Source organism: Pseudomonas sp. FP1154, from assembly GCF_030687245.1.
GTDB lineage: Bacteria > Pseudomonadota > Gammaproteobacteria > Pseudomonadales > Pseudomonadaceae > Aquipseudomonas > Aquipseudomonas rhizophila.
The window spans coordinates 1262365-1374340 of the sequence record NZ_CP117465.1 but is presented as its reverse complement, the minus strand read 5'-3'; the positions used below and the strand labels follow the sequence as shown (position 1 = coordinate 1374340).

Sequence of the window (111976 nt, the reverse complement as noted above, 5' to 3'; positions counted from 1 at the left end):
GAAACGCCCAGAAACTGCCCACCAAGCCATTGACCGCCGTCAGCCCGCTCCAGGTCGCCAGGCCCCAGCCCATCAACTTGCTGCGCGAACCGGTATCGGCCATGCGCCCCAGCGGCAGCCCGGCGATGGCGTAAACGATGGTGAAGGCGGTGCCGATGATGCCGATCTGGAAGTCGCTGAGGCTCCACTCCATACGGATCGGCTCGATGATGATCGCCGGGATGGTGCGGTCAAAGAAGTTGAACAGGTTGGCCAGGAACAGCAGGAACAGAATGCGCCAGGCATTCGCCGCTTGGGTCGAGTTCTGCATGGGTCCGTCTCTTTATTGTTATGGGGCACGGCGAGGCATCCGAACCCGGAGTCTGCAATCTAGACAGCGGCGCGCAGGCTGTCTCCAATCATTCGCATGACTGATACCCGGCCATGGCGGGCGGCGTGTTTAGTGACTATGGTCAATTCCCTGAAGCAATTGACATCATTTTGCCTTATTTCGACTAAAGATCGCCTTCTGATGGCCGATTCAACCTATCAGGAAAGATTTTCCCGAGCGCTGCTCAGGCTGCCCCCCCTGAACGCTTGGGCCGACCTTCGCGCCGTCAAGGACGCGAGCTCCCATCCGCGATGGTTTGATGACAGTGGTCATCGAACCGACCAGTTCAGGCATATGGCGCACAATGACCTCTAAAAAAACAGCCACTGCAGTATCCGATCTTACGTTGAGCCCGGCCGCTAACGGTCCTGAAACCCCGAAGCCGCCGAGGCGCTCACGTTCCCTGTCGACTCAGCAGTATCTGTATTTCACTGAAACCAACACCGACCGCATCCTCGACAACCTCGACGGCCTGCGTGACAGCGTGTTCCCGCGCCCGCCGCACCTGGTGGACGACGAAAGCGAACGCGATCAGCAGGAGTTCCCGTCCGTATGCCTGATCGGCCTGGGTCGCTGTGGCTCCAACATCGCCCTGGACGTAGCCGAGCTGGTGTACAACGCCCGCAAGTTCTACCTCAACGAGTTCAATGCCGAAGACAAGGGCTACAGCGACAAGGGTTACAGCCCGGCGCAGTGGATCCGCAACAATTTGCGCCTGGGCACCAGCAAGGTGAGCAAGCCGGTGTTTTTGGTCGAGCCGTTGGTGATGCTCGGCGACCTGGACAAGGACATCGCCGGACGCATCCGTTTTTCGCGCAAAGGCGAAAAAAGCGGCTTTTTGCGCGACTACAGCAAAATGAAAATCATGGACCTGTCGGAAGTCCATGCCGGCGGCGCCGGTAACGCGCCGATCCTGGGCCAGTACCTGGCCAAGATCATCCTGAACAAGGACACCCAGCGTTTCTCCAGCCCCGACTGGAAAATGATCCACTCGTACCTGATCGACAGCTGCGGCATCAAGGCCAACCAGTCGCGCCTGTACTTCTCGATCTTCAGTGCCGGTGGCGGTACCGGTTCGGGCATGGCCTCGGAGTTCGGCCTGGCTCAGCAGTACTCGTACATGAACAAGACGTTCGACACCAAGCCGATGGACGAACACGACAGCAAGAGCGGTCATTCCTTCGTCTTCGAGCCGATCTTCACCAGCGGCATTTGCGTACTGCCGAATATTTCCGATCACCGCAGCGAAATGTCCGAGGCGCTGCACATCAACGCCGGACGTCTGCTGTGCAAGTACCTGTCGGAAGAATGGGATTTCTCGTACAACTTCGCCAACGAAGACAGCAGCGAAGCCAGCGTGATGGGCCGCATCCGCCCCTGGAACGCGATGATGCTGATCTCCAACGACATCATGCGCTACGCCGAAGAGAGCGATGACGGCAACATCCAGAACATCGATGTCAATGCCATGGAGAAGCACGCCAACCAGTACATCTCCCAGCAGATCTTCAACATCCTGACCGCCCAGGCGGTGACCACCGACTACGACCAGAACTACTTCCGTCGTGCCGGCATCGACATTGGCGAAACCATTCGCCTGGACGCCAACGACCTGTTCATGAGCCTGGCCGGCCCGGTGGCGATTGCCTACGCCGAGTCCGTCGTTCCGGAAACCCCAGCGCCCAGCGGCGACAAGTTCAAGGTGTTCGAGAAGGAGCCGCCGCGCCTGAACATCGACGACCTGTTCTTCCGCTCCATCGACCTGCCGCACTTCAACAAAGTCACCCAGGCCATCGAAGGCATCAGCCTGTTGCCGATCGAATCCAAGCGCTACCGCGCCTCGCTGGAGCAGTACAAGAATTCCGGCTACGACGCCGCGGCCCTGCATGACCTGCACTTCTTCAAGAACTGCTCGTCGGTGGTGTCGATCGTCTCGTTGCCCAAGGACTACAAGCTGTCCTACATGGACCTGAACCGGCTCAAGACCCACCTCAACAGCCTGTTCCCCAACACCACCCTCAAGCGTTACGCGCTGGTGATCGGTGCCTCGGCCAACCTGTCGCTGACCACCCTGATCGCCAAGAGCCCCTGCCTGTCGGATGACTTCCTGACCCTGATCGTGGCGTTCATCAAGCGCTGTTTTGCCCGCACCCCGTATCGCTTCGATGACACCCTGGACAACTCGATCCTGGACTTCATCATCAACGAAGACTTCGACGAAGAGCGCATCGACGATCTGCTCAACGAGTTCGAAAATCCGGCGAAGATCCTCGACACCAACTGGTACGCGATCAAGCCGATGTACGAGAAGAAATACCGCGAGCTGATCAGCGACAAAGACAAGTTTGTCTCGATCAACGACATCCGCCTGTCCCGCGACTGCGTGAAAAAGGCGATCAAGTATTTGCGTGAGATCTACCGTCACCGCATCGGCAAGACCAAGGTTATTTCCCTGAATAACCATACGGGCAAGACTTATTGAGGCAGGCGCAGGACCGCGTCGCGCCAATCGCGAGCAGGCTCGCTCCCACATTAATCGCGTTCTTTCTGAGAACCGCGGCTCACTGTGGGAGCGAGCCTGCTCGCGATTGGCGGCCTTGACCAAAACACAAAATCAACATTCAGAAACAATTAAGCAGCCCAACGGCTGCCCAATAAACTGTTCCCGTTACGTATACGTCACCCTCCGCTGTGGCGTTTCACCACGGCAGGATGCCATCACGCTACTCACCTACACACTTTTACTCCGCAGAAAATACGAACCAACTTGGTGCAGGCATCAAACCGATGCCCTTTCCTGGACCATAATCCACGGTGAAACCACCACCGCCCATAGCTGCGGATCGCGTTCGAAAAAGTCCAGCGCCCGCGTTTCAGACAGCTTGGCCAACTGGTCGGCAGCCAGCCAGGCGGCGACTTTGGTACCTTCGTCCTGGGCAACGGCCTCGGCCGCGGCGATCAGATCCAGGGCCGGGTCGACCCACAATAGGGCACCCTTGGCAAAGAACGGCTCCAGCTCCTTCCAGGTGATGGATGCGGTTTCACCAAGCAGTTTGGCATAGAGGGTGCTAGGTTCTTGATTCATGGGAGCTGTCCGGAAAAGAAATCGGCGCGAATGATAACGTCGGTGGTCTGGCAGAAAAACCCGGTAGCAATTGGAGTACCGATTGGAAAGCGCAGGAAAGCCAGGGATTGCCGATTTGTCCGGACGAACCCCGCCGCCATTCTGTCTTTTTCTTTCAATTAAGCGACACCCTCAGGTTTTGCCCCCAAGCGCCAGCTTCCCTTGCCAACAATCGGCGCTCTACACTGTACCGGTACAGTTGCCGGGGGCATTTTCCGCGAGGATATCCAAGATATCTGACCCGGTTCTGCTGCTTCGGCGCCAGGACTATAAAAACTACAACAGCATGAGTGGAGCACTATGACTAAGGCTACTAAGCAGATTTCCAAACTGTTTGCCGCTATGGTTCTGGCCGGGGTTGCCAGCCATTCGTTCGCCGCCGACACCATCAAGATCGGCATCGCCGGCCCAAAGACCGGCCCCGTAGCCCAGTACGGCGACATGCAATTCAGTGGCTCCAAAATGGCCATCGAGCAGATCAACGCCAAGGGCGGCGTCAACGGCAAGCAACTGGTTGCCGTTGAATACGATGACGCCTGTGATCCAAAACAAGCGGTCGCGGTGGCGAACAAAGTCGTCAACGACGGCGTCAAGTTCGTGGTCGGCCACCTGTGCTCCAGCTCCACCCAACCGGCTTCGGACATCTATGAAGACGAAGGCGTGATCATGATCACGCCAGCCGCCACCAGCCCGGACATCACCGCTCGCGGCTACAAGATGATCTTCCGCACCATCGGCCTGGACAGCGCCCAGGGCCCTGCCGCGGGCAACTACATTGCCGACCACGTCAAGCCGAAAGTCGTTGCCGTCCTGCACGACAAGCAGCAATACGGCGAAGGTATCGCCAGTGCCGTGAAAACGACCCTTGAGAAGAAAGGCGTGAAAGTCGCCGTGTTCGAAGGCGTGAACGCCGGCGACAAAGACTTCTCCTCGATGATCGCCAAGCTCAAGCAAGCCAACGTCGACTTCGTCTACTACGGCGGCTACCACCCGGAGCTGGGCCTGATCCTGCGTCAATCCCAGGAAAAAGGCCTGAACGCCAAGTTCATGGGTCCGGAAGGCGTGGGTAACGACTCGATCTCGCAGATCGCCAAGGAAGCTTCCGAAGGTTTGCTGGTGACCCTGCCGAAATCCTTCGACCAGGATCCGGCCAACATCGCCCTGGCTGACGCGTTCAAAGCCAAGAAGGAAGACCCGAGCGGTCCGTTCGTGTTCCCGTCCTACTCGGCCGTTCAAGTGATTGCCCAGGCCATCACCGAAACCAAGAGCGAAGACCCGGAAAAAGTGGCTGAAGCCATCCACGCCGGTACTTTCAAGACTCCGACCGGTGACCTGAGCTTCGACGACAAGGGCGACCTGAAGGACTTCAAGTTTGTGGTTTACCAGTGGCATTTCGGCAAACCTAAAACCGAAGCTTCGCCTCAGTAAGGCCTGGCCTGACTGACTGCCAATAAAGCCCACGGCGTGCCGTGGGCTTTGTTTTAAATGTATTGGGCCGCGCTGGCGTGATCCGCCAGTCTCCCCACCTGAAAATCTCAAAACCGTCATCAGCGGTTCGCTGGCAAACCTCGTGCTCGAAGTGGATGCAGATCCACGGGGCCGGGCGGGAAAATGACTCCACCAGTGAAATGCGTATCAGGTTTTTAGGAGCGCTGTAATGCCTGACATCTATCACTTCTTCCAACAGCTGGTTAACGGCCTGACCGTTGGCAGCACGTATGCCCTGATCGCCATCGGCTATACGATGGTTTACGGCATCATTGGAATGATCAACTTCGCCCACGGCGAGGTGTACATGATCGGCTCCTACGTGGCGTTCATCGCCATCGCCGGGCTGGCCATGATGGGACTCGACAGTGTCCCGCTGTTAATGACCGCGGCGTTCATCGCGAGCATCGTGGTGACCAGTTCCTATGGCTACAGCATCGAACGGATCGCCTACCGCCCCTTGCGCGGCAGCAACCGTCTGATCCCGCTGATTTCGGCCATCGGCATGTCGATCTTCCTGCAGAACACCGTTCTGCTGTCGCAAGACTCCAAGGACAAATCCATTCCCAACCTGATTCCGGGTAACTTTACCTTCGGGCCAGGGGGGGCACAGGAAGTGCTGATTTCCTACATGCAAATCGTGGTGTTCGTGGTGACCCTGGTCGCCATGCTCGGCCTGACGCTGTTCATCTCCCGTTCCCGCCTGGGCCGCGCCTGCCGTGCCTGCGCCGAGGACATCAAGATGGCCAACCTGCTGGGCATCAACACCAACAACATCATTGCCCTGACCTTCGTCATCGGCGCGGCCCTGGCGGCCATCGCCGCCGTGCTGTTGAGCATGCAATACGGTGTGATCAACCCCAACGCCGGTTTCCTCGTGGGCCTGAAGGCCTTCACCGCCGCGGTACTGGGCGGCATCGGCAGCATCCCCGGAGCCATGCTCGGCGGGCTGGTGCTGGGCGTGGCGGAAGCCTTTGGTGCCGACATCTTCGGCGATCAATACAAGGACGTCGTGGCGTTCGGCTTGTTGGTTCTGGTGCTGCTGTTCCGGCCGACCGGCATCCTGGGCCGTCCGGAGGTTGAGAAGGTATGACTAAACATCTTAAATCGGCGCTCTTCAGCGCGCTGTTGGTCTGGGCGGTCGCGTACCCGGTACTCGGCCTGAAACTGACCATCGTGGGCATCGATCTTGAAGTGCACGGCACCAGCCCCGCCATCCTGGCGACCATCGCCGCGTGTTCGGTGCTGATGTTCCTGCGGGTGCTGTTCAGCACGCAGATCAGCGCCGCCTGGAAGGCCTCGCCCGGCCTGCCGATAGTCCCGGCCAAGGCCAGCAACTTCCTGACCCTGCCGACTACCCAGCGCTGGATCATCCTGGCCCTGATCGTCATCGCGTTGGTCTGGCCGTTTTTCGGCTCTCGCGGTGCGGTGGACATCGCCACCCTGATCCTGATCTACGTGATGCTGGGCCTGGGCCTGAACATCGTGGTAGGGCTGGCCGGTCTGCTGGACCTGGGTTACGTCGGCTTCTATGCCGTCGGCGCCTACAGCTACGCGCTGCTGTCCCACTACTTCGGCTTGAGCTTCTGGATCTGCCTGCCAATTGCCGGGATGATGGCCGCCACCTTCGGTTTCCTGCTGGGTTTCCCGGTGCTGCGCTTGCGCGGTGACTACCTGGCAATCGTGACCCTGGGTTTCGGCGAGATCATCCGTCTGTTCCTGCGCAACCTGACCGACATCACCGGCGGCCCGAACGGCATCAGCAACATCGAGAAGCCGACGTTCTTCGGCCTGACCTTCGAACGCAAAGCCGCCGAAGGTCTGCAGACCTTCCACGAGTACTTCGGACTGCCCTACAACTCGATCAACAAGGTGATTTTCCTCTACCTGGTTGCGCTGCTGCTGGCCCTGGCTGCGCTGTTCGTCATCAACCGCCTGCTGCGCATGCCTATCGGCCGTGCGTGGGAAGCGCTGCGTGAAGACGAGATCGCCTGCCGTGCCCTGGGTCTGAACCCGACCGTGATCAAGCTTTCGGCTTTCACCCTCGGTGCCGCCTTCGCCGGTTTCGCCGGTAGCTTCTTTGCTGCCCGTCAGGGCCTGGTGACGCCGGAATCCTTCACCTTCATCGAGTCGGCGATCATCCTCGCCATCGTGGTGCTGGGTGGGATGGGCTCGCAGCTGGGTGTGATCCTGGCGGCAATCGTGATGATCCTGTTGCCTGAAATGATGCGTGAATTCAGCGAATACCGCATGTTGATGTTCGGCGCCTTGATGGTGCTGATGATGATCTGGCGTCCTCAAGGTCTGCTGCCTATGCAACGCCCGCACATGGAGCTGCGCAAATGAGCCGCGAGATCCTGAAAGTCGAAAACTTGAGCATGCGCTTCGGCGGCTTGCTGGCGGTCAATGGCGTGGCCCTGACCGTGAAAGAGAAACAGGTCGTTGCATTGATCGGGCCGAACGGCGCGGGCAAGACCACCGTGTTCAACTGCCTGACCGGCTTCTATCAGCCTACCGACGGCACCATCCTGCTGGACGGCGAGCCGATCCAGGGCCTGCCTGGTCACCACATCGCCCGCAAGGGTGTGGTGCGCACCTTCCAGAACGTGCGGCTGTTCAAGGACATGACGGCGGTCGAGAACCTGTTGATCGCCCAGCATCGTCACCTGAACACCAACTTCTTTGCCGGTCTGTTCAAGACCCCGGCGTTTCGCAAGAGCGAACGCGAGGCCATGGAGTTCGCCGAGTACTGGCTGGAGAAGGTCAATCTCAAGGAGTTCGCCAACCGTACCGCCGGCACCCTGGCCTACGGCCAGCAACGGCGCCTGGAAATCGCCCGCTGCATGATGACCCGCCCGCGGATCCTCATGCTCGACGAACCGGCCGCCGGCCTGAACCCGAAGGAAACCGAAGACCTCAAAGCGCTGATCGGCGTGCTGCGCGAGGAGCACGATGTCACCGTGTTGCTGATCGAGCACGACATGAAGCTGGTCATGAGCATTTCCGACCATATCGTCGTGATCAACCAGGGCACGCCGCTGGCCGACGGTTCGCCGGAACAGATCCGCGACAATCCTGAAGTGATCAAAGCCTACCTGGGGGAAGCGTAAATGCTGCAGTTCGAAAACGTTTCCACCTTCTATGGCAAGATCCAGGCCCTGCACAGCGTCAACGTCGAAGTCCGCCAGGGCGAAATCGTGACGCTGATCGGTGCCAACGGTGCCGGCAAATCCACCCTGCTGATGACGCTCTGCGGTTCGCCCCAGGCCCACAGTGGCAGCATCCGCTACATGGGTGAGGAGCTGGTGGGCCAGGACTCTTCGCAGATCATGCGCAAGAGCATCGCCGTGGTGCCGGAAGGCCGTCGGGTATTTGCCCGACTGACCGTGGAAGAAAACCTCGCCATGGGCGGTTTTTTCACCGAAAAGGGTGATTTTCAGGAGCAGATGGACAAGGTGCTGCACCTTTTCCCCCGCCTGAAAGAACGCTTTAGCCAGCGCGGCGGCACCATGTCCGGCGGCGAACAGCAAATGCTCGCCATCGGCCGTGCGCTGATGAGCAAGCCCAAGTTGTTGCTGCTCGACGAACCGTCCCTGGGCCTGGCGCCGATCATCATCCAGCAGATCTTCGACATCATCGAACAACTGCGCAAGGATGGCGTGACGGTATTCCTGGTGGAGCAGAACGCCAACCAGGCGCTGAAAATCGCTGACCGGGCGTACGTGCTGGAGAACGGCCGCGTGGTGATGCAAGGCACGGGTGAGGCGCTGTTGACCGACCCGAAAGTACGCGAGGCGTATCTGGGCGGTTGAGTCTGTTGCTGCATGAGAAAACGGCCTTCGGGCCGTTTTTTTTTTGCCCAGTTCTCAAGTGAATGCTGTTGTGGCGAGGGGATTTATCCCCGCTGGGCTGCGAAGCAGCCCCTAAGGCAGGCAACTCAATCTTCCTGACTCACTGTGGAGCTGGTTTTAGGACTGCTTCGCAGCCCAACGGGGCGGTGCGACGTTTCGCTAAATCCCCTCGCAACAATGGATTTCGAAACAAACAAAAAAAATCGAGAACCTGCTGTAACGCATTCCCCCACCCCCTCTCTAGTTCAGCAGACCGGCGCTAACGCCGGTTCATTTCCTGAAACTGGAGAATCATCATGACTGCTTCGACCCGCACCCTGTCCGCCGCCGCCCTGGCCCTGGCACTTGGCTCTGCCTTGAGCATGACAGGCGTCTCGACTGTCCATGCCGCCGACGACACCATGGAAAAATGCTTCGGTGTCGCTCTCAAAGGCAAGAACGACTGCGCCGCCGGCGCTGGCACCACCTGTGCCGGCACCGCGAAAATGGACTATCAGGCCAACGCCTGGAAATCGGTCCCCAAGGGCACCTGCACCACCCTCAAAAGCGAAACCTCGCCCACCGGCTTCGGCCAGCTTGAAGCCTATAAAGCCAAGTCCTGATCGCACCGCCTGAGGCCTGCCGCCATGTCGAACACCGCTTCCCTCGCCTTCGATACCCGGCTACCGCCGCGGGCGGGGCTGGGGCTCAAGACCGAGCATTTTCGTGAAGTGCTCCAGACCCGACCGGATCTGGGTTTCTTCGAAGTGCACGCGGAAAACTACATGGTGGCCGGCGGGCCGTTTCATTACTTTCTGGGGCGGATACGCGAACAGTATCCGCTGTCATTGCACGGCGTCGGTTTGTCGATCGGTGGAGAGGGGCCGCTGGATGTTGCGCATTTGCAGCGCCTGGCCACACTGATCGAACGCTATCAGCCCCAGTCTTTTTCCGAACACCTGGCCTGGTCCAGCCATGGCCCGGTGTTTCTCAACGATCTGCTGCCCCTGGCCTACGATGAAACGACGCTCAGGCGCGTCTGCGAACACGTCGATCAGGTCCAGTCCAGCCTCAAATGCACACTGCTGCTGGAAAACCCGGCCACTTATCTGGCGTTCGAGGACTCGACCCTCGACGAGCCTGACTTCATCAGTGAAGTCATCCGTCGCACCGGCTGCGGACTGCTGCTGGATGTGAACAACGTCTACGTTTCGTGCATCAACCATTGCCGTGATCCCCAGGCTTACCTCGACGCACTGCCCCTGCAGGCCACCGGCGAAATTCATCTGGCCGGGTTTGCCGAAGACTCCGACAGCCTGGGCGAGCGTTTGCTGATCGATGACCACGGTGCGCCAATCGACAACGAGGTCTGGCGCTTGTATCGCACGGTACTGGCGCGGACCGGGCCAGTCGCCACGCTGATCGAGCGCGACAACCGCATCCCGGCGTTGGCAGTGCTGTTGGCCGAAGCCGGTCAGGCCGACCAACTATTAAACGCCGCCAGGGTCCAGCCATGAGCCGCTACAGCGAATTCGCCGCCGCCCTGCTCGACCCGCGCAAAGCTTCTCCGCAGGGTTTGACCTGCGCCACGGGCGCCGATCCAGAGAGCCGGTTCGCGGTGTATCGCAACAACGTGCTCAGCTCATTGATCAACGCCCTGGCCGACAACTATCCGGTGATGGCGCAACTGGTGGGCGAGGAGTTCTTCGGCGCGATGGCCGGAATGTACGTCCAGTGCGCCGCACCGCGAAGCCCAGTCATGAGTGACTACGGTGCCGACTTTGCCGGGTTCATCGAACATTTCGAACCCGCCGCCAGCGTGCCGTATCTGGCGGATGTCGCCCGACTGGAGCGCCTGCAGGTGCAAGCCTGGCACGCCGCCGACGCCCGGCCCATGGATGCACAACAGGTCATGCAAGTGCTGTCATCGCCGGCATCCCATGATCATCTGAGGGTCGGTCTTCACCCGTCACTGCACCTGTTGCAATCGCCCTTCGCCGTGGTGGCGATCTGGGCCGCCCATCAGCAAGAGCCCGTCATGCCGGTCGACCCCTTCACGCCGCAATGCGCCCTGGTCCTGCGCAACAACCTGGACGTGGAGGTGTTTGCGATCAGTCCCGGCGCCCATGATTTCCTCAAGGACCTGCTGCAAGGTTGTTTCCTGGGCGCGGCCATTGATGCTGCAACCAGGCGCGACAGCGATCTGGAACTGGAGCACACCCTGGCGCAGCTCATCAGCCATCAAGCCGTCACCCATCTGTTAGCCGAGCAGGTATTGCCATGAACGCCCTGATCACTCGCTCCATTGAATGGCTGGATAAAATCCCTCACAGCCTGATCGCCTTCGTTGGGCGCTTTTGCATCGCGGCGGTGTTCTGGAAATCCGGCCAGACCAAAATCGAAGGCCTGGCCATCGACCTGATCGACGGCACCTTCCAGCTCGGCCTGCCGCGATTGGCCGATTCAACCATTCCCCTGTTCAAAAGCGAATACGCCTTGCCGCTGTTGTCGCCAGAACTGGCAGCGCATCTGGCGGCAGCGGCCGAGCATGTGTTCCCGATCCTGATCCTGTTTGGCCTGGCGACACGCTTCTCGGCCCTGGCCCTGCTGGGCATGACCTTGACCATTCAACTGTTCGTCTACCCCGACGCCTATCCGACCCATGGCACCTGGGCGGCGGTACTGCTTTATCTGATGGCGCGCGGGCCGGGCAAGCTGTCGCTCGACCACCTGATCGCCAGGCACTACGCTCGCTGATCAAGATCGGGACTCCTGTGGGAGCGAGCCTGCTCGCGATAGCAGTGTCAGCTTCAGCACAATTGTTGCCTGACCCACCGCTATCGCGAGCAGGCTCGCTCCCACAAGGTTCGTGTGATGCCTTGCTATCGCTGAAGCCGATCCAGCGCCTCGCCACTGCGCTTGAACCAGTCGATCAGATAATCGGCCAGCACCTGGGTGCGCTTGGGCAAACCGCCCTGGTACGGGTGCACGAGGTACATCGGCATGCGACGGGTCTGAAAATCCCTGAGTAACCAGCGCAAACGTCCGTCAGCCAATTCCTCATGCAACAGATAGGACGGCAACCGGGCGATCCCGGCGTTGGCCAGGGCGGCTTTTTTCAGCAGGCTGTAGTGATTGCTGGCGAACGGTCCCGATACCCGCACCCGCAACAATTCGTGTTGCTGGTGATAGAGCCATTCTTCGCGGCCGCTGTAATGACTGTTGAGCAAGCAACGATGTTCGACCAGGCCCTGGGGCGTCAGGGGTTCGCCGTAGTGTTCGAGGTAGGCCGGGCTGGCGCAGGTCAGTTCATGCCAGGCCAGCAACGGACGCGCCACCAGGCGCTCATCGAGGGCAGCGTCGGAGCGGATCGCCAGGTCGAAACCATCACGGGACAGATCCCGGTAGCCATTGTTGAGTTCCAGTTCAATCTGTACGTCGGGGTAGCGCTGGGCGAACTCCGTCAGCAAACCCTCAAAGAAGGTTTCGCCCAACGACACCGGAACCGTCATACGCACCGGCCCGGAAATTTCATCCTTCAGGCGAGCCAGGGCCTGACGCGCCCTTTGCACCTGCACCAATAACGCCTGGGCCTGGGGCAATAACGCCGCCCCCGCTGCCGTGAGACTCAAGCGCCGCGTGGTGCGCTGTAGCAACACCACCGAAAACCGACTCTCCAGCAGGCTGATGCGCTTGGACAACTGGCCCTTGCTGCAGCCCAATTGCTGGGCCGCCAGGGTGAAACTACCGGCCTCGATCAACACGGCGAACGCCGCCAGGTCGTCCATTTCGCTCATCGGATTGTTTCCAATTGAAAACCAAAGGTTGCCTATTACCACGATTATCAAGAGAAAGAACCTCTCTAGACTGCAATCTCATCCAGCCCATTGAGGAACAGCTAATGAAAATCCTGTTGATCGGCGCCAGCGGCACCATCGGTTCGGCCATTGATAAAGAACTGTCGCCGCGTCACGAGATTGTCCGCATCGGCCGTCACAGCGGCGACCTGCACGTGGATATCAGTGACAGCTCTTCGATCCGTGCCCTGTTCGAGAAAACCGGTCGCTTCGATGCACTGGTCTGCGCCGCGGGCAACGTCACCTTTGCGCCCTTGGACGAGATGACGCAGGACAGCTTCGCCCTGGGTTTGAAAGACAAACTGATGGGCCAGGTCAACCTGCTGCTGATCGGCCGCGAATTCGCCAATGACGGTGCGTCCTTCACCTTCACCACTGGCGTGCTCAGCCACGATCCGATCAGAAGCGGTGCGTCGGCGGCGCTGGTCAACGGTGCCCTGGACAGTTTCGTGCGTGCCGCGGCAATCGAATTGCCCCGGGGCTTGCGGGTCAACTCGGTCAGTCCGAACGTGCTGCTCGAAGCCATGGACAACTATGCCCCGTACTTCCGTGGCTATAAGCCGGTACCAGCCGCCGATGTCGCATTGGCCTACGCCAAGAGTGTCGAAGGCCTGCAGACTGGCCAGACCTTTCACGTCGGTTGACCTCTTGTGATGCAGGATCAGTCTGCGTAACGTGGCGGCACTTGTCTGGAGACTCAATGATGCGTGCCGCCCGTTCCCTGCTGTTTGTCGCCCTCCTGCCGCTTTTCGCCGGCTGCCAGTTGCTCGACGCTCCACCCCAGAGCGTTTCCCATGCCGGCCAGATGCGCATGCAGGGCGAACTTACGGCGGCCGATGGCAAGCTGGTATTCCAGCCCTGCCAGGAGCAGCGTCGCTACATCGTCAACGACAGCGGCGGCACCAGCGTACTGCAACAGGCCGCCAGCCTGGCCGATGATCAGGGCAAACTGTTTGCCGATGTGCGCGGCCATATCGTCACCAGCGCAGCGGCCGGTACCGACAGCCAGTTGAATCTTGAGCAGTTGTATCGCCTGGAGCGTTCGGGCAGCGCTTGCGACGACGCCGACTTCAAGCGGCTGCTCCTGCGCGCCACCGGCCATGGCCCCGAGTGGAATCTGAACGCCAGCGGCAAAGGCCTGGTGCTCGAACGTGAGGGCCAGCCGCCTCTGGCAGTGCCTTTCGTTGAAGAACAACTGGGCGATGGCCGCTTCAATCTCGGCACCGAAGCCAACGGCCAGAAGGTCGAGCTTTGGGTCACTCCCCAGCGCTGCGTCGACAGCGTGACCGGCAGCGTGCAGCACATGAGTGCCGAGCTGCGGGTCAACGGTCAGGTCCAGCGCGGCTGCGCTTACTTCGGCGGTGCGCGTAACGACTGATTCGAAGTTTTTTGGCTTATAATCGCCGGCTCACGCCCTGGCGCAGTTGTGCGTCCCGCGAACCGGATCCTGTCATGTTACGAATCACCGAACTCAAGCTGCCGATCGACCATCCCGAAGAAGACCTGCGCCCAGCCATCGTGCAGCGCCTGGGCATCGCCAGCGATGACCTGCTCGACTTCACCCTGTTCAAACGCAGCTACGACGCGCGTAAGAAGTCCTCCGAACTGTGCTTCATCTACACCATCGACCTGACGGTGCGCGATGAAGCCGGCTTGCTGCGCAAGTTCGCCGATGACCGTAACGTCAACCAGGCGCCGGATGTCAGTTATAAAGTGGTGGGCCAGGCACCGGCTGACCTGAGCGAACGGCCGATCGTGGTCGGCTTCGGCCCGTGCGGGATCTTCGCCGCCATGTTGCTGGCACAGATGGGCTTCAAACCGATCATCCTCGAGCGCGGCCCCGAAGTGCGGCAGCGCACCAAGGACACCTGGGGCCTGTGGCGCAAAAGCGTGCTCAACCCCGAATCCAACGTGCAGTTCGGCGAAGGCGGTGCGGGGACGTTCTCCGACGGCAAGCTCTACAGCCAGATCAAGGATCCCAAGTTCCTGGGTCGCAAAGTCCTGCACGAATTCGTCAAGGCCGGCGCGCCGGAAGAAATCCTCTACGTCAGCAAGCCGCACATCGGTACGTTCCGTCTGACAGGCGTCGTGGAAAACATGCGTGAGCAGATTCGCGCCCTGGGCGGCGAAGTTCGCTTCCAGCAGCGGGTCACGGATGTGTTGATCGAGGACGGCCAGTTGGTCGGTGTTGAACTGGCCAGTGGCGAACGTATTCATTCAAAACATGTGATTCTGGCCCTGGGCCACAGCGCCCGGGACACGTTCCGCATGCTCCACGGCCGCGGCGTGTACATGGAAGCCAAGCCGTTCTCGGTGGGTTTCCGCATCGAACACCCGCAATCGCTGATCGACAGCGCGCGCCTGGGCAAATATGCCGGCCACCCGAAGCTTGGCGCCGCCGATTACAAACTGGTGCACCACGCCAAGAACGGTCGCTCGGTGTACAGCTTCTGCATGTGCCCGGGCGGCACCGTAGTGGCGGCCACCTCCGAGCCGAACCGCGTCGTGACCAACGGCATGAGCCAGTATTCACGCAACGAGCGCAACGCCAACTCCGGCATCGTGGTGGGCATTACGCCTGAAGTGGATTACCCGGGCGGCCCCTTGGCGGGCATCGAATTGCAGGAGCGTCTGGAATCCCACGCTTTCGTGCTCGGTGGCAGCAACTACGAAGCCCCGGCACAACTGGTGGGCGACTTCATTGCCGGCAAACCGTCTACGGCGCTGGGCAGCGTCGAGCCGTCCTACAAGCCGGGTGTGTCTTTGGGCGACCTGGCCTTGGCCCTGCCCGACTTCGCCATCGAAGCCATCCGTGAAGCCCTGCCGGCGTTCGAAAAGCAGATTCGCGGCTACTCGCTGCATGACGCCGTGCTGACCGGCATTGAAACCCGCACCTCGTCGCCGCTGCGCATCACCCGCGACGAAACGTTGCAAAGCCTGAACGTCAAGGGCTTGTTCCCGGCTGGCGAAGGCGCCGGCTACGCGGGCGGGATTCTCTCGGCGGGCGTGGACGGAATCCGGATTGCCGAGGCGGTGGCGCGGGATATCCTGGGCCTCAAGGCCTGACCCCTACCCACTGCGGGAGAAGCTTTGTGGGAGCTGGGCTTGCCCGCGATGCAGGCAGCTCGGTCTATCAGGTGAACCGAGGTGATGCTATCGCGGGCAAGCCCAGCTCCCACACAAGCTCGCTGCCACAAGGAAATTCAGTGTTTTCCAGTGTTCAGATATTGGCTCGGAGCACACTTTCCGGCAGCGCCTCACCCCGCTCCACACTCGCCGCCACGGCGTCCATCAATCCACTCAGCTCGTAGCCCTGGGCTTTGAGCCACGCCGGATCGTAATAGGTCGTGGCATAGCGCTCACCGCCGTCACACAAGATTGCCACGATCGAGCCCATCTCACCTGCTTGCACCATCTGCCTAGCGGCGATCAGCGCGCCGATCAGGTTGGTGCCGCTGGATCCGCCGACCCGTCGGCCCAATCGCTGGGCCAGGTAGTGCATGGCCGCCAGCGACAGGGCATCCGGCACTTTGACCATCGCATCGATCACCTTGGGCAAAAACGACGCTTCGACCCTTGGCCGGCCGATACCTTCGATCCGCGAACCACAATCCAGGCGCAGGCTCGCATCGCCGCTGCGGTAATAGTCGAAAAACACCGAACGCTCGGCGTCGGCACACAGCACACGGGTACAGTGCTGGCGGTAGCGTACGTAACGACCCAGGGTCGCGGTGGTGCCGCCGGTGCCGGGGCTGGAAATCAGCCAGCTCGGCTCCGGATGCCGCTCGAAACGCATCTGCTGGAAGATCGATTCGGCAATGTTGTTATTGGCGCGCCAGTCCGTGGCGCGCTCGGCGTAGGTGAACTGGTCGATGAAGTGGCCGTCATGCTCACGGGCCAAACGCTCGGACTCGGCGTAGATCTGCGTAGGATCGTCCACCAGGTGACTCTGGCCACCATAGAAGGCGATCTGTGCGATTTTTTCCCGGGAGGTGGTCGCCGGCATCACCGCAATAAAGGGCAAGCCCAAAAGCCTCGCGAAGTAAGCCTCGGAAATAGCCGTCGATCCGCTTGAAGCCTCGATCACCGGGGCGCCAGGCTTGAGCCAGCCATTACACAGCGCGTAGAGAAACAGCGAGCGGGCGAGTCGATGCTTGAGGCTGCCGGTGGGGTGGCTGGACTCATCCTTGAAGTACAACTCGATACCCGGCAGCCCTGGCAGCGCCAGTGGAATCAGATGGGTGTCGGCGCTGCGCTGGAAGTCAGCCTCGATGATACGGATCGCTTCACGCGCCCACTGGCGGTGGTCATTCATGATGTCTTCTCACTGGATCAATGCGACGCGAGGAACCTGACGTACAGACAGGCACGACTTGTCTCGGAAAAACCAGTCGCAAGCTTAGGAAAAAACCGACATCGCGCACAGGTACAGCTAAGGTCCAATATGGCCTGTCACTGCCTGACCACGCGTTGCATGCGTTGTAACGACATATAACAAAAAAGAATATAACTTTTGTTTTAACAACTAACAGTACCGGTTAGGGTGGACCATCTTTTTGATTTGATCCATGGAGAGCAACCGTGCCTCTACGTAATACTTTGACCCGTTTCCTTCAGTTGGAAGCTGCCAGCGGCCTGCTATTGATCGCCGCCGCCGTGCTGGCCCTGATACTCAATAACTCACCGCTGTCGTGGCTCTATACGGACTTTCTGGACACCCCTGTGGTGGCCCAGATCGGGGCGCGCTGAAAATCGCCAAACCGGCGTTGTTGTGGATCAACGACGGCCTGATGGCCATGTTCTTTCTGCTCATCGGCCTCGAAGTCAAACGTGAGGTTCTCGACGGGCAGCTGTCGAAACCCTCGCAGATCGTCTTGCCGGGTGCGGCAGCGATCGGTGGCATGGTCGTCCCCGCCCTGATCTACTGGTTCCTCAACCGCGACAATCCCGGCCGCCCTCGCAGGCTGGGCGATTCCAACGGCCACCGACATCGCCTTCGCCCTTGGCGTGCTGGCCCTACTGGGCAAACGGGTACCCGTGTCGCTCAAGCTGTTTTTGATGACCCTGGCGATCATCGACGACCTGGGCGCCATTATCATCATTGCCATCTTCTACTCGGGCGCCCTGTCGACCTTGTCACTGGTATTGGCAGCCGCCTGCATCGCCGCGCTGGTGGCGATGAACCGCGCGGGAGTGGTCAAGCTTGGCCCCTACATGGTTGTCGGCCTGATTCTCTGGGTCTGCGTACTCAAGAGCGGTGTCCATGCCACCCTGGCCGGTGTGACCCTGGCGTTCTGCATTCCGCTGCGCACAAAAAATGCCGAGACCTCGCCGCTGCTGACCCTGGAACATGCCCTGCACCCCTGGGTGGCCTACGGCATCCTGCCGCTCTTCGCCTTCGCCAACGCCGGCCTGTCCCTGAGCGGCGTCACCGTCGAGAGCTTCACCCATCACGTGCCGATGGGCATCGCCATCGGCCTGTTGCTGGGCAAGACCGTCGGCGTCTTCGGCCTGACCTGGCTGGCGGTCAAGATCGGTATCGCCAGCCTGCCCGCCGGCGCCAACTGGGGGCAGATACTGGGCGTGGCAATCCTGTGCGGCATCGGCTTCACCATGAGCCTGTTCGTCGGCTCCCTGGCGTTCGCGCCCGGTACCAGTGAGTATGCCGGTATGGACCGGATGGGTATTCTCACTGGCTCGATCCTGGCGGCGTTGCTGGGTTATGCGGTGACAGCGGCGGCTAGTCGTAAGCAGACTGCATTTAAAGCCAACTAAAATTACCTGATCGGGGTGATGTTTGTTGTGTGTTTATTGGTGTGTTTATTGGTGTGTATATCCGTTTCTTCGGTGACGGCCACTGGCGGTTCCGCCCTTACGGCGGGTCACTTTTGAACAGCGCAAAAGTAACCAAAACGCTTCTGCCCCACCACTCGGCACCTCGCTTAGGCTCGGTGTACCCTCACTCCGGCATTGCTCCGTGGGCCCGCCGCGAAGGGCCATCCATGGCCCAGCGCGGCTATCCCGGCATCCATGCCGGGATGCCCACTCCACAATGCCTGCGTTCGGCCAGCGTGGTTAACGGGGCGTCCGAGATCAACGTCCACCGCGAGGCGGCCTTATAGCCGACCTGTTTTTTTGATGATCGCGTTTTTCCTGTGGGAGCGAGCCTGCTCGCGAAGAGGTCGACACATGCAACATCTTCGTCAACTGTGTAGCCGCCTTTTCAGCCTTGCGATAGTTCAGTTACATAGCGATTGAATGGACTGCCGTCATCGCGAGCAGGCTCGCTCCCACATTCGACCTTTCAGTGAGCACAAATTTATATCCAACACAGAACCACTGAGGGAGCGGGCTTGTTCGCGAAAAGGCCAACATACCCAACATCTTCATCGACTGTGATACCGCTTGCGTGAGCAAGCCCGCTCCCACAGGAGAAACGCGGTCCCACCAAGAATCAGGCCGGCTATAAGGCCGCCTCGCGGTGGACGTTGATCTTGGACGCCCCGTTAACCACGCTGGCTGAACGGAGGCGTTGTGGAGTGGGCAACCCGGCATGGATGCCGGGTTAGCCGCGCTGGGCCATGGATGGCCCTTCGCGGCGGCCCACGGAGCAATGCCTTCGTTCAGGCACACCGAGCCTAAGCGAGGTGCCGAGTGGTGGGGCAGAAGCGTTTTGCTTACTTTTGCGCTCTTCAAAAGTGAGCCGCTGTAAGAGCGGAACCATAAGCAGCCGTTACCGAAGAAACGGATATACACGCCGCGCGCCCCCCGAAACGAAGCCATAAAAAAAATCGCGCCTCCCCGTTCAGGAAAAAGCGCGATTTTCTCTTAGCGATTCCAGCTTAGTGCGATACGCGGCTCGTACCATCCACAGTGGCAATACGAACCCGCTCACCCACACGGAACACTTCGTTTTCCTGAACCTGCTGCACATAGGCGCGCATGCTGCCGTCGTCTTCGCGAACGGTGATTTCCACACCCTGGGTACGGGTCAGGCCTTCTTCGGTCGCGGAGCCGATCAGGCCGCCGGCCACGGCGCCGATCACGGCAGCAACGATACTGCCACGGCCACCGCCGATGGCGCTGCCACCCACACCACCTACCACCGCACCCGCCGCGCCGCCGATCGGGGTCTTGGTGCCTTCGATCTTGACCGGACGCAAGGCTTCAATGGTCCCCATGCGAATCGTCTGCACGCGACGCGCTTCGTCACGGGAATAGGAGTCACCGGTCAGGCTCGACTGACAGCCAGTGAGCAACATCGCCATCGTGGAAAAGGAAGCAACCAGCAAAACAGACTTACGCATAGCATCAAACTCCAAAAGACAGGTATTCATTAAACTCCGCAGCTTGACGCCTGTCACGGCCTCGCCGGGATAAAATTGTTTTCATTCAGGTGGGATACAGACTCGCCCGAAAAATTCACCCAAACAGTAGCGCCAATTTCCGCTATCCGCGTCACTGGCCTGAGGATTTCTCATGGATTATTTCATCATAGCCGCTACCACCGTCGCCGGTTTGTACTTTCATTGGTGGCTGTACGTGCGGATCAAACGCTGGATGGACCGCGATCTGGCGCTGTCATTGGCGGGGCAGGATGAGCTGAAAAAAACTTACATGCTGCAACAATTGGCCCACGCCCAGAAGCAAGGGATCAAGCGGCGCGACCTGCCGCAATGGCTTCAGGCCGCAGCGGCAGGGTATACCCAGGGCTAAGGCGCCAGACGCTCGCGGATCCAGCTCGCCTCTTGCAGGCGGTAGTTGAGGCGATCATGCAGACGGCTGGCCCGTCCCTGCCAGAATTCGATACGCTCGGGCAGCAGACGATAGCCCCCCCAATGCTCCGGGCAGTGAGGCTGGCTGTCACTGAAGCGTTGTTCGGTGGCCTTGAGCAAGTCTTCCAGCTCACCTCGACCCGCAATCACCCGGCTTTGAGGTGAAGCCCAGGCCCCGAGGCGACTGCCCAATGGCCGTACCTGATAATAGGCGTCCGACTCTTGCGCCGTGACCTTCTGCACCTTGCCTTCGATACGCACCTGACGCTCCAGCGTCGGCCAGAAAAATGTCATGGCCGCGAACGGGTTCGCGGCCAGTTGCTGACCCTTGGCGCTCTCGTAGTTGGTGAAGAACGTGAAGCCTTGGGCATCAAGCCCCTTGAGCAGCAGGATCCGGCAATGCGGGCGCCCATCGGCATCCACGGTCGCCAAGGTCATGGCGTTGGCCTCCACCGGCGCCTGTTCGGTTTTCACCGCGTCGGCGAACCACTGGTGGAACAGCGCGAACGGCTCGGCCGGGGCCTGCGCCTCGGTCAGGCCATCGCGGGTGTAGTCGCGGCGCATATCAGCCAGCGTCTGGGTCATGGCGCGTTCCTTGTAGTTAGCCCATCACTGCTTGGATGCATCGGCAGCCGCGACTTTCTTGGCATCGGTAGCGGCTTTGGTCGGTTGCGGCTTCTTCGCCACCGGCGCTTTCTTGGCCGGGGCTTTTTTGGCAGGAGCCTTGGCGACAGCCTTCTTGGCCGGCGCTTTTTTGCTGGCAACAGCCTTGGACTTGTTAGCCGCCGGCGCGGGCGCTGGCGCCAAAGCCGCAGGTTTCACGTCCTGGACCGCCACCAACCTTACTGGTGCCGGGGCCGGCATGTTGTACTTGCTCAGCAGCGCAACCATGGTGTTTTGCGGCGTGACCAGCAGCTCGACACGACGATTCAAAGCGCGACCTTCAACGCTGTCATTGGCGGCACGGGGCGCAACCGAACCCATGCCACGCAGCATCAGGCGATCACGCTGCAAGCCGCTGAGACGGAAAATCGCCGCCACGGATTGGGCGCGTTCCTGGCTGAGCTTCAGGTTGACCGGCGCGGCGCCCGACGTGTCGGCGTGGCCGAGGATCAGCACGGCTGTTTTCGGATCAGCTTCCAGAATTTTCGCAACGCGGGTGAACGGGCCGAGGCTCACCGGCAGCAGCATGGCCGGACGATCCGGGTTGAAGGAGCCGTCCACCGGTGCGGTGACCACCAGCACGTCGTCGCGGCGTTCAAGTTCGAGCTTGCTGTCCTTGATGGCCGTGCGCAATTTTGGCTCGTAGTCGTCGAGCCAAGCCTGGGTGACTTTCGGATCCGGCATCGGCACCGTCTTGGCGGTTTCCTGATCTTTACCGCCGAATGGCCACCACCACTTGCCGTTGCTTTCAGCTTCAGCCTTGGCAACGGTAACCGGCGTCTTGACTTCAGGTTTGGCGTCGACTTTTTTGGCGACGCCGTCGGTGGCGTCATCGGAAGAAAACGGCCACCACCAGTGAGTGGCACCCTCGGCCTTGGCTTGTGGCGCGACGGCAGCCGGTTTCAGCGGCGCCGCTGACGTCGGTTCTTTGGCCGCGACCTTGTCGGAGGCGCCGAACGGCCACCAGCCACTGCCGCCCTCGGCATCATTTTGTGGGGTTTGTGCGCAACCGGTGATAGCGAAGCACAGCGCCAGAGCGAAAGATTTATTCAATGACATTGGATATCCACAAAATGATGTAAAGAAAAAACAAAGGCCATGTTCGGGCCGCATAAACAGACGGTTGGAAACTGAAAGGAACACGAGGTTCCTGTGCCCGCCGCCTTCGCTAACGTTTTATAGACAAGTGGCAAGTACCCGCGCAAGGTTCTGCGCCCGCGGATCCATCAAAACGTATGGCCCGAGGGTGTTTGTCACAAAGCCAAAAGCCACATCGTGCTCCGGGTCGGCAAAACCGATGGAGCCCCCTGCCCCAGGATGACCGAATGCCCGAGGGCCGAGACCGTAGGTCGCGTTCGGTACATCCGGCTGATCGAGCATGCAACCCAGGCCGAAACGGGTCTGGGTCAACAATGTCTTGTCCTCGCCGAAGCTGTGCTGGCGAGTCAGTTCGTCGAGCATTTCTCCCTCCAGCAGGCTGCCGTCCAGCAGGCCGGTATAAAACCCGGCCAGGCTGCGGGCGTTACCATGGCCGTTGGCCGCCGGTTGTTCCATGCGCCGCCACTCTGGCTTATTGGTGCTGGTCATGATCGAGGGCGGGTTAGTAAAGGCCCGGGTAGTCATGGCCGTGGGTTCGCGCATCGTTACTTGTAAAAGGCGCTGGGCCGCCGCATCCCCCACATTGCCTTTGCCGCGAGCGATGTGGGCCACGCGATGAAACTCTTCATCAGCCAAGCCGACGTGAAAATCCAGGCCCAACGGCTTGGCAATACGGGCCACGATGGATGCCCCCGGCCCACGACCGTCAGCCCTGCGCAGCAGTTCGCCGACCAGCCAGCCATAAGTGATCGCCGCGTAGCCGTGACCGTCTCCCGGCGTCCACCAGGGCGCTTCAGCGGCCAGAGCATCGACCATGGTCTGCCAGTTATAAAGTGCTTCGGGCGCCAGCAATTCACGTAACGCCGGCAACCCGGCCTGGTGGCAAAGCAACTGACGGAGCGTGACGGCTTGCTTGCCGGCTGCCGCGAACTCAGGCCAGTAGCGGGCGACAGGGGCGTCCAGCTGCAGCTTGCCTTCGGCCACCAGTTGCAGGGCGGTGACGGCGGTGAACGTCTTGGTGCAGGAAAACAGATTGGCGATGGTGTCGCTGTGCCAGGCTTCACTGCCATCCTTGTCGGCCGTGCCGGCCCACAGATCGATGACCGTGCGGCCACCAACCTGAATGCACAACGCCGCGCCGCGCTCCTGAGGATCGTCGAACAGCGCGGCGAAGGCTTCACGCACCGCCTCGAATTGAAGCTCATAATGGCCTTGAATCTGCACCCGCAACTCCCTTGAAACAAACACTTTTTTGAAGTGGTCTGCATTGTTTCAGCCATTGAGGTTTTTGGGAACCGCCGCAAGACGGCTGACCGGACTGACACAGCCCGTTTCGCTAAATCCCCTCGCCACAGAGACCTCCTCAGTCAAAAATCACCGGGAGGCTAGGATATCTCCCGCCGAAACGGTGGCAGGGCGTTGAGGATCGCCTTGCCGTAGCGCTGGGTCACCAGTCGGCGGTCGAGCAAGGTGATGGTGCCGCGGTCTTCTTCGGTGCGCAGCAATCGACCACAGGCCTGGACCAGTTTCAGCGAGGCGTCCGGCACGGAGATCTCCATGAACGGGTTACCACCGCGGGCCTCGATCCATTCGGCCAACGCGGCTTCCACCGGGTCGTCCGGAACCGAAAACGGGATCTTGGCGATCACCACATGCTCACAGTAGGCACCGGGCAAATCCACGCCTTCGGCAAAACTCGCCAGGCCGAACAGCACGCTGGAATCGCCGCCATCGACCCGCGCTTTGTGCTTGTTCAGGGTTTCCTGCTTGGACAGGTTGCCTTGGATGAACACTTGCTTGCGCCAGTCGCGGTCGAGGCCGTCGAACACGTCCTGCATCTGTTTGCGCGAGGAAAACAGCACCAGGGTGCCCCGCGAGCCTTCCACCAGTTCCGGCAGGTCGCGAATAATCGCCGCGGTGTGGGCGGCGGCATCCCGCGGATCAGCCTTGAGGTCCGGGACCCGCAGCACGCCGGCGTCGGCATGATGGAAGGGGCTCGGAACCACGGCGGTCACGGCTTTTTTCGGCAGGCCGGCGCGCATGCGGAAACGGTCGAACGTGCCCAGGGCGGTCAGCGTGGCGGAAGTCACCAGCGCGCCGTAGGCGACATTCCACAGGTTGCGACGCAGCATTTCCGCCGCCAGGATCGGGCTGGCATTGACCTCGATGTCGAACAGCGAGCCGCTTTCGGCCAGGGTCAACCAACGCGCCATCGGCGGGTTGTCTTCCGGGTCTTCAGTCGTGAACGCGGTCCACAACTCCCAGTTACCCTGGGAGCGGGACAGCAGACTGCCGAACAACGGGTACCACTCCTCGGCCTGGTTGCTGGCGATACCGATATTGACCTCGCCATCCATGCCTTCCTTGAGCAGGTCGGTCAGACGGGTGAACAGGTCGGTCAGGCGGGCAAAGCCTTTCTTGAGCTCGATGCCCATCTCGCGCATGTGCTCGGGTATGACGCCGCCGACAAAGCGATGGCGAGGTCGATCACGACCCTCGACGTCTTCGCCGGGCTTGAAATCCGCCACTTGTTCGCAGGCACTGAACATGAACTGCTGGTTCGTCTTGATTTCACGGGCCAGCTCGGGCACCTGCTCGATGAACTTACCCAGGTCACCCGGCAGCGGGTGTTGGGCCAACAGCTTGGTGAGGTTCTTGGCGGTGGTTTCCAGCCAGTCAGCGGTGGAGCGCAGCCGGGTGTAATGGGCGAAATGGCCGATGGCCTTGTCCGGCAGGTGGTGACCTTCGTCGAACACATAGATCGTGTCACGCGGATCCGGCAGCACCGCGCCACCGCCCAGGGCCAGGTCGGCCAGGACCATGTCGTGGTTGGTGACAATGACGTCGACCTTGCCCATGCCTTCGCGGGCCTTGTAAAAGGCGCACTGGCCGAAGTTCGGGCAATGACGGTTGGTGCACTGGCTGTGATCGGTAGTCAGGCGTGACCAGTCGGCGTCTTCCAGGGCGGTGGACCAGCTGTCGCGGTCGCCGTCCCATTTATTGCCGGCCAGTTTTTCGATCATGCTGGTAAACAGCTTCTGACTGGCCTCATCGACTTCGATCTTGAAGCCTTCTTCCTCGAACAACTGGGCCGTGGCGGTCTGCGCCTGGCCTTCCTGGAGCAACATGTCGAGCTTGGACAGGCACATGTAGCGCCCACGGCCCTTGGCCAGGGCGAAGCTGAAATTCAGCCCGCTGTTGCGCATCAGGTCAGGCAGGTCCTTGAAAACGATCTGCTCCTGCAAGGCGATCGTGGCCGTGGCGATCACCAGGCGTTTGCCGGCGGCCTTGGCGGTGGGGATTGCCGCCAGGCTGTAGGCCACGGTCTTGCCGGTGCCGGTGCCGGCCTCCACCGCCACGACGGCAGGCTCGCCACTGCGCCGGCCTTCGTCGTCGGTGTCGATGTCACCCAGGACTTTTGCCACTTCGGCAATCATCAGGCGCTGGCCATATCGCGGCTTGAGGCTCTTGGCTTCGAGAAAACGCGAATAGGCGCCCTGGATCGTGGTTTTGAGTTCGGTGCTGATCATGAATGGTCGGGCGCTAAAAACGCTGGATAAATTTTCAGTGGTTCGGATCGGCGGCTATCATACCCCGCTAATCAATCCTGCGCAGAACGGAGTAACTCAATGACACCCTTTGCCCTCGTCTACACCCTGCATTTACTGGCGGCCCTGGTCTGGGTCGGCGGTATGTTCTTCGCCTGGATGATCCTGCGCCCCGCCGCAATCGCGGCCCTTGAGGGGCCGGCCCGGCTCAAATTATGGACAGAAGTGTTTCAGCGTTTTTTCGTTTGGGTCTGGGTCGCAGTGGTGCTTTTGCCGATCAGCGGCGTGGGCTTGATCCACATGCGCTTTGCCGGCTTCGAGACCGCGCCACGTTATGTGCAGATCATGATCGGCTTGTATGTGGTGATGACGGCGCTGTTTATCCGCATCCAGGGATTGCAATTGCCGGCCCTGCGCAAGGCCGTAGCAGCCCAGGACTGGCCGACGGGCGCGGCGGTACTGGGGAAAATCCGGCAGTTGGTGGGGATTAATCTGTTGATCGGGTTGCTGGTGGTGGCGATTGGCGCGGCGCGGCCGATGTTCTGAACTTAGCGTATCCCCTGGTGGGAGCGAGCCTGCTCGCGATAACGGTGGGTCAGTCACATCAAGGTTGACTGATACCCTGCCAACGCGAGCAGGCTCGCTCCCACAGGTCTCGAGCTCAGTTCTCTTAGAATCGCTGCACCGTCACCGCCCCCGCTGCTCCGGCTGGTCCTGGCTGGCCATCGGCACCAGGGCGACCGCTTTTGCCACCGTCGGCGGTATAGACGAAGCACCCCTTGGCCTTGCCGCCAGCGCCGGGTTTACCTCCGGCTCCAGCGGCGCCGCCCGCGCCACCCTCCACCGTAACCTTGATCTGCTCATCGGGATAATCACGGGGCAGTTCGAGACGCACCTGCGCACCCGCCGCACCCGGCTGGCCATCGCTGCCATTGCTGCCGTCGGCACCGCGACCGGCTGCCCCCCACGTACAACCCGGCGCCTGGCCGTTGGCGCCGTCGAGGCCCACGTAACCTGGCGCACCGGTTCCACCGCGGGCATCCACCGACAACAATGGCGCATTCAAGGCATTGAAGCGCAGATTGAGATCACGCCCCGGTCGTGCCGCTTTGGTATAGGTTCCGGGCGCGCCCCGAGCCGTGATCTGACTGCCGTCGGCCAGTTCCCCCTCGGCAACTTTTATCTGCAGTGCCTGTTGCCCAGGCACGATGGCGATCCGTGCTTCGCGCCCCAGGTGCAGTTGGCCAATGGTCAACTCAGTGACGTTGGCAGGCACCAGCAACGTGCCGTAATCGGCCACCTCCAGCCGTTCCAGTGTCAGGGCGCTGGTGGTATTGGGCAGGCGCATCAAGGAATGGGTTTCGACCTGGATCACTTGGGCACTGGCCCAGGGGCACACGAGTGCGACAAGCAGACACAATTTACGCATGGGAAGCCTCGGCGGCGATCGGGAGAGTTTGCAGGTGGAAGATGCCGAACAGCAGCACTCGCAGGCGATCACGGCCTGAAGCCGGCCGGCCGCGCAAGCTGGCTCGAAACAACACCAGTTCCAGCAAATGGATCGCCAGCAACATCGCTGCGCCAAAATTGACCAGCAGATGCAGCGGATGAACGAACGGCATGACCAGGTTGACCAGCACCACCAGCCAGAACAGCAGGGTCAACAAGCGCCCCAGCGCCCATAACAGCTTCATACATCCCCCCGGCAAGTATTATTCTTTGCACGCACAGTAACGGCTTGCGCGCAGAATAAGCCAGAGGCCAGGGCAAATTTAATCTGACGCAAACCTCGACTCGTCGGGTCGCCCCACTGGCGACCCGACGGCTCTGGCACGCGGCTCAGCGCTGGATATGCAACTCAACCCGACGATTCTGCGCCCGCCCCTCATCGGTCTCGTTGTCGGCCACAGGCTCGCTTTCACCCTTGCCCTCACTGGTGAGCTTGTCCGGTGAAAGCCCCTGGGTAAGCAGATATTCCACCACGCTGCTTGCCCGACGCTCGGACAACCCCTGGTTGTAGGCGTCAGTGCCGACGCTGTCGGTGTGCCCCACCACGCGAATACTGGCGACATTGGCATGACTCAATTTGCTCATCAGCCCATCGAGTTGGCTTCGCGCGTCTTGAGTGAGATCGGATTTATCGAAGTCGAACAGCACCTTGCCGGCATCGTTGAGGGTGATCACTTCAGTGGCCGGTGCCTGAGGTTCAACCGGCGGAGCGCTGACCGGGTATTGCGGCAACGGGCAACCATGATGTTCAACCGGGGTATTGGCCGGCGTGTCGGGACAACGGTCACGGCGGTCGAACACGCCGTCATCGTCCTCGTCGCCATTCTGGGCGTAGCAGATCAGGCCGCCGGTCAACAGCCCCAGCGCAGCACCGCCCGCCGCCCAACCGCTGCTTTCGAGGGCCCCCAGGCCGCCGCCAACCAGACCGCCGATCAAGCTACAGACTGGCCAGGTGCGTTGATTGAGCGGTGCGCCGCCATCGCTGTGAGTGGCACAACCTGACAATAGACTGCCCGCCAGCAGTACCGGTAAGGCGGCCCTGAGTAGAACCTTCATGGTGAATGCTCCTGTGTTACCGGCCCATACCGGTCACACAGGAGTAAAGACCCGCATCCGCGACTGTACAAGCCGCGGATGACGGGGGCTTCAGCGATTTATCTTGATCTCCGTGCGGCGGTTCATGGCCCGACCATCGGCGGTGCTGTTGTCCGCCACCGGCTGGCTCTCACCGGCACCCTCCACCGAAACGAAGCTGGAACGGGGCACGCCGCTCTCAACCAGGTATTGCACCACCGCGTTGGCCCGTTGTTCAGACAGGCGCTGGTTATAGGCATCGCTGCCGACGCTGTCAGTGTGGCCGGTGACGTGCAGTTGCGCGGTGGACGTTTCCTGTTTGAGTCGGGTTGCAATCGTGCTCAGGACCTCCTTGTCTGCCGCCGTCAGCGTGGCCTTGTCGAATTCGAAATGCACGTCACGGATCACAATGGTTTCTTCCTGGACCACCACGACTTCTTCAACCATCGGCGCCGGTGCCGGTGGCGGGCAGCCGTCGGCATCGACTTGCACGCCCTTAGGCGTGCCCGGGCATTTGTCGCGGCTGTCCGGCACGCCATCGCCATCCTCATCGCCGTCGCCATGCACCCAGCAATAAGCCGCCGCCATGGTGCCGACAAACAATGCACCACCGCCGGCCCAGGAGGTGCTTTCGATGGCGCCCAATCCAGCGCCCGTCACACCGCCAACCGCCGCGCAGGTCGGCCAATCGGTTTTCTGCAAACCTGCGCAACCAGTCAACACTCCGGTCAGCAGAACCAAGGGTAACGCTGTGCGAACTATGCTCATTGGGTTTTCTCCTTGAGGGATCGGCTTTGCGCCGATTCAGGGGAGTAAAGACCCGACTCAGCATCCGCGCCAGCATCACGCTATCGCGGTTTTTGCCCCCTATTTGCCGTAGATCGATACGTTTAAGCACAAACCGCTCTAGGCCATGGGGTCCGCGCAGGCTATCGTGGTGGCTCTGACAGAGGAACTTCGATGACCGTTGCCATTTCTTCCCGTACGCCCCAGCAAGCCCTGGCTGCCGTGCTGGACCGTTATGCCCCGAAAAAACTGCTGTTGATCGGGGCCAGCAGCTTCCCTGCCCTTGAGGCGTTCCAGCAAGCGCATCCTGATACTGAAGTGGTCCACGCCGCCCCTGGCGCCCTTGCGGCGGACGTCGCGGCGCGACGTTTTGACCTGGCCCTGGCGCTTGATTGCCTGGAGCATTTGCCCAAACGTGACGGTCTGAACCTGTTGGGTGGCATCCGCAATCTCAACGCCAGCCGTATCGCCGTGCTGGCGGACCTCAATGCCTGCGGCTGGCAAGAAACTGATTTCTTTTCCCTGGCCCTGCAGGCCAGTGAGCGATTCCAGCGCGAGGAGCAGGTGCTGACCCTGTTTACCTACGATCTGCTTGAATACAAACAAGTCCCTGACTGGCTCAACTCACGCTTTTGGGCCAACCCGGAAAACTTTGGAAAATACTGGTGGTAGCCGTGAACACAAGCATGCACACAACCATTTGCCCGTGTGGCAGTGGCAACCCACTGGACGCCTGCTGCGGCCATTACCACGATGGTCACCCGGCGCCCTGCGCCGAAGCCTTGATGCGTTCGCGTTATAGTGCCTACGTGCTGGGATTGGTGGACTATCTGGTAGCCACGACCTTGCCCGCCCAGCAGGACGGCCTGGATCGCCAATCCATCAGCGAGTGGAGCGCCAAAAGCACATGGCTCGGACTGGAGGTGGAAAGCAGCGAAGTATTCGGTGGCCAACCCGAACACGCCTTTGTCACCTTCACCGCGCGCTGGCACGACGGCCAGGGGGAACACAGCCACCGCGAACAGTCATCCTTCGTACAGAACGGCGCACGCTGGTACTTCATCGACCCGACAGTGCCAGTCAAGACCGGACGCAACGACACCTGCCCGTGCGGCAGTGGGCACAAATTCAAGAAGTGCTGCGCAGGCTACTTTAATCGCTGATATCGGAATCGTCCGACACTGCTGCGCTCGCCAGCAGGCTAGACTGGGATAAACCAGAGGCACGGACATGACCCTTTCATCACATCTGCTGCGCATCACCTGCCTGCTGCTGTTCATCGGGCTCGGCAGTTGTGCGTCCTGGCGAGGTGATGAGGCCCCTGAACCGCAGGTGCATCTGACCAAGGTCGAGGTGGTACGGGCGCGGCTGGTGGAGCAGAAGTTCATGCTGCACTTTCGTGTGGACAACCCCGACGACAGTGATTTGACCGTGCGCGGCATAACCTACCGCATTCATCTGGGCGACCTGTTGCTGACCGAAGGAGAGCACGAGCACTGGTTCACGGTGCGTCCCGGGCATAGCCGCTACTTCAGGGTTCCGATCCGCACCAACCTGTGGCCGCAGGTACGCAAGCTGGTGAAAATGCTCGAAAAACCCCGCCAGCAGATCCCCTATCGCCTGGAAGGTGAGCTGGAAACCGGTTTATTCATCGCCCACTACGTGCACCTGAGGCGCAATGGCGTGATAATCGCCGCCGATTTTATTGCGGAGTAACCCCGATGACCCAGCAACCCCACGTCCATGGCCCTGACTGCAACCACGATCATGACCATCACCACGATCATGATCACGGACATGTCCATGGCCCCAACTGTGGCCACGCCCACCAGGAACCGGTGCGCAACACCCTGAAGGATGTCGGCCGCAACGACCCTTGCCCGTGCGGCAATGGCAAGAAATTCAAGAAGTGCCACGGCGCTTGATGATCCGGGCGAAGATAATCTTCGCCTATTGAATCGTCCTCGCGAGCAGGCTCGCTCCCACAGGGGCCTGCGGCGAACACAAAATCTGGATTCACTACTGAGCCCTGTGGGAGCCTGCTCGCGATGGGGCGTTTGAGGCTAATCCATACCGGCTGGGGCAACCCCACACACTCGGTTTCAACCCGCCGCAAGAATCTCCTTCACGCTGACCACCGTCGCATACTCGCCATGCAAGTTGCCCAGCGACATGGCATGCACCTCGCCAGCCGAACGGGCATGGCCGAAATAGTCAGCCTTGTCGAAGGTAAAACACGCGTCTTCGGCCACCCAAGTGTCGAATCCCAGATTGCCGGCCGTACGCGCCGTGGACTCCACCGAGTTGTTCGTCGCCACGCCCACGATCACCAATTGCTCAATCCCCGCTTCCCGCAAGTCTGTCTCCAGGCGCGTGCCGCAGAACGCATCCGGCACCTGCTTTTGAACCAGCCTTTCCCCGGCTAACGGCTCGAACCGCTCCTGAACCTCCACGCCCGATTGCCCGGGCCAGAACACTGAGTCCGGCGAGCGGGACAGGTGGTGGACATGAATCACCGGCCGTGCCGATTGTCGCCAGAAATCGAGCAACTGGAGCATGCGCAGCTCCGCATCGGGGTTGTTGCGAGGGCCTAGCCTGGGGTGAAGGATGCCTTTTTGTTGATCGATAAGAATCAACGCTGCGTTTTTCTGTAACTCCATGCCGGTTTTCTCGTGTTCGGTCATTGAATTTTCCACACTTGAGCATCACCTCTTCCTACAGGCAAGCCTTTCGGCAATCAGGACGACCTCCCGCCGTCATGTGTTGTCCATCCATCACGCTGTCTTATCTGGAGCCCTCCATGATCGACCTGTATTACTGGACCACGCCCAACGGCCATAAAATCTCGTTGTTCCTTGAAGAAGCCGGCATGCCCTACAAGGTGCACCCGATCAACATCGGCCAGGCAGAGCAGTTCAAGCCCGATTTCCTGAAAATCGCCCCCAACAACCGCATTCCGGCGATCATCGACCACAAACCCGCCGATGGTGGCGAGCCGATTTCGCTGTTCGAGTCGGGCGCGATCCTGCTGTACCTGGCGGAAAAAACCGGCCAGTTCATTCCAGAGAATTTGCGCGGACGGCAAGAAGTGTTGCAGTGGCTGTTCTGGCAGATGGGCGGCCTGGGGCCGATGGCCGGGCAGAATCATCACTTCAGCCGGTTCGCCCCGGAAAAAATCCCCTACGCGATCAAACGCTATGTCGACGAAACCGCTCGTCTGTATGGTGTGCTGGATCGCCGCCTGGCGGACCGTGAATTTGTAGCGGGCAACGAGTACAGCATTGCCGACATGGCGATTTATCCCTGGACCGTTTCACACCAATGGCAAAGCCAGCGGCTGGAAGACTTCCCGAACGTGCAGCGCTGGTTCAATCGCATCAAGGAGCGCCCGGCCACTGCCAAGGCCTATGCCCTGGTGGACAAGGTCAACCCGCCCAAGCCCTGAGCCCTCCTGATACACCCAAAACCCTGCTGTGGGTAAGCCTCACAGCAGGCTTTCATCGCCAAATCAACAAATAACCCCTGCCCCCGCTTGCGCGCCCTCCTCCTGCTCACTAACGTAGCGCCTTTATCGGTGTCCCCCCCTCCCGCAGGAGCTTTGCCATGGCCTCGCCAGCCTCTATTTTTCCCTTCCCCCGGCTCGGCGTTGCCGCCGCAGTGGCCAGTGTGCTCGGTCTGAGCGGTTGCCAGACCTGGAACGCCCAGGACACGGTTCCTCCGACGTCCGGCGTGCAACCGCTCAAGGGGCTGGCGCAGAACGTCTCGGTTCGACGCAATGCCATGGGCATGCCACTGATCGAGAGCAACAATTTCCATGACGCCCTGTTCAGCCTCGGCTACGTCCATGCCAGCGACCGCATCAGCCAGATGGTGACCATGCGCCTGCTGGCTCAGGGTCGTCTGGCAGAAATGTCCGGCGCCGAACGACTGGACGTCGATCGCTACATGCGTGCGGTCAACCTGAAGAAAAGCGCCGACGAGTTGTACAAAGCCTCCTCGCCGCGGCTCAAACGCTTCTTCGAAGTCTATGCCCGCGGCGTCAACGCGTACCTGTTCCGCTATCGCGACAAGTTGCCGCCGGACCTGGCCGCCAACGGCTACAAACCCGAATACTGGAAACCGCAAGATTCGGCGCTGATGTTTTGCCTGCTCAATTTCAGCCAATCGGCCAACCTGCCGGAAGAAATCGCCGCCTTGGTGCTGGCCCAGACGGTCACCCAGGACAAACTGGCCTGGCTGAGCCCCTCGTACCCGGATGAACAACTGCCGATGGCCGAGGCCGATAAGCTCCAAGGCCTGCGGCTCAGCGGTCAGGTCCCGGGCCTCAACGAAGTCAGCAAGGCCAGCGCTCAGTTGTCCGAACTGAATTTGCTGAATATTGCTTCCTCCAGCAACTGGGCCATCGCCCCGCAGCGCAGCCGCAACGGCAAGAGTCTGCTGGCCAGCGACAGCCATGGCCCATTGAGCGTGCCGTCACTGTGGGTTCCCGTGCAGATTCGTGCGCCCAAGTATCAGGCCGCCGGGGTTTCCGTGGCGGGGATCCCGATGATTCTGGCGGGGTTCAACGGCAAAGTGGCCTGGAGCATGAGCAGCGTGTTGGGCGACAACCAGGACCTGTTCCTGGAAAAAATCCGACGCCAGGGCAATGGTCTGTCCTACGAGGTCAACGGCAAATGGCAACCGGTGATGGTCCGCAACGAGACCTACTTCATCAAAGGCCAGCGACCGATTCGCGAAGCGGTGTATGAGACCCGCCACGGCCCGCTGCTCAACAGTGTCCAGGGCTCGGCCATGGCCAACGGTCTTGGCCTGGCCTTGCAGACGCCGAGCTTTAGCGACGACAAAACCCTGGACGCGTTCTTCGACTTGTCCCGAGCGCAGAATGTCGAGAAAGCCTCCGATGCCAGCCGTGAAATCCGCGCCATCGCGGTGAACATGATCTTTGCCGACGCCAGCCACATTGGTTGGCAAGTTACCGGGCGCTATCCGAACCGCCGCGAAGGTGAAGGCCTGTTGCCATCGCCCGGTTGGGAAGGTCGCTACGATTGGGATGGCTACGCCGACCCGATGCTGCACCCCTACGATCAGGATCCGGCCCAGGGCTGGCTCGGCGCCGCCAACCAGCGAGTCATTCCCGACGGCTACGGCATGCAGTTGTCCAATTCCTGGGGCGCACCGGAGCGCGGCGAGCGTATGGCCGAGCTGGCCGGGGCCGGCAAGCACGACAGCCGCAGCCTGACTGCCATGCAATATGACCAGACCACGACCTTTGCCGCCAAGCTCAAGAAAGTCTTCGAAGCCCCGGGCATGGCCCAACCGCTCAAGCAGGCGATCGACGCGCTACCAGTGGCGGACCGGGCCAAGGCTCGCGAGGCCTATACCCGGCTAATGGCTTTCGATGGCCGGCTCAGCCCAGGCTCCGCCGACGCGGCGATTTATGAACTGTTTCTGCAGGAAAGCATGAAGCAGATCTTCCTCGACGAACTGGGTCCGGACAGCAGCCCGGCGTGGAAAGCGCTGCTCGCCAACGGTCAGTTGTCCTACTCGGCCCAGGCCGATCACTTGCTCGGTCGCGAAGACAGCCCGTTCTGGGATGACGTGCGCACACCGCAGAAGGAAGACAAATCCGTGATCCTGGCCCGCAGCCTGGCAGCGGCCATCACTGCTGGCGACAGCCAGTTGGGCGGTGACCACAAGGCTTGGCAGTGGGGCAAGCTGCATCGCTACGAATGGAAGAACAGCAGCGGCCAAATCGTCCGCGGCCCCCTGCCCGCCGGCGGCGATGCCTCCACGCTCAACAGCTCGGCATTCGTCTGGGGCGAGAGTTTCAACACCACCCAGGCGCCGGCCATGCGGTTCATCGTCGACTTCGGCCAGCCCGAGCCGTTGATGATCCAGGGCGGCACCGGCCAGTCTGGCAACCCCGCCAGCCCGAACTACGTCAATGGCATTGATCCGTGGATCAAGGGGAACTATCAGAACCTGCCATTGCAGCCGCAGAACTTTGAGCGGGCGTACGGCAAGGCGCGCTTGACCCTGGTGCCCGGTAAGTAGGCTGTCCTGTGTGGCGAGGGAATTTATCCCCGCTGGGCTAAACCCCCTCGCCACATTTGTCCGCCCTGCCACCTGATCCTGCCGCACCAAACCCGATAGAACTTCTCCTCCCGCCCCCGCCTCTACCAGACAAGCCCATCTTCCCGGTGAATGCATGGATCTTGTCATTGCCCGCCCCGAAGGCCTGTACTGCCCGCCCGGAGATTTCTACATCGACCCCTGGCGTCCGGTGGAACATTCGGTCATCACCCACGCCCACGGCGATCACGCCCGTGGTGGCAACCAACACTACTTGGCAGCGGCCCCCGGCGAAGGCATTTTGCGTTCGCGATTGGGCCAGGACATCAACCTGCAAACCCTGGCCTACGGCGAGCGCTTGCTGCATCACGGCGTGAGCTTGAGTTTTCATCCTGCCGGCCACGTGCTGGGTTCGGCCCAGGTGCGCCTGGAATATAAAGGCGAGGTCTGGGTGGCGTCCGGGGACTACAAGATCGAACCCGACGGCACCTGCGCGCCGTTCGAACCGGTGAAGTGTCATACGTTCATTACCGAATCCACCTTCGGCCTGCCGATCTATCGCTGGCAGCCTCAAGCGCAGGTCTTCGACGAAATCAATCAGTGGTGGCGCGGCAACATTGCCGTCGGCCGGGCCAGCGTGCTGTTCTGCTATTCCTTCGGCAAAGCCCAGCGGATTCTCCACGGAATTGACGCGAGCCTGGGTCCGATCCTGGCCCACGGTGCGGTAGAACCCCTGAACCGGGTCTATCGCGAGGCCGGGATCCGTTTGCCAGCGACGATCTATGCCGGCGACATCAAAAAGAACGACCCAATCATGAACCAGGCGCTGATCATCGCTCCCCCCTCTGCCGGTGGGAGCACCTGGATGCGCCGTTTCGGTGACTACAGCGACGCCTTCGCCAGCGGCTGGATGCGCCTGCGGGGCACCCGTCGGCGACGCGGCGTGGATCGCGGCTTTGTGCTGTCCGACCACGCCGATTGGCCCGGCTTGCTCTGGGCCATCGAACAGACCGGCGCCGAGCGGGTGATGGTCACCCACGGTTCAGTGGGCGTACTGGTGCGCCATTTGTGCGAGCAAGGCCTGGATGCCCAAGGCTTCAGCACCGAATATGGTGACGATGAAGAAGACTCAGGCAGCGCCACCGACGAGGACGCGTCATGAAAGCCTTCGCCCAGTTGTATGCCGAACTGGACGCCACCACCTCCAGCAATGCCAAGCTCGCCGCCATGCAGGATTACTTCACCAAGGCCCCGCCCCAGGACGCAGCGTGGGCCGTGTATTTCCTGTCTGGAGGGCGCCCGCGACAACTGGTGCCGGTCAAGACCTTGAGGGAACTGGCGGTGCAGATATCCGGGTTGTCGCTGTGGCTGTTCGAAGAAAGCTATCAAGCCGTGGGTGATCTGGCTGAAACCATCTCACTGGTCCTGCCAGAATCACCTCAGCGTTCCGACGAAGGCCTGGCGCTGTGGATCGAAGAGAAACTCCTGCCGCTGCGCGGTGAATCGCCCGAGGTGCTGGCGGTGCGGTTGCCGGCGTTGTGGGCGCAACTCGACCGAGCCAGCCTGATGCTGTGCATCAAACTCATCACCGGCAGTTTCCGCGTGGGCGTGTCCAAGTTGCTGGTCACACGCGCGCTGGCGGCCATGGCCGGGCTGGACAGCAAACGGGTCGCCCAGCGGCTGGTGGGGTATACCGACCTGTCCCATCGTCCGACCGCTGCAGGCTACCTCAAGCTCATCGCTGCCGAATCCGCTGATGAGCACGCCCAGCGCGGCGGCCAGCCTTATCCGTTCTTCCTGGCTCATGCGCTATCGCAAGCGGTGGAGCAATTCGACACGACGCTGGGACCGGCCAGTGACTGGCAGGTGGAATGGAAGTGGGACGGAATCCGCGCCCAGGTGGTCAAGCGCGATGGCCATTTGTGGGTCTGGTCCCGGGGCGAAGAGTTGGTCACCGAGCACTTTCCCGAATTGCACAGCCTGGCGCAGGCGTTGCCCGACGGCACGGTGATCGACGGCGAAATCGTGGTATGGAAAGCCGCGCCGCCATCCACCGCGGATGCCTTCGATCCGGATACGCCGCTGGAACCGAGGGTGCAGCCCTTTGCCCTGCTGCAACAACGCATCGGCCGCAAAACCCTGGGCAAGAAAGTCCTCGAAGACGCCCCCGTGGTGGTGATGGCCTACGACCTGCTGGAATGGCAAGGCGAGGATTGGCGCAGTCGTGTGCAGACCGAGCGCCGCGAACAACTACAGACCCTGATTACCCGCTGCCGCAGCGCGGTGCTGCTGCCCTCCCCGATCATCACCGGCAAGGATTGGTTCGACCTCGCCCGGCAGCGCGAAGCGTCCCGCAGCCTCGGCGTCGAAGGCATGATGCTCAAGGCCCGCGACGCGCTGTACGGCGTTGGCCGGACCAAGGACATGGGCGTGTGGTGGAAGTGGAAAATCGACCCGTTCAGTGTCGACGCGGTACTGATCTATGCGCAACGCGGGCATGGCCGCCGCGCCAGCTTGTACAGCGACTACACCTTCGCCGTCTGGGACAACCCGCCGGGCAGCCGCGAACGCACACTGGTGCCGTTCGCCAAGGCGTATTCGGGGCTGACCGATGACCAAATGCGTCAGGTGGACAGCATCGTGCGCAAGACCACCGTGGAGAAGTTCGGCCCGGTGAGCAGCGTCACGCCGACCCTGGTTTTTGAGCTGGGCTTCGAAGGTATAGCCTTGTCCAAACGCCACAAGAGTGGGATCGCCGTGCGCTTCCCGCGGATGCTGCGCTGGCGCCAAGACAAAAGCGTCGAGGAGGCTGACACGCTGGCGACGCTTCAGGATCTGTTGAAAGGTTGACCGTTCTCCTCCGAACAGGGCCAGCGTCGGCCCGTGTCATGACGCCCTCCACATCAAGGCGAAAATACTTTCACCCGGTACTTCAAAACGTATGCGTCCATCCCGGCACTGGACAGGGGCATCGCGCTGGCGGCTATCAGGACCGAAAAGGGCGAGGGATGGGCAGGCAGTGCCTGCGCCCTGCAGGCTGATCCGTTGCAGACGGTCGCCCTTGTTTACCCCCAGCACGCTGCGTTCGTTGCCGCGGGCCATCGCCAAGGCATCGACCTCGAACGCGCTGTTGTCCATACGCAGAACCTGATCGAGCCAGTGCGACTGGATGAATTGCTGCGCCAAGCCTACCGGTTTGAGCTCGAAGCGATCGGGTCCTGGCAGGCGGATCATGCCTTTGAGGTGGTGCGGATCGTCAGCGGCCTGAAACCAATTGAGCACGTCGAGCAAACCATCCTGGGCTGAGTTGATCGCAACCGAGGCCCACCAGAGCGATGCGAAGTGCGTCTCCTGTTCGTAGGGGCTCACGCTTGAGCCACTGGAGATATTGGTCTGGTCCAGCAACAGCGCCTTGCGTGGCCGGCCATTGGCTTGCAGGCCGACGACTTCGGCAGCCCGGCTCACGGAGTCGCGGTAGACCCGTGTGGCCAGCAGGTCGCGAATCATCCACTCGTGCCAGGCCAAGGCATCGATTTGTGCCGCCGATTCGTCGAGCATCCGCCGAGCCCAGTCGATGCCACGGTGCTGGGCGCCTCGTCGCGTAAACGGGCCGTTGACGAAACGCGAGCTGGCGGGCATGGCGATGCGCACGCCGGCCTCCCGCGCCCCCGGGTAGTCGAGCACCTGACGATACATGGCGTCGAAGAAGTGCTTGTACGTCGCATAGTCGGGATAGTTGTAATTGGGTTCGTCGGCAAACGAGAGGTAGTGCGTGCCGCTACCCAGGGCCACGGTGGCCGCCAGCCAGGCGTTCAGGCCGGCGTTGCTCTGGCTGTCGGCCTTCAGGTCGGCCTTACGCCCAGTGGCGGCCAGCAAGGTGATGTTCGTATCAATGCCACCGCGTTCCAGGTAAAAACGCCTGAAGGTATCTTCGTAATGGGGGTCAGCGGCCATGATGTCGACGGCGCTGTAAAAACTGCCCGCACGGGGCTTGAGCGCGTCGAGCGCGCTGTAGCTTGCCGGCGGTGGAAGCAGGTAGGGCAAGGCCAAGCCCAGGCGCGGCGTGGGGCCCAGCATGTCGGGGTGCAGGGCCAGCTCGGTGCGGCCGCTGTCCTGCCGCAGCGGCTGCAGGTGCTGCGGGCGCTGGGCGAACAGGTTGGCGGTGCCGTCCAGCCAGAAGGCCGCTTTGCCTCTACCTTGCAGGCGCAAGCGCCAGTCTTGATCCCTATCGCTGACGGGTAAGGCAACCTGGTCGAACTTCGGGTACTCCTGGTAGGGCTTGAGCCTCAGTTCGACTGTTTTGCCATCGCCCAGGCGCTCGGCATTCAGAGCCCTGACGCCGCCGAAATACTTGCCTGCCAAGGTCGCCTGCTCGCCACCGCGGACCTTGAAATACAACTCGACGTTGGCGGCGGTCTCGACGCTGAAGTGCACTTTCGTCGGCGCGAACAGGGCGACGGTCTTGTCGTCGTGCTCGAAGCGATAGCGCCTGAAGCTATAGCCCGGGACTTCGACACGGTAACTGGCGGCGCTGGCGGGCAATGCCCAGTCTTGTTTGCCGCTCCCTTCGCTGGCGGGAATAAAACGCTCGTCGCGCAGTTGCCCCTGGCCGTCGAGCAAGTAGATGCGTTCTTCATTAGCGTCGGTTTGCCAGGCCGGCACCCAACTGACGCGCAAGGTGTCGTCGCGCCCTGCCTGCAAATAGAGGCTGCCGTCACGCACATCGCCCCAGCGCATTGGCGCGGCCTGGGCCAGGCTGCTGAACGCCAGCGTTAATATCACGGCGATGCGTTTCATAATGTCCTTTTCACCATCTAACTGAGGCGCGTTGGCGCTCTGCCATCATCGTTCTATACAGTAGTCGCTGTGTAACAGGCGTGAGAAAAATAGTGTGAATCGTCGATGAACGGTATTTGAAGAAATGTATTCAGATGGCGTTTTATGCGTTTCTAAAAAAACTATTGATGCCCCGCCCACTAGCAGTTTTTCTGACGCCGTAATTGCGTCATCAGGGTATCTATCACAACAATAAAAAACCGACTTGCTCTTTTAAAGAGCAATGCTAACGTGACATCAGAGCCCACTATTTATTTAAGTGTCTTAAACCGTCCAGATCCTGCGCCAGGCCCTTCATGCAACAGTGACGGGGATACCATCATTCAGGGAGTGGGCAGCCGCCCTCCCAGGGTGCTGCCCCAATGACGTGGCGACCGGAGTGAAACCCAAGACGTGCCAATCGTACAAGCAAGGGAGCCTGACATGCGCGCAGAGCAGCGGTTTCATTCACTGGACAGTTTCAGGGGGTTGATGGCCATTTCAGTAATGCTCTATCACTTGCGCGTCAGCGGTAGTTTCACCGAATGGTTGTTATTCCGTCACGCTGAAGTATTTGTATCTTTCTTTTTTGTATTGAGTGGCTTTGTATTGACGCACGCCTATGGCAGCTCGGTAAAATTTAACTTTAGAAAGTTCTTCATTTCACGAACCTTCCGCTTGCTTCCCTTGCACCTCTTTATGTTGGGCGTCTTTATACTGTTAGAGTGCGGTCGATATTGGGCTGCGCAAAAAGGCATGGACTTCAACAATGCGCCATTCTCAGGAAAGTTCGCCCCTTCTGAAATCCTGCCGAATGCACTGCTGTTGCAATCCTGGACGCATTTGACTAACCCACTGTCATTCAACTATCCGTCCTGGAGCATCAGTATCGAGTATTACACCTACATGATCTTCGCCCTGATCGTGTGTATCGCTTTCGGCATCAGGACATGGATATGGGCGACGGTGATGCTCCTGGCCTTGGCGCTGATGTATGCCGGTAATACCTTCTTCACCATCGAGTCGCTGCGCGGCCTCGCTTACTTTTTCACTGGCTGTCTGGCTTACGCCGTGTACCTGAGGCTCCCCCAGCCCAGCCGGGCCCAGACTTGGTTATTGAGCACGCTTGAAGTGGCGGCAGTGACAGCGGCGCTGATTTTCGTAATCAACGATTTTGCAGGCAAGCAGTTGTGGGCCAGTCCGTTGTTCGGTGTCATCGTTGTGATATTCGCCTTTGATCATGGCGCCGTGTCGCGGCTGTTGGCGGGCCGTGGCTTCGGTTTTCTCGGCAAGTTGTCTTATTCCATCTACCTGACCCACGCGGCCGTTCTGTTTTGCGTAGTGTCGGCATTCATGGTGGCGAAGAAAATCGTTGGCGTTGACATTGCACCGGTGATCGACGGGACTCGCTACCTGGACCTCGGTAATGTACTGCTCAACAACCTCATCGCTTTGCTGGTAGCGGGATCGGTAGTCCTGGTGTCGATGTTCACCTACCGATATGTCGAAATGACCGGGCAATCCCTTGGCCGAGCGCTTAGCAACACCCCCTCGCACAGCGGTCCGGTATTGAGACCTGATACCGAGGCCTAAAAAAACAGCAGCGTCCGCGCCATCCTGGTGCATCTTTTAAAGCCTGCTCATCCCCGCGCACCATCACGTCCCGCTGGCTGCCGCCAAAGTTTTTAAAACGCTTGTTCGGCACTCTGGTTCGGAAATTGCTACCTTTATGCCGTCATACCGTTCTCGCCTTCACCGGTAACAATACTTACGCGCCACAAGCGCTCATATTGGTTTTAGGGATTGAATAATGAAAAAAGCACTGCTGACCCTTTCTGCACTGGCGTTGTGCATGGCCGCCGGCGTCGCCACGGCCAAGGAATACAAGGAACTGCGTTTTGGTGTCGACCCGTCCTATGCCCCGTTTGAATCCAAGGCCGCCGACGGTAGCCTGGTAGGTTTCGATATCGACCTGGGCAATGCAATCTGCGAAGAATTGAAGGTCAAGTGCCGCTGGGTCGAAAGCGATTTCGACGGCATGATCCCTGGCCTGAAGGCCAATAAGTTCGACGGCGTGATCTCGTCCATGACCGTGACCCCGGCCCGGGAAAAAGTCATCGACTTCTCCAATGAACTGTTCTCCGGCCCGACCTCGTATGTGTTCAAGAAGGGTTCCGGCCTGAGCGAAGATGTCGCGTCCCTCAAAGGCAAGACCGTCGGTTACGAGCAAGGCACCATCCAGGAAACCTATGCCAAAACCGTACTGGACAAGGCTGGGGTCAAGACCCAGGCCTACCAGAACCAGGACCAGGTTTATGCCGACCTGACCTCCGGCCGCCTCGATGCGTCGATCCAGGACATGCTGCAGGCCGAACTGGGCTTCTTGAAATCGCCAAAAGGTGGTGACTATGAAGTCAGCAAACCCGTGGACAGCGAACTGCTGCCTTCCAAGACCGCCATCGGTATCAAGAAAGGTAACAAAGAGCTGAAGGCTCTTTTGGATAAAGGTATCAAAGCGTTACACGAAGACGGCAAGTATGCCGAGATCCAGAAGAAACACTTTGGCGATCTGAATCTGTACAGCGGCAAATAATGCGCAGCGCCCATCCGGCCTCGGATGGGCGCTTTTTTTCTGCCAAAGGCCTCTTCCATGTTCGAACAACTCCTACAAAATCTGGGGCTCAGCGCCTTCAGCCTGCAGGGCTTCGGCCCGCTGCTGATGCAGGGCACCTGGATGACCATCAAGCTGGCGGTCCTGTCTTTGTTACTGAGCGTTTTGCTCGGCCTGTTGGGGGCCAGCGCCAAGCTGTCCAGCGTCAAACTGCTGCGTATCCCGGCCCAGCTCTACACCACGCTGATTCGTGGCGTGCCGGATCTGGTGCTGATGCTGCTGATCTTCTACAGCCTGCAAACCTGGCTGACCTCTTTTACCGACTTCATGGAATGGGAATACATCGAGATCAACCCATTCGGCGCCGGGGTCATCACCCTGGGCTTCATTTATGGCGCGTACTTCACCGAGACCTTTCGCGGAGCGATTCTCGCGGTGCCCCGGGGTCAGGTCGAAGCCGCCACGGCGTATGGCCTCAAGCGTGGCCAGCGTTTCCGGTTCGTGGTGTTTCCGCAAATGATGCGCTTTGCCCTGCCGGGCATCGGCAATAACTGGATGGTGATGCTCAAGGCCACCGCGCTGGTGTCGATCATCGGCCTGGCCGATTTGGTCAAGGCCGCCCAGGATGCCGGCAAAAGCACCTACCAACTGTTTTACTTCCTCGTGCTCGCGGCGCTGATCTATCTGCTGATCACCAGCGCGTCCAATGTCGTGCTGCGCTGGCTTGAACGCCGTTACGCCGCCGGTGCACGGGAGGCGGTGCGATGATCGAACTTCTTCAGGAATACTGGCGACCGTTCCTCTACAGCGACGGCAATCACATCACTGGCCTGGCCATGACGATGTGGCTGCTCAGCGCCTCGCTGCTGATCGGCTTCGTGATCTCGATCCCGCTGTCCATCGCCCGGGTCTCCCCCAAGGTCTACGTACGCTGGCCAGTGCAGTTCTACACGTACCTGTTCCGCGGCACGCCGCTCTACATACAGCTATTGATCTGCTACACCGGCATCTACAGCCTCGAAGCCGTGCGCGCCCAGCCTCTGCTCGACAGCTTCTTTCGCGATGCGATGAACTGCACGATCCTGGCCTTCGCCCTGAACACCTGCGCCTACACCACGGAAATTTTCGCCGGGGCGATTCGCAGCATGAACCATGGCGAAGTCGAAGCGGCCAAGGCTTATGGCTTGACGGGCTGGAAGCTGTACGCGTACGTGATCATGCCGTCGGCGTTGCGACGTTCGCTGCCGTACTACAGCAACGAAGTCATCCTGATGTTGCACTCGACGACCGTGGCGTTCACCGCTACCGTTCCAGACGTGCTCAAAGTCGCCCGGGACGCCAACTCGGCCACCTTCCTGACCTTCCAGTCGTTCGGTATCGCCGCGTTGATCTACCTGACCGTGACCTTTGCACTGGTGGGCCTTTTCCGCCTCGCCGAACGCCGCTGGCTGGCCTTTCTCGGGCCGACTCACTAGGGCTTCTGTTCCAGGACATACACGCAAATGCGCCACCAGATTCATGACCTGCAGGCCCCACTGCCGGGGACCGCACGCAAGATCCACAGTTTTCACTTCGGCCCGGAAGAAGCCGTCGGCAAAATCTACATCCAGTCGTCCCTGCACGCTGATGAGTTGCCCGGCATGCTGGTGGCCTGGCACCTCAAGCAGCGTCTGGCCGAGCTTGAGGCATCCGGTCACCTGCGGCACGAAATCGTGCTGGTGCCCGTGGCCAACCCCATCGGCCTGGAACAAGTGCTGATGGACGTGCCGCTGGGCCGCTACGAAATGGAGAGCGGGCAGAATTTCAACCGCCGGTTCGTCGACCTGAGCGAAGAGATCGGCAACCAGATCGAAGGCCAGCTCACGGATGATCCACAGCACAACCTGATGCTGATCCGCGAACACCTGCGCGACGCCCTCGCCCGCCAGACCGCCAGCACGCAATTGCAATCCCAGCGCCTGGTTCTGCAACGGCTGGCCTGCGACGCCGACATGGTGCTGGACCTGCATTGTGATTTCGAAGCGGTCGCTCATCTCTACACCACCCCCGAAGCCTGGCCCCAGGTCGAGCCGCTGGCCCGCTACATCGGCGCCGAAGCGAGCCTGCTGGCAACGGATTCGGGCGGTCAGTCGTTCGATGAATGCTTCACCCTGCTCTGGTGGCAACTCAAGGAGCGCTTCGGCGAACAATTCGAGATTCCCCTGGGCAGTTTTTCGGTCACCGTCGAACTGCGCGGCCAGGGCGACGTCACCCACGACCTGGCGAGTCTCGACTGCCAGGCCCTGATCGAATACCTGATCCGCTTCGGTGCCATTGACGGCGAACCGATGCCCTTGCCCGACCTGCCCTACCCGGCTACGCCGCTGGCCGGCGTGGAGCCGGTGGCGACACCGGTCGGCGGCCTGCTGGTCTACAGCGCCGTGCCCGGGGAGTACCTGGAGGCGGGGCAACTGGTGGCGCAAATCATCGACCCCATCAACGACACCGTCACCCCCGTTCATTGCTGCAATGCCGGGCTGCTGTACGCCCGCTCGCTGCGTCGCATGGCCACTGCCGGCATGGTGATCGCCCATGTCGCCGGCGCCGAAGCCTACCGCAGCGGCTACCTACTTTCGCCTTGAGGATGCATGCCCCATGTACAAACTGACCATCGAAGGCCTGCATAAGAGCTATGGCGAACATCAGGTGCTCAAAGGCGTTTCGCTCAAGGCCAGGACCGGCGACGTGATCAGCCTGATCGGCGCCAGCGGCTCGGGCAAAAGTACCTTTTTGCGCTGCATCAACTTTCTGGAACAACCTAACGACGGCGCAATGAGCCTGGACGGCCAGGCGATCCGCATGATCAACGACCGCCACGGCATGCGCGTGGCCGACGAAAAGGAACTGCAGCGCCTGCGCACCCGCCTGGCCATGGTTTTCCAGCACTTCAACCTGTGGAGCCACATGAGCGTACTGGAAAACATCACCATGGCGCCGCGCCGGGTGTTGGGCGTCAGTCAGCAGGAAGCCGAAGACCGTGCCCGTCGTTATCTCGACAAGGTCGGCCTGCCGGCGCGAGTGGCCGAGCAGTACCCGGCGTTCCTCTCCGGTGGTCAGCAACAGCGCGTGGCCATCGCCCGCGCCCTGGCGATGGAGCCGGAGGTGATGCTGTTCGACGAACCCACCTCGGCCCTTGACCCGGAGTTGGTGGGAGAAGTCTTGAAGGTGATTCAGGGCCTGGCCGAAGAAGGCCGGACCATGATCATGGTGACCCACGAAATGAGCTTCGCTCGCAAGGTGTCTGATCAGGTGCTGTTTCTGCACCAGGGCCTGGTGGAAGAAGAAGGCGCGCCGGAAGACGTGCTGGGCAATCCCAAAAGCGAGCGGCTCCAGCAGTTTCTCAGTGGCAACCTGAAATAAACCCGACAAACCTGAAAGACTGCTTCTGTGGCGAGGGGGCTTGCTCCCTCGCCACAAAAGCGCCCTCGCCACGATTTTCTTCATTAAACCTTTCATCCCTCACCGCGGTCACTGAAAGAGGACTTTCAGGGCGCACGCGGCGGGTATGGCGACATCCAACAACTACGCAAACCAGTGGTTCAGCGCCCGCGGCTGGAAGCCGTTCACCTTTCAAAAACAAGTGTGGGCTGCGGTCAAACGCGGCGAATCCGGGCTGTTGCACGCCGACACCGGGGCCGGCAAGACCTACGCCGTGTGGTTCGCGGCGCTCAACCGGTTCGCCCGCGCGGCGCCACTGCCGGATAAACCCCGTAAACGCAAACCAGTGACCGAACCGCTGACGGTCCTGTGGATCACGCCGATGCGCGCGCTGGCCGCCGATACAGGCAAAGCCCTCGAGGCACCACTGGCAGAGCTGCAGATTCCATGGAGCGTCGGCCTGCGCACCGGCGACACCAGCGCCAGCGAACGCGCCCGCCAGGGTCGGCGTCTGCCCACCGCGCTGATCACCACGCCCGAAAGCCTGACCCTGATGCTCGCCCGTGCCGATGCGCAAACGGCTACCTCGACGCTGCGCATGGTCGTGGTGGATGAATGGCACGAGTTGCTCGGCAACAAACGGGGGGTGCAGTTGCAATTGGCATTGGCGCGCTTGCGGCGCTGGCATCCCCAACTCATCGTCTGGGGTGTGTCCGCCACTTTGGGTAACCAGGCCCCACGCCGAACAGGTATTAATCCCGCAAGGCAATGGCATCAGCGTGCAGGTGGCCAACGGCAAGGCGCTACGGGTCGATACGCTGCTCCCCCCGGCCCTCGAACGTTTTCCGTGGGCCGGCCACATCGGCCTGAAGATGCTGCCCCAGGTCATTGCTGAAATAGACGCCAGCAGCAGTTGCCTGGTTTTCACCAACACCCGGGCGCAATCGGAAATCTGGTATCAGGCCATTCTCCAAGCCAGGCCGGACTGGGCCGGGCTGATCGCGCTGCATCACAGTTCATTGTCCCGGGAAACTCGCGACTGGGTAGAGCAGGCCCTCAAGGAAGGGCAGCTCAAAGCGGTGGTCTGCACCTCCAGCCTGGATCTGGGGGTGGACTTCTTGCCAGTCGAACGGGTCCTGCAAATTGGCTCGGCCAAAGGCGTGGCGCGGCTGATGCAGCGCGCCGGGCGTTCTGGTCATGCGCCGGGGCGGACCTCGCGGGTCACGCTGGTGCCGACCCACAGCCTGGAGCTGATCGAAGCCGCCGCCGCCCAAGACGCCGTGGCTCAGCGGCGCATCGAACCCCGGGAATCGCCCCACAAGCCGCTGGATGTATTGGTCCAGCATCTGGTCAGCATGGCCCTGGGCGGCGGTTTCCTGCCTAACGAGCTGTTTGAGGAAGTGCGCGGCGCCTGGGCCTATCGGGACCTCAACGAAGCCGAATGGGCCTGGGCCCTGGCCTTCGTGCGCCATGGTGGGCTTTCATTGACCGCCTATCCCGACTACCGGCGGGTCGAGCCGGACGAACACGGCGTGTGGCGAGTCCCCGATGCGCGACTGGCCCGACGACATCGCATGAGCATCGGCACCATCGTCAGCGACGCCAGCCTGCAATTGAAGTTCTGGAGCAAAGGCGGTGGCGGCAAGACCTTGGGCAGCGTGGAAGAAGGCTTCATCGCTCGCTTGCGGCCTGGAGATGGTTTTCTGTTTGCCGGACGCTTGCTGGAATTGGTCCGCGTCGAAGACATGACCGCCTACGTGCGACGCAGCCAGGCCAAAAAAGCCGCCGTGCCGCGCTGGAACGGTGGGCGGATGCCGCTTTCCAGCGAGCTGGCCGGCGCCGTCGTGGCCCGTCTGAGCGAGGCCGCCACAGGCCGCTTCGAGGGCCCGGAGATGAGCACCGTGCAGCCCTTGTTATCGATTCAACAACGCTGGTCCGGTTTACCCACGCAAGAAACATTGTTGGCCGAGCGCCTCAAATCCCGCGAGGGCTGGCATCTGTTTCTGTATCCCTTTGCCGGGCGCCAGGTTCATCTGGGGTTGGCGAGCCTGCTGGCCTGGCGCGTCAGCCAACAACAGCCGGTGACGTTTTCCATCGCGGTGAACGATTACGGCCTGGAACTGCTCAGTGCCACGGCACTGGACTGGACGCAGCACCTGGGGCCGGAACTCCTGAGCGTCGACAACCTGCTGGCCGATGTGCTGGCGAGCCTGAACGCCGGAGAGCTGGCGCTTCGACGCTTTCGCGAAATCGCCCGGATCGCCGGACTGGTATTTGCCGGCTATCCCGGCGCGCCAAAAAGTACCCGTCAAGTCCAGGCGTCCAGCGGGTTGTTCTTTCAGGTGTTCAAGCAATACGACACCGACAACCTCTTGCTGGCCCAGGCCGGGGAAGAAGTCCTGCGTGAAGAATTGGATATACGCCGACTGGAGCAGACCTTGGAACGCCTCAATACCTTGAAGCTCGACCTGCATGCCATTAAACGGCCCACCCCACTGGGATTCCCCTTGCTGGTGGAGCGATTCAGGGAAAGCATGAGTTCGGAGAAGCTCGCTGATCGCATCCGGCGGATGGTCAGCGAACTGGAAACGACCGCTGATCGTGGTGACGCCTGATGCCGGCGCCCTATCCCGTAAGCCTGGCCGGCGAAGAACTCTGGTTATTGCCGGAAAAAGCCCTGTACTGGCCTGCCCAGCAAACCCTGATGGTCGCCGATGTGCATTTCGGCAAGGCCGCTGCTTATCGCAGCCTAGGCCAACCGGTGCCCCATGGCACGACGGCCAGCAACATCGCCGTGCTGGACGGGCTACTGGCGAGCCTGCCATGTCGCCAACTGATCTTCCTAGGCGACTTTCTCCACGGTCCAGGTTCCCATGCCCCAGGCACCTTGAAGGCCCTTTGTAGCTGGCGTGAACGACATCAGCACCTGGCCATGACGCTGATTCGCGGCAATCACGACAAACGTGCCGGCGACCCGCCGCCAGCGCTGAACATCCGGGTCGTGCCGGAGCCTTTGTTGCTCGGACCTTTCGCCGTACAACATGAGCCCGATCCGCATCCCAGCCGCCACGTCCTGGCGGGCCATGTCCATCCCGTCTACCACCTGAGCGGCAAAGGACGGCAACGGCTGCGCCTGGCCTGCTTCCGGCTCGCCAGCGACATCAGCCTGCTACCGGCCTTTGGCGCATTCACAGGGGGTCATCGGGTCGAACAGGACAATGACTGCAGGATCTTTGTCATTGGGGATAACGAAATATGGCCCGTCAGTTGAAGCACACGTGCTTTCCACTGACGGGCCATTTTGCGATCAGGCAACAGGCGCAGGAGGCGGCTCATCCGGCAGGGTGGGTTCACCGGGTTCGCTGGGTTCTAGGGGCTGTTCGTTGGGGGTATCGGGATCAGGCTGGCCTGGAATACCGCCCGCCGCTTCGGCAGGGTGGGCCAGCAATGACCAAGCCATGACACCGATCTGATTGGGCTCAAGCTTTGCCAGTTCGGCACTGATTCGCGGATCGATCTTCATAGAGCAACTCCTGGGCGAAGGCCCGCTGCGCTGAGGCAAAAAAACGGGCAGTACACCCCATAGAGTGCCTGCCCGCCCAGGAATTCAAACTGTTCGTCAGAATCAGGTACGCGGCAGCGTTACGCCGCGCTGGCCCTGATATTTACCACCACGATCCTTGTAGGACACTTCACATTCCTCATCGGACTCAAGGAACAGCATCTGCGCCACACCCTCGTTGGCATAGATTTTTGCCGGCAAGGTCGTGGTGTTGGAGAACTCCAGGGTCACATGCCCTTCCCACTCAGGCTCCAGCGGCGTGACGTTGACGATGATGCCGCAGCGCGCGTACGTGCTTTTACCCAGGCAGATGGTCAGCACGTTGCGCGGGATACGGAAATACTCGACGGTGCGTGCCAGGGCAAATGAGTTCGGTGGAATGATGCAGACGTCGCTCTTGACGTCGACGAAGCTCTTCTCGTCGAAGTTCTTCGGGTCCACGGTCGCCGAGTTGATGTTGGTGAACACCTTGAATTCATCGGCGCAGCGCACATCGTAGCCGTAGCTGGAGACGCCGAAGGAAATCAGCCGATCGGCGCCTTCGCCACGCATCTGGCGCTCGACGAAGGGCTCGATCATGCCGTGCTCTTGCGCCATGCGGCGAATCCACTTGTCCGATTTGATGCTCATGGCGGTTTCCTGAAATAGCGAGGTGGAAAAAATACGTCCGGCATCTTACCGGGGCGCGAGGCCGGGTTCAAAGTGCGGGACGTAAATCTCGCCGATCCACCTTGATTTCCTGGTCCTGACGGCAATACCGCTGGCCGTCAGTCACCAAAACCGAGAAACCTTCGCAAAGACCATTGGCACATTCAGGAAAAAGGGTTAAGGTGACGTCACTGTGTTGCTTGTGTCACTGAGAATCTCTACACGATATGTTGAATTTCGATCCAACCATCTACAAGAATTTTTCCTGCTCTTTGCACTCAGTCTCGGCCAGGGTTCTTCCTGAGTCGCAGTTATCTTTGTTCAAGGAGTTACACCATGTCTAATCGCCAAACTGGTACCGTTAAGTGGTTCAACGATGAAAAAGGCTTCGGCTTCATCACTCCACAATCCGGTGACGACCTGTTTGTTCACTTCAAAGCAATCCAATCCGACGGCTTCAAAAGCCTGAAAGAAGGCCAACAGGTTTCTTTCATCGCTACCCGCGGTCAGAAAGGCATGCAAGCTGAAGAAGTTCAAGTTATCTAACTTGTCCTTGCTTTAGTAAAAAGCCCCGCCCTCAAAAGCGGGGCTTTTTTGTGCCTGTGTGTTTTTGCCCACGCACAAAAAAAATGTGGGAGCGAGCCTGCTCGCGATAGCGGCGTGTCAGTCAACGTTGATGTTGCTGATCCGCCGCTATCGCGAGCAGGCTCGCTCCCACACGGGCTGGTTGCTAGACCGGGATTACCAGGTCACGCCAAACCCTGCGGTGTAGCGCGTCTTGCTCAAGTCGCTGTCTTCGGTGCCCTCAATGACATCTTTCTCGGCCTTGAGGTTGAGCGAAGCCCAGTCGGTAACTTTGTAGCGCAGCCCCACCTCGGCGTCGTAGGCATATTCGGCAACACTGGACAGCGGCTTGCCGACTTCGCCATTGGTGAAGAACTCGACGCGCTTGCCAATCAGGTAGCGGTTGTAGTCCCACTTCATGGCGATGGAATAGAAGTTGTCGGTGCCACCGTCGCGGTATTCGTAATCGGTGCGGTTGAACAGCGAACCCAACGAGAAAGCACCCAGCTCGTCATCCCAGAACTGGTAGCCCGGACCGGTACCCACCACGCGCTGTCGAGCCAGCTCTTCGACTTTGTCGCGCTTGTAATTCAGGCGCCCTTGCCAGAACCATTTTTCCGTCAGGAAGCGGTCGAGGGAATACTCCAACCTCCAGTTGTCGGTGGAAACCACGTCATCCTGGAACTCACGGTTGTATTCGCCTTCGGCGGTATGCCGCCATCTGCCGTGGCGTGCCGAGGTCTTGAAATCGATGTCGTAGTCATCGGTATCTTTTTCCGCGCGCTGATAATCCAGTGCGGCGTCGATATTGCCCTTCCACACCAGATCCTCGACCACCGGTTTGGGTTTGAGGATTTGCTGGATACTGGCCAACTCGACGGTTTTGGGTCCGTCGCCGTTGGCCAGGGTCACCTTGCCGTCCTCGGCAGCCTGCAGCGCCTTGGCTTTTTCGCCGGTGTAGGCATCCTGCTTGACCAGCAATTGCTGGTCGCTCTCAAGAGTCTTGACCTGTTTCCAGTCGATGGGAATCGCGCCGGCGTAATCGGTCTGGATCAGCAACTTGCCGCCATCGAAAACGGTGATCTTGCCGCTGAGCTTGTCGCCGTTCTTCAACCAAACGGTATCGGCAAGCAATGGCATGGAGGCGCTGGTGACAGCTAGGCATAGCAGGGTTCTAGACAACATAAGCGTATAAAGAGCTCAAGTTTGCGGTAAAAAGGCGGCATTATCCCCCGGGACGACACCTTAGCAAGGACTGACCGAAGTATTTGTAATGAGTTCATTTCTCAACCAACCTTGCGGGATTTAATCTACAAACGGCAATACGCCCTTGCCCAGGACACCTGAACGTGACTGATGCTCCCGCGGCCCCAGAGAACGCCGCCCAGATCCGCCGCACCACCCTGTACCTGACCCTGGCACAAGTGCCGGCCGGCAAGGTCGTGACCTATGGTCAGCTAGCCGAGATGGCCGGTCTGGGCCGAGCGGCGCGCTGGGTAGGGCGTACCCTCAGTCAGTTGCCGAACGACACAAAGCTGCCATGGCATCGAGTATTGGCTGCCGGCGGTCGGATCAGCCTGCCGGCCGGCAGCGCCTCAGGGGATGAACAACGCGCGCGCCTGCGCACGGAAGGGGTGAGTGTCCTGAATAATCGTGTTGATATTCAGCGCCATGGCTGGCGCCCGGTAGAGCACAGCGGTTAGAGTGCGCGCTTTGTTTTCGCAATTTTTGAGGCAGACTCCAGCCCATGCCCCGTAAAACCTGGCGCGCCGCCCTCGCCGCCTATGCCAGTCCCTCGACGCTCGTGCTGTTGCTGCTTGGCTTCGCCGCCGGCCTGCCCTACATGCTGGTGTTTTCCACGCTTTCGGTCTGGTTGCGCGAAGCTGGCGTGGCCCGCGAGACTATTGGCTACGCGAGCCTCATCGGCCTGGCCTATGCCTTTAAATGGGTCTGGTCGCCCCTGCTCGACCAATGGCGCCTGCCGCTGCTGGGCAAACTCGGCCGTCGGCGTTCATGGTTGGTGCTCTCCCAGGCCCTGGTGATCCTCGGCCTGATCGGCATGGGCTTCTGCGACCCGCAAAAGCACCTGTCATGGTTGATCGCCATCGCCGTGATCGTGGCTTTCGCGTCGGCCACCCAGGACATTGCCGTCGATGCCTATCGCCTGGAGATCGCCGACGACACCCGCCAGGCGGCCCTCGCCGCCAGCTACATGTCCGGGTACCGAATCGCGGCATTGCTGGCCACCGCGGGCGCACTGTTCTTCGCCGAAGGGTTCGGCTCCACCGGTTTCAGTTATAAGCACTCGGCCTGGGCAGGCACCTATCTGTTGTTCGGCGTGCTGATGGTCCCTGCGTTGCTCACCTCGCTATTCATGCGCGAACCGCCGGTGCCGCTACGCACCCAGTTGCAGGCCGGTCGCTATAGCTTCGTCCACCAGTTGGCCTCGGTGTTCGTACTCATCGTGCTGCTGGTGTCGGTACCGGCGATGTTCACCCAGCTCTATAACACCGACTTTGCCAGCGTCCTGTTCGAAGGCGTCAGCCTGCTGGACCTGCTGCTCGAAGACCGTGCCTTCCTGCGGGCCATTCTCTATATCACCCTGACAGCCCTGTGCCTTTCGGCCATGGGGCGCCGCGGGCTGGCGCCGGTGTTGACACCGGTCAACGATTTCATCCTGCGTTACCGCTGGCAGGCCCTGTTGCTGCTTGGGCTGATTGCCACCTACCGGATGTCCGACACGGTCATGGGCGTCATGGCCAACGTGTTCTACATCGACCAAGGCTTCACCAAGGACCAGATCGCCAGCGTCAGCAAGATTTTCGGGCTGATCATGACGCTCGTCGGCGCCGGCATGGGCGGCTTGTTGATCGTGCGTTTCGGTATCCTGCCGATCCTGTTTATCGGCGGCGTTGCCTCCGCCGGCACCAATATCCTGTTTTTGATGCTCGCCGACATGGGCGCCAACCTGCAGATGCTGGTTGTCACCATCTCCCTGGACAACTTCAGCTCCGGCCTGGCCACTTCGGCGTTCGTCGCCTACTTGTCGAGCCTGACCAACCTGAAGTTCTCGGCCACCCAATACGCCCTGCTCAGCTCGATCATGCTGTTGCTGCCGCGCTTGATCGGCGGTTACTCAGGGGTGATGGTGGAGAAATTCGGCTATCACGACTTCTTCCTGATCACCGCCTTGCTGGGGGTTCCGACCCTGTTACTGATTGCCTTGCACTGGTATCAGGAAAACCGCCGCCAGGGTTCAGGCTCGGCTTCGGAGCCGGAACCGACACCCACGCGACCTGCGCAAGAATCGTAGGAAACTTCCAGCAAGCGCCGGCGAAACCGGCGCTCATGCCTGGCGACCGGCCACGCGCCTGTACGCCAGGGCATCTCGCCCGTACAATGCTCCGTCACTTCTCGTCATCAGCAACCGACAACGGCCAACCATGCGCACCAGTCAATTTTTGCTCGCCACACAGAAAGAAACGCCTTCCGACGCCGTCGTGATCAGCCACCAGCTGATGCTGCGCGCCGGCATGATCCGCAAACTCGCCTCGGGCCTGTACACCTGGCTGCCGATGGGTCTGCGTGTGATGCGCAAGGTAGAAGCCATCGTTCGCGAAGAAATGAACGCCGCCGGCTCTCTGGAAGTGTTGATGCCGGGCACCCAGCCGGCCGAGCTGTGGCAGGAATCGGGGCGCTGGGAAGAGTACGGCCCTGAGCTGCTGCGCATCAAAGACCGTCACGGTCGTGACTTCTGCGCAGGCCCGACTCACGAAGAAGTGATCACCGACCTGATGCGCAACGAGTTGAGCAGCTACAAGCAGCTGCCTATCAACCTGTATCAGATCCAGACCAAATTCCGTGATGAAATCCGTCCACGCTTCGGCCTGATGCGCGGCCGCGAATTCATCATGAAGGACGCCTACTCGTTCCACACCGACCTGGCCTCGCTGCAAGTCACCTACGACCGCATGCACCAGGCGTATTGCAACGTATTCACCCGCCTGGGCCTGAAATTCCGTCCGGTTGAAGCCGACAACGGTTCCATCGGTGGCGCCGGCTCCCACGAGTTCCACGTACTGGCCGAGTCCGGCGAAGACGACATCGTCTTCAGCAACGGCTCCGACTACGCCGCCAACATCGAGAAAGCCGAGGCCGTGCCACGGGAAACCTCCCGCCCTGCACCGACCGAAGAACTGCGCCTGGTGGACACGCCAAACGCCAAGACCATCGCTCAACTGGTGGAAGGCTACAACCTGCCGATCGAACGCACCATCAAGACCCTGATCGTGCGCGCCGAAGAAGAAGGCAAGCTGATCGCCCTGATCATCCGCGGCGATCACGAGCTGAACGAAATCAAGGCCGGCAACCAGCCTGGCGTTGCCAGCCCCCTGGTCATGGCCACCGACGCCGAACTGCGCGACGCCATCGGCGCCGGTGCCGGCTCCCTCGGCCCGTTGAACCTGCCGCTGCCGATCATCATCGACCGCTCGGTGGAGCTGATGAGCGATTTCGCCATCGGCGCCAACATCGATGACAAGCACTACTTCGGCGTGAACTGGGAGCGCGACCTGCCGGTTCCGGCCGTGGCCGACCTGCGCAACGTTGTGGCCGGCGATCCGAGCCCGGACGGCAAAGGCGTCCTGGAAATCAAGCGCGGCATTGAAGTCGGGCACATCTTCCAGCTGGGCAACAAGTACAGCAAGGCCATGAAGTGCGAAGTGCTGGGCGAGAATGGGAAGCCGGTGACCCTGGAAATGGGTTGCTACGGCATCGGCGTATCCCGCGTGGTCGCCGCGGCCATCGAGCAGAACAACGACGAGAAAGGGATCATCTGGAGCGACGCCCTGGCGCCATTCCAGATTGCCCTGGTGCCGCTGCGCTACGAGACCGAACTGGTTCGCGAAGCCACCGACAAGCTCTACGCCGAACTGACGGCGGCCGGCTTCGAAGTGCTGCTGGACGACCGCGACAAAAAAACCAGCCCCGGCATCAAGTTCGCAGACATGGAACTGATCGGCATCCCGCATCGGATCGTCGTCAGTGACCGCAGCCTGGCCGAAGGCAACCTGGAATACAAAAGTCGCACCGAGGCCGAGCCGCAAGCGCTGCCGGTCGCTGACGTGCTGTCGTTCCTCCAGGCCCGTATCCGCCGCTGACACCAGATAGAGACGTCATGTTCAAGCGAAACACCTTAGGCCTCTGGGGCGCCGCGCTGTGCGGCGCCCTGCTGGTCAGCGGCTGTGCCAACCAAATGTCGCAACGCAGCGAGCACGAAGAGCGGGTCGAGCGCAAACTGCTCGACCATAGCCTGCATATCGAAGTGGGCGAGCCCAAAGTACTCGAACTGCCGCAACGTCGGGTGCGGATCAATGAGCAGAAGACCTTCGAAGTCACCGAATTCGAAGTCACCCGCCATTATGATCGCTATACGCCGTATCAGCCCTGGCGCGAAGTTTACGAAATTCCGCTGGGCGCGGTGGCAGTGGTGGCGGGTGTCGGCGCCAATGTGGTCAATGTGTTCGCCCTTGGCAACCTCCCAGAGAGCGCGACTCGAGACTGGATCAGCTACGGCTTCGCCGGGCTCAATCCATTCATGAACGTGCCGTCCCATGGCCGCGCCCAGCAGAACCTGGCCGGAATCGACGAAGTGCAACGCGACAAACGCGTCGAACACACGAGCCTGCCCTGGAGCGAACGCCCGGTACAGGTCAAGGCTGCCCGGCAAACCTTCGAACTGAGCACCGACCGCAATGGCGTGTTGCGTTTGAATCTGCTGGAAAGCCCGTTCGCCGAGCATGATCTGAGCCACTTCGGCAAGTTGCAGATCAGCGTGACGGACGCCCTGGACGAGGTACACACCGACTCGTCCCTGAGCATCAGCAGCACGTTGCGCGGCAAGCTGGTGGAAGCCCATGGGTTGATCTACGACGATCTGGAAGATGACGAGGTGAGCCAGTGGGTTCATCGGGTCAAGCGGCTGTCGGAGCTGGGGCTTGAAGAAGAGGCCAGCGAGCTGGAACAGAGCCTGATCGAACTGACCCGCAATGATCCGGAGTTACAGACCGAATTCCTCAAAGCCCTGACCAAGGATGGCGGGCGCCTGGTGGCGGATCCAGGAGCGAACTAGCAGCAAAACCTTGTGGCGAGGGAGCTTGCTCCCGCTGGGGCGCGCAGCGGCCCTCAAGCCTGCCACCTCGGTGTGCCAGATAAGTTGAATCAACTGTTTCTGGGGCTGCTGCGCAGCCCAGCGGGAGCAAGCTCCCTCGCCACAAGAGCCGGCAAAGCCTTCATGTAAGTGGCAGCCTCACCGCTCAAACAATTCCAACTGCTCAAACCCGCCTCGCAGATCCTCCAGCCGTACCCCTATCCCCAACAAACGCACCGGCTTGCCGCCGCGGTTGAATGCCTGGGTCAATAGCAACTGGTAACTGCCCAGATCGCGCCCTGCCCCGGCCTGCTCCAGGGTGGTCTGGGTGAAGTCATGGAATTTCACTTTGACGAACGGCTTGCCCGGTCGATAACTACTGTCGATCCGGGCGATGCGCCCACTCAGGGACTGCATCAGCTCCGGCAGTTTATCGAGGCAGCTTGTCAGATCAGGCAGATCGACGTCGTAGGTGTTTTCCACACTGATGGACTGTCTACGGCTGTCATTGTGCACCAGACGCTCATCAATCCCACGAGCCAGGCTCCAGAGGCGCTCACCGAAACTGCCGAATTCGCGCACCAGCGCCAGCTTGTCCCATTGACGCAACTGCAGGCAATCGACAATGCCAAGCCTGTTCAGTTTGTCGGCGGTCACTTTACCCACCCCATGCAGCTTGCTCACCGGCAGGGCCGAAACGAAGTCTTCGACCTGATCCGGGGTAATGACGAACAAGCCGTTGGGCTTTTTCCAATCGCTGGCGATCTTGGCCAGAAACTTGTTGGGAGCGACGCCGGCGGACACCGTGATGTGCAGTTGATTGGAAACCCGCCGCCGAATGTCCTGGGCGATGCGGGTGGCACTCCCACCGAAATGGGCACTTGCGGAGACATCCAGGTAGGCCTCATCCAGGGACAGCGGCTCGATCAAGTCAGTGTAATCGCTGAAGATCGTATGAATTTCCTTCGACGCCTCCCGATAGGCGTCCATCCGCGGCTTGACGATGGTCAAGTCGGGGCAGAGCTTCAAGGCGTGTCCGGATGACATGGCCGAACGCACACCGTAGGCCCGGGCCTCGTAGTTACAGGTCGCGATGACTCCGCGCCGGTCCGCCGAACCACCGACCGCCAGGGGTTTGCCAGCCAGCCGCGGGTCATCGCGCATCTCGATAGCGGCGTAGAAGCAGTCACAGTCGACGTGGATGATTTTGCGTTGCGTCATAAGAGAAGCGGATGTGCGACAAGTCGGGACGCCAGTATCGCACCGACAACTGTATATAGCACCAGTAGTTGAAAAGATCCTTCACTGCGGCTGGAAAAAGCCTACGTGAATTTATTTCTTCAATCGCAGCGAAGCGTCCAATAGAGCGCCAGCCCTTGCCAGGCTTGCGTCACAGCGCTGTCACAATGCCCAGGACTTAGGCTAAGCAATTGAAGCTGAACAGATTTTCCTGGCGCCAGGGTTGACAGCCAGCCGATCCTCTGTAGAATGCCGCCACACAGACGCGGGATGGAGCAGTCTGGTAGCTCGTCGGGCTCATAACCCGAAGGTCGTCGGTTCAAATCCGGCTCCCGCAACCAAACATCAAGAAAGGCTACTCGAAAGAGTGGCCTTTTTTGTGGCCGTTTGTTTTTGAGCAAGGCGCCGTGAAGAGAAGACCTGCGAACCTCGCCCAACCCCACGGCGACGCAATGCAGACTGCCTGCTTGTAGGACAATTTCCTTTTGATTTCTTGTGTTTAGCTCGGTTGGCGACGAATTGGCCGTTTATTTGACCTCACCACCTTTTAACGGTTGACACTCAGGCGTTCGCCTGTAGAATGCCGCCACACAGACGCGGGATGGAGCAGTCTGGTAGCTCGTCGGGCTCATAACCCGAAGGTCGTCGGTTCAAATCCGGCTCCCGCAACCAAACATCAAAAAAGGCTACTCGAAAGAGTGGCCTTTTTTGTGCCTGTCGAAAAAAGCTTTCATGACAAATATTTTGTAATTATTTTTTTCGGCAGGGATTGGTAACTGAGCGGGTTGCCCCCATCCTGTCGCGCATAGTTCAAGAGGTGATTGATGCGCGCTCACTCGTCTGCCCCACAAGACACTGTTACTGCGGTACAACCGATCAAGGCCGGGCGCTTGCGCTGGCTGGAGCGTATCAGTCAGTACCGTCAGCCTATCGGCCTCGCTGTCACGCTGTTGCTGTTCGCCCTTGCATTGATTGCCTGTCGCCACCTGCTGAGCGAGCTCGATCTGTACGCTCTGCACGACTCGATCATGCAGGTGCCGCGCTCAGCCCTGCTCGGCGCAGTCGCCGCGACGGTCGTCGGATTCGTCATCTTGCTGGGCTATGAATGGTCCGCCAGCCGTTATGCCGGTGTGAAATTGCCCGCGAAAACGCTGATCCTGGGCGGATTCAGCGCTTTTGCCATCGGCAACGCCATCGGGCTCTCGTTATTGTCGGGGGGCTCGGTTCGCTACCGGCTGTATGCCCGCCATGGCCTGGGCGCGACAGATGTCGCCCACATGACCCTGTTCGCCAGCCTATCCCTGGGCTGTGCACTGCCGCCGCTGGCAGCCCTGGCAACCCTCAGTGATCTGCCCGCCGCTTCCGCCGCCCTGCACTTGCCGGCCACCTGGCTGGGAGCGATCTGCGTGGCGGTGCTGCTGCTCACCTGTGCGCTGGCTATCGGCATCTACCGTCGGCGCCTGCCAGAACAGCCCTATCGGGACAGCCTGCTGATCAAGGCCGGGCGCCGCACCCTGCGCCTGCCGGGCCGACGCTTGACGCTCCTGCAACTGATCATCACCACGCTGGATGTCGCGGCGGCCGCCACGGTGCTGTACTTGTTGTTGCCCGAAACACCACCGTTCGGCGCATTCCTGCTGGTGTACCTGTTGGCGCTGGCAGCCGGCGTACTCAGTCATGTACCGGGCGGGGTCGGGGTGTTCGAAGCGATCCTGCTGGCGGCCTTCGCCGACAAACTGGGGGCCGCGCCTTTGGCCGCCGCCCTGCTTTTGTATCGCTTGATCTATGTCCTGCTGCCGATGCTGGTGGCCTGTGTGTTGTTGCTGATCAATGAGGCGCAACGGCTGTTCCAGGCCCGCCAGTCCCTGCGGGTAGCGTCGGGCCTGGCGGCGCCGATCCTCGCGGTGCTGGTGTTCCTATCGGGCGTGGTGCTGCTGTTTTCCGGCGTGACCCCGGAAATCGATACTCGCCTGGAGCACATTGGTTTCCTGATCCCTCATCGGCTGGTGGACGCCTCGCACCTGGGCGCCAGCCTTGTGGGCGTGTTGTGCCTGTTGCTCGCCCAGGGTCTGCGCCGTCGCTTGTCTGCTGCCTGGATGCTGACCACCGTTTTACTGTTGGTGGGCGCCCTGCTCTCACTGCTCAAGGGCTTCGATTGGGAAGAGGCCACGCTGCTGACGCTGACGGCCAGTTTGTTGGCGGTGTTCCGGCGTTCGTTTTATCGTCCGAGTCGCCTGACCGAGTTGCCATTTTCGCCGCTGTTTCTGATTGCCAGCCTATGCGTGCTCGGCGCGTCAATCTGGCTGCTGCTGTTTGCATACCAGGACGTGCCCTACAGCCATGAACTGTGGTGGCAATTCACCCTCGATGCCGACGCACCTCGTGGTCTGCGCTCACTGCTGGGCGCGGCGGTGCTGCTGGTGGTGGTGTCCCTTACCTGGCTGCTGCGTACCGCCCGCCCGGTGATCCAGCTGCCGGCGGCAGAAGAACTGGAGCGAGCCAAAAAGATTCTCATGGCCTCTTCACAACCCGACGGCGGCCTGGCCCTGACCGGTGACAAGGCATTGCTGTTTCATCCCAACGACGAAGCATTTCTGATGTATGCCCGCCGTGGCCGCAGTCTGGTGGCATTGTACGACCCGATCGGCCCTACCCAGCAACGCGCAGAAATGATCTGGCAGTTCCGCGACCTTTGCGATATCCATCATGCGCGCCCGGTGTTCTATCAGGTTCGCGCCGAGAACCTGCCGTATTACATGGACATCGGCCTGACCGCGATCAAGCTGGGTGAAGAAGCACGGGTCGACCTCAAGCATTTCGATCTCGAAGCCAAGGGCAAAGAGATGAAGGACTTGCGCTACACCTGGAACCGCGGTACCCGGGACGGCCTGTCGCTGGAGATCCACGAACCGGGCCAGGCGCCGATGGATGAGCTGAAGGTCATTTCCGACGCCTGGCTGACCGGCAAGAACGTGCGGGAAAAAGGCTTTTCACTTGGCCGCTTCAGCGATGACTACCTCAAGCATTTCCGCATCGCAGTGATTCGTTTCGAAGGCCGCCCGGTGGCGTTCGCCAATCTGCTGGAGACGCACAGCCATGAATTGGCCAGCCTCGATCTGATGCGCGCCCATCCCGACGCCCCGAAACTGACCATGGAATTCATGATGGTCGGGCTGATTCAGCATTACAAAGCCCATGACTATGCCCGCTTCAGCCTCGGAATGGTCCCCCTGTCGGGCCTGCAACCGCGACGCGGCGCACCGCTGACCCAGCGTCTGGGTTCGATGGTGTTCCGCCGTGGCGAACAGCTCTACAACTTCCAGGGCCTGCGCCGTTTCAAAGATAAATTCCAGCCTGACTGGGAACCTCGTTACATGGCCGTGCCCGCCGGACTCGATCCGCTGGTAGCTCTGGCCGATACCGCCGCCCTGATTGCAGGCGGCCTGACTGGATTGGTGAAACGCTGATGATGCAACGCTCCTGGCGATACGTAGTGGCCACCCTGCTGGTGGTGGCGGTGATTCTCGGTGGCGGTTACTGGTACTGGAACCGCCCTGCCCCGCAACCGACCCTTGAACAGCTGACGCCGGTCGACGGTGCCCCCATGACCCGGATCATTCCCGGCACCCCGCCCCGCGCCCAAGTGCTGGTGGCGGTCAACGAAGAGCAGAAACTCAGCGACACGCAATTGCTGACCCTCAGCCGCAGCGGCTCGGCGCAAATCGTCCAGGTGATCCTGCCCAAGGACTGCATGCTGCAAGGCCGTGCCCTGCAGGCCGGCCTGAAGCAGCTCCAGGGGCCGGCAACGCTGGTCAGCGGTATCGGCCCCGGAGCCGTGCTGGCCTGGCGCTGGCTGGCGGAGCAGAAGAACGACAAGGCCCAGGCCGTTTCGGTGGACCTGGCCCTGGAAAAACCCGGCTGCACCCACCTGCTGCCTAAAAGCGCGGCCCACGGCCACTGGCTGGTGGCCTGGAATGACAACCCCGACGACACCAGCGCCGGTTTCGTCCGGGATCAACCGAACGCTGAAACCAGCATCAGCAACTACGACATCAACCTGCCACAGGTGCTGAACAACGAACTGCACAAGATCCTGGTAGGCACCGACCAGGGCGGCCTGGGCATTCCCGTAGTGGAAGTGCCGGCCAGCCAGGCCCGGGACACCGTGACCCTGTTTCTCTCCGGAGACGGCGGCTGGCGGGACCTGGATCGGGACGTGGCCGAAGAAATGGCCAAGATCGGTTACCCGGTCGTCGGCATCGACACCCTGCGCTACTACTGGCAGCACAAGAGTCCGGAACAAAGCGCCCAGGACCTCACCGAACTGATGCAGCACTACCGTCAGGTCTGGGGCACCAAGCGCTTCATCCTGACCGGATATTCCTTCGGCGCCGACGTACTGCCCGCAATCTACAATCGCCTTCCGGCCAGCGAACAGCAAGGGGTCGACGCAATCATCCTGCTGGCCTTCGCGCGCACCGGCAGCTTCGAGATCGAAGTCGAAGGCTGGCTCGGCAATGCCGGCACCGAAGCCGCCACGGGCCCGGAAATGGCCAAGCTGCCCGCCGACAAAGTCGTGTGCATCTACGGCGTAGAAGAAGCGGCTGAAAGTGGCTGTACCGACAAGACCGCGGTGGGCGAAGCCATCCAGCTACCTGGTGGCCATCATTTCGACGAGAACTATCCGGCGCTGGCCAAGCGCCTGGTGGACGAAATCAACAAGCGCCAGAACAAGAACGCCGAACAGTGAGCTGAGGCTGGTTTTTTGTGAACCCTGCGAACCTAATGTGGCGAGGGATTTATCCCCGCTCGAGTGCGAAGCACTCGCACAGGTCATGAACCCAGGAAAATCCAGAGGGTTGCTTCGCAACCCAACGGGGATAAATCCCCTCGCCACAAATTGTTGTCCACTCAACCCCACGCCCATCAAAAAGCCCCCGCTGCCACAAGACAACGGGGGCTTTTTTGTTTGGGCTACATTTCCACCTGGGTCCCCAGTTCAATCACCCGGTTCAGCGGCAAATTGAAAAAGCGCAAATTGCCGTTGGCGTTTTTCAGCATGAAGGCGAATAGCACTTCGCGCCAACGGGCCATGCTTTCAAGCTTGGAAGCGATGACCGTCTCGCGGCTGAGGAAATAGGTGGTGCGCATCGGGCTGAAGTCCAGCTCATCCAGATGACACAGCCTGAGAGCCTGTGGCACGTCCGGTTCGTCAGTGAAACCAAAGTGCAGGATCACCCGGAAGAAACCTTCGCCGTAGGAATCCACCTCGAAGCGCCGTTGCGGCGGCACCCGGGGGATGTCTTCGTACACCACCGTCAACAGCACCACTTGCTCGTGCAGCACCTGGTTGTGCAACAGGTTATGGAGCAGCGCGTGAGGCACGGCATCCGGGCGAGCAGTGAGGAAAACCGCCGTGCCCTTGACCCGATGGGGAGGTTCGACACGGATGCTGCTGATAAATACCGGCAACGGCAGAGCGCCTTCATCCAACCGATCTACCAACAGTTCCTTCCCGCGCTTCCACGTGGTCATCAGAATGAACAACACGATCCCCGCCAACACCGGAAATGCGCCACCCTGCAGGATTTTCGGGACATTGGCGGCAAAGAACAGGCCGTCCACCAATAGAAAACCGACCAGCAACGGCACCGTCAGCAGAGGTGGCCATTTCCACAGCAGCAACGCCACCGCCGACACCAGGATGCTGGTGATCAGCATGGTGCCGGTCACTGCCACGCCATAGGCAGAGGCCAACGCGCCGGACGACTCGAAGCCAAGCACCAGCAGGATCACGCCAACCATCAACGCCCAGTTCACCGCGCCGATGTAGATCTGCCCTTGTTCGGCGCTGGAGGTGTGCTGGATGTACATGCGCGGGATATAGCCGAGCTGGATGGCTTGGCGTGTGAGGGAAAACGCGCCGGAAATCACCGCTTGGGATGCGATCACCGTGGCGAAGGTCGAGAGCACCACCAGCGGCACCAGCGCCCAGCCTGGGGCCAACAGATAAAACGGGTTACGAGCGGCCTCCGGGTTCTCCAACAGCAAGGCGCCCTGACCGAAATAGTTGAGCACCAGTCCTGGCAACACCAAGACGAACCAGGCCCGGGCAATCGGTTTGCGGCCGAAATGCCCCATGTCCGCATACAAGGCTTCGGCGCCGGTCAAGGCCAGTACCACGGCCCCCAGGATCGCAACGCCAACCCCCGGATGCACCATGAAAAAGCGCACGCCCCAGGCCGGGTTCAACGCCTCGAGCACCTGCGGATGCTGGACAATGCCATGAATGCCCAGGCCGCCAAGGACCACGAACCACAGCACCATGACCGGCCCGAACAATTTACCGATCCGATCGGTCCCGTGTTTCTGAATCAGGAAAAGCGCCACCAGAATCACCAGCGCCATCGGCACAACCCAGTGATCCAGCCCATCAAAGGCCACTTCCAGACCCTCCACGGCCGACAATACGGAAATGGCCGGGGTGATCATGCTGTCACCGTAAAACAACGAGGCGCCGATCAGCCCGAGAATCACCAGCACCGAACGCAACCGGGGATAAGGGGTGGACGCCCGCCGGGCCAGCGCGGTCAACGACATGATGCCGCCTTCGCCCTGGTTGTCAGCGCGCAGGATAAACAGCACGTATTTGATCGAGACGACCCAGACCAACGACCAGAAGATCAGCGCCAGAATCCCGAACACTCCGTCATGGTTGACCTGCACACCATATTGACCGGAAAACACTTCCTTGATGGTGTACAAGGGACTGGTGCCGATGTCGCCATAGACCACCCCCGCGGCGGCCACCAACATTCCCACGGGCCTGGCCGCTGCATGCCCGGTACCCGACACCTGACTCTCTGCCTGCTCCATCCAACACTCCCACTACCTGATCCGCGCTGCTGGAAAGAAGCACCCTGATTGACCTTGCGTCCAGGCCACCTTACTTCCTGTTACAGACAAATGATTGACTGTAGAGATTCAGTTGCGCTGGACGGCGCGAAGCATAGCGCAGCACTCGTCGTTTTTCCCCGTATAAAGCTGGTCAAGCGCTTCCAGCACCGCTAGAATTGCGCACTTTTTGATCAGAGGCGCGTCAAGCGTCCTGTCTCCACAAGAGACGATCTCCCCTACACCGAGGTTAGACATGTCCACCACTACCGCGCCGGCCAACCCCAAGGTTGGCTTCGTATCCCTGGGTTGCCCGAAGGCTCTGGTCGACTCCGAGCGCATCCTGACCCAGCTGCGCATGGAAGGTTATGACGTCGTATCCACGTACCAGGACGCCGACGTGGTAGTGGTCAACACCTGCGGCTTCATCGATTCGGCCAAGGCCGAGTCCCTGGAAGTGATCGGCGAAGCCATCAAGGAAAACGGCAAGGTCATCGTGACCGGCTGCATGGGTGTGGAAGAAGGCAATATCCGCGACGTGCACCCCAGCGTGCTGGCCGTGACCGGTCCGCAGCAGTACGAGCAGGTCGTCAATGCCGTGCACGACGTAGTGCCGCCCCGCCAGGACCACAACCCGCTGATCGACCTGGTGCCGCCGCAAGGCATCAAGCTGACACCGCGCCACTACGCTTACCTGAAGATTTCCGAAGGCTGCAACCACAGTTGCAGCTTCTGTATCATCCCCTCGATGCGCGGCAAACTGGTAAGCCGCCCGGTGGGTGATGTGCTCGACGAGGCCCAGCGCCTGGTCAAGGCCGGCGTCAAGGAGCTGCTGGTGATCTCCCAGGACACCAGCGCTTATGGCGTCGACGTGAAATACCGCACTGGCTTCTGGAACGGCGCGCCGGTGAAAACCCGCATGACCGAACTGTGCGAAGCCCTCAGCACCCTCGGCGTGTGGGTCCGCCTGCATTACGTCTACCCGTATCCGCATGTCGACGAACTGATCCCGCTGATGGCCGCCGGCAAGATCCTGCCGTACCTGGACATCCCGTTCCAGCACGCCAGCCCGAAAGTCCTCAAGGCCATGAAGCGCCCGGCTTTCGAAGACAAGACCCTGGCCCGCATCAAGAACTGGCGCCAGATCTGCCCGGACCTGATCATCCGCTCGACCTTCATCGTCGGCTTCCCTGGCGAAACCGAGGAAGACTTCCAGTACCTGCTGGATTGGCTGACCGAAGCCCAGCTCGACCGCGTCGGTTGCTTCCAGTATTCGCCCGTCGAAGGCGCACCGGCCAACGACCTGGACCTGGATGTGGTGCCGGACGAGGTCAAGCAGGATCGTTGGGAGCGTTTCATGGCGCACCAGCAGGCCATCAGCTCGGCGCGCCTGCAAATGCGCATCGGCCGTGAAATCGAAGTACTGGTGGATGAAGTGGATGAACAAGGCGCCGTGGGCCGCTGCTTCTTCGACGCCCCGGAAATCGATGGCAACGTATTCATCGACAACGGCAGCAATCTCAAGCCGGGCGACAAGGTCTGGTGCAAGGTGACCGACGCTGACGAATACGATCTGTGGGCTGAACAGATCGGTTGAGCTGCTGCTTCACAGACTCAATGTGATACCTGTGGGAGCCGAGCTCCCACAGGTTCCTTCACAGGCCGAAAAATTGAAGAGCCTCGCTATCCTCACAAGATGCGAGGCTTTTTTGCAGCTATCGTATGGAGATATCCAGCACAAGGAGCAGGCGGGCATGCGTCAGCATTCGGTCATCCACACACCGAAATCCAGCGACTATCAGGAACTGACCCGGGTCTGGGAGGCCTCGGTACGCGCCACCCACGATTTTCTGCCGGACAGCTACATCGAACTGTTGAAGAATCTGGTGCTCACCCGTTACCTGGACGCGGTCATGCTCATCTGCACCCGGGACACTCGCCAGCGCATTACCGGTTTCGCCGGCGTCGCAGCCGGCAAGATCGAGATGCTTTTCATCGACCCGCAACACCGTGGCCAGGGCCTGGGCAAACAGCTGTTGCGTTATGCCATGGAGCACATGAACGCCGATCAGCTGGATGTCAACGAACAGAACCCGCAAGCCTTGGGTTTTTACCTCAAGCAAGGCTTCGAAGTGGTTGGCCGTTCGGCAAAGGACGGCATGAACCAGCCGTACCCGTTGCTGCACATGCGCTACAAACAGCCCGACCTGAAGGTCCAACGCGGCTAAAAGGCAAATGGACCCGCGATTAACCGGCGCCAGGCAGGTACAATGCCCACCCTCTTTTTGTTACGGCCCTGTCATGACTGACCCGATTCGTCTCTCCAAACGCCTCATCGAACTCGTCGGCTGTTCCCGTCGGGAGGCTGAGCTGTTCATCGAGGGCGGCTGGGTCACCGTGGACGGCGAAGTGATCGACGAACCGCAGTTCAAGGTCACTACCCAGAAAGTCGAACTCGACCCCGAGGCCAAGGCCACCGCGCCAGAGCCGGTCACCCTCCTGTTGAACGCCCCGGCGGGCATGGATGCAGACACGGCGATGGCGTCCCTTGGACCACAGACCCTGAGCGAAGAACACCGCTTCGGCAAGCGCCCCCTCAAGGGCCATTTTCTGCGCCTGACCGCCAGTGCCGACCTGCAGGCCAACGCCAGTGGGTTGCTGGTGTTCACCCAGGACTGGAAGATTCTGCGCAAGCTCACCGCCGACGCCGCCAAGATCGAGCAGGAGTACGTGGTGGAAGTCGAAGGCGAAATGGTCGCCCATGGCCTCAATCGCCTGAACCATGGCCTGACCTACAAAGGCAAGGAGTTGCCGGCGGTCAAGGCCAGTTGGCAGAACGAGAACCGCTTGCGCTTTGCCATGAAGAACCCGCAACCGGGGGTGATCGCGCTGTTTTGCCAGGCGGTCGGCCTCAAGGTGGTGGCCATTCGACGCATCCGCATTGGCGGCGTGTCCATCGGTAAGGTGCCCCTGGGCCAGTGGCGTTACCTGTCCACCAAAGAGAAGTTCTAGTTTCTTTTTCCGGCGCCGCACCGAGCTGCGGCGCCCACTGCCGATTGATCAGGATTGCACACATGGTTCACAACGACGTACTTCGCAGCGTGCGCTACATGCTCGACATCAGCGACAAAAAAGTCATCGAGATCATCAAGCTGGGTGGCCTGGAAGTGCCCATGGCGGATCTGGTGGGTTACCTCAAGAAAGACGAGGAAGAAGGCTTCGTGTTCTGCCCTGACGAAGTCATGGCGCATTTTCTCGACGGCCTGGTGATCTTCAAGCGCGGCAAGGACGAAAGCCGTCCACCGCAGCCAATCGAAGTGCCGGTCACCAACAACATCATCCTCAAGAAGCTGCGGGTGGCCTTCGAACTGAAGGAAGACGATATGCACGCCATCCTCAAGGCCGCGGAGTTCCCGGTATCCAAGCCGGAACTGAGCGCATTGTTCCGCAAGTTCGGTCACACCAACTACCGCCCGTGCGGTGACCAGTTACTGCGCAACTTCCTCAAGGGTCTGACGCTGCGCGTTCGCGGCTGATTTCCCGCCGAACCATGACCTACAACGTCTCCCCCATCGGCTACGTCCGCTCCTGCTTCAAGGAGAAGTTCGCCATTCCCCGTCAACCGCAACTGGCCCCGGCCGCGCGCGGTGTGCTGGAGTTGGTGGCGCCATTCGATCAGGGCGATGCGGTGCAGGGCCTGGAGCAGGTCAGCCATGTCTGGCTGCTGTTCCTGTTCCACCAGGCCCTGGAAGACAAGCCACGGCTGAAAGTGCGCCCGCCGCGTCTGGGCGGCAATAAGTCCATGGGGGTGTTCGCCACTCGTGCCACCCATCGCCCCAACGGCATCGGCCAGTCGGTGGTGAAACTGGAGCGGGTCGAAGCCGGGCGCCTGTGGATCTCGGGCATCGACTTGCTGGACGGCACCCCAGTGCTGGATATCAAACCCTACGTGCCCTACGCAGACATCATCGGCTCGGCGCACAACAACATCGCCAGCGCAGCGCCTGAGCTGATTGCGGTGCGATGGGCCAGCTCTGCCCTGCATCAGGCCCGCGACCACGCCAAGCGCCTGGAAGAACCCCTGGTGGAGCTGATCGAACAGTGCCTGGCCCAAGACCCACGTCCGGCGTACCAGATTCCTACGCCCGAACGGGAATATGGTGCGCAGTTCTGGGATCTGGATGTGCGTTGGCACTATCCGCAGCCCGGGGTGATCAAGGTGCTGGAAGTGATTCCGGCGAAATCGTAACCGCCAGAAACGAAAAAGCCCGCGCTGCCTTCTTCAGGTAGCGCGGGCTTTTTCATGGGTAACTGCAGACCGGGTTGCGGCTATCGCGAGCAGGCTCGCTCCCACCTTTGAACTTCAGTGGCCACAAGATTTGTGTTCCCACATATTCCATTGTGGGAGCGAGCCTGCTCGCGATGGCGATCGATCAACCACCGCATAAACCGAGGGTTACTTCTCTACAAACGCCCGCTCGATCAGGTAATCACCCGGCTCACGCATGCGCGGCGAAACAGTCAGGCCGAAACTGTTGAGCACTTCGCTGGTCTCGTCGAGCATGCTCGGGCTACCGCACAGCATGGCGCGGTCGTCCTGCGGGTTGATCGGCGGCAGGCCGATGTCGCGAAACAGCTTGCCGCTGCGCATCAAGTCGGTCAGGCGGCCTTCGTTCTCGAACGGTTCGCGAGTAACGGTCGGGTAGTAGATCAGTTTGTCACGCAGCGCTTCGCCAAAGAATTCGTTCTGCGGCAGGTGTTCGGTAATGAACTCGCGGTAGGCAACTTCATTGACGTAACGTACGCCGTGGCACAGGATCACTTTTTCGAAACGCTCGTAGGTTTCCGGATCCTGGATCACGCTCATGAATGGCGCCAACCCGGTGCCAGTGCTCAGCAAGTACAAATGCTTGCCAGGCTTGAGATCGTCCAGCACCAGGGTGCCGGTGGGCTTCTTGCTGATGATGATCTCGTCGCCTTCCTTCAGATGCTGCAACTGGGAAGTCAACGGGCCGTCAGGCACCTTGATGCTGAAAAATTCGAGATGCTCTTCCCAGTTCGGACTGGCGATCGAGTAAGCGCGCATAAGCGGGCGGCCGTTGGGCTGCTGCAGGCCGATCATCACGAACTGACCGTTCTCGAAGCGCAGGCCCGGATCACGGGTGCACTTGAAGCTGAACAGAGTGTCGTTCCAGTGATGAACACTGAGGACACGCTCGTGGTTCATGTTGCTCATGTACGGGGACTCCTGGGAATGATGCCTGCGTCGTTAATTTGCGCAATTGCATCGCATTCTAATGGCGGCGACAATATCTGTTAAATGAATTATTAAGATAAGGGTTATCGGTTATATCGATATGCGATTTACTCTACGTCAACTTCAAGTCTTCGTCGCCGTCGCCCAGCAAGAGAGCGTGTCCCGTGCCGCGGGCCTGCTCAATCTTTCGCAGTCGGCGGCCAGCACCTCCATCACCGAACTGGAGCGCCAGTCCAGCTGCCAATTGTTCGACCGCGCCGGCAAACGCCTGAGTCTCAATGCCTTGGGCAAACAACTGCTGCCCCAGGCGGTGGCGCTGCTGGACCAATCCAAGGAGATCGAAGACCTGCTCAACGGCAAGTCCGGTTTCGGCTCACTGGCGGTGGGCGCCACCCTGACCATCGGCAATTACCTGGCGACCTTGCTGATCGGCAGTTTCATGCAGCGTCATCCGGAAAGCCAGGTGAAGCTGCATGTGCAAAACACTGCCAATATCGTGCACCAGGTTGCTCACTATGAAATTGATCTGGGTCTAATCGAAGGCGACTGCAGCCATCCGGACATCGAGGTCCAGAGCTGGGTCGAGGATGAACTGGTGGTGTTTTGCGCCCCTCAACATCCGCTGGCCAAACGCGGCCAGGCGACCATGGAGGAACTGACCCATGAGGCGTGGATTCTGCGGGAGCAAGGTTCCGGCACCCGCCTGACCTTCGACCAGGCCATGCGTCACCATCGCAGTGCGCTGAACGTGCGTCTGGAACTGGAACACACCGAAGCCATCAAGCGAGCCGTGGAATCGGGCCTGGGGATTGGCTGCATTTCACGCTTGGCCCTGCGTGACGCCTTCCGGCGCGGCAGTCTCGTAGCCGTGGAAACCCCGGACATGGACCTGGCCCGGCAGTTTTATTTCATCTGGCACAAACAAAAATACCAGACGTCGGCCATGCGCGAATTCCTCGAGCTGTGCCGGGCATTCACCGCTGGCGTGCAGCGCAGCGACGAAATCGTCCTGCCCCCCATTGCCTGAGCGCCGGGGCACTAGAGCAAAATCAGGCCCCACACCAAGGCAATCATGCTCAAAGCAACGAACTGAGCGGCACTGCCCATGTCCTTGGCATTTTTCGACAACGGGTGCAGCTCCAGGGAAATGCGGTCGATGGCCGCCTCCACCGCCGAGTTGAGCAACTCCACGATCAATGCCAGCAGGCAGACCGCAATCAGTAGCGCCTGCTCGACACGGCTGACATTCAGGAAGAACGACAACGGAATCAGGATGACGTCGAGCAAGACCAACTGACGAAACGCGGCTTCACCGACGAAGGCCGCGCGCAGGCCGTCCAGAGAATAGCCGGAGGCGTTGAGGATGCGTTTCAGGCCGGTTTGGCCTTTAAAAGGCGACATAAGTGGGCAACTGATCAAAAGGGGTGGAGAAGCTAATTCAAACCCGGTCAAAAAAGCGTGAACAAAACGCTACGATTGCGGTGAAATGGACTCAAGTTGCTGCAGCAGCAAGGCTGCCTGGGTCCGGGTGCGCACATTCAGTTTACGAAAGATTGCAGTGACATGGGCCTTGATGGTGGCTTCGGACACGTTCAACTCATAGGCAATCTGCTTGTTCAGCAGACCTTCACACACCATGGTCAACACGCGGAACTGCTGCGGAGTGAGGCTGGCCAGCCCTTCGCTGGCGGCCTTGGCTTCGTCGGACACGCTCACAGCTTCGAATGCCTGGGGAGGCCAGGACACATCGCCATCCAGGACCGCCTTGACGGCTACCTGGATCATCTCAAGGGAACTGGATTTAGGAATGAAACCACTGGCGCCGAACTCCCGGGCCTTGACCATCACCGAAGCTTCTTCCTGGGCCGATACCATCACCACAGGAATTTGCGGGTATTGGCCGCGCAGCAAGACCAGCCCGGAAAAACCATAAGCGCCCGGCATGTTCAGATCCAGCAGCACAAGATCCCAATCGGCCTTTTCAGTCAGCCGGGCCTCGAGTTCCGCAATACTGGCCACTTCCGTGAGTCGGACATCGGGGCCCAGCCCCATGGTCACCGCCTGATGTAACGCGCTGCGAAAGAGCGGATGGTCATCGGCTATCAGGATTTCGTATGTGGCCATTTTTCAAATGATCCTGTTTTTAATGGCAGGCCTGATGCACTCACGCCTTGCCCAAGCAACTCAAGATACCGACATGCCGCGGCATCAAAGGGGTACGTTCAACGCCAACACGTAAAAACACGGCGTTTCAAACCTTGGCCGTACCCTAATCGGCGCCAAGCATGCCCAGCGAAACCGGGGTGGTCAAGCAGCACGGCCGCTACCGTGTTCAGTATGGGCCACTATTAAGCCAACACTGGCTGCGCCGTACGAATAAAGGGCTGCAACTCAGCGTGGGCCGCAGTGGACACATCCACCTCCTGCTGTCGTTTGGCACCCAGGTAATGCTGGCTGAACACATCGAAATAGGCATCCAGGGCCGAGGCAGCGTCACTGTCCCCAGCCAGTTCCAGACACAACGCCGCCACTTCGGCGGTGCACAGATGCTCGCTGCGAGTCGAGCGGCGCAAGCGGTAGCGCGACAGCCTGTCGGGCAACAGGCTCAGAATCGGCAAACGGTCGAAATACGGGCTTTTACGGAAAATCTTGCGCGCCTCGGTCCAGGTCGCATCCAGCAGAATGAACAACGGACGCTTGCCCTGATCGAGGTTGACGGTATGTGTGACCCGCGATGGTTCGACATACTCACCGGGAAACACCAGATATGGCTGCCATTGCGGGTCGTTGAGCAGCGCCAGCAGTTGTTCGTCGACGTCGGTGCGTGACCAGATGAACGCGTGATTGTCGCGCACTACGTCAGCAATCAGCCAACCCGTGTTGCTCGGCTTGAACACTTCCTTGTTGGTCATGATCAGGCAGACACCCGAACGAGCCTCGACGCTCGGACGCCAGGCGCACAGGCAATGGCTCTCGATCACCCGGCAGGCGCTGCAACGGGGCGCGCGCCAGCCACGGGCCTGAATCGGCTTGATACCTTCATCGATGCGCAGGTCGCGCAGACGGGCTACGGCGTTAGGGGCATGGTTCATCGCAGGCGACGCCGACAGGCAGGGAAAATCGACACGAACAAGACTCGGCAGGATAAAGGCCGGCAGTCTACCAGAGCGCGCAAACCTGTACCGTCCACCCGGCCTACCCTATAATTCGCCACCACTGAACGCACAGCCATGTGACCGGTCGAACCACCAGTCACTGAACCAGGAGAGTTTCATGCTGCGCCTTATCGTCCCCACCGTTGCCGTGCTACTGGCGACGTCCGTCACCGCACAGGCCGCTTCGCTGAAAGAACTCGAACTGAACAAGATGCTGCGCAATGTAGCCGCGCAAAGCAGCGCCGGCACGCCCCGGGCAATCAACGAGGACATTCTCGACCAGGGCTACACCGTAGAAGGCACTGAGCTGATCAATCATCTGAGCGTGCAAAGCAGCCATGCCCAGAAAATGCGGGCCGACCCCAAGGCCGTCTATTTCCAGCTGGGTGCCACCGTGTGTACCAACCCAGGCTTGCGCAAATTGATGGCCCAGGGCGCGACCATGCGCTACGAGTTCACCGAAGTTAAGACCAATCGCCCCATTGCGACTGAGCGCTTCCAGGAATCCGACTGCCCGAAACCGGCCAAGACCAAAAAATAATCAACCCGAACTGGCGCGCCGCTGCTCATCGTCGGCGCGCAGTTCCGCCACCAGCGCCTGCAGGTAGCGCGAGCGCCATGCTCGACCTTCCAACCGGCGACAGCACTCCTCCTCGAGGCTTACCCGATTAGCATGAGCCGCTTCCAACAGCGTCAGGTACAACTGCTTGTCGAGCTCCAACGTCACTCTGATCATCAGTCCCGCCTCCATGCCCGATCCACTTCAATCCATCGCGCAGCGTCCAGTCCTGGACGCGCCATAGCATTGAATGCTTGCTAATCAGTTAATCAGAGCGGCGCGCACCTAGTTGGCAATCTGACGAGCGGCATGACATTTGAGCGGTTGCCAACGATGTTTTTTGAGCGCCATGATCAAGACAGCGAAGATCCGCGCGAGGGACTAGATTCAAAAGTATCTCTTTGCTTCAGGCAGAACGAGGCTGCCCTACCGACACCTTTGCGCGTGACAGTTCTTTCATACAAGGGAAACGCAGAACCCGCAGGATGGCTTGGTCGCCTGTCGCACGCCGCGTCGAACCAGGTCGAACGTCCAGGCACGGTCCTGGGCTGACAACGACACACGGAGTGTCGTGGCCCTGACGAATCTCTCGTTCGGGCTGGGGTTTTGCCAAGAAGGAGAAGCTGAATGCCTTACAAACCGAATGACTTGCTGAGTCGTCATTTTGAGAACCATGGACACGACCTCACCCGCAAGGTCGAAGAGCAACTCAACCTGGTCTCCCCCAACAGCCCGAACCTCCCCATCTACCGAGACATGATCCTGACCGTCCTGCGCATGGCCCAGGAAGATCACAACCGCTGGAATGCCAAGATCACGCTGCAGGCCTTGCGAGAACTGGAGCACGCTTTTCGCACACTCGAACAATTCAAGGGCCGACGCAAGGTCACGGTCTTCGGTTCGGCCCGAACGCCCATCGAACATCCGCTGTACGGCCTGGCCCGGGAACTGGGGGCGGAGTTGGCACGCTCGGACATGATGGTCATCACTGGCGCCGGCGGTGGCATCATGGCGGCCGCCCATGAAGGCGCTGGCCGGGACCACAGCCTGGGTTTCAACATCACCTTGCCTTTCGAACAGCATGCGAATCCGACCGTTGACGGCACGCAGAATCTGCTGCCGTTCCACTTCTTCTTCACCCGTAAGCTGTTCTTCGTCAAAGAGGCCGACGCGCTGGTGCTCTGCCCGGGCGGTTTCGGCACCCTCGATGAAGCGTTGGAAGTCCTGACGTTGGTGCAAACCGGTAAAAGCCCGCTGGTGCCGGTGGTGCTGCTGGACGTGCCGGGGGGCAAGTTCTGGCAAGGCGCCCTGCACTTCATCCGTGAGCAACTGGAAGAAAACCGCTACATCCTGCCCACCGATATGAAGTTGATGCGCCTGGTGTACAGCGCTCAAGAGGCAGTAGAGGAGATCAATCAGTTTTACAGCAACTTCCACTCCAGCCGCTGGCTCAAACATCAATTCGTAATCCGTATGAATCACAAGCTGAACGAGCAGGCCCTTGGGCATTTGCAGGCGGAGTTTGCCGACCTGTGCCTCAACGATTGTTTTCATCAACACGCCTACGCCGGCGAGGAACACGACGAGGCCCGTTTCAGCCATCTGACCCGACTGGCCTTTACCTTCAATGCCCGCGATCACGGTCGTTTGAGGGAACTGGTGGATTACATCAACCTGTCGGAAAACTGGGCCCAGCCCACCACCAAGGTCCAACCCCTCACCTGGGAGCCGATCAAGGTGACCTGAGTCCATAAAAAAACGGCCCGCTATCAAAATAGCGGGCCGTTGTTGTTTAGTCGTCCATGCCGCGACCGCTGAATAAACGGTTGATCATTTCCATGGAATATCCTCGATATGCCAGGAAACGTCCTTGCTTGGCTCGCTCCCTAGCATCGATGGGCAGATGCCCTGAGAACTTGCGGCGCCAGGTGTCCGTCAGTTGCGCCTGCCAATCGATACCGCTTTCGCGCAAGGCCAGTTCGATATCCGGGCGCTGCAAGCCACGCTGACCGAGTTCCTCACGAATTCGCAAGGGGCCGTATCCAGAGCGAGCGCGATAAGAGACAAAGCTCTCAAGGTAACGAGACTCCGACAACAAGCCCTCTTCCGTCAAACGGTCGAGGGCCGTGTCGATCAACTCATCTGGAGCGCCGCGCTGACGCAGCTTACGCGTCAGCTCGACTCGACCGTGCTCGCGCCTGGCGAGCAGGTCCATCGCGGTTCGCCGCACCGCGACGAGGTTATCGAGTACGACGGTCATCGAATCGATCAGATGTCAGCGTCAGCCAGGTCGTCTGCAGTCTCGCGGTTAGCCACCGACTTGACGTCCGCAACTGGGCTCAGAAGCTTGTCACGCAGTTGCTTCTCGAGGGTTGCTGCAATTTCCGGGTTATCCGCCAGGAACTTGGCCGAGTTGGCCTTGCCCTGACCGATCTTGGTGCCGTTGTAGGCATACCAGGCGCCGGATTTTTCGACGAAACCGTGCAACACACCCAGGTCGATCATCTCGCCATTAAGGTAGATACCCTTGCCGTAAAGAATCTGGAACTCCGCCTGACGGAACGGCGAAGCGACCTTGTTCTTCACAACCTTGACGCGAGTTTCACTGCCGACAACCTCATCGCCTTCTTTCACGGCGCCGGTGCGGCGGATATCCAGACGAACCGAAGCGTAGAACTTCAGCGCGTTACCACCGGTGGTGGTTTCCGGGCTGCCGAACATCACGCCGATCTTCATGCGGATCTGGTTGATGAAGATCACCAGGCAGTTGGCGTTCTTGATGTTACCGGTGATCTTGCGCAGGGCCTGGGACATCAGACGAGCCTGGAGGCCCACGTGCATGTCGCCCATTTCACCTTCGATTTCCGCTTTTGGTACCAGTGCAGCCACGGAGTCGACGATGATCACGTCAACGGCGTTGGAACGCACCAGCATGTCGGTGATTTCCAGGGCCTGTTCACCGGTGTCCGGCTGGGAAACCAGCAGGTCATCGACGTTGACGCCCAGCTTGCCGGCATATTCCGGGTCCAGGGCGTGTTCGGCATCGACGAAGGCGCAGGTCGCACCGGCTTTTTGAGCCTGGGCGATCACGGACAGGGTCAGCGTGGTTTTACCGGAAGATTCAGGACCATAGATTTCAACGATACGGCCTTTTGGCAGGCCGCCGATGCCAAGCGCAATGTCCAGGCCCAGGGAGCCGGTGGAGATGGAAGGAATAGCCTGACGGTCCTGATCGCCCATACGCATTACGGCACCCTTGCCGAATTGACGTTCGATCTGACCCAAGGCCGCAGCCAAGGCTTTCTTCTTGTTGTCGTCCATTAAAGTCCTCACGTAATCAATAAGGCCTGACGGCCAACACCTGTATAAGTAGCCAGTATTATTCCACAGCGATTACAGATCGCCTACCCCTGATTTGAGATTTCTACAGCGGCATGTTGCAACAGCCCCTCTAGCGCGGCCTTCACCGTTTGTCGGCGGACCTCGTCGCGGTTACCCGGGAAGAATCGCTGCTCACTGATGACCGTCTCGCCAACGCCCCAGGCCAGCCATACAGTGCCCACTGGTTTGTTCGGCGTACCACCATCGGGGCCGGCCACGCCGCTGACCGCCACGGCAAAACGCGCCAGGCTTTTTTGCTGCGCGCCCCGCACCATTGCCTCGACCACCTCGCGACTGACCGCCCCCACCGTTGCGAACAGCTCGGCCGGCACACCCAGCTGCTGAGTCTTCTGGCGGTTGGAATAGGTGACATAACCCGCCTCGAACCACGCCGAACTCCCGGGAATGCGGGTGATCGCCTCGGCAATCCCGCCTCCGGTACAGGATTCGGCCGTGCTCACATGGGCATTGACCCGCTGCAGGCGTCGGCCCAGTTCAGCGGCCAATTCGGTAATGTCGTCCATGATGCTCTCCTGATTCGATGCAAGGGCCCTACCGTACACGAGCATTCCAGGCTTGCAAGGCTCGCCGGATCAGCGCCCCAATGCCCTGACGTACGCCTGACAGGCCTGCAGAGCGATCAATCCGCGATCCCCTTCGTCGGTGATGGCGATAATTCGTTGAGCATGCGCCGGGTCAAGTCGGGCGCGTGGGGGGCCATGATCCACGCCGCCGGCGCTGGCGGTGGCAGGCACTGCACAACCGGCGGCAACATCGTCGGCGTCGAGGAGGACTGACAGCCGGACATCGGCAGTAGCAAGACGATCGCGCAAGCGATCCTGATCACGTTGGGCATCGCTCAAGGCTCGGTAATGGGATTGTTCGCTGGCGGAGAGTTGTTGTTCCAGGGCTAGGCGCTTGTCTTGCTCGGCCTTCTGTTGAATCGCTGCTGCCTGGGTGATTTGATTCAGCGTCTGCGCCTGGACCTGGGCCGCTTGCGCCAGTTTCCGGTCATAACGCCACGCCTGGACTTGCCAGGCCAACACCGCCGGGCCGCCGGCCACCAACGCCAGCAACACAGCGACGCCAAGGGTGCGGGAAGAAAATGGCATCAGGTCGAAGGCTGACATAACACCGCCCTCGCCCGCGCCCAGAGTTGCAGACGATCCTGCAAGCCATTCAAACCGCCGTTGATACGGCGGGTGATGGTGTTGAACTGATCACGGTCGGCCAGTTCGTTCAAACCGTTCTGATTCCAGAACCAGGCGGCAGACTCAGCCGCCCATTGCGGTTGCTCCAGCAGTTGCGGCAACGCCAACAGTCGTTCATCGCCGAACAAACCCAGGCTGCAACGCCGATAATTGTCACGCCCGGTAATCTGAATCAGGCCGCGACCACGATATTGCTGACCGTCACCGTCGGCCTGGGGCGTATTGCCCAAGCGAACGGCCAACGATCCCGTGTCGTACCTGCTGAGATATTGATCACTGCCAAGTTCGCGCACGTAGCGCAATTGCCCTGATTCATGGCCAACCTGGGCCAGAAACGCGGCCATGCGTTTGGGTGTGTCGACACGATGGCGCGACATCGCGGTGTTTAGCGCGGAAACAAAAACGCCCGCTTGGGCGCGGGCGTTGGGCATGATGTTGATGAGTTGCTGTTGGGTAACTTCCATAGATCAGTTCATCGAAGGCGTTATTGAAGTTGCTCGGCCAGCCAGGGTGGCGCGACCGGACGATATTCAGCAGTAGGGAAAAGCTCATGCTGTGGCCATTCCCTGAGGGCCCGTCGGTACGTCTGCAGTTGTGTGTATTGCGTCTGGTCCAGTGTGGTGCCGCTACCGTCGTCCATTTCATCGCGATCCCGCGCGACGAGACGGTCCGTTGCCGATAGCTGGGCATTGCGCCACGCATACTCGTTTTCAGCAGCTTGGCCTGACGTCAGAGGAGGTGGATCTACGAGGACGGGATAACCATTGTCAGGATTGACTGCAATTTTCTTGGGCGACATAGCCAGCTGCTGAAGCAACGACAGCCAATAGGCCCTGGGGACTTCGATGACATCTTCTGGGATATCCGAAGTATTGATACCCGGGACATAAGCGCCGCAGGTACTTGGACTGAACAACACAGTGAATTCGTTCACTCAATACCCCTTCGCAAAATAATATACACCCCACCCGGCCATCGCCTGTCCATCCATATTGCGAACCCGGAAACGACAGCCCTGTTTAGTACCGCTTCCTCCAACGAGAATAACCACCGCACCATCACCGCCGACATGGTTGGCTACAACAGAAGCAAAAGCGGTTGGAAATGAAATAGGAAAAGTGACGAACACATCGCCGTTAGCATCGGTCGTGCCGGCTCCCCATTGGTCGATAATCCCACTGGCGTATTTTTGATAACCCGGATTACCGAGATGACCTGAAAACAACGAGGTGTACTTCAGCACAATGGTGCCGCCGATCAGCCGCCATTGGTTGTCGAGTTTGACGAACTCCGCCGTTTCACCCCGCCCCAGATCGATTGGCCCCAAGGCGGCACTTGACGAACCTATCGTATCGGCAGCCGAGGCCGTCGATATGGTGACCACGCCGACACCAACGTTAATAAGTGTCAGCGTCGCCCCATGCATGATCCCGGTAGTGCCAGGCAGCGTGACGCTGATCGGCGTAGCACTGGCAAAACTGACGGCTCCGCCGATGTGCGCCAGTGTCAACGCGGTATTGGTTGCGTACGCAGCAAAGCCGGAATACTGCAGCCCGCTACGTCTCACGAACTCCGTGGTGGCTACTGACCCGTCACTGTCAAACTGCGCGGCGGTGGTAAATAACCCGTTGCCACGCAACGCCGTCAAAAGTTGATTGCTCAGTTGTTCCGAGGGTGTCAGCCCGGCGGCTTGAATGACATTGAGCATCTCCTGCGTGACGCCATTGCCCCAACTGGCGGGGATCAAAGACCCCGGCGTCCCCGTCAAGGGATCCTCATCCACAAACCTGCCATTCACTAAACCCGCACTGGGCACACTTCTTGGATAGTCCACGTTGTCCTCCCTTGATATTCAAACAGCCAAAAAACAGGCAATAGAAAACTGCGCCTGTTGATTCGCCCAACAGAGCCCGAAAAAAATTGAGAAGGTTTAAGCGGTTTGGTCCGTGCCGCTTTAAGCCGCAGACTCAGGCACGACCGGCCAGTTGATGTCGGTTGGAAAACCGGTTTGGTGCTGGATACGGTTCAACTCGACGCAGTAGAGCTTCCACTCCATCAGGGCCAGTTGTTCCTGGTCGTTGGCATCGCCGATGTCTTCGGCGTATTGAAGCGGTGCTATACGCAAAACCGCCTCACGAAGAAATGTATCGCGCTTGGCCAGAACTTGAACCTTGGTATCGTTCAACTGAGATTCGCCATCGAACTGCCAGGCATTATTAGTCCAGATATAGTAATCGCCAGGCCATGGTTCAGCTGTAAAAGCTTCCGGCAACTCTCCAAGCTCACTCCAAATCTGTTGCCCTCCATCGTCCTTGCGATACACCACCCCGCGACAGTCAACTACCTCTCTAGGAACGTTATTCACCAGCGCCCACGTACGCCCGTTCTCAGATGAGGGTAGTTCAAAGGAAAGCTCAATGGCATTACTGGGAAGTTGAACACCAATACCTGGCGTCACGGAAAACTCTACGGGGCCTGACAAGACACCCGCTCTGTCAAATAGATAATAAAACACAAAGCACCTCAAATAAGTTTTATACGCGCTGGATAGGCTATGTTGCGCGGACGAGATTTAAAGGAATAGAGCAATGTATTGGCCGGATCCATCTGGTAAGTGGTCCCGGTGGGAAAAATGGGGCCACCGTTTACTAAATCTCCTATGATTTTAATTTCCTCACGGGTATTAGCACCGAATCCGGTAAGGCTATCGGACCATCTTGATCCAACCGCACCCGCGCCTTGGGCTCCTAATGCATGGGAATGAACAGTGCCAGGTTGAAAGGTACCCATTGTCCGCCCAACGTCTACCGAACGCCCTTCGTCCAAAACTCTTAAGAACTCCCCTCGCCCTTCAGGGCCGCGAAAGGTTAGCGCTCCATCACCAGTGGTCCATCTGCCTTCATTGCCTTCCCTAGTGGCTTCGATGCCAAGCATTCCGGACTGCTGGGCGTGATCCCAGAGCCAAGGCCATTCAGCACGCTTCATGATCGTGCCATTTAGCGCACCGTAGCCTCCCGGGCTCAGTTGGATGGTCGTCTCAAAAAAGGGGCGACCCAAGGGAGTGTTATCAAACCTCCCTACGGGCCACCAGCTCCCAGCACCGTCACTGCGCAAATGCCACCAGTCACCGCCGCCCATCAACACCAGAAATGGATAGCCAGCGACCGAAAGATGAGTATGAAATCTTATTCGATCGGTACCGGCAGTCTGAACCACAAGGCGATTACCGCTGTTATCAAGACGTCGAACGATGACGTCCCGCACACCCAACCCTGCATTCGCCGAAGGCAAACTAACAGTAGAAACACCAGCACTAGCATCAATCAGCACCAGCCCCAGCTCGTCGGCTGTCAGCGCTTTAGAAGCCGTTAACCGCGTCACCACCGAACGCATCGGGCTGCTACGCCCGAGAATAGCCTGCAACGCCTTGATCAACTGGCCGGTGTCCGCTTCAGACGGTGTGATGCCAGCGGCGGAGATCACGCCCAAAATCTCCTGTGTAACGCTGTTACCCCACACGGCGGGAATCAAAGATCCCGGCGTGCCTTCAACGGGATTTTCATCCACAAACCGACCGTTCACCAGCCCGACGCTGGGAACGCTTTTTGGATAGTCCATCTCTCTACTCCTTAGTCATAATTGATATGCACCCGCGTATGCGCCGGCGCACTACGATGAATCAGGCACTCGAGCGCCGATCCCGGATTGACGCCGAAACGCTCCCCCCAATAGCTGGCGCCAAAACGTCGGCCGAGCAGCAGGCGGCCGCCGGTGTTGAGGGTCCACATGAATTGCGCCTGCCAGGTGCCGAAGTGCGCTTCGCCGAAGCGGGCGCGGCCCATGCGAGGGGCCTTGAGTTCGGTGATGGTGGCGTTGGGATAGCCCTGGCTCTTGGCGATTTCCACGTAATAAGCGATGGCCTGACTGCCCACCGCCAACAACCGCCGACGCACCGCCAACCGGCGATCGTCATACAGAGGTGTAGCGCCGAGGCACGGGTCGGGCAGGTTCATCACCCGCTCCCAATCCGGCACCAGCTCACTCACCCCCGCCGGGTCCATTTCGTGGAGCAGGTCGGCGGCGCGGGCGTCGAGACGCGCCAATTCCTGGGCGATGCCTTCGAGCACCTCTTCCAGTTCCGGCACACGCTCCGGGTCCCACGCCGGGCCGCTGGGCAGCAGGCTGCGCAGTTGGGCCTGGTACTGCTCGGCGGTTCTTATTCCAGCCATACGCAGCCTCCGAAGGTCAGCAACTGATTGCTGGCAGCGACCACGTCAGCGATGGGTGCGGTGAGTTTGTGGTCGGTTTCGCCGGTGGCGCTGCTGATGGCTTCGGCGATGTGGGTCAGCAACAGGGTTTCGCCGAGGCCAGCTTCGCGGTTATGCAGGTCGCGCAGTTGCGCTTCGATGGCGGCGCGCACGGCGCTGGTGTCCGGGGTAATGCGCAGCCGGTAGGTCACCGGCACCTGGGTTGGCGCCAGCACATGCACCTCGGCGGTGACCGGGCGCAGCGGCTCGATATAGGCCCGGACTTCTTCCAGTTGTTCGGCGTTGGGAATCGGCAGTGGATCGTCGTCACGCATGACGAACACGCCAACGGTGCCGGGCCCAAGGTAGCTGCCGCGACACCAGGCGCGGGTGATGCCAGGGCATTCCAGGGCCCAGGTTTCATAGTCCTGCGCGGAACCGCCGTGGGGAATGATGCGGTAGGAACGGATCACCCTGGCCCGCAGGGATTCGAGGCTTTCCCGGGCGAGACCGCCGGTCAGCCCGGGCGCGAGCACGGTGAAGCTGTTGCCGATCCCAAGGATCGGCTGCACCGGCGTCAACACCAGGCCGGCATCGGCATTCCCCAGGCTACCGGCGTCCAACGCGGCGACAGTGGTGCTGTTCAGGCCATTGCTGGTGGTGCGGGCGCTGGTCACTTTGTAGGTGCGCCCATCGCTGGATTGCAGCAGCGTGTCGACATCCAGCACCGCACCCGCGGTGGCGGTGAAACTGACACTGCCGCTGGCCACCTGGGCCGCTTTGCGCGCCTGGTTCAGGCGCAGGGCGGCGATGCGCTCCAGGGTGGATTCGTCGGCCTTGTCCGGGAGGATCTGCTCAGCGATCCAATCCAGGTAGCCATACAGGCCATAGGCGGCGCCACCCAGGGTGCGGGCCAACACTTGGGCATCGGACTGGCGCAGCGAATCGCTGGCCAGGTCGCTTTGGGCGCGCTTGATCAGCACCGGCAGCGAAGGGGTTTCAAACGGCATAGGTCACCTGCCAACTGTTATCGGGGTTGATGTCCAGGCGCTCGCCGTCGGCCAGGGTCAAAACCGTGCGCAGATTCAGGCGCTGGGCGTCGAGGCGTTCGCTGATGATGTCGATGGCGCTGCAATGGCCGTCGTCGATCAGCCATTGCAAGGCTTCGCGGGCATAGAATTCGGCGTCGAGCTGGGTCTGCCGGGTCAGCTTGACCCGGCGCAACAGCCACAGCCGCGAACCGATGCGGTCGTCGGCGACGGTGGGAAAAGTGTCGCCCCACCAGCCGAAACGTTGCTCGTCATCCACGGCATCGTCGTCAGCGGCGCGGCGCCAGGTGAACAGGCTGATCAGCACCGAGCGGGTCAGCGCGGCGTGCAGGTTCTGGCTGATGAACATCATTGGCCTCCCGCCGGCACGCCGGTCTGGCCGTTACCGGCCTGCACGCCGACGTGCACATGCTTGATCTGGCTGATGCCGCCGGCGATCTGGTCGCCCTGGGAAACGAACTTGCCGGTGTGGTTGATGACCGGGCTGTCGATATTCACCGCGCTGCTGGCGCGGATGTTCAAGGTCGCGGTGTCGATGTCGATGACCCGACCGCGCTTGAAGTGGATCTTGTCGCCTTCATCGGTGTAGATCGCCACTTCGCCAGGGGCCAGGGCCTTGAGGCGGAAACGACGGTCGGCGACCACCAGCACCACGGCATGGGAACGGTCACCGCCCAGGAACGTGGCGATGCCCTCGGCACCCGCCAACGGGTTGCTGGTGAAGCCGTAGGGTTCGAAGTGCTCCATGTCGTCGTTCACTTCACCGGCGGTGAGGCGCATTTGCAGCGATTGCAACTTGGTGGCCGAATTGGCGAGCACGACAGTGCCGCGCGCCAGGAGGCGGGTCAGTAGGCTCATTGAGGTTTCCTTCGGAATCGGAAGTTTGAAAGCGGTGTTTATTGGCCATAACTTCTGTTGGCTGTACCGACGCCATCGTGAGCAGGCTCGCTCCCACAGGGGATCTGTGCCGAACACAAAACTTGTATCCACTGGAGATCCCTTGTGGGAGCGAGCCTGCTCGCGATGGCGTGGGCTCATTCAACATTGAGGCAAGCTGACCCACCGCTTTCGCGAGCAAGCCCGCTCCCACAAGGAGTTTTGCGTTGGGCTCAGGTTTTGGGCGGCACCGGGTTCGCGTCGAACGTATGGGGCGGCGCGACCTGCAGGGTGGTGACGGAGCCTTGGGCGGACAGTGAATACGTCACTTTGGAGATCAGCATGTCGCCGTCAAACCCCTGCACCGGGTCGATCACTCGCACCAGAGTGTTATGTCGCCACAAATCACCATTGGCCTGACGCCAGCCCTGCACGCGGTAGGTCGTGGTCAGGGCCTTGCCAGTGCGGATAGCGCTTTCCCAATCGGCCCGTTGCTGGGCCAGCTCGAAGGTCAATTGCGCGCTTTCGCTGATCACCGTGACCCGCTTGCGCTTGAAGCCCAGGTCGGTCGCGATGCCGGAAACTTCGCTCACCGCCGCCCCGCTCTGCTGATCACTGCCTTTGTGCTGGCCGATGACCCGGTATTCGGAGAACACCTGGCTGTAATCCATCGGTGCATTGCCCGAGAGAATGTTTTTCCCCAGTTCCAGCACATCACTGGCTCGCCCGCCACTCCCGGGTTTGGCCAGCAACACGCGGCCTTCGGCATCGTCAGTGGAAAACACCCGGAACAACGTCAGCAGACGGTCGATGGATTGAAAGACCGTTTCCCCCGGCACGATGCTGTGTTCGCTCAACCGAGCGGTTTCAGGGATCTCACTGATCACTCCCACGCCATATTGCGAGGCCAGGGCCTGGACGATGCTCAGCACCGTTTGCCCGCGCCATTGGCTCGGGCGATTGATCGCCGCGCAGTCCACCAAGTCCTGGGTCCTGGAACCACCCTCGATGCTCAGGCTGATCTGGCGCCCGTCATAACTGACCGGGGCTTTGAACACGTAGCCGCTGAGCACCAGGTCGGCACCGATGCGCACCTGACATTCATCCCCAGGTCGAATCGGCACCGACTGAGTCTGCCCCGGCCATTGCCAGGTGATGTCGAGTTTGAAGGTGCGGAACTGCCGCTCCAGGTCCGCACTGATTTCCACGCTTTTCCAGCCGCCGTAATCCAGCCCGCCGACGGTGAGCGAGACAGCGTTGTCGAGCTCGTTCATGGTTTATTCCCCCGAGACTTTCAGGTCGTTGGGCGGCAGGAAACCAGGGTGAGCCACGCCATTGCGCTGGGTCACTTCGGTGACCCGGGTAGCATCGGCAAATTGCTGATACGCCACCACCAACGCCGGCAGGCTTTGCTTGAACGACAGGTTGATCAGCCTTACGCCCGACGACGCTACCGCCGTCAGGTGCGCGGCCATCTGCTGACGCAAATTGTTCATTGCCTGGTAGAGATCCGGATCGGCCTTGAGCGAGGCTTGCCAGATGGCCTCGTTGAGGGCATCGCGCAGGGCCAGCACATCGTCGGCCACCGGCACGTCACGACGCTGGACCGGCTGCACCGCCTGCTGCGCCACCGATGGGGTGGCGCCCAACTTGACCGCCGGTGCGGCCACCGGCATCGCCGCAATCCATTGCGCGGCCTGCACCAGCAGCGTGTCCTGGACCAGATCGGCTACGGCCTGGGCCGCCGCCGTGGTGTCCTTGCCAGTGGTGAGTTTGGGGGCGTCCGCCTTGCGAATCGCCTCGACCTGTTGCGACACGCTGGCAATCACGCCGCGATAGCCGTCACGGGCAAAGTCCTTCAATTCCCGGATGTCCCCCAGCAACCCTTTGAACTCGGCCGCCACTTCCTTGGGCAGCTCCTTCACCGCCTTGACCAGATCGCTGAGTTGCCGATAAGTCTCGATCAACGGTTTGAGTTCCTGCTCGATGACGCCGTAGACATCCTTGAGGCTGTTGCGCAGGTCAGCGATGCCGATCCGCGCGGCTTTGATCAGCGTCATCGCGTCTTCGAAGCGCCGCACCGCCGCACCCAGGAAACTGTCAGCCGACACCAGCAACAGTTTCTGGCTGTTGATCGCGGCCGACGGGAATTGCAGCGGCTGGTCGGGGTAGAACTTCAGGGCGAAGGTCACCAGGCCACCGTCCTGGCGGGTGTGGGTCATGTCGCATTCACCGACCTTGACCTGCAGGCGCCCCAACCACGGATGCACCAGTTCGCCGCTGCCCTGCTCCAGGGCCTTGAGCAACTTGTCGCGCTGCTCCAGGCAATCGGGGCCGACGATGAACGCGGTCAGCTCATGAATCTTCGCTTGCTGACCGAGACCTTCGAAGAACGGCTGGTCACGCTGGGGATATTCATGCAACTGGCCCTTGTGGCCGACCGGGGTTTTCGCCTGATCGACCCAGAACCCGACACCACGAAACGACGCCGGCAACAAACGATCACGCCAGCTCATTGGAACCTCCTGTGGAAAGTGAGCGATAGCCGATGCGCGAACTCACCGCCAGGGCCGGTTGATTGGTCTGTGGTGGATCGGCGCGCAAACCGGCCGGCGCATTTTCGAAGCGCACGGTCAGGCCGCCTTCGAGCTGCGTGCGATTGTTGGCGGCGCTTTGTTGCACCAGGGCGCTGGAGGTTTGCGGCAATGCGCCTGGCGTCAATGAGGTTTTCATCGGCAGGTTGCCGGACGCCGGCGCAAGGCTGGATGACAGGCCCGCAGGCGGCGGCTCACTGGCCCCACCAAAAAACGCCGGCGCCAGCTCGCCCTTGCCTTCGGCATTGGTCTGGCGCTGCGCCTCGGTCAACCCTTCGACCTTGCCGGTGAACGAGGTGATGATTTCACCGAAGCCGCCGTTGAAGAACGCCTTGATCGGTGCAATCACGCCCTGCAGTTCGTCCCACCACTGGCTGAACCATTCACCCACCGGCCCCCACTGTCGGGTCAGGCCCTCAATGGGCGACCAGTCGAACAAACCGCTGAACACCGCCAGCATGATCGACACCTGATTGCGAATGCCTTCCCAGATACCGGCGAAGACTTCCCCGATCGTGCCCCAGTTGGCCATGATCAGCCCCAGTGGCGTCCAGTCGAACAGACCTTTCAGCGCGTCCATTACCGGCACAGTCAACGCCTTGAGCAGATCCCAGATCGCTGCGAACAACCCGGTCAGGGGCGCCCAGTTGCTGATGATCAAACCCAACGGTGACCAGGCGAACAGCGTCTGCATGAAACCGATGACCGGCGTTGCGGCCGCCACGATCACATTCCAGAGCGCGCCAAAAAAACTGCTGATCGGGCCCCAGTTGCTGATCACCAACCCCATCGGGGTGAAGGCGAACATCGTCTTGAAGAACTCGACCATCGGCATGACGATCGGCGCTAGCTTCTGCCAAAGCCCGGCGAAGAACGCCGAGATCGGAGTCCAGTAGGCGATGATCATTCCGGCCGCCAAGGCGATGCCCATGGCAATCAAGCCGATGGGGTTCATCTTCAAGGCCAGGTTGACCACTTCCAGCGCCTGGCTCGCACCACTGACCGCCGTTTGAATCGCATTGAACGCCACGACGCCAGTCGCCAGGCCCTGCACCAATTGCGGGTTATCCTGCAGCACCTGGGCCACACCCGTGACCATCGGCTGCAAGCTGGCTGCCGCCGCGTTGACCGCCGGCCCCAGGGCCGAACCGAACTGTACCGACACATTGCTGATGGAAGTCTTCAATCCATCCAGGCTTTGTGCCGCCACACGCGGCGCTTCAGGTGCCTTCAAGCTGCTGGCCGCCGCGTTCGCCGCGCCCACTTCACCTTTGAAAGCCTCTGCTGACGTGAGCCCCTCCATGAACGGTTTGGCCAGGCCGCCCTCGGGGAGCAGAGCGGAAATATCCAGGCTGCCAAGGCCCGTGGCATCGAGGTTCTGTTTGAAGCTGACGACCTTCGCTCGAAGGCTGGCAAGCTTGGGCGACAGCTCATCGATGCCGGTCAGCAGCACTGCTTTTTTCTCTACCTTTTGTGTCTCTGCCATCACTGCACCTGCTGCATCGCATTGATCCGTTGCGCGTGCTCCAGGGACTCGCGGAGCACATCCAGTGGCCTGGCCATCATCTGTTCGGGGTCAACCTTCCAGAACCAGGCCAGGTCATAGGCGGCTGCGATCAGGTCGCCGATGGCTGCGACGCCGCACTCATGAAAAAACTCGCGACGGCCCAGCTCAATGCGTTGAGGTCAGCCAGGTCCAACTGGTTGACCGACGACGGCGGGATGCCGGCGCAGACCGCGATGTATTTGGCCGCGACGTCCATGTCCAGGCTCACCTCCTCGCTCTTGTCGATCTTGTACGGCAGCGCCTTGATCGCCCGGACCTCCTGCACCGTCGGACGGCGCAGGGTCAGTTCGCTTAGCGGCTCGCCGTGGGCCTCGATGGCCACGCGCAGCGTCACGACATCGCTCATTGCCAGGCCCCCTTGATGCCTTCGAATTTCAGTTCGATGGTGGCGTCGTCGCCCTTGGACACCGGCTCTTCCACCAGGTAGGCGCCGGCCAGTACGTAAACCTTGCCGTTGTTGAATTCGCAGGTGACGGTCATGTCGGTGCCGGCGACCAGTTGCTTGAGCGGGAAGTCCGCGGTATGCAGCGCCGTCACCTTGAAGGACGGGGCAATGTCGGTTTCCTTATAGAAACCCGGTACGACGGTTTCGCGTTTGGTGAACATCAGTGGCGCTTCGCAGCCGCCGTTGATGGTCAGTTGAGCGCCGTCCACTTTGACGTAGCAGGTGCCCGCAATCAGTTGACCCATGGTGTTTCTCCCTTCAAATAAAAAGCCCACACGAGGTGGGCGCAGTTCATACGTTCAAACGCGACTTTCAGGCGGCGTCGTCGTATTGCAGACGGAACTGGTTGAGCAGTGCGAACACCCGCAAACCATTGATGTAGTCCGGCGGGAATAGCACATTGACCCGGCTCGGGTCCTGACTGTCACGCTCGACAACCAGGTGCTCGGCGAACAGCTCGGCGTTTTCCACGTGGCCTTCCAGCTCCAGCTTGGCGTACTGGGCGATCAACTCGCCGCGAATGGTGCTCGGCGTCACGATGGGCTGGCCGGCGCCGAAACGGGTGCCGTCGGCAGCCAGTTTGTGGCGCCCATATTTGCTGGTGATCACACTTTGCAGGCGACGCACGATGAACGCCGACTGGTGCATGGTTTCGCTGTCCAGGTAGGAATTGTCAGCCTGGCCAAAAGCGTTCTTCTGATAGGTGGTGATCGAACGCTGGATGCGCACGTAGCCACCTTCGTAGTACGCCGTGGCGATACCGTAGTTGAGCAGCGACTGACGCTCGGTCAGGGTGAAACGTTCGCTGGCCGGCGCCGGATCCAGGCCTGGCAGACTGCCGCTCTGGGTCGGACGGCTGGCGTCGGCGGAAATGAACACCGCAGTACGGGCGGCCAATGCAGCGGCCTGGACCCAGAACGGTTGCGGCACACCCAATTCCAGGGCCTGGATAGTCATGTGCTGGTCGTTGCGCGCCTGACCGGCCGCCACCAGGGTGCCGATGGTGCCGCGCTTGGCGCTGTAGACATGGCCGAACAACTGCTTGGCCCAGGACCAGCGACCAGTGCTGTCGTCCATGACCGCTTGCCAGGTGTTGAGGCTTGCCACATCGGACCACGGCATCGCGATGAATTCGAACGGCTCGTCACCCAGCGCCGCGACGGCGGCGGTCTGGTCCGGTACACCGGCCCCACCGGTCATTGCCGTGATGGCGGTGGTCAGGCCGGCCGGGGTGTCTTCGCCATTGCTCTTGCCCAGGCGATTGAATTGCAGGCTGATATCGTTACCGCTGTCGCCGGTCCATTTGGCGCTCAGGGTCACAACACCCTCGGCAGCCGCAGCAATCACCGGCAGATCGGCCGCCGCGTTGATCTTCAAGGCCAGCGCAGTGGCGGCTTGAGCGGCCGTCGCTCCATTGACGATGGCCGCCTGAACACGCACGCCGCCCACATACAGATTGAGCATGCCGCTTTGAGTGGCGGCGCCGGTCAGGGTCAGCACGCCCTGGGCAATGGCACCTTCGACGTTGTGCAGCGGCAGGCACCAGATCTCGCCCAGCGGGTCGGTCTTGCGCCAGGTTTCGTACATCGAGGCAAGCATCGAACCTTGACCGCCGATGTTTTTGGCCAGCGCAACGCTGGACACCAGCACCAGTTTACCGACCTCGGCCGGGGCCACGTTGTCGTTGACCTGAGCCACGATCAACCGGCGCATGGCCGACGACGCGCTATTGGCCGCCGAGTTGTCCATTTCGGCGTAGAACAGCGGAACACGAATGTCCGCGGGAATGTTGCTGAATCCGATCGCCATTATTTGGCTCCCTGTGGTTTTGCCGCTTTCACGGTTTTGGTAGTGATATCGCCATCGGCCAGACGTCGACGCCACCAGGCGCTGTCCGGTACTTCACGGCCCTCGAGGGGCAACAGATCGCCCGCTTCCGGGTCCGGTACGGCACGGCCCGGGGCCGGCAGCACGGTGATGCGTTTGCTCATGGGGTTACGTCTCCAGAGAAGGTCAGTTCCACGCGCCCATCAGGGCCGGGACGTTTCAGGTTGGGGTCCGCCGGGTCGATGGCATCGACCCGCACGGTGGCCCCGGTAAAGGACGACAAGCCGTCCAGTTCACGCTCGTGCCAGCTTTCGGCAGGCTGGCTCGCCAGATTGCGGCCCAGCTGGAACTCGGCGAAAAAGTGCAGCCGGTACAACACACGGCTGCTGTTGATGGAAACCAGTTCACTGCCGTCATACTCGATGCCGGTGTAGTCACCACCGGGCTTGAACCCCACCAGCGCCCGCCACAGTTCGGCGCGCAGGTCGTGCAGCAGATCCAGCGCTTTTGTCGCATCGGTGGCGTCGAGCACCAGTACGGTGTCGAAACGGTCACGCACCGCTTGCAGCGTGGCGTTCTGGGCGGCGTTCTTGCTGGCAATGTCGGCGCTTGGCAGGACATAGGCGCAGGGGTTTTGCAGCGGTGTGTCAGCTTGCAACGTGGCGAGGTCAAACCCTGCTGCCACGCGATTGCCGAGCGCAGGACATTGCTCACGCAGTTGCGTGAGGATCGGAGTGATCTTCATGGAGGTGCTCCAGTTATATGGAAGGCGCAGTCAGAACTGTGGGAACGAGCCTGCTCGCGATGGCGGTGTGTCAGGCAACATCAATGCTGGCTATGACGGCCTCATCGCGAGCAGGCTCGCTCCCACAGGGGAGTGGTGTTTAGGCCCTGGCATCCAGGCAGGTCGCATCAATCCTGCTGCGATAGCTTTTTTCCCGGTCGCCGCTGGCGGTGACTTTGTCGATCGACCAGCGACCGCGCATGAAGTCCGGCCAGGAGGCGTCCAGCAGCACGATGCCTTCGGCGCACAAGCCTGGATTGCCGGGGCATTCGATCGCCACCTTGAGTGCTTCGCGCATCATCCGGCGTACCTCGCCTTCACCGGCGGCGCGAGCATCGTTGGCGCTTTGAAAGCGCTGGCGAAGGGTCTTGAACGGCGCGATGCCGCTCTCCTCGACGCGCATTTTCCCTGCCGCCGCATCCCACCAACTGGCCTTGCAGCCCTGGTATTTCGCCCGGGCGGTATCATCCAGAACGGCGGAGATAAAGGCGTTGTCGCCTGGGCGGTTATTCGTCGTCACCGACAGTTTTGTCTCGGGCAGGACTTTGCCCGACAAAGACTTCGCCTGCCCCCGGCGCGCCAGCACATACAGCTCGTTGACCGGCTTGGCGACGGCGTCATAACGGTGAGCCAGTCGCGTCAGAAAACCCATGTCGGTTTCGTTGGACTGATCGATGTGCTCGATTTTTATCAGCGCCAGGTCCGGCGCCACACGCGGGGAAAACCCGTGTCTGGAGGTCAACTGACGAAACAGCACGCCCAGGGTCGTCGGACCATGACTGACGGATCGCCGTTGCTTGAAACCGGTCTGATCGGCCGCACTGAACGGCGCCGCCGTCGCGACAAGCGTCAGGCGCAGGGGAAACAGCGTCGGCGTGCGCCGGGTCACGACGAACTCACCTTTATCCACCAGCCCCGACTCCAGATAACCGACCCGCAGGCCGATTTTCCCGCCCAGGCTGGGCAATCCTTCAAGCCCTTCCAGGCTGATGGTGAGCGTCAGTTGATCGGACTCAATCCCCGCCGCGTCGATGTGCGTCCAACTGAGCAAGCGTTCGTTGAGCAGCGCCGCGTTCGCACCGTAGATTTCCACCGCTGGCGTGAAACCCAGTGACATATTGCCTCCTTAATCCCAGGCCGAAACCGGTGTGGGTGCGACGGGCTGTAGATCCACTTCCGGCAGGACAATCCATACACCCGCCGGCAATACCGGCCCCCACTCGGCCAGCTTCGGATTGAGTCGCCAGAGCGCCTCTTCGGCGGCATCGTCACAACGCTCAAGCTCGCGGTACAGCAACAGATTCACCGAATCACCGGCGATACTTCGAACCCTACGCATTGGCGAACTCCGTCAATTCAATCACCCAGCCGACCACCATCGCGGTGCCGTCATCAATGATCTCGGTCTGGGTTTCCGACACCTTGTTGATCTGCCATAGGCCCCAGTTGCGGCCGATGCCGTCAACCAACGGCACCGGAGCGCGTCGGGCCTGTAATGCACGCAGCTCATCGAGTCGGTCCATGGCAGTGGCGTACATCGACTTGCCGGTGATCGTCAGCGCTTGCAGCCCTTGACCGACCTGACTGGATTTGGGTTTGCTGGTGAGGATGTCGATGCTTTTCCAACCGCCATCCGAGGTGCGGACCAAGGAGTGGTAGGCGAAGTTTCTGGACAGACCTAAAATGAAACTGCCCAGTGCCATTTGCTGACGCATCACGTACCTCCGTCAGTCAGCGCCGCATCACTGCGCATGGCGAGTGAGTTGGGCATGGTTGTCAGGCCGAACTGGCCCGAGAGCTGTTGCACAACCAGGTTGGCCAACTGACTGGCACTGGCCTGGTCCTGGCCGTTGATGTAGATGTTTGCGGTCATGGTGTTCTGATGAGTGCTTGTCGGGGTGCTGGTCAGGTCTTTGCTGACCTGCTCTGGAGCGGCGAGTCTGTCGGTGGGTGCGACGAGTTTTTCGCCCAGAGACGCCCCGGCATCGCTCCCCAACCAACCGCCCAGCAGTCCGCCGATCAGCCCACCAATGGCAGTGCCGATCACCGGAACGACGCTGCCCAAAGCGGCACCGGCCGCGGAACCTGCGGCAGCGCCTGCCCAGCCGCCACCTGCGGCTCCCAGGCCTGCGCCCATCATCCGTTTGTCGCCGGTGAGCACTCCCTCGGCTACATCAGCGACGGCGCCGACGACTTTCAACGGGCCGGGCGCCTTGCGAGTCATCGAGCGCAATGAGGCCGTTGGCGCGAGTGAAAAACGCCCTGCGCCTCCCTGTGAGCCTCGTGGCCTTCTCGTGGATTCGGGACGCTGGTTGGCATTGCTTGTATCCAGCTTGCCCACACGAGGATTTCTGAGATCTTCGGAGATCACCTCACCCAATCGGCCGGGAAGGTGCGGGGCGGCCCTACCCAGCACTCGCTTGGCCACCTGACTGGACATTTCATCCACTACGGCCTTGAGCAGCACACCCACCAGCGGTTTGATCGCTGCGGCAACAAGCACAATTGCAGCGGTGGCTTTAGGTGAGGATTCAGCCAATTCACTCATGCCATCGGCCAGCGAACCCAGCCACTGGGACGAGGTATCCGCCGAAGGCATCAGGGCATTTCCCGTAGCCACCGACAAACGCTCGCTACGGGCGTTGAGGATGTTCAGCTGGCCTTGTTGGGTTTTCGACAGCGCCAACGCGTCCTGCCGCACCGAGCCGTCGTTGCCCAATTGCGACGTGGCATATTGGCCTGGGTCTTTCACCTGCAAGAAGGCTGCGTTCACATCAGGCAGTTTCTGCGCCATGCGCAGCACCGCCTCATCGCCATTGCCGAAGAGCGTGCCGGCAAGGGCCGAGCGCTTGTCGGCCGGTTGCGCGTTCAAGGCCGCCAGCACCGTCATCACCGTGCCAGACGCCGTGTCCTTGTCACGCAAGCCGCTCGCCACCGCCGTGGGCGCCAGACCCAGCTGTTTCCAGGCCGTTTGCTCGGTGGCGGAGGCCTGGTCACCCTTGCCCAGGGCCGTCGTGAAACTATCCAGCGCCACCCCGGCTTCAGCTTGTTGGGTACCGGTATTGAGCAATGCCGCCGTCAACGCGGCGGCTTGTGCAGGGGCCAGGCCCGCCGTCGTCGCAGCGGCACCTTCACGCTGCAAGACCGCACCGATCTCAGCCGCTTTCGCACCGTTGGGTAATTTGCCCAATTGGTTAGCGGCATCCGCCAGGTCAAAGGCTTGCGCGCCGCTGAGCTTCATGGAGATGCGCCAGTCGGCCAGCATTTCGGCGGCCTTCATGGCCGGCATCTCGAACGCCGCCGCGGTGACGCCAGCATCCGAGGCGAAGTTCGACAGGACCAACTGTCGCTCCGAGGCATCGTGCACATCGCTACCGATGCCTTTCCTGGCCGCCAGGCTTTGCATCCTCACCACTTCAACCGCCGTGGTGCCCCCGCCCGCCACCAGCGGTGCGGTGGCGATCTGCGGGGTTGACTCAGCCACCTGTTGAATCTGGCGCGGTCCGAATTGGCTGGCCTTTTTCAGATCGGCCATGGCCGAATCCATCGCTATCGCCGGTTTGAGCAGCACCGGTGGTTCGATACCGCCACCCGACTTACCCTTGGGCTCACTGGCCGACTCACCCTTGGCGCCGGCGCCCATCGTTTGGGAGAACAATCGTTGCGCCGACAGTTTCACGGTCAGCGACTCAATCGCCGTGGTCAACAACCCGAGTTTGAGCCCGAGTTTTTCCAGCACCCGATCGAGGCTCGACAGCTGATTCCCGGCGAACGCACCTTGCGCTGCCACACCACTCGTGAGGCTGGTATTACCGAACGCCAGCCCGCTCTCATTGAAGGCTGCGTATTTGAGCGAATATTTATCGTTCGCCATCCGGCCCTACTCCTTTTTCACGCCAAGGCGAGTCATCGCGATGTCGTAACGACGTAATGCCTTGCCGACGTCCCACTCCAGAATTTCCGCTTCACTTACCGGGTAAATGAGCGGCACCACATCGAGGATCACTTCGATGTCGCGCTCCGAAAGAAGTCCGCCGGTTTGTTTAAAAAATCGTCGATGCGTACCTGAAGCTGTGTCCAGTCGGGCACGGTCAGCAGGTCCAGATCGGGAATCATCAGGCCGGTGCAATGGGCGGTGATGAACTCGGCGCGTTCCTTGGCCGTCTTCAGTTTTTTCATCGCCTTGGTCGCTCGCAGTACGGGCATTTCCAGGGTCAGCGAGGTCAGGCTGCGGCCAGCGACGTTGAGCGTTTGGAGCAGTTGTACCTGGTCGGGGTCGACTGCCGCGCCATCCGTTGATTCCAGGAAGTGGGACGTCGGGTGAGTGGACATTTCGTGCACGTATTGCGCGATGCTCACGTAGTCCGGGCGCTTGAGCTGATCCAGCTCCTTGACCGACAGGCCGGTGGCCAATTTGGCCAGCTCGAAAAACTGATCGTCCTCATCGTCGCCGGCACGGGCCAGGGCATCTTTCTGTGCGGCGTAGTGCAGCGGCTTGAGCTGAAGCTGCTCGATTTGCGCCCCGTCATCACCGGTGATCGGCGACAGCAAGACGTGAACAGGAGGTGTCCAGGACATGAAGTGAATTCCTTGGTCAATCATGGGAAGTTGCGCGGTGCCGGTCAGTGGAGGACGCAACCTGTGGGAGCGAGCCTGCTCGCGATGACGGCGGTACACCCAGCATCAAGGTGTCTGACACACCGCTATCGCGAGCAGGCTCGCTCCCACCGGATTGCGTTCAGTTGCCAGGCATTTGCTTAGGGCAACAACACCGCACGACGGGCGTCGCCGAGGATGTCGACGCCGTTGAGCACGAACTTCTGGGTGCGCACGTCGATGTCGATCACCGGGACACCATTTTCGAGACGGTTGTAGGTACGGCAGGCCAGCTCAAGTGTCGTGGTGGGTTTGTCGCCCATCTTCAGCTTGGCCTCTTCCAGGGATTTGAGCTTGCCGCCGACGGTGTGGTAGGTGAACCAAGTGTTGCCATCCTGATCCTGACCGGCTTCACGCACGTTCAGCAGAATGTCGTCGCCCAACTGCACACCCAGGGCGAGCATGATTTCCGGCCCGGCCCCTTGCAGTACGAGGGTAGCGTTCAGCACCTTGCCGCTCTTGGCCATTTCTTCGGCAATGAAGCGTCCACCGACCATCGCCTCCATGTCGAATTCGATCTTCGGTGGGCTGAACTCTTCCACCGTCGCCGACAACGGCAGGCCTTGCAGGGTGGCCGCGATGGCCTGTCTTACGCGGTTGGTAAACATTAGAGAACGTCCTCCAGGAACTGCTCGATGATTTCATCGCGGGCATTGAGTTGATAAATCATGTGTTCGTTCGGCGCGTAGCGGCCGTAGTCGATGACCACGTACCAGGTGCCGTTCTTGTACTTCTCGACGCTGTTCAATTCCGGGTGCAGGTACACGCTGCCGCCGGGGATGGTTTCGTCGGCGACCAGGGTTTGCAGCCAGTCGTTGATGCGCTTGACCTCCTGGTCCATGAAGGATTTGGTCAGGTTCTTGGCCATGGCCTTTTGGCCGGCTTTCACCAGCTTGCGGCTGATGGCATCTTCAAGGCCGACGTAGCTGATGAACTTGCCGGTGACGGAGCGGTTACCCAGCAGCGAGAAGCCACCGAGAATGGTCCGGGCGTAGTAGCAAACGCCGTAGCGGTTGAGCAGATCGCCTTCGGTGGAGGTGTCGAGGATGTTGTATTCGACGGTGCGCGACACGTCTTCGGCGTAGGTCACCTGGTTGCCCGGGCTCTCCCATTGCTTGACCTTGGCCAGCGCGGCGATGGCCAGGCTCGACGGCGCCAGGAAGACATTTTTCTTCGCCGCTTTCGAGTAGACCGCCGGCATGTTGTGCACCACCAGGCAACGGTCGAAACCGAGGTCCGCGCCGCCCAGTTCCTGGCTGTAGGTCACTTGGTCAGCAACCGCCGCGTCCTTGCCGTCGAGCACCACGCGCGCCTTGATACGCTTGCCGAACGAGGCGAACTCGCTCGCCACCGCCTTGGTGCCGGTGAAGCCTGGCGCGCCGATGATGGTCAGGTCTTCAGCGACCCCACTGAGCGCCGCCAGACCGAGTTTGCGCCCGGTCTCGGGCTCGATGCCGCCAATCACGTTGTTCTGCGTATCGGCCGGTGTGGCGCCCTCTTCGACGATGACCACGTAGACCGGCACCTTGACCACTTTGAGGATCTGGTAAACCGCCTGAAACAGCGTCCCCGCCTCAGCACCGGTCGGGTCCAACTGGGACTGAGTGGTGAAGCTGTTGATGCGAAATGGGGTGTTTTTCGGAATCAACAGGTTGGCATTCGGCGCGGTGCCGACCAGCCCGATGACGTTATCACCCAGGCCACCCATGGCCTCGGGAGATTCAGTGGCATTGACGGTGATGCCGTTGTGCTCGAAGTTCAAAACCTCAGCCATGGTTATTCAGCCTTTTTTGGGGCGGCCTTTTTGGCCGGGGTGGATGTGGAAGCCGACTCGACGGCTCCGGTTTTTTTCAGTTGCAGACGACCGGCGCTGTGCCAGGCATTGGCCTCGACGTCGAGCAGGTCGAGTTCCTGGCCGACGCTTGACCAATGGCCGCCGCCGGTGGGGAATGGGAGGAGCACGGTGTAGGTTTGGCGTAGTGCCATTTCTGTTTCTCCAGATATGAGAAAGCCCCTTGAGGAAGGGGCTGTTGGGTATTTGACAGGTAAGAAAACGCCCCATCGGTGCGGGGCGTTTATTAGGGTTGCATCGCCAGCCAATCGGGCGCTGGCGGTCGATGGTCGATCAGCGGAAACTCGCCAGTCTCCGGCCAATTGCGCAAGGCGCGTCGGTAGGTCTGCAAGGCTCCGTATTGATCGGAGGTCAGTGTAGTTACGATACCGTCCTCTATTTCGTCGCGATGGCGTGTAACAGCGCCGTCAGTCACTGCGAGCTGCTTGTCTCTCCACGTACGCTCAACAAGCGCAAGCTCATCCAATGAGGGCAACGGCGGATCCTGCAAGGCCGGACGACCATCAGGCCCAAGCACGATGACTTTAGATCCCCTGTCCGACTTAAAAAGCGCCGCGTGTTCATCATCTGTAATCTCAATACCTCCGTTATCAACGCGCTCGAAGGCAAAACGACCATCCTCTTCAATCCATTTAGCGTACATATTTTCCCCCTAGTACCCGATCGCCACCCAATTAAAACCACCCGCTGTCACCGAACCGGCATTGCTGACCACACTCGTGAGATATCCCGTAAAACCCGTACGGGTAGGGTTTCCGACCTGACAAAGTGAAGGGTTTTGTGCTGAAGAGGCACCGCCATAATTGGCTATCACAGCCATGCACGCAGTAGGAAATGCGACGGGAAACGTGACCGACGCTACTCCAGCAGTGCCATTGGTTGAGCCGTGCCCGGTTTTACATAGCCACCCGCTGGGTAAAGCCTGGCTGGAGTCATATCCAAGCGTTGCTGTAAACATCTTGGAATATTTAGTCAATACGGTCCCCGAAACCACCCTCCATCCACCAACATGGGAAACCAATATCATGCTTTCGAAAACATCAATAGGGACTACGGAGAGAACAGATAATCCGATAGATATCAGGTCGTCCGCAAAGGCTCGTAAATTGAAACTTCCTGCACCTGCGGAAATAATGATTGACTGGCCTGATGTTGTCGTTGACAACTTTGGCAACGTGACATCTAAACCAGCTAACCCAGCGGATCCGATAATTAGACATCCTGTATCGTTTACCGTCAGCGCTGTCGATGATGTAATGATCTTGACGCCCGAATAGTTTCCAATTAGGGAGTTAATGGCTGTCGAATCTGCAATCTGGGCGGAACCTGATGCCCACCATCCACTGGTGCCGTCAGTAGTAAGATCCAGCGTGGAACCCGCGGGCATAACCATCGTAGTTTTAATAAGACTGCCCGACTTAATATTGTCTGACCCTGGGCAAAGAATGGTTACTACACCCGCCCCCCGGTTTCGAAGGCTTACTGTTCCGCCTGCACCGCCGCTGTTGGCAGCAGGTAGAGTGATGTTAAACGTCCCAAGGCAGGACACCATAGAACCGAACGCCGTAGAAGCTACCAGCGTCGTATTGGATGTTGCGTTAAGGAATCCTCGATAGTTCCCTTTTGCGCGCTCTACAAATTCGGTAGTGGCCAGCAACTTGCTGCTATCGAAAATCGATGGCGTGTTTGCCGTAGGGTCTACCAGAGCTGGAGAGTTAATCGGCGCAAACCCTTGAGTGATGTTCTGAAACGCCAACGCAGTAGTACCCAGAACAATCCCACCATCCGTTATCAACTGCCAGATCGTATTGGCAAGCGTCGTGCCCTCCTCCACCGAGACAATCAATCCCGAAGTAACCTCGGCGTTCGCATCGGCATCCCTTGCCCGAACCCAAGCGCCGTTCGCGGCAACGTAGATGCCATTGTCTTTCGCCAAGGTCTGGGATTTAACAAGCACCCGATTCCCGGCAACCACGGCAATACCATCAATCGCCTGCGCACCACTCAAAACAATGTTGGCCGTCGTCGCCACCCGTACAGACTGCTTCCTGTCGAGCTTGGCCAGCTCATCAGCGACGTAGCTGGCAACCCAAGCCCGCGTCGCCTTGACCACCGTGTCATCAATCAGCAGCGTCACCAGCTCAGCATTACTGGTCTCGAAAATCGACCGGATATAAAACTCTTTCCCCGAACCCGACGTCGCCAACACCGGCTTGAACGACTCCGGATATTTGACGATCGCATACAGAATCCCGGTATCGGTCCAGATCCCGGCCTCACGCACATACCAGCCGCCCACGTCGGGCGGGATGGTGACTTCAGCGAGCAACCAGCTCGGGTTTTTCTCATCCTGGAACAGCGCATTGAGTGGCCCGCGCCACACTTCGCGTTTGAGCGCCGTGGCGGTTGCGGCCGGGTTGTAAACTTCGCCGCCGCCGTCACCGACGGAAATCTGCGACAGCTTGATCGGTGTGCCCGCCGCCTTGCAGGCGGTTTCGTAGGCGATCCCCGCATCGGTGAGCAGGGTGTAGTAGTCGGCCATTTAGGACCCCTGTGGATAAATAGTGGAGGTTTCGACGGTGTAGAGCGCGGCGGCAATGAAGGCCCGGCCCGAGGCTTCAAGCCCTTCGATGACAATCGGATAAACCGTGGTGAGTTCGCCGCAAAGAGTGGCGGCGCCGATGACGTGACGGCCGAACGCACTCAAGCCGACAGAGACCGTCAAGGTGTCGCGCTCGCTTTTGGCATCGGCCAGACGGCGGTCGAGACGGGCGTCGATGGCTTCGCTGTAGGGCTGTTCGGTAAACGCCCTGACAGAAAAGCTATAGGGTGGGCCGGGGGGCGTTTGCTCATGCCAGGCGCGCACCTCAGGCATCAGTTGCAAACCCTTGGCGGCGTTTTCCAGCGCCTTTCGCGTCCCGGCTTGCCGTGCGGTGGGCCAGGCCAGTTCAACCGTCAGGCGCTTTTCAGCTTCGGGCGCTGAGGAACTCCATTCACTGACCCCGCGATCCGCCGCGAGATAGGGCAGGAACGCCAAAGGCGTGGCTGCCGGATTCATCAACTCGGGAAACGGTGGATCGATGCGTTCGAGCAGCCGGGCGAAACCCAGATCGAGCGCCCTTTCCAGCGGCGAACTGTTGGCCGGCAGCAGGCTTGGGCGAGGTGTGTCGTCACTCATAACGTATCCACCTCGACCTCGACACCCGTGCAGTACGGAGCTTGAAAAGCCGTTGTCACAATCGGCTCGAGCGGTTCGAGAATCTGCAGCTGAACCGCCCCCGCGCTGTGCAGCGTGTAGTCGATCCAACTCGGGTCCACCCGGCCCTCCAAGTGATGACAGGCCTCGGCGTACGCCTGCAGCTGCTGTTGTGCCGCAACCTGGGTCAAGCCCGAATCCGGGCCGGCATTGATCTTCGCCACGACGCGGATTTTGTAGGGTTTGATTTGCGCAGCCTGAACGATGATGTGATCCGTCTCCGGTCGCACATCAGGACGAGCGAAGTGCTGACGAACACCCTCAAGGAGTGTCTCGGACGGTGTGCCATCTCCCTCCCGGGACAGCACCGTGACCGTGACTTCGCCCGACGCGGTGCGGCGTCCATTGCCGTCCTTGACCTGCGCCGCATAGCCATCCGGGTTGAAGGTGTAGGTAACCGTCACGACACCGGCCGAGGCGTTTTCCACCTTCACGACGGGCCGTTCACCCAGGGTAAAAATCTCCCGCCGATACTGCATGCGCGAGCCGGCCGCCGGGGCATGGGGCGCCAGGTAATAGCGCAAGCGGGCGTCATCATCGCTCTCGTAAACCGGAGGGATGGGCGGGAATGCTGCCGGGTCGCCAGGATCGAGCAACTGGCGTTCGAGGCCCATGTCCGCGAGGCGCGCATCGAGGTTGGTCCCCGTGGCCCACCACGCCAGCATCTGCTTGATGCGGGCGTTGTATTTGCGTTCGTGGGTTTGCAGGCGGACGCAGAACGCCTCCAGGGCCAGGGTCAGCAATTCGCTTTCGTTTTCGAGGCTGTCCACCAGCTTCGCCGCGCTGGCGGGAGAGCGTGCGGCGACGTACTCGACCACGAAGGTCTTGAACTCTGCGAGCAAGTCTTCGAACGCTTCGACAGTGACGATTGCCGGTTCGGCCAATTGGTTCTGGCCGGGTATCAACATGCTCATGTCACCACCTCGAAAGTCTGTTTGCGGTTTTTCCAGGTGCCGGCGAAGCGCAACAACAAACCGGCACCCTGTCGGCTGGCGACAATGACCTGCGGCTCGAAGTCTCCAATGCCGTTGTCCGGGTTGTAGAACGCTTGGGCCGCGTGGCTCTGGGCAAGGATCAGCAGGTCATCGCCGAGGTTCTGCCCGAGCAATTGCGTGAGGGCGCAGCCATACAGAGGGCGCTTCTGGCGAGTGCCCAACGGCGTGGTCAATGCACGAGTGGCGCGCTGCACGAACTGCAGCCAGTCGTCGACCGTGGCGCCGGTATTTCGATCGATTCCAATCATGAGGAAATCTCTTATGCGGTACTGATGACGCGCCCCTGGTGATCCACCACCGGGCCGCTCAGGTGCACACCGGACGCGTCGAGCCGTATGCCGACGGCGCCCAGTTGCAATTCGATGGCCTGCGGCGTCATCGCCAGCCTCGCCGGGCCAATGCTTAAGTCGATGGACTCACGGGAACCGGTGAATGCCGTCGGGCCGTTTTGCCAGTGCAGGACATGGCTGGCGTGGTCGTAGCCGTTTTCCGTGCCGTCCTGATAGCGGCGGCGCGTCAGTGATGCCTGTGTGGAGACGGGCGGGAATTGACCGCCGTTGAGACCGAACAACGCCACTGACTGCCCACCGCTCTCACCGCCGCCATGGTTCAGCAGCAAGCACTGCTCGCCCACGGAGGGAATCCGCGACTCGCTCTGTTCGCCAGCGCTGGGATTGAAAAAACGGATCGCGGGGGTCAGCAATTCGCCATGGCTGACCTTGCAGGTGTTGCTGGCCGCGTCGACTTCCTGACAAACGCCGATGCGACAGAAACTGTCGGCGCGCCGATGCAGGTCTTCCAGCTCGGTTTCCATCTCGGCCAGACGCTCGATGAGCGGCCCCAGATGCATCCGTAATAGCGCATCAAACATGGGTCAGCCCTCAAGTGCGGTGTATTGAGCCGGGTCATCGATGTTCGAGACTTCCCAGGTCCGGGCAAATTTCGGGATGCCCAACGGGTCCTCCAGCAGCGTCGGGCCGAGGTACAGGGTTTGAGTGAAGGAAAGGGTCCAGGCGGTGTATGCCCGGGCTTCGTGGGTGAACGTGGATGCAAGGCCATCGATCTCCGTGGGCAGATCACATTGATCGCCCGACAGCCCCCAGCGGTTATCCACCACCAGATGTTTCAGCTCACCGGCGAGATCGCACGCCTCCCATCCCGCAACGGCCATGACCACTTGCAGGGAAACCGTCAGGACATGGGCGATACGTCCGTCGTTGGCGCGGTTGCCTGACGCATCACGTTCGAGGGCAATCAGCACCCAGGGTTGGTCGTCGGTGCCATCGAACTCCTGGGGGCTGCCGATTTTCAAAGTGGGATAAGTGGCGCGTAGCGTCTGGGCAATGGCAGAGAACAACTGCGACGGTTTTTCGATGATGGCAGGCATTGATCGCCTCCTTTTGTAGAGCAACGCGCAGATCAGCAATGTCGATTTAACGTTGGTCGGGCGGAAGGTCTCGCGGTGGCACTTCGCAGACGCCAATCCGCTTGGCAACCCATCGTTCATAAAGTCCGATGGCCACATCGGCACCGGCCATGGCAGTCAGGCAACCCAGGGCGCAAGCACTCCAGATCGACATGCCGAGGGCATACAACAGCATGGTTGCCGAGACCCCGCAGACCACGCAGGCACCAGAGCGCAGAACCACGCGGCGCAGCAACGGCCAGCCACGGGCGCCCTCCTTGTCGGCGCGCCACATCTCGCCGGACACCCCACCCACCAAGGCGAGCACAATGACCAGCCAGATCGGCATGTCCAGCAACGCTTGTTGCTCGTTTGTCATGTCACGCCTCCTGGGGGTGATGGATGAGTGTTTGGAAGACAATGCAAAAAACCCGGCACTGAACCGAGCTTTTCAAACAGACACTCCGTTCAGGGCAGCTCTGGCCAAACAATGCTCAGTGGAAAACCGGGTTGTTTGTTGACCTGAGTGAAGGCGATGCAATACTCCTTGAAGGCAATCAAGTAAGCCTGCTCGGCAGCACTAGCGACGCCCAGATCGACTTTGAATTGCAATCCCGAAGACGCCACGCGGGTCATGATGCTGTCGAGCCGCCTGGCTTTTTCATTACGCATCTGCTCTGCAAGAGCAGTCTGTGGCCAAGGGAAACCGGAGTTAAACGACCAGACCCCATCAGTGTTGACTGCGATGTAGTCATAATCGACCTCCGCGCTGGAACTGCCGGTAACGTCAATCCAAAGTTGGTCTGCTGGGAATTCCTCAGAGATCGGATTGACGGTTTCGTAGATGTTGTCGACTTTACCGTCCACAACCCGTGCGTATTTTTTCATGCTCATATCCTTATTTATTGCCGGCTCTGCGGCGTTCTTCGATCTGCCTGCTTCAGGTAGGCATTCCAAAAAGCCCGGCAACTGACCGGGCTTTTCAGTAATGCGGTCCTTCGCCTTCCCTGGCCGATGGCCAGAAGGAAGTTGATCTTTCGGCGCGACTGGCGCGGTACGGATCCATTCAAATTGTTTTTCCGACCGCGGTCCCTGCCCGCCGGATAACTGCTTCTGGTGCTTTACGCTGCACACCCGGGTCAGTTGCCAACCCTCTGAACCGTTAAGGCCGGTTCATCGCTGCCTGTTGGTGGAACTAAAGAGCTTCGTTGCCAGCCGCTTTGTCGAGCGGCTTGGACACAGAATATGCATGGATGCATATACAGTCAATGCGTAAATGCATTTATTTATGCGCGATGAATGCATAGACGCATAAAGCCCAGCAAACACAGGGGTCAGGGGATTTTCACAGGCGTAAAAAAACCCGCACGATGGCGGGTTTTATCTGACAGCGGAGGGGTTAACGGGCGTACATGCCCCACCAGAAGACGTGGCCGAGGATGACGATTTGCTCATCCTGCATGTCCTGGAAGGTGTAGTCCTCATCCGGATGCTCGTCGCGGTTGAAGCTGCGCAGACGGATGCCGGTGGGCAGACGGTAAAGCTGCTTCACCCGCAGTTGACCGTTGTGGTTGATGGCATAGAGGTCGCCGTCGACGATGTCGCCGATCCCGCACTTGCCTGCGTTCACCCCGACCGTTGCGCCATCGCGCAGCACCGGCAACATGCTGTTGCCGCGTACCGTCACGCATTTGGCCTGATCGAACTGCACGCCGTTATGACGCAGGCTGCGCTTGCCAAAGCGCAGGCTTGAGCGCTCGCTCTCCTCGATGACGAATCTTCCTGATCCAGCAGCCAATTCAACCTCACGCAGAAAAGGGACCGACACCTCGTCTTCTTCGACGGGAGTGTCGTCATCCCACAGGCTTATGTCCTTGAGTTCGGAATGCGGCTCGTCGCGGCGCGGATGGCCGGCAGACGCAATGTCCGCGCGCCCGCGCAACTGATCGGTACTCACGGCAAAGTATTCGGCGATCTTCGAGATGTGTTTATCCGAAGGGTCGACAATCTTGCCGCTGAGAATCCGCGACAGGGTTGACTGAGGCACGCCGGTACGACGGTGAAGCTCCGTGGGGGAGATCCCGTGCTGATCGAGCAGTGCCCTTAATACGGTAGAAACGTTGCGTTTTTGCATAACGCGCATGATGCGGGTTCTTTTTGCAGAAGACAAATGCTGTTTTGCATAAGTGTGCATATCGATGGTGAAGTGTTTCCGTCCAACATCAATGCAAGCTGACCCAGCGCTATCGCGAGCAGGCTCGCTCCCACAGGGGATTTGGGGTGTATGCGAGGTCTGTGAACGACTCGGTAAAACTGTGGGAGCGAGCCTGCTCGCGATGACGGCGGCACATTCAACACCGATGCAGACGGCCCTAACGCGCTGGGCTGGTGTCAGCTATTGTCAGCGCTTGGAAACCCCCTACAACCTCGTGGGAAACCGCCCGATCTGCGTCCTTCAAATTTGCGAGGCCGGGCTACGTCGCCTTGCGCCTCTGCCTACAACTGCGCCAGAATCCGCCGGCTTGTCCACCTTGGATCCAATTAGTACTTTTGATCCCGTCACTGCCCATCAGTGATCGGGTTTAGTCGCTCGGTATTCCAAGGTGCTCATTGCTCCATTCAGTCAGGTATCCCCATTCCTGCACTTGATGGTGGCTGTGCGCAGGGCGCCCTCGGGCGCGCCGGTTCCTTGGATCCCCGGTCGACTAACCTGCGTACAGCTGCCCCCCCCTCGTTTAGTCGCGAGTGAGTGGTGGCTCAACTTCAAGGATCCATAGAATGCCGAAGAACACACCGAATCCCCCAGACAATCACACCTCCCGCCCCCAGTCGGCCAACGCCAAGAAACTCGACGAAGCCGCCACCCGCGCTCTGGACTACTACCTCAAGCCGCCAGCCGACAAAGAAACATCCGACACACTCGATACCCTTTACGTCATCGCTCCGAACATCGACGCCGAGTGCCTGCTCGCCAACCTCAGCGAAACCCTGGCCTCGGCCAACGCCATGGTCAGTGATCTGGCATTCGACCTGAAGGGCTCGCGGCGGCATATCGCGCTAGGGGTCCAGCAGATGATCGAACTGGGGCAGTTGCTGGCGAATCGGGCGCTGGATGTGGTTGAGCCGAGGTAGGCATTCATGATGCAAGCCGAGACCTAAGAGAAGCCCGAGTAATCACTGTGGGAGCGAGCTTGCTCGCGATAGCTGTAGTCCTGTCACAACTAAGTTGTATTGGCAGCCGTCATCGCGAGCAAGCTCGCTCCCACAATTGGATCGGCGTACAGCCAGAGCACCAGGCCGGCTGTCAGACCGCCTTCGCGAGCAGGCTCGCTCCCACAGGAGAAACGCGAACCCACCAAGAACCAGGCCGGCTGTCAGGCCGCCTCGCGGTGGACGTTGATCTCGGCGCCCCGTTAACCACGATGGCCGAACGCAGGTATTGCGTAGTGGGTATCCCGGCATGGATGCCGGGATAGCCGCGCTGGACCATGGATGGTCCTTCGCGGCGGGCCCACGGAGCAATGCCGGAGTGAGGGCACACCGAGCCTAGGCGAGGTGCCAAGTGGTGGGGCAAAAGCGTTTTGCTTACTTTTGCGCTTCTCAAAAGTGAGCCGCCGTAAGGGCGGAACCATAAGCAGCCGTTACCGCAGCAACGGATATACATACGATCCCAACAACACTCATCCCTGGGTCCCCCCCGACCGCCCATGTTAACCTTGCGCCCATCGCGGAAAAGCCGGGCCAATGCCCCTCCTTTTGCCCCACACCTTTCAACGAGCCTCCCTGACACCCATGAATACAGCCGTAAACGACCTCTCCAGCCACACGCCAATGATGCAGCAATACTGGCGCCTGAAGAATCAGCACCCCGATCAGCTGATGTTCTACCGCATGGGCGACTTCTACGAGATCTTCTACGAGGACGCGAAGAAAGCCGCCAAGCTATTGGACATCACCCTGACGGCGCGTGGGCAATCGGCGGGCATGGCGATTCCGATGTGTGGGATTCCTTACCACGCGGCGGAAGGTTACCTGGCGAAGCTGGTCAAGCTGGGCGAGTCGGTGGTGATCTGCGAGCAGGTCGGCGACCCGGCCACCAGTAAAGGGCCGGTGGAACGCCAAGTCGTACGGATCATCACGCCGGGTACGGTCAGTGATGAAGCCTTGCTGGATGAACGCCGGGACAACCTGATCGCCGCCGTGCTGGGCGATGAGCGCCTGTTCGGCCTGGCGGTGCTGGACATCACCAGCGGCAATTTCTCGGTGCTAGAGATCAAGGGCTGGGAAAACCTGCTGGCGGAGCTGGAGCGGGTCAACCCGGTGGAACTGCTGATCCCGGATGACTGGCCCAAAGACCTGCCGGCGGAAAAACGCCGTGGCGTTCGGCGCCGGGCGCCGTGGGACTTTGAGCGCGACTCGGCGCTGAAAAGTCTCTGCCAGCAGTTCTCCACTCAGGACCTTAAAGGCTTCGGTTGCGAAAACCTGACCCTGGCCATTGGCGCTGCCGGCTGCCTGCTGGCTTACGCCAAGGAAACCCAGCGCACCGCCCTGCCCCACTTGCGCAGCCTGCGTCATGAGCGCCTGGATGACACCGTGGTGCTGGACGGTGCGAGCCGACGCAACCTGGAACTGGACACCAACCTGGCCGGCGGGCGCGACAACACCCTGCAATCGGTGGTCGATCGCTGCCAGACCGCCATGGGCAGCCGCCTGCTGACCCGTTGGCTGAACCGTCCGCTGCGAGACCTGACGGTGCTGCTGGCGCGTCAGAGCTCCATTACCTGCCTGCTGGATCGTTATCGCTTCGAGCAGTTGCAACCGCAGCTCAAGGAAATCGGGGACATCGAGCGGATCCTGGCGCGTATCGGCCTGCGCAACGCCCGCCCCCGTGACCTAGCGCGCCTGCGCGATGCCCTCGGCGCCCTGCCCGAGCTTCAGGTGGCGATGACCGACCTGGAAGCACCGCACCTGCAACAACTGGCGCGCACCACCAGCACTTACCCGGAGCTGGCTGCGCTGCTGGAAAAGGCCATTATCGACAACCCGCCGGCGGTGATCCGTGACGGCGGCGTGCTGAAAACCGGCTACGACGCAGAACTCGACGAGTTGCAATCGCTGAGCGAGAACGCCGGTCAGTTCCTGATCGACCTCGAAGCCCGGGAAAAAGCCCGTACCGGCCTGGCCAACCTCAAGGTCGGTTACAACCGTATCCACGGTTACTTCATCGAATTGCCGAGCAAACAGGCCGAACAGGCGCCGGCTGACTACATTCGTCGCCAGACGCTCAAAGGCGCCGAGCGTTTCATCACCCCGGAACTCAAGGCGTTCGAAGACAAGGCGTTGTCGGCCAAGAGCCGTGCCCTGGCCCGGGAAAAGATGCTCTATGAGGCGCTGCTCGAAGACTTGATCAGCCAACTGCCGCCGCTGCAGGACACCGCCGGCGCCTTGGCGGAGCTGGACGTGCTGAGCAACCTGGCCGAACGCGCGCTGAACCTGGACCTCAACTGCCCGCGGTTTGTCAGCGAGCCGTGCATGCGCATCACCCAGGGTCGTCACCCGGTGGTTGAGCAGGTATTGACCACGCCGTTCGTGGCCAACGACCTGAGCCTGGATGACAACACCCGCATGCTGGTGATCACCGGTCCGAACATGGGCGGTAAATCCACCTACATGCGTCAGACCGCCTTGATCGTGCTGCTGGCCCACATTGGCAGTTTCGTGCCGGCAGCCAGTTGCGAATTGTCCCTGGTGGACCGGATCTTTACCCGCATCGGTTCCAGCGATGACCTGGCCGGCGGGCGTTCGACCTTCATGGTGGAAATGAGCGAAACCGCGAACATCCTGCACAACGCCACCGAACGCAGCCTGGTGCTGATGGACGAGGTCGGACGCGGCACCAGCACCTTCGACGGCCTGTCCCTGGCTTGGGCAGCGGCCGAACGGCTGGCGCACCTGCGGGCGTACACCCTGTTTGCCACCCACTATTTCGAACTCACCGTACTGCCGGAAAGCCAGCCGCTGGTGGCTAACGTGCATCTCAATGCCACCGAGCACAACGAGCGCATCGTGTTCCTGCACCATGTACTGCCCGGCCCGGCCAGCCAGAGCTACGGCCTGGCGGTAGCGCAACTGGCCGGCGTACCCAGCGAAGTGATCAGCCGTGCGCGCGAGCACCTGAGCCGTCTGGAAACCACCAGCCTGCCCCACGAAACACCGCGTCCGAGCAAAGGCAAACCGGCGGCTCCGCAGCAGAGCGACCTGTTCGCCAGCCTGCCGCATCCGGTGCTTGATGAACTGGCCAAAGTGGATCTGGACGACCTGACGCCACGTCGGGCACTTGAATTGCTTTATTCATTGAAGACACGGATCTAACGCACTGGCGTTCAAGCTGGTAGAATCTCGCGCGGTTTGGGATGCTGCGGACTATTAGCCTGGTCCGCAGACTATCGCTCCCGAACCTGGCGAGCCCACCGTGAAGGGGTTCCGCTGCCGCCGCCTGAGGAGAGAATTAGAAATGACCTTCGTCGTCACCGACAACTGCATCAAGTGCAAGTACACCGACTGCGTAGAAGTCTGTCCGGTGGACTGCTTTTACGAAGGGCCGAACTTCCTGGTCATTCACCCGGACGAGTGCATCGATTGCGCCCTGTGTGAACCGGAATGCCCGGCGACTGCCATCTTCTCGGAAGACGAAGTGCCGGCCGGCATGGAGAACTTCATCGAGCTGAACGCCGAACTGGCGGACATCTGGCCAAATATCACCGAAAAGAAAGACAAGCTGCCAGAAGCCGATGAGTGGGATGGCAAGCCAGACAAGCTCAAAGAACTCGAACGCTGATATCACCCCTGCGCTCGTTGAAAAAGGCCCCTTGCGGGCCTTTTTGTTTTCTCGGATTCAATAAATCGCAGGCAAAAAAAAGGGGCGGTTTGACCCGCCCACATTTTTTCCCTAATCCCTTTGATCCTTTTCATCGTCCTGATGAATCGCATCCTGCGATGTCCTTCCTTCCCCATCGTCCGTGACAGGTGTGTCTGTCCGTCGACACAGGACTGATATTAGTATTTTCCCCAGCGAGTGCAATTGGCCAAACGCCGTCGCCGTGCCTCGTCACAGGACTGAAATACATAAAAATATAGCTATATATCAACAACATACGAAAAATACGACGGCCTTTATAGTCGTCTATCCCTTCGACGGGAAACCAAACGCTTACGCAACACTAGGCAAAAGCTTACACGCCAAGCCGGCAAACAGAGTAAGCGCTGCAACAGCCGCCAAAGAAACGAAAAAGCCCCGAACCAGTCGGGGCTTTTCTTATTACGCGTGCGTTCCCGTTATTGGAACAACGACTCGCTCGACAGGCCGTTCTTCTCCAGGATCTCCCGAAGACGTTTAAGGCCTTCGACCTGAATCTGCCTGACCCGCTCACGGGTCAGCCCAATTTCCAGGCCCACATCTTCAAGGGTGCTGCTTTCATGACCGCGCAAGCCGAAGCGGCGAATCACCACTTCCCGTTGCTTGTCCGTGAGCTCCGAGAGCCACTGGTCGATGCTCTGGGACAAGTCATCGTCCTGGAGCAGTTCGCACGGGTCGGTAGGTCGGTCATCGGTGAGCGTGTCCAGCAGGGTCTTATCCGAGTCCGGCCCCAGCGAGACGTCAACCGAAGAAACCCGCTCGTTGAGCCCAAGCATGCGCTTGACCTCGCCCACCGGTTTTTCCAGCAGGTTGGCGATCTCTTCGGGTGAGGGTTCGTGGTCGAGCTTTTGG

Annotated in this window: 112 protein-coding genes, 2 tRNA genes and 3 pseudogenes (2 of these 117 running past the window's edge); 52 read left to right on the top strand and 65 right to left on the bottom strand. The window is 60.3% G+C overall.

Translation table 11 applies throughout. The annotated features are described in order from the left end of the window. Window positions 1–310 (bottom strand): annotated as a pseudogene (locus PSH91_RS06255) (spinster family MFS transporter); its annotated part reaches 998 nt to the left of the window's first position; the annotation flags it as partial. 364 nt (window positions 311–674) lie between these two features. Between PSH91_RS06255 and PSH91_RS06250 the strand changes: the two are divergent. Continuing rightward, the gene (locus PSH91_RS06250) at window positions 675–2852 is read left to right on the top strand and encodes a hypothetical protein (RefSeq protein ID WP_047228435.1); all 2178 of its coding nucleotides are present in this window, start codon (window positions 675–677) and stop codon (window positions 2850–2852) included. Window positions 2853–3149: 297 nt separating this feature from the next. Here the strand turns inward: PSH91_RS06250 and PSH91_RS06245 are convergent, their stop codons facing one another. Next, window positions 3150–3455, bottom strand: a complete 306-nt coding sequence (locus tag PSH91_RS06245; RefSeq protein ID WP_047228384.1) for a DUF2288 domain-containing protein — start codon at window positions 3453–3455, stop codon at window positions 3150–3152. A 339-nt stretch (window positions 3456–3794) separates the two neighbouring features. On the opposite strand from PSH91_RS06245, the gene PSH91_RS06240 reads away from it, so the two are divergent. The 9 genes from PSH91_RS06240 (at window position 3795) to PSH91_RS06200 (ending at window position 11569) form a co-directional block, all read left to right on the top strand. After that, on the top strand, window positions 3795–4922 hold the full coding sequence (locus tag PSH91_RS06240) for a branched-chain amino acid ABC transporter substrate-binding protein (protein ID WP_047228385.1): 1128 nt from the start codon (window positions 3795–3797) through the stop codon (window positions 4920–4922). Window positions 4923–5151: 229 nt separating this feature from the next. Further along, window positions 5152–6075 carry a high-affinity branched-chain amino acid ABC transporter permease LivH gene (gene livH / locus PSH91_RS06235; protein ID WP_047228386.1) on the top strand — a complete coding sequence of 308 codons (924 nt, stop codon included), beginning with the start codon at window positions 5152–5154 and terminating at the stop codon, window positions 6073–6075. Then, on the top strand, window positions 6072–7328 hold the full coding sequence (locus tag PSH91_RS06230; protein ID WP_047228387.1) for a high-affinity branched-chain amino acid ABC transporter permease LivM: 1257 nt from the start codon (window positions 6072–6074) through the stop codon (window positions 7326–7328). Before livH ends, PSH91_RS06230 begins: the two co-directional genes overlap by 4 nt. Beyond that, window positions 7325–8092 (top strand): high-affinity branched-chain amino acid ABC transporter ATP-binding protein LivG, encoded by a 768-nt coding sequence (gene livG / locus PSH91_RS06225; protein WP_305467616.1) that lies wholly within the window; start codon window positions 7325–7327, stop codon window positions 8090–8092. Before PSH91_RS06230 ends, livG begins: the two co-directional genes overlap by 4 nt. Further along, window positions 8093–8794: an ABC transporter ATP-binding protein gene (locus tag PSH91_RS06220; RefSeq protein WP_047228389.1), complete on the top strand. Its 702-nt coding sequence runs from the start codon at window positions 8093–8095 to the stop codon at window positions 8792–8794. A 335-nt stretch (window positions 8795–9129) separates the two neighbouring features. Continuing rightward, window positions 9130–9435, top strand: coding sequence for a DUF2282 domain-containing protein (locus PSH91_RS06215; RefSeq protein WP_047228390.1), 306 nt, complete (start codon window positions 9130–9132; stop codon window positions 9433–9435). A gap of 24 nt (window positions 9436–9459) precedes the next feature. Continuing rightward, window positions 9460–10329: a DUF692 domain-containing protein gene (locus PSH91_RS06210; RefSeq protein ID WP_188252309.1), complete on the top strand. Its 870-nt coding sequence runs from the start codon at window positions 9460–9462 to the stop codon at window positions 10327–10329. Beyond that, window positions 10326–11096 (top strand): DUF2063 domain-containing protein, encoded by a 771-nt coding sequence (locus tag PSH91_RS06205; protein ID WP_305467614.1) that lies wholly within the window; start codon window positions 10326–10328, stop codon window positions 11094–11096. Before PSH91_RS06210 ends, PSH91_RS06205 begins: the two co-directional genes overlap by 4 nt. Beyond that, window positions 11093–11569, top strand: a complete 477-nt coding sequence (locus PSH91_RS06200) for a DoxX family protein (RefSeq protein WP_076386074.1) — start codon at window positions 11093–11095, stop codon at window positions 11567–11569. The genes PSH91_RS06205 and PSH91_RS06200 overlap by 4 nt, the downstream gene beginning before the upstream one ends. 125 nt (window positions 11570–11694) lie before the next feature. Here PSH91_RS06200 and PSH91_RS06195 read toward each other — a convergent pair whose 3' ends face one another. After that, a complete protein-coding gene (locus tag PSH91_RS06195) occupies window positions 11695–12609 on the bottom strand; it encodes a LysR family transcriptional regulator (RefSeq protein WP_047228394.1) in 915 nt (304 codons plus the stop codon). 104 nt (window positions 12610–12713) lie between these two features. Between PSH91_RS06195 and PSH91_RS06190 the strand changes: the two genes are divergently transcribed. The 3 genes from PSH91_RS06190 to PSH91_RS06180 all read left to right on the top strand — a co-directional run bounded on the left by PSH91_RS06190 (window position 12714) and on the right by PSH91_RS06180 (window position 15735). Then, on the top strand, window positions 12714–13313 hold the full coding sequence (locus PSH91_RS06190; protein WP_173407314.1) for a short chain dehydrogenase: 600 nt from the start codon (window positions 12714–12716) through the stop codon (window positions 13311–13313). 59 nt (window positions 13314–13372) lie between these two features. Then, complete coding sequence (locus PSH91_RS06185; RefSeq protein ID WP_047228436.1) at window positions 13373–14047, top strand: COG3650 family protein; 675 nt, start codon at window positions 13373–13375, stop codon at window positions 14045–14047. Window positions 14048–14121: 74 nt separating this feature from the next. Beyond that, window positions 14122–15735 (top strand): NAD(P)/FAD-dependent oxidoreductase, encoded by a 1614-nt coding sequence (locus tag PSH91_RS06180; RefSeq protein ID WP_047228396.1) that lies wholly within the window; start codon window positions 14122–14124, stop codon window positions 15733–15735. Window positions 15736–15889: 154 nt separating this feature from the next. Here the strand turns inward: PSH91_RS06180 and PSH91_RS06175 are convergent, their stop codons facing one another. Continuing rightward, window positions 15890–16987 carry a PLP-dependent cysteine synthase family protein gene (locus tag PSH91_RS06175; protein WP_171061417.1) on the bottom strand — a complete coding sequence of 366 codons (1098 nt, stop codon included), beginning with the start codon at window positions 16985–16987 and terminating at the stop codon, window positions 15890–15892. Between the two features lie 263 nt (window positions 16988–17250). Between PSH91_RS06175 and nhaA the strand changes: the two are divergent. After that, window positions 17251–18444: pseudogene (gene nhaA, locus PSH91_RS06170) on the top strand (Na+/H+ antiporter NhaA). 1067 nt (window positions 18445–19511) lie between these two features. Here the strand turns inward: nhaA and PSH91_RS06165 are convergent. Further along, window positions 19512–19976 carry a glycine zipper 2TM domain-containing protein gene (locus PSH91_RS06165; protein ID WP_160891711.1) on the bottom strand — a complete coding sequence of 155 codons (465 nt, stop codon included), beginning with the start codon at window positions 19974–19976 and terminating at the stop codon, window positions 19512–19514. 172 nt (window positions 19977–20148) lie between these two features. Between PSH91_RS06165 and PSH91_RS06160 the strand changes: the two genes are divergently transcribed. Further along, window positions 20149–20385, top strand: a complete 237-nt coding sequence (locus tag PSH91_RS06160) for a hypothetical protein (protein ID WP_107321608.1) — start codon at window positions 20149–20151, stop codon at window positions 20383–20385. Here the strand turns inward: PSH91_RS06160 and pdxH are convergent. From pdxH to dinG, 4 genes are all read right to left on the bottom strand, one after another. After that, the gene (gene pdxH, locus PSH91_RS06155) at window positions 20382–21029 is read right to left on the bottom strand and encodes a pyridoxamine 5'-phosphate oxidase (protein WP_047228401.1); all 648 of its coding nucleotides are present in this window, start codon (window positions 21027–21029) and stop codon (window positions 20382–20384) included. The genes PSH91_RS06160 and pdxH overlap by 4 nt on opposite strands. A gap of 24 nt (window positions 21030–21053) precedes the next feature. Beyond that, on the bottom strand, window positions 21054–22166 hold the full coding sequence (locus PSH91_RS06150) for an OmpA family protein (protein ID WP_274090917.1): 1113 nt from the start codon (window positions 22164–22166) through the stop codon (window positions 21054–21056). 117 nt (window positions 22167–22283) lie between these two features. Beyond that, window positions 22284–23429 carry a serine hydrolase domain-containing protein gene (locus PSH91_RS06145; RefSeq protein ID WP_160891707.1) on the bottom strand — a complete coding sequence of 382 codons (1146 nt, stop codon included), beginning with the start codon at window positions 23427–23429 and terminating at the stop codon, window positions 22284–22286. Between the two features lie 161 nt (window positions 23430–23590). After that, complete coding sequence (gene dinG, locus PSH91_RS06140; protein ID WP_047228404.1) at window positions 23591–25735, bottom strand: ATP-dependent DNA helicase DinG; 2145 nt, start codon at window positions 25733–25735, stop codon at window positions 23591–23593. A 99-nt stretch (window positions 25736–25834) separates the two neighbouring features. Here dinG and PSH91_RS06135 point away from each other — a divergent pair, with 99 nt between their 5' ends. Then, window positions 25835–26299, top strand: coding sequence for a DUF2269 family protein (locus PSH91_RS06135; protein WP_047228405.1), 465 nt, complete (start codon window positions 25835–25837; stop codon window positions 26297–26299). 124 nt (window positions 26300–26423) lie between these two features. Here the strand turns inward: PSH91_RS06135 and PSH91_RS06130 are convergent, their stop codons facing one another. The 4 genes from PSH91_RS06130 to PSH91_RS06115 form a co-directional block, all read right to left on the bottom strand. Continuing rightward, on the bottom strand, window positions 26424–27182 hold the full coding sequence (locus PSH91_RS06130; RefSeq protein ID WP_107321607.1) for a hypothetical protein: 759 nt from the start codon (window positions 27180–27182) through the stop codon (window positions 26424–26426). Continuing rightward, window positions 27175–27447 (bottom strand): DUF1145 domain-containing protein, encoded by a 273-nt coding sequence (locus tag PSH91_RS06125; protein ID WP_047228407.1) that lies wholly within the window; start codon window positions 27445–27447, stop codon window positions 27175–27177. Before PSH91_RS06125 ends, PSH91_RS06130 begins: the two co-directional genes overlap by 8 nt. A gap of 145 nt (window positions 27448–27592) precedes the next feature. Then, window positions 27593–28318, bottom strand: a complete 726-nt coding sequence (locus PSH91_RS06120) for an OmpA family protein (RefSeq protein WP_305467609.1) — start codon at window positions 28316–28318, stop codon at window positions 27593–27595. Window positions 28319–28408: 90 nt separating this feature from the next. Continuing rightward, window positions 28409–29104 (bottom strand): OmpA family protein, encoded by a 696-nt coding sequence (locus PSH91_RS06115; protein WP_305467608.1) that lies wholly within the window; start codon window positions 29102–29104, stop codon window positions 28409–28411. A 192-nt stretch (window positions 29105–29296) separates the two neighbouring features. Between PSH91_RS06115 and PSH91_RS06110 the strand changes: the two genes are divergently transcribed. The 4 genes from PSH91_RS06110 (at window position 29297) to PSH91_RS06095 (ending at window position 31047) form a co-directional block, all read left to right on the top strand. Beyond that, window positions 29297–29794: a DUF6231 family protein gene (locus PSH91_RS06110; RefSeq protein WP_047228410.1), complete on the top strand. Its 498-nt coding sequence runs from the start codon at window positions 29297–29299 to the stop codon at window positions 29792–29794. Window positions 29795–29808: 14 nt separating this feature from the next. Continuing rightward, complete coding sequence (locus PSH91_RS06105) at window positions 29809–30285, top strand: YchJ family protein (protein ID WP_047228411.1); 477 nt, start codon at window positions 29809–29811, stop codon at window positions 30283–30285. Window positions 30286–30352: 67 nt separating this feature from the next. After that, a complete protein-coding gene (locus PSH91_RS06100; protein ID WP_047228412.1) occupies window positions 30353–30838 on the top strand; it encodes an LEA type 2 family protein in 486 nt (161 codons plus the stop codon). Window positions 30839–30843: 5 nt separating this feature from the next. Continuing rightward, a complete protein-coding gene (locus PSH91_RS06095; protein WP_047228413.1) occupies window positions 30844–31047 on the top strand; it encodes an SEC-C metal-binding domain-containing protein in 204 nt (67 codons plus the stop codon). 177 nt (window positions 31048–31224) lie between these two features. Here PSH91_RS06095 and PSH91_RS06090 read toward each other — a convergent pair whose 3' ends face one another. Continuing rightward, a complete protein-coding gene (locus PSH91_RS06090) occupies window positions 31225–31782 on the bottom strand; it encodes a cysteine hydrolase family protein (protein WP_274090935.1) in 558 nt (185 codons plus the stop codon). 140 nt (window positions 31783–31922) lie between these two features. Here PSH91_RS06090 and PSH91_RS06085 point away from each other — a divergent pair, with 140 nt between their 5' ends. From PSH91_RS06085 to PSH91_RS06070, 4 genes are all read left to right on the top strand, one after another. Then, entirely contained in the window at window positions 31923–32567 is a 645-nt protein-coding gene (locus PSH91_RS06085; protein WP_047228414.1) for a glutathione binding-like protein, read from the top strand. A gap of 158 nt (window positions 32568–32725) precedes the next feature. After that, window positions 32726–35176 (top strand): penicillin acylase family protein, encoded by a 2451-nt coding sequence (locus PSH91_RS06080; protein ID WP_107321604.1) that lies wholly within the window; start codon window positions 32726–32728, stop codon window positions 35174–35176. Between the two features lie 154 nt (window positions 35177–35330). After that, entirely contained in the window at window positions 35331–36356 is a 1026-nt protein-coding gene (locus tag PSH91_RS06075) for a ligase-associated DNA damage response exonuclease (protein WP_305467605.1), read from the top strand. Further along, window positions 36353–38044 (top strand): ATP-dependent DNA ligase, encoded by a 1692-nt coding sequence (locus tag PSH91_RS06070; protein WP_305467604.1) that lies wholly within the window; start codon window positions 36353–36355, stop codon window positions 38042–38044. Before PSH91_RS06075 ends, PSH91_RS06070 begins: the two co-directional genes overlap by 4 nt. A 36-nt stretch (window positions 38045–38080) precedes the next feature. Here PSH91_RS06070 and PSH91_RS06065 read toward each other — a convergent pair whose 3' ends face one another. Further along, a complete protein-coding gene (locus tag PSH91_RS06065) occupies window positions 38081–39991 on the bottom strand; it encodes a hypothetical protein (RefSeq protein ID WP_305467602.1) in 1911 nt (636 codons plus the stop codon). 462 nt (window positions 39992–40453) lie between these two features. Between PSH91_RS06065 and PSH91_RS06060 the strand changes: the two genes are divergently transcribed. The 8 genes and pseudogenes from PSH91_RS06060 to pdeM all read left to right on the top strand — a co-directional run bounded on the left by PSH91_RS06060 (window position 40454) and on the right by pdeM (window position 49308). Continuing rightward, complete coding sequence (locus tag PSH91_RS06060) at window positions 40454–41602, top strand: acyltransferase (protein ID WP_173407320.1); 1149 nt, start codon at window positions 40454–40456, stop codon at window positions 41600–41602. 217 nt (window positions 41603–41819) lie between these two features. Further along, window positions 41820–42602, top strand: coding sequence for a transporter substrate-binding domain-containing protein (locus PSH91_RS06055; RefSeq protein WP_047228420.1), 783 nt, complete (start codon window positions 41820–41822; stop codon window positions 42600–42602). Between the two features lie 57 nt (window positions 42603–42659). Beyond that, window positions 42660–43388, top strand: coding sequence for an ABC transporter permease (locus PSH91_RS06050; protein ID WP_047228421.1), 729 nt, complete (start codon window positions 42660–42662; stop codon window positions 43386–43388). After that, window positions 43385–44095 (top strand): ABC transporter permease, encoded by a 711-nt coding sequence (locus tag PSH91_RS06045; RefSeq protein ID WP_047228422.1) that lies wholly within the window; start codon window positions 43385–43387, stop codon window positions 44093–44095. The genes PSH91_RS06050 and PSH91_RS06045 overlap by 4 nt, the downstream gene beginning before the upstream one ends. A gap of 27 nt (window positions 44096–44122) precedes the next feature. Next, complete coding sequence (locus PSH91_RS06040) at window positions 44123–45241, top strand: succinylglutamate desuccinylase/aspartoacylase family protein (RefSeq protein WP_305467599.1); 1119 nt, start codon at window positions 44123–44125, stop codon at window positions 45239–45241. Between the two features lie 13 nt (window positions 45242–45254). Beyond that, window positions 45255–46019 (top strand): ABC transporter ATP-binding protein, encoded by a 765-nt coding sequence (locus tag PSH91_RS06035; RefSeq protein WP_047228424.1) that lies wholly within the window; start codon window positions 45255–45257, stop codon window positions 46017–46019. 145 nt (window positions 46020–46164) lie between these two features. Further along, window positions 46165–48652 (top strand): annotated as a pseudogene (locus tag PSH91_RS06030) (ligase-associated DNA damage response DEXH box helicase). Beyond that, window positions 48652–49308: a ligase-associated DNA damage response endonuclease PdeM gene (gene pdeM, locus PSH91_RS06025; protein WP_047228426.1), complete on the top strand. Its 657-nt coding sequence runs from the start codon at window positions 48652–48654 to the stop codon at window positions 49306–49308. The pseudogene PSH91_RS06030 and the gene pdeM overlap by 1 nt, the downstream one beginning before the upstream one ends. 36 nt (window positions 49309–49344) lie before the next feature. On the opposite strand, the gene PSH91_RS06020 is transcribed toward pdeM, so the two are convergent. Both PSH91_RS06020 and dcd read right to left on the bottom strand, forming a co-directional pair. Beyond that, window positions 49345–49560, bottom strand: coding sequence for a hypothetical protein (locus PSH91_RS06020; protein WP_047228427.1), 216 nt, complete (start codon window positions 49558–49560; stop codon window positions 49345–49347). A 102-nt stretch (window positions 49561–49662) separates the two neighbouring features. After that, complete coding sequence (gene dcd, locus PSH91_RS06015) at window positions 49663–50229, bottom strand: dCTP deaminase (RefSeq protein WP_003184751.1); 567 nt, start codon at window positions 50227–50229, stop codon at window positions 49663–49665. A 354-nt stretch (window positions 50230–50583) separates the two neighbouring features. Between dcd and PSH91_RS06010 the strand changes: the two genes are divergently transcribed. Beyond that, window positions 50584–50793: a cold-shock protein gene (locus tag PSH91_RS06010; protein ID WP_002554837.1), complete on the top strand. Its 210-nt coding sequence runs from the start codon at window positions 50584–50586 to the stop codon at window positions 50791–50793. Window positions 50794–50988: 195 nt separating this feature from the next. Here the strand turns inward: PSH91_RS06010 and PSH91_RS06005 are convergent, their stop codons facing one another. After that, window positions 50989–51996 carry a DUF481 domain-containing protein gene (locus PSH91_RS06005; RefSeq protein ID WP_305467596.1) on the bottom strand — a complete coding sequence of 336 codons (1008 nt, stop codon included), beginning with the start codon at window positions 51994–51996 and terminating at the stop codon, window positions 50989–50991. A 137-nt stretch (window positions 51997–52133) separates the two neighbouring features. Here PSH91_RS06005 and PSH91_RS06000 point away from each other — a divergent pair, with 137 nt between their 5' ends. From PSH91_RS06000 to PSH91_RS05985, 4 genes are all read left to right on the top strand, one after another. Continuing rightward, the gene (locus tag PSH91_RS06000; RefSeq protein WP_171061418.1) at window positions 52134–52514 is read left to right on the top strand and encodes an MGMT family protein; all 381 of its coding nucleotides are present in this window, start codon (window positions 52134–52136) and stop codon (window positions 52512–52514) included. Window positions 52515–52558: 44 nt separating this feature from the next. Beyond that, entirely contained in the window at window positions 52559–54124 is a 1566-nt protein-coding gene (locus PSH91_RS05995) for an AmpG family muropeptide MFS transporter (RefSeq protein WP_047228430.1), read from the top strand. Between the two features lie 130 nt (window positions 54125–54254). Beyond that, the gene (locus PSH91_RS05990) at window positions 54255–55970 is read left to right on the top strand and encodes a proline--tRNA ligase (RefSeq protein WP_047228431.1); all 1716 of its coding nucleotides are present in this window, start codon (window positions 54255–54257) and stop codon (window positions 55968–55970) included. 17 nt (window positions 55971–55987) lie between these two features. Next, window positions 55988–56941, top strand: coding sequence for a hypothetical protein (locus tag PSH91_RS05985; RefSeq protein WP_076386104.1), 954 nt, complete (start codon window positions 55988–55990; stop codon window positions 56939–56941). A 177-nt stretch (window positions 56942–57118) separates the two neighbouring features. Here the strand turns inward: PSH91_RS05985 and dinB are convergent, their stop codons facing one another. After that, window positions 57119–58180 carry a DNA polymerase IV gene (dinB, locus tag PSH91_RS05980; RefSeq protein WP_076386106.1) on the bottom strand — a complete coding sequence of 354 codons (1062 nt, stop codon included), beginning with the start codon at window positions 58178–58180 and terminating at the stop codon, window positions 57119–57121. A gap of 282 nt (window positions 58181–58462) precedes the next feature. On the opposite strand from dinB, the gene PSH91_RS05975 reads away from it, so the two are divergent. From PSH91_RS05975 to PSH91_RS05960, 4 genes are all read left to right on the top strand, one after another. Next, window positions 58463–58539 (top strand) — tRNA-Met (locus tag PSH91_RS05975). Between the two features lie 254 nt (window positions 58540–58793). Beyond that, window positions 58794–58870, top strand: a tRNA-Met gene (locus PSH91_RS05970). 152 nt (window positions 58871–59022) lie between these two features. After that, window positions 59023–61665, top strand: coding sequence for a bifunctional lysylphosphatidylglycerol flippase/synthetase MprF (gene mprF, locus PSH91_RS05965; protein WP_076386109.1), 2643 nt, complete (start codon window positions 59023–59025; stop codon window positions 61663–61665). Continuing rightward, a complete protein-coding gene (locus tag PSH91_RS05960; protein WP_076386111.1) occupies window positions 61665–62948 on the top strand; it encodes a virulence factor family protein in 1284 nt (427 codons plus the stop codon). Before mprF ends, PSH91_RS05960 begins: the two co-directional genes overlap by 1 nt. A 224-nt stretch (window positions 62949–63172) precedes the next feature. Here PSH91_RS05960 and PSH91_RS05955 read toward each other — a convergent pair whose 3' ends face one another. Next, window positions 63173–65014, bottom strand: a complete 1842-nt coding sequence (locus tag PSH91_RS05955) for a potassium transporter Kup (protein WP_370695188.1) — start codon at window positions 65012–65014, stop codon at window positions 63173–63175. A 334-nt stretch (window positions 65015–65348) separates the two neighbouring features. On the opposite strand from PSH91_RS05955, the gene rimO reads away from it, so the two are divergent. From rimO to tsaA, 5 genes are all read left to right on the top strand, one after another. Beyond that, window positions 65349–66689, top strand: a complete 1341-nt coding sequence (gene rimO, locus PSH91_RS05950; protein WP_047230036.1) for a 30S ribosomal protein S12 methylthiotransferase RimO — start codon at window positions 65349–65351, stop codon at window positions 66687–66689. Window positions 66690–66846: 157 nt separating this feature from the next. Then, window positions 66847–67320, top strand: coding sequence for a GNAT family N-acetyltransferase (locus tag PSH91_RS05945; protein ID WP_047230035.1), 474 nt, complete (start codon window positions 66847–66849; stop codon window positions 67318–67320). Window positions 67321–67393: 73 nt separating this feature from the next. Next, window positions 67394–68104, top strand: a complete 711-nt coding sequence (locus PSH91_RS05940) for an rRNA pseudouridine synthase (protein ID WP_047230034.1) — start codon at window positions 67394–67396, stop codon at window positions 68102–68104. Between the two features lie 62 nt (window positions 68105–68166). Then, the gene (locus PSH91_RS05935; protein ID WP_047230033.1) at window positions 68167–68628 is read left to right on the top strand and encodes a DUF1456 family protein; all 462 of its coding nucleotides are present in this window, start codon (window positions 68167–68169) and stop codon (window positions 68626–68628) included. Between the two features lie 14 nt (window positions 68629–68642). Continuing rightward, window positions 68643–69341, top strand: a complete 699-nt coding sequence (gene tsaA / locus PSH91_RS05930) for a tRNA (N6-threonylcarbamoyladenosine(37)-N6)-methyltransferase TrmO (RefSeq protein ID WP_047230032.1) — start codon at window positions 68643–68645, stop codon at window positions 69339–69341. Window positions 69342–69548: 207 nt separating this feature from the next. Here tsaA and fpr read toward each other — a convergent pair whose 3' ends face one another. Further along, complete coding sequence (gene fpr, locus PSH91_RS05925) at window positions 69549–70328, bottom strand: ferredoxin-NADP reductase (protein WP_003184787.1); 780 nt, start codon at window positions 70326–70328, stop codon at window positions 69549–69551. A 121-nt stretch (window positions 70329–70449) separates the two neighbouring features. Between fpr and PSH91_RS05920 the strand changes: the two genes are divergently transcribed. After that, window positions 70450–71376 carry a LysR family transcriptional regulator gene (locus tag PSH91_RS05920; protein ID WP_047230031.1) on the top strand — a complete coding sequence of 309 codons (927 nt, stop codon included), beginning with the start codon at window positions 70450–70452 and terminating at the stop codon, window positions 71374–71376. 11 nt (window positions 71377–71387) lie between these two features. Here the strand turns inward: PSH91_RS05920 and PSH91_RS05915 are convergent, their stop codons facing one another. The 3 genes from PSH91_RS05915 to PSH91_RS05905 all read right to left on the bottom strand — a co-directional run bounded on the left by PSH91_RS05915 (window position 71388) and on the right by PSH91_RS05905 (window position 73441). Continuing rightward, the gene (locus PSH91_RS05915) at window positions 71388–71750 is read right to left on the bottom strand and encodes a diacylglycerol kinase (protein WP_047230030.1); all 363 of its coding nucleotides are present in this window, start codon (window positions 71748–71750) and stop codon (window positions 71388–71390) included. Between the two features lie 69 nt (window positions 71751–71819). Then, window positions 71820–72473, bottom strand: coding sequence for a response regulator transcription factor ErdR (gene erdR / locus PSH91_RS05910; protein ID WP_047230029.1), 654 nt, complete (start codon window positions 72471–72473; stop codon window positions 71820–71822). A gap of 224 nt (window positions 72474–72697) precedes the next feature. Further along, window positions 72698–73441: a tRNA-uridine aminocarboxypropyltransferase gene (locus tag PSH91_RS05905; RefSeq protein ID WP_305467587.1), complete on the bottom strand. Its 744-nt coding sequence runs from the start codon at window positions 73439–73441 to the stop codon at window positions 72698–72700. Between the two features lie 181 nt (window positions 73442–73622). Here PSH91_RS05905 and PSH91_RS05900 point away from each other — a divergent pair, with 181 nt between their 5' ends. Next, the gene (locus tag PSH91_RS05900; protein WP_047230027.1) at window positions 73623–74045 is read left to right on the top strand and encodes a PA3611 family quorum-sensing-regulated virulence factor; all 423 of its coding nucleotides are present in this window, start codon (window positions 73623–73625) and stop codon (window positions 74043–74045) included. Here PSH91_RS05900 and PSH91_RS05895 read toward each other — a convergent pair whose 3' ends face one another. After that, window positions 74046–74240: a hypothetical protein gene (locus tag PSH91_RS05895; RefSeq protein WP_047230026.1), complete on the bottom strand. Its 195-nt coding sequence runs from the start codon at window positions 74238–74240 to the stop codon at window positions 74046–74048. 450 nt (window positions 74241–74690) lie between these two features. On the opposite strand from PSH91_RS05895, the gene PSH91_RS05890 reads away from it, so the two are divergent. Next, window positions 74691–75809 carry a TIGR00730 family Rossman fold protein gene (locus PSH91_RS05890; RefSeq protein ID WP_274090923.1) on the top strand — a complete coding sequence of 373 codons (1119 nt, stop codon included), beginning with the start codon at window positions 74691–74693 and terminating at the stop codon, window positions 75807–75809. 46 nt (window positions 75810–75855) lie between these two features. On the opposite strand, the gene recX is transcribed toward PSH91_RS05890, so the two are convergent. The 39 genes from recX to PSH91_RS05695 form a co-directional block, all read right to left on the bottom strand. Then, window positions 75856–76323, bottom strand: coding sequence for a recombination regulator RecX (recX, locus tag PSH91_RS05885; protein WP_047230024.1), 468 nt, complete (start codon window positions 76321–76323; stop codon window positions 75856–75858). Window positions 76324–76331: 8 nt separating this feature from the next. Continuing rightward, window positions 76332–77384 (bottom strand): recombinase RecA, encoded by a 1053-nt coding sequence (gene recA / locus PSH91_RS05880; protein ID WP_047230023.1) that lies wholly within the window; start codon window positions 77382–77384, stop codon window positions 76332–76334. 83 nt (window positions 77385–77467) lie between these two features. Then, complete coding sequence (locus PSH91_RS05875; protein WP_047230022.1) at window positions 77468–77968, bottom strand: CinA family protein; 501 nt, start codon at window positions 77966–77968, stop codon at window positions 77468–77470. Window positions 77969–78037: 69 nt separating this feature from the next. Then, window positions 78038–78574, bottom strand: a complete 537-nt coding sequence (locus PSH91_RS05870; protein WP_047230021.1) for a lysis system i-spanin subunit Rz — start codon at window positions 78572–78574, stop codon at window positions 78038–78040. After that, window positions 78556–79119 carry a glycoside hydrolase family 19 protein gene (locus PSH91_RS05865; RefSeq protein ID WP_047230020.1) on the bottom strand — a complete coding sequence of 188 codons (564 nt, stop codon included), beginning with the start codon at window positions 79117–79119 and terminating at the stop codon, window positions 78556–78558. Before PSH91_RS05865 ends, PSH91_RS05870 begins: the two co-directional genes overlap by 19 nt. A 20-nt stretch (window positions 79120–79139) precedes the next feature. Then, on the bottom strand, window positions 79140–79589 hold the full coding sequence (locus PSH91_RS05860) for a phage tail assembly chaperone (protein WP_047230019.1): 450 nt from the start codon (window positions 79587–79589) through the stop codon (window positions 79140–79142). Next, window positions 79590–80489: a hypothetical protein gene (locus PSH91_RS05855; RefSeq protein ID WP_047230018.1), complete on the bottom strand. Its 900-nt coding sequence runs from the start codon at window positions 80487–80489 to the stop codon at window positions 79590–79592. It lies immediately after the preceding gene. A 120-nt stretch (window positions 80490–80609) separates the two neighbouring features. Beyond that, window positions 80610–81170, bottom strand: a complete 561-nt coding sequence (locus tag PSH91_RS05850; RefSeq protein WP_047230017.1) for a tail fiber assembly protein — start codon at window positions 81168–81170, stop codon at window positions 80610–80612. Window positions 81171–81178: 8 nt separating this feature from the next. Next, window positions 81179–82273, bottom strand: coding sequence for a phage tail protein (locus PSH91_RS05845; protein ID WP_305467581.1), 1095 nt, complete (start codon window positions 82271–82273; stop codon window positions 81179–81181). A gap of 11 nt (window positions 82274–82284) precedes the next feature. Then, a complete protein-coding gene (locus PSH91_RS05840; protein ID WP_305467579.1) occupies window positions 82285–82884 on the bottom strand; it encodes a YmfQ family protein in 600 nt (199 codons plus the stop codon). After that, entirely contained in the window at window positions 82872–83912 is a 1041-nt protein-coding gene (locus tag PSH91_RS05835; protein WP_047230012.1) for a baseplate J/gp47 family protein, read from the bottom strand. Before PSH91_RS05835 ends, PSH91_RS05840 begins: the two co-directional genes overlap by 13 nt. Then, entirely contained in the window at window positions 83902–84300 is a 399-nt protein-coding gene (locus PSH91_RS05830) for a phage GP46 family protein (RefSeq protein ID WP_047230011.1), read from the bottom strand. Before PSH91_RS05830 ends, PSH91_RS05835 begins: the two co-directional genes overlap by 11 nt. Further along, entirely contained in the window at window positions 84300–84809 is a 510-nt protein-coding gene (locus PSH91_RS05825) for a phage baseplate assembly protein V (protein WP_047230010.1), read from the bottom strand. The genes PSH91_RS05830 and PSH91_RS05825 overlap by 1 nt, the downstream gene beginning before the upstream one ends. A gap of 251 nt (window positions 84810–85060) precedes the next feature. Continuing rightward, complete coding sequence (locus PSH91_RS05820; RefSeq protein WP_305467576.1) at window positions 85061–86101, bottom strand: phage baseplate assembly protein; 1041 nt, start codon at window positions 86099–86101, stop codon at window positions 85061–85063. 3 nt (window positions 86102–86104) lie between these two features. Then, window positions 86105–87343: a DNA circularization protein gene (locus PSH91_RS05815; RefSeq protein WP_305467575.1), complete on the bottom strand. Its 1239-nt coding sequence runs from the start codon at window positions 87341–87343 to the stop codon at window positions 86105–86107. Further along, window positions 87330–88907 carry a phage tail protein gene (locus PSH91_RS05810; RefSeq protein WP_305467573.1) on the bottom strand — a complete coding sequence of 526 codons (1578 nt, stop codon included), beginning with the start codon at window positions 88905–88907 and terminating at the stop codon, window positions 87330–87332. The genes PSH91_RS05815 and PSH91_RS05810 overlap by 14 nt, the downstream gene beginning before the upstream one ends. Window positions 88908–89037: 130 nt before the next feature. Beyond that, the gene (locus tag PSH91_RS05805) at window positions 89038–89334 is read right to left on the bottom strand and encodes a phage tail assembly protein (protein WP_047230006.1); all 297 of its coding nucleotides are present in this window, start codon (window positions 89332–89334) and stop codon (window positions 89038–89040) included. Continuing rightward, window positions 89331–89678, bottom strand: a complete 348-nt coding sequence (locus PSH91_RS05800) for a phage tail tube protein (protein ID WP_076386141.1) — start codon at window positions 89676–89678, stop codon at window positions 89331–89333. The genes PSH91_RS05805 and PSH91_RS05800 overlap by 4 nt, the downstream gene beginning before the upstream one ends. 67 nt (window positions 89679–89745) lie before the next feature. Then, on the bottom strand, window positions 89746–91242 hold the full coding sequence (locus PSH91_RS05795; protein ID WP_047230005.1) for a phage tail sheath subtilisin-like domain-containing protein: 1497 nt from the start codon (window positions 91240–91242) through the stop codon (window positions 89746–89748). Then, window positions 91242–91424 carry a DUF2635 domain-containing protein gene (locus PSH91_RS05790; RefSeq protein WP_047230004.1) on the bottom strand — a complete coding sequence of 61 codons (183 nt, stop codon included), beginning with the start codon at window positions 91422–91424 and terminating at the stop codon, window positions 91242–91244. The genes PSH91_RS05795 and PSH91_RS05790 overlap by 1 nt, the downstream gene beginning before the upstream one ends. After that, entirely contained in the window at window positions 91421–92005 is a 585-nt protein-coding gene (locus tag PSH91_RS05785; RefSeq protein ID WP_274090927.1) for a hypothetical protein, read from the bottom strand. Before PSH91_RS05785 ends, PSH91_RS05790 begins: the two co-directional genes overlap by 4 nt. A 139-nt stretch (window positions 92006–92144) precedes the next feature. Next, window positions 92145–93161 (bottom strand): contractile injection system protein, VgrG/Pvc8 family, encoded by a 1017-nt coding sequence (locus PSH91_RS05780; RefSeq protein ID WP_160891676.1) that lies wholly within the window; start codon window positions 93159–93161, stop codon window positions 92145–92147. 9 nt (window positions 93162–93170) lie between these two features. Beyond that, window positions 93171–93383, bottom strand: coding sequence for a tail protein X (locus PSH91_RS05775; RefSeq protein WP_047230001.1), 213 nt, complete (start codon window positions 93381–93383; stop codon window positions 93171–93173). Continuing rightward, on the bottom strand, window positions 93376–93759 hold the full coding sequence (locus PSH91_RS05770) for a phage tail protein (protein WP_305467569.1): 384 nt from the start codon (window positions 93757–93759) through the stop codon (window positions 93376–93378). Before PSH91_RS05770 ends, PSH91_RS05775 begins: the two co-directional genes overlap by 8 nt. Further along, window positions 93759–95918 carry a phage tail tape measure protein gene (locus tag PSH91_RS05765; RefSeq protein WP_305467567.1) on the bottom strand — a complete coding sequence of 720 codons (2160 nt, stop codon included), beginning with the start codon at window positions 95916–95918 and terminating at the stop codon, window positions 93759–93761. Before PSH91_RS05765 ends, PSH91_RS05770 begins: the two co-directional genes overlap by 1 nt. A gap of 128 nt (window positions 95919–96046) precedes the next feature. Continuing rightward, window positions 96047–96622 carry a phage tail assembly protein gene (locus tag PSH91_RS05760; protein WP_160891672.1) on the bottom strand — a complete coding sequence of 192 codons (576 nt, stop codon included), beginning with the start codon at window positions 96620–96622 and terminating at the stop codon, window positions 96047–96049. A 179-nt stretch (window positions 96623–96801) separates the two neighbouring features. Further along, the gene (locus tag PSH91_RS05755; RefSeq protein ID WP_047229996.1) at window positions 96802–97308 is read right to left on the bottom strand and encodes a phage major tail tube protein; all 507 of its coding nucleotides are present in this window, start codon (window positions 97306–97308) and stop codon (window positions 96802–96804) included. After that, window positions 97308–98474, bottom strand: a complete 1167-nt coding sequence (locus PSH91_RS05750; RefSeq protein WP_305467564.1) for a phage tail protein — start codon at window positions 98472–98474, stop codon at window positions 97308–97310. Before PSH91_RS05750 ends, PSH91_RS05755 begins: the two co-directional genes overlap by 1 nt. Window positions 98475–98476: 2 nt before the next feature. Beyond that, a complete protein-coding gene (locus tag PSH91_RS05745) occupies window positions 98477–98686 on the bottom strand; it encodes a hypothetical protein (RefSeq protein ID WP_305467562.1) in 210 nt (69 codons plus the stop codon). A gap of 92 nt (window positions 98687–98778) precedes the next feature. Further along, on the bottom strand, window positions 98779–99195 hold the full coding sequence (locus tag PSH91_RS05740; RefSeq protein WP_305467560.1) for a phage tail protein: 417 nt from the start codon (window positions 99193–99195) through the stop codon (window positions 98779–98781). A gap of 9 nt (window positions 99196–99204) precedes the next feature. Further along, the gene (locus PSH91_RS05735) at window positions 99205–101094 is read right to left on the bottom strand and encodes a phage tail protein (protein WP_305467558.1); all 1890 of its coding nucleotides are present in this window, start codon (window positions 101092–101094) and stop codon (window positions 99205–99207) included. After that, window positions 101095–101730 carry a phage tail protein I gene (locus PSH91_RS05730; protein ID WP_305467557.1) on the bottom strand — a complete coding sequence of 212 codons (636 nt, stop codon included), beginning with the start codon at window positions 101728–101730 and terminating at the stop codon, window positions 101095–101097. After that, window positions 101727–102722 carry a baseplate J/gp47 family protein gene (locus PSH91_RS05725; protein WP_160891660.1) on the bottom strand — a complete coding sequence of 332 codons (996 nt, stop codon included), beginning with the start codon at window positions 102720–102722 and terminating at the stop codon, window positions 101727–101729. Before PSH91_RS05725 ends, PSH91_RS05730 begins: the two co-directional genes overlap by 4 nt. Continuing rightward, on the bottom strand, window positions 102719–103051 hold the full coding sequence (locus tag PSH91_RS05720; RefSeq protein ID WP_076386161.1) for a phage baseplate protein: 333 nt from the start codon (window positions 103049–103051) through the stop codon (window positions 102719–102721). Before PSH91_RS05720 ends, PSH91_RS05725 begins: the two co-directional genes overlap by 4 nt. Before the next feature lie 11 nt (window positions 103052–103062). Continuing rightward, complete coding sequence (locus PSH91_RS05715; protein WP_076386163.1) at window positions 103063–103674, bottom strand: phage baseplate assembly protein V; 612 nt, start codon at window positions 103672–103674, stop codon at window positions 103063–103065. Window positions 103675–103677: 3 nt separating this feature from the next. Beyond that, a complete protein-coding gene (locus PSH91_RS05710) occupies window positions 103678–104190 on the bottom strand; it encodes a hypothetical protein (protein WP_305467555.1) in 513 nt (170 codons plus the stop codon). 46 nt (window positions 104191–104236) lie between these two features. Continuing rightward, the gene (locus tag PSH91_RS05705; RefSeq protein ID WP_305467553.1) at window positions 104237–104587 is read right to left on the bottom strand and encodes a phage holin family protein; all 351 of its coding nucleotides are present in this window, start codon (window positions 104585–104587) and stop codon (window positions 104237–104239) included. Window positions 104588–104676: 89 nt separating this feature from the next. Then, the gene (locus PSH91_RS05700) at window positions 104677–105096 is read right to left on the bottom strand and encodes a tail fiber assembly protein (protein WP_305467552.1); all 420 of its coding nucleotides are present in this window, start codon (window positions 105094–105096) and stop codon (window positions 104677–104679) included. 511 nt (window positions 105097–105607) lie between these two features. Continuing rightward, complete coding sequence (locus PSH91_RS05695) at window positions 105608–106342, bottom strand: XRE family transcriptional regulator (RefSeq protein ID WP_047230040.1); 735 nt, start codon at window positions 106340–106342, stop codon at window positions 105608–105610. A gap of 644 nt (window positions 106343–106986) precedes the next feature. Here PSH91_RS05695 and PSH91_RS05690 point away from each other — a divergent pair. The 3 genes from PSH91_RS05690 to fdxA all read left to right on the top strand — a co-directional run bounded on the left by PSH91_RS05690 (window position 106987) and on the right by fdxA (window position 111046). Then, window positions 106987–107340: a DUF6124 family protein gene (locus tag PSH91_RS05690; RefSeq protein ID WP_305467550.1), complete on the top strand. Its 354-nt coding sequence runs from the start codon at window positions 106987–106989 to the stop codon at window positions 107338–107340. Window positions 107341–108000: 660 nt separating this feature from the next. Then, on the top strand, window positions 108001–110580 hold the full coding sequence (gene mutS / locus PSH91_RS05685; RefSeq protein WP_076386171.1) for a DNA mismatch repair protein MutS: 2580 nt from the start codon (window positions 108001–108003) through the stop codon (window positions 110578–110580). Between the two features lie 142 nt (window positions 110581–110722). Further along, on the top strand, window positions 110723–111046 hold the full coding sequence (fdxA, locus tag PSH91_RS05680) for a ferredoxin FdxA (protein WP_047227589.1): 324 nt from the start codon (window positions 110723–110725) through the stop codon (window positions 111044–111046). 497 nt (window positions 111047–111543) lie between these two features. Here fdxA and rpoS read toward each other — a convergent pair whose 3' ends face one another. Next, window positions 111544–111976, bottom strand: the end of a protein-coding gene (gene rpoS / locus PSH91_RS05675) for an RNA polymerase sigma factor RpoS (protein WP_047227588.1). The gene runs 575 nt beyond the window's last position; the window shows 433 of its 1008 coding nt (coding positions 576–1008); the start codon falls outside the window, past its right edge; it ends in the stop codon at window positions 111544–111546.

What these genes read in the sequence shown, in the direction of transcription:
- PSH91_RS05720 (WP_076386161.1), bottom strand. Translation starts at nt 103,051, where the DNA reads ATGATTGGAATCGATCGAAATACCGGCGCCACGGTCGACGACTGGCTG.
- PSH91_RS06060 (WP_173407320.1), top strand. Translation starts at nt 40,454, where the DNA reads ATGCGCGCAGAGCAGCGGTTTCATTCACTGGACAGTTTCAGGGGGTTG.
- PSH91_RS05780 (WP_160891676.1), bottom strand. Translation starts at nt 93,161, where the DNA reads ATGTCACTGGGTTTCACGCCAGCGGTGGAAATCTACGGTGCGAACGCG.
- PSH91_RS06185 (WP_047228436.1), top strand. Translation starts at nt 13,373, where the DNA reads ATGCGTGCCGCCCGTTCCCTGCTGTTTGTCGCCCTCCTGCCGCTTTTC.
- PSH91_RS05800 (WP_076386141.1), bottom strand. Translation starts at nt 89,678, where the DNA reads ATGGGTCAACTGATTGCGGGCACCTGCTACGTCAAAGTGGACGGCGCT.
- PSH91_RS05990 (WP_047228431.1), top strand. Translation starts at nt 54,255, where the DNA reads ATGCGCACCAGTCAATTTTTGCTCGCCACACAGAAAGAAACGCCTTCC.
- PSH91_RS05750 (WP_305467564.1), bottom strand. Translation starts at nt 98,474, where the DNA reads ATGGCTGAGGTTTTGAACTTCGAGCACAACGGCATCACCGTCAATGCC.
- PSH91_RS06250 (WP_047228435.1), top strand. Translation starts at nt 675, where the DNA reads ATGACCTCTAAAAAAACAGCCACTGCAGTATCCGATCTTACGTTGAGC.
- PSH91_RS06115 (WP_305467608.1), bottom strand. Translation starts at nt 29,104, where the DNA reads ATGAGCATAGTTCGCACAGCGTTACCCTTGGTTCTGCTGACCGGAGTG.
- PSH91_RS05805 (WP_047230006.1), bottom strand. Translation starts at nt 89,334, where the DNA reads ATGAGCGATGTCGTGACGCTGCGCGTGGCCATCGAGGCCCACGGCGAG.
- PSH91_RS05740 (WP_305467560.1), bottom strand. Translation starts at nt 99,195, where the DNA reads ATGTACGCTAAATGGATTGAAGAGGATGGTCGTTTTGCCTTCGAGCGC.
- PSH91_RS05870 (WP_047230021.1), bottom strand. Translation starts at nt 78,574, where the DNA reads ATGTCAGCCTTCGACCTGATGCCATTTTCTTCCCGCACCCTTGGCGTC.
- PSH91_RS05745 (WP_305467562.1), bottom strand. Translation starts at nt 98,686, where the DNA reads ATGGCACTACGCCAAACCTACACCGTGCTCCTCCCATTCCCCACCGGC.
- PSH91_RS05735 (WP_305467558.1), bottom strand. Translation starts at nt 101,094, where the DNA reads ATGGCCGACTACTACACCCTGCTCACCGATGCGGGGATCGCCTACGAA.
- PSH91_RS05865 (WP_047230020.1), bottom strand. Translation starts at nt 79,119, where the DNA reads ATGGAAGTTACCCAACAGCAACTCATCAACATCATGCCCAACGCCCGC.
- recX (WP_047230024.1), bottom strand. Translation starts at nt 76,323, where the DNA reads ATGACCGTCGTACTCGATAACCTCGTCGCGGTGCGGCGAACCGCGATG.
- PSH91_RS05810 (WP_305467573.1), bottom strand. Translation starts at nt 88,907, where the DNA reads ATGGCAGAGACACAAAAGGTAGAGAAAAAAGCAGTGCTGCTGACCGGC.
- PSH91_RS06070 (WP_305467604.1), top strand. Translation starts at nt 36,353, where the DNA reads ATGAAAGCCTTCGCCCAGTTGTATGCCGAACTGGACGCCACCACCTCC.
- PSH91_RS06040 (WP_305467599.1), top strand. Translation starts at nt 44,123, where the DNA reads ATGCGCCACCAGATTCATGACCTGCAGGCCCCACTGCCGGGGACCGCA.
- PSH91_RS05755 (WP_047229996.1), bottom strand. Translation starts at nt 97,308, where the DNA reads ATGTTTACCAACCGCGTAAGACAGGCCATCGCGGCCACCCTGCAAGGC.
- PSH91_RS05710 (WP_305467555.1), bottom strand. Translation starts at nt 104,190, where the DNA reads ATGCCTGCCATCATCGAAAAACCGTCGCAGTTGTTCTCTGCCATTGCC.
- dinG (WP_047228404.1), bottom strand. Translation starts at nt 25,735, where the DNA reads ATGATCAGCACCGAACTCAAAACCACGATCCAGGGCGCCTATTCGCGT.
- PSH91_RS06005 (WP_305467596.1), bottom strand. Translation starts at nt 51,996, where the DNA reads ATGTTGTCTAGAACCCTGCTATGCCTAGCTGTCACCAGCGCCTCCATG.
- PSH91_RS06090 (WP_274090935.1), bottom strand. Translation starts at nt 31,782, where the DNA reads ATGGAGTTACAGAAAAACGCAGCGTTGATTCTTATCGATCAACAAAAA.
- dinB (WP_076386106.1), bottom strand. Translation starts at nt 58,180, where the DNA reads ATGACGCAACGCAAAATCATCCACGTCGACTGTGACTGCTTCTACGCC.
- PSH91_RS05905 (WP_305467587.1), bottom strand. Translation starts at nt 73,441, where the DNA reads ATGAACCATGCCCCTAACGCCGTAGCCCGTCTGCGCGACCTGCGCATC.
- PSH91_RS06050 (WP_047228421.1), top strand. Translation starts at nt 42,660, where the DNA reads ATGTTCGAACAACTCCTACAAAATCTGGGGCTCAGCGCCTTCAGCCTG.
- PSH91_RS05940 (WP_047230034.1), top strand. Translation starts at nt 67,394, where the DNA reads ATGACTGACCCGATTCGTCTCTCCAAACGCCTCATCGAACTCGTCGGC.
- erdR (WP_047230029.1), bottom strand. Translation starts at nt 72,473, where the DNA reads ATGGCCACATACGAAATCCTGATAGCCGATGACCATCCGCTCTTTCGC.
- livG (WP_305467616.1), top strand. Translation starts at nt 7,325, where the DNA reads ATGAGCCGCGAGATCCTGAAAGTCGAAAACTTGAGCATGCGCTTCGGC.
- PSH91_RS06245 (WP_047228384.1), bottom strand. Translation starts at nt 3,455, where the DNA reads ATGAATCAAGAACCTAGCACCCTCTATGCCAAACTGCTTGGTGAAACC.
- PSH91_RS05830 (WP_047230011.1), bottom strand. Translation starts at nt 84,300, where the DNA reads ATGTTCATCAGCCAGAACCTGCACGCCGCGCTGACCCGCTCGGTGCTG.
- PSH91_RS06165 (WP_160891711.1), bottom strand. Translation starts at nt 19,976, where the DNA reads ATGCGTAAGTCTGTTTTGCTGGTTGCTTCCTTTTCCACGATGGCGATG.
- PSH91_RS05995 (WP_047228430.1), top strand. Translation starts at nt 52,559, where the DNA reads ATGCCCCGTAAAACCTGGCGCGCCGCCCTCGCCGCCTATGCCAGTCCC.
- PSH91_RS05875 (WP_047230022.1), bottom strand. Translation starts at nt 77,968, where the DNA reads ATGGACGACATTACCGAATTGGCCGCTGAACTGGGCCGACGCCTGCAG.
- PSH91_RS06045 (WP_047228422.1), top strand. Translation starts at nt 43,385, where the DNA reads ATGATCGAACTTCTTCAGGAATACTGGCGACCGTTCCTCTACAGCGAC.
- PSH91_RS05955 (WP_370695188.1), bottom strand. Translation starts at nt 65,014, where the DNA reads ATGTTGGTGGCCGCCGCGGGGGTGGTCTATGGCGACATCGGCACCAGT.
- PSH91_RS06205 (WP_305467614.1), top strand. Translation starts at nt 10,326, where the DNA reads ATGAGCCGCTACAGCGAATTCGCCGCCGCCCTGCTCGACCCGCGCAAA.
- PSH91_RS06035 (WP_047228424.1), top strand. Translation starts at nt 45,255, where the DNA reads ATGTACAAACTGACCATCGAAGGCCTGCATAAGAGCTATGGCGAACAT.
- PSH91_RS05775 (WP_047230001.1), bottom strand. Translation starts at nt 93,383, where the DNA reads ATGCGTAGGGTTCGAAGTATCGCCGGTGATTCGGTGAATCTGTTGCTG.
- PSH91_RS05895 (WP_047230026.1), bottom strand. Translation starts at nt 74,240, where the DNA reads ATGATCAGAGTGACGTTGGAGCTCGACAAGCAGTTGTACCTGACGCTG.
- PSH91_RS06150 (WP_274090917.1), bottom strand. Translation starts at nt 22,166, where the DNA reads ATGTCATTGAATAAATCTTTCGCTCTGGCGCTGTGCTTCGCTATCACC.
- PSH91_RS06075 (WP_305467605.1), top strand. Translation starts at nt 35,331, where the DNA reads ATGGATCTTGTCATTGCCCGCCCCGAAGGCCTGTACTGCCCGCCCGGA.
- PSH91_RS05770 (WP_305467569.1), bottom strand. Translation starts at nt 93,759, where the DNA reads ATGCGTCAGCAAATGGCACTGGGCAGTTTCATTTTAGGTCTGTCCAGA.
- PSH91_RS05820 (WP_305467576.1), bottom strand. Translation starts at nt 86,101, where the DNA reads ATGAACGAGCTCGACAACGCTGTCTCGCTCACCGTCGGCGGGCTGGAT.
- mutS (WP_076386171.1), top strand. Translation starts at nt 108,001, where the DNA reads ATGAATACAGCCGTAAACGACCTCTCCAGCCACACGCCAATGATGCAG.
- PSH91_RS06125 (WP_047228407.1), bottom strand. Translation starts at nt 27,447, where the DNA reads ATGAAGCTGTTATGGGCGCTGGGGCGCTTGTTGACCCTGCTGTTCTGG.
- PSH91_RS05790 (WP_047230004.1), bottom strand. Translation starts at nt 91,424, where the DNA reads ATGAGCAAACGCATCACCGTGCTGCCGGCCCCGGGCCGTGCCGTACCG.
- PSH91_RS06200 (WP_076386074.1), top strand. Translation starts at nt 11,093, where the DNA reads ATGAACGCCCTGATCACTCGCTCCATTGAATGGCTGGATAAAATCCCT.
- PSH91_RS05695 (WP_047230040.1), bottom strand. Translation starts at nt 106,342, where the DNA reads ATGCAAAAACGCAACGTTTCTACCGTATTAAGGGCACTGCTCGATCAG.
- PSH91_RS05785 (WP_274090927.1), bottom strand. Translation starts at nt 92,005, where the DNA reads ATGAAGATCACTCCGATCCTCACGCAACTGCGTGAGCAATGTCCTGCG.
- PSH91_RS05840 (WP_305467579.1), bottom strand. Translation starts at nt 82,884, where the DNA reads ATGGCTGGAATAAGAACCGCCGAGCAGTACCAGGCCCAACTGCGCAGC.
- PSH91_RS05815 (WP_305467575.1), bottom strand. Translation starts at nt 87,343, where the DNA reads ATGAGCTGGCGTGATCGTTTGTTGCCGGCGTCGTTTCGTGGTGTCGGG.
- PSH91_RS05765 (WP_305467567.1), bottom strand. Translation starts at nt 95,918, where the DNA reads ATGGCGAACGATAAATATTCGCTCAAATACGCAGCCTTCAATGAGAGC.
- PSH91_RS05920 (WP_047230031.1), top strand. Translation starts at nt 70,450, where the DNA reads ATGCGATTTACTCTACGTCAACTTCAAGTCTTCGTCGCCGTCGCCCAG.
- PSH91_RS05985 (WP_076386104.1), top strand. Translation starts at nt 55,988, where the DNA reads ATGTTCAAGCGAAACACCTTAGGCCTCTGGGGCGCCGCGCTGTGCGGC.
- PSH91_RS06085 (WP_047228414.1), top strand. Translation starts at nt 31,923, where the DNA reads ATGATCGACCTGTATTACTGGACCACGCCCAACGGCCATAAAATCTCG.
- fdxA (WP_047227589.1), top strand. Translation starts at nt 110,723, where the DNA reads ATGACCTTCGTCGTCACCGACAACTGCATCAAGTGCAAGTACACCGAC.
- PSH91_RS06130 (WP_107321607.1), bottom strand. Translation starts at nt 27,182, where the DNA reads ATGCGTAAATTGTGTCTGCTTGTCGCACTCGTGTGCCCCTGGGCCAGT.
- PSH91_RS06065 (WP_305467602.1), bottom strand. Translation starts at nt 39,991, where the DNA reads ATGAAACGCATCGCCGTGATATTAACGCTGGCGTTCAGCAGCCTGGCC.
- PSH91_RS05945 (WP_047230035.1), top strand. Translation starts at nt 66,847, where the DNA reads ATGCGTCAGCATTCGGTCATCCACACACCGAAATCCAGCGACTATCAG.
- PSH91_RS05690 (WP_305467550.1), top strand. Translation starts at nt 106,987, where the DNA reads ATGCCGAAGAACACACCGAATCCCCCAGACAATCACACCTCCCGCCCC.
- tsaA (WP_047230032.1), top strand. Translation starts at nt 68,643, where the DNA reads ATGACCTACAACGTCTCCCCCATCGGCTACGTCCGCTCCTGCTTCAAG.
- PSH91_RS06230 (WP_047228387.1), top strand. Translation starts at nt 6,072, where the DNA reads ATGACTAAACATCTTAAATCGGCGCTCTTCAGCGCGCTGTTGGTCTGG.
- PSH91_RS05725 (WP_160891660.1), bottom strand. Translation starts at nt 102,722, where the DNA reads ATGAGCATGTTGATACCCGGCCAGAACCAATTGGCCGAACCGGCAATC.
- PSH91_RS06055 (WP_047228420.1), top strand. Translation starts at nt 41,820, where the DNA reads ATGAAAAAAGCACTGCTGACCCTTTCTGCACTGGCGTTGTGCATGGCC.
- PSH91_RS05705 (WP_305467553.1), bottom strand. Translation starts at nt 104,587, where the DNA reads ATGACAAACGAGCAACAAGCGTTGCTGGACATGCCGATCTGGCTGGTC.
- PSH91_RS06220 (WP_047228389.1), top strand. Translation starts at nt 8,093, where the DNA reads ATGCTGCAGTTCGAAAACGTTTCCACCTTCTATGGCAAGATCCAGGCC.
- PSH91_RS06100 (WP_047228412.1), top strand. Translation starts at nt 30,353, where the DNA reads ATGACCCTTTCATCACATCTGCTGCGCATCACCTGCCTGCTGCTGTTC.
- PSH91_RS05715 (WP_076386163.1), bottom strand. Translation starts at nt 103,674, where the DNA reads ATGTTTGATGCGCTATTACGGATGCATCTGGGGCCGCTCATCGAGCGT.
- PSH91_RS05890 (WP_274090923.1), top strand. Translation starts at nt 74,691, where the DNA reads ATGCCTTACAAACCGAATGACTTGCTGAGTCGTCATTTTGAGAACCAT.
- PSH91_RS05835 (WP_047230012.1), bottom strand. Translation starts at nt 83,912, where the DNA reads ATGCCGTTTGAAACCCCTTCGCTGCCGGTGCTGATCAAGCGCGCCCAA.
- pdeM (WP_047228426.1), top strand. Translation starts at nt 48,652, where the DNA reads ATGCCGGCGCCCTATCCCGTAAGCCTGGCCGGCGAAGAACTCTGGTTA.
- PSH91_RS06010 (WP_002554837.1), top strand. Translation starts at nt 50,584, where the DNA reads ATGTCTAATCGCCAAACTGGTACCGTTAAGTGGTTCAACGATGAAAAA.
- PSH91_RS05795 (WP_047230005.1), bottom strand. Translation starts at nt 91,242, where the DNA reads ATGGCGATCGGATTCAGCAACATTCCCGCGGACATTCGTGTTCCGCTG.
- PSH91_RS05845 (WP_305467581.1), bottom strand. Translation starts at nt 82,273, where the DNA reads ATGGACTATCCAAAAAGCGTTCCCAGCGTCGGGCTGGTGAACGGTCGG.
- PSH91_RS06105 (WP_047228411.1), top strand. Translation starts at nt 29,809, where the DNA reads ATGCACACAACCATTTGCCCGTGTGGCAGTGGCAACCCACTGGACGCC.
- livH (WP_047228386.1), top strand. Translation starts at nt 5,152, where the DNA reads ATGCCTGACATCTATCACTTCTTCCAACAGCTGGTTAACGGCCTGACC.
- PSH91_RS05825 (WP_047230010.1), bottom strand. Translation starts at nt 84,809, where the DNA reads ATGAGCCTACTGACCCGCCTCCTGGCGCGCGGCACTGTCGTGCTCGCC.
- mprF (WP_076386109.1), top strand. Translation starts at nt 59,023, where the DNA reads ATGCGCGCTCACTCGTCTGCCCCACAAGACACTGTTACTGCGGTACAA.
- PSH91_RS06210 (WP_188252309.1), top strand. Translation starts at nt 9,460, where the DNA reads ATGTCGAACACCGCTTCCCTCGCCTTCGATACCCGGCTACCGCCGCGG.
- PSH91_RS06120 (WP_305467609.1), bottom strand. Translation starts at nt 28,318, where the DNA reads ATGAAGGTTCTACTCAGGGCCGCCTTACCGGTACTGCTGGCGGGCAGT.
- PSH91_RS06190 (WP_173407314.1), top strand. Translation starts at nt 12,714, where the DNA reads ATGAAAATCCTGTTGATCGGCGCCAGCGGCACCATCGGTTCGGCCATT.
- PSH91_RS06180 (WP_047228396.1), top strand. Translation starts at nt 14,122, where the DNA reads ATGTTACGAATCACCGAACTCAAGCTGCCGATCGACCATCCCGAAGAA.
- PSH91_RS05760 (WP_160891672.1), bottom strand. Translation starts at nt 96,622, where the DNA reads ATGTCCTGGACACCTCCTGTTCACGTCTTGCTGTCGCCGATCACCGGT.
- recA (WP_047230023.1), bottom strand. Translation starts at nt 77,384, where the DNA reads ATGGACGACAACAAGAAGAAAGCCTTGGCTGCGGCCTTGGGTCAGATC.
- rimO (WP_047230036.1), top strand. Translation starts at nt 65,349, where the DNA reads ATGTCCACCACTACCGCGCCGGCCAACCCCAAGGTTGGCTTCGTATCC.
- PSH91_RS05960 (WP_076386111.1), top strand. Translation starts at nt 61,665, where the DNA reads ATGATGCAACGCTCCTGGCGATACGTAGTGGCCACCCTGCTGGTGGTG.
- pdxH (WP_047228401.1), bottom strand. Translation starts at nt 21,029, where the DNA reads ATGACCCAGACGCTGGCTGATATGCGCCGCGACTACACCCGCGATGGC.
- dcd (WP_003184751.1), bottom strand. Translation starts at nt 50,229, where the DNA reads ATGAGCATCAAATCGGACAAGTGGATTCGCCGCATGGCGCAAGAGCAC.
- PSH91_RS06020 (WP_047228427.1), bottom strand. Translation starts at nt 49,560, where the DNA reads ATGAAGATCGATCCGCGAATCAGTGCCGAACTGGCAAAGCTTGAGCCC.
- PSH91_RS05700 (WP_305467552.1), bottom strand. Translation starts at nt 105,096, where the DNA reads ATGAAAAAATACGCACGGGTTGTGGACGGTAAAGTCGACAACATCTAC.
- PSH91_RS05730 (WP_305467557.1), bottom strand. Translation starts at nt 101,730, where the DNA reads ATGAGTGACGACACACCTCGCCCAAGCCTGCTGCCGGCCAACAGTTCG.
- PSH91_RS06110 (WP_047228410.1), top strand. Translation starts at nt 29,297, where the DNA reads ATGACCGTTGCCATTTCTTCCCGTACGCCCCAGCAAGCCCTGGCTGCC.
- PSH91_RS05900 (WP_047230027.1), top strand. Translation starts at nt 73,623, where the DNA reads ATGCTGCGCCTTATCGTCCCCACCGTTGCCGTGCTACTGGCGACGTCC.
- PSH91_RS05935 (WP_047230033.1), top strand. Translation starts at nt 68,167, where the DNA reads ATGGTTCACAACGACGTACTTCGCAGCGTGCGCTACATGCTCGACATC.
- PSH91_RS05915 (WP_047230030.1), bottom strand. Translation starts at nt 71,750, where the DNA reads ATGTCGCCTTTTAAAGGCCAAACCGGCCTGAAACGCATCCTCAACGCC.
- PSH91_RS06240 (WP_047228385.1), top strand. Translation starts at nt 3,795, where the DNA reads ATGACTAAGGCTACTAAGCAGATTTCCAAACTGTTTGCCGCTATGGTT.
- PSH91_RS06215 (WP_047228390.1), top strand. Translation starts at nt 9,130, where the DNA reads ATGACTGCTTCGACCCGCACCCTGTCCGCCGCCGCCCTGGCCCTGGCA.
- PSH91_RS06135 (WP_047228405.1), top strand. Translation starts at nt 25,835, where the DNA reads ATGACACCCTTTGCCCTCGTCTACACCCTGCATTTACTGGCGGCCCTG.
- PSH91_RS06195 (WP_047228394.1), bottom strand. Translation starts at nt 12,609, where the DNA reads ATGAGCGAAATGGACGACCTGGCGGCGTTCGCCGTGTTGATCGAGGCC.
- PSH91_RS06160 (WP_107321608.1), top strand. Translation starts at nt 20,149, where the DNA reads ATGGATTATTTCATCATAGCCGCTACCACCGTCGCCGGTTTGTACTTT.
- PSH91_RS06080 (WP_107321604.1), top strand. Translation starts at nt 32,726, where the DNA reads ATGGCCTCGCCAGCCTCTATTTTTCCCTTCCCCCGGCTCGGCGTTGCC.
- PSH91_RS06095 (WP_047228413.1), top strand. Translation starts at nt 30,844, where the DNA reads ATGACCCAGCAACCCCACGTCCATGGCCCTGACTGCAACCACGATCAT.
- fpr (WP_003184787.1), bottom strand. Translation starts at nt 70,328, where the DNA reads ATGAGCAACATGAACCACGAGCGTGTCCTCAGTGTTCATCACTGGAAC.